This window comes from Paenibacillus lignilyticus, assembly GCF_017942085.1.
Taxonomy (GTDB): domain Bacteria; phylum Bacillota; class Bacilli; order Paenibacillales; family Paenibacillaceae; genus Paenibacillus_Z; species Paenibacillus_Z lignilyticus.
The window spans coordinates 1-115,343 of sequence record NZ_JAGKSP010000015.1 but is presented as its reverse complement, the minus strand read 5'-3'; the positions used below and the strand labels follow the sequence as shown (position 1 = coordinate 115,343).

The following is a 115,343-nucleotide window of genomic DNA, read 5'->3' as shown; positions in this document are numbered from 1 at the left end:
GCCAAGATGCCGGAACCTGTCCCTACATCGATAACTTCCTCATCGCCTTTAATAACCGTCTCCAGCGTACGCAAGCAAAGCGCGGTTGTCGGGTGCGTACCTGTTCCGAATGCCATCCCTGGATCAAGCTCGATAATCCGCTCATCCGGCGAAGGGGTGTAATCCTCCCATGTCGGCTTAATCGTCAACCGCTCCGACACCCGGATCGGCTTGAAATACTGCTTCCATGCATTAGCCCAGTCTTCTTCGTCGACAAGTGCCTTGGTAATCTTGTAGTCGCCTGGATCAATATCGAATTCGCGAAGCTGGTCGATTCGCTCAGGCAATACGGCCATGAGTGCATCGATGTCCGAATCAAGCTCCGAGAAGTAGCCTTTAATAACAGCCTGGCCTTCAGGAATATCGTTAAGCGGGTGCTCATACCATTGGCCGAGCGATGTGTCCCGCTGTTTGTTCAGTGTGCCTGATTCTTCAATGGATACGCCGTCGGCATCCATTTCATGCAAGAAGTTGGAAATCATCTCGATCGCTTCTTCGGTTGTCGAGATTGTCAGTTCATGCCATTTCACTTTGTGAATCCCCCTGATCGCGTTATCGTTTCTATTCGTCATTTTTAACCTATCTTGTCTATTCTACACCAGATAAAGGCTTCACACAAAAAACAAGCCCCTGCAGCCTATCGGCGGCAGAGACTTGTCATCGCAGCCTTACTTTGAAACAACGTAGCTATCCGGGTAAGCGACTTCACCGGTGCGTGAGGAATCGCTGATCGCTATCAGCGCAGCCAAGGTGCGTAAATTATCCCGGCCCGATATCGAAGGCTCTTCACCGTCTACGATCCGTGCGGCAAACTCAGACAATACGCTGTGAATGCCTTGTTTAGAGTCCGGCAGAGGACCGTCCGCATAGGAAATGAATCGTTTGTTCTGCTCTTGGTCGACGATGTACACGCCATAGCCTTGACCGAGATCATCCAGATGGATCGAACCGTTATCGCATTGAATGCGCCAGTCGCCTTCCCAAGGCGTTGATAGTCCCTTGGATACGAGGCTGCCCAAGTAGAAGACGGGGATTCCGTTGTCCAGTTCCATACTCGCCTGCACATTTGGATGACCTTTGTACATACTTCCTTCGAAATTCCACGTTTTGCCCGACACGGTCCGAATATCGGATTCCAGTAAGTAGCGAACCATGTCCACGTGATGAACCGCCATCTCAAGCAGCATGAAATTCTCCATAACCTGCTGATAGTCTTTGCCAAAATGATCATAGAAGAACTGAGCCTGCACAAACAGCGGTTTCCCCATTTCGGAGATGGCCTTCTTCAGCGACAGGACATGGTTCTGATAACGATAGTTCTGGCTGACCATCAGAATGAGCTGTTTCTCCTTCGCAAGCTCGACCAGTTCGCAAGCTTCGCCGATATCCAGGACGAACGGTTTCTCAACGAGCACATGAAGCCCATGCTCCAAGGCAGCTTTGCAAATCGCATAATGATAAGGAGAAGCTGCCGTTACAAAGACGGCATCCGCCTCGCAGGATGTGAACGCTTCCATATAATCCGTAAAACATTTCTCTTCAGCTACACCGAGCTCTGCCGCGCACTCTTTCAGACGAGCCGGATTGATTTCAACTACGGCTGCATAAGTGAAGTCAACAGACTGCTTTACGAAATGAAGCGCAACGCCAAAACCATGCATGCCGAGGCCAACTTGAATGATGTTCAATGTCATTGTGCGGCTCCTTTATCTTTAAATAGATATCCTACCCGGCCGCCTTCAGGCATAATGCCATAAATATATACGGCAACCATCTCTTCTGTGACGATTAGGGAATGCTCATCTCCGCGTTTTGTGAGGACCATATCACCGGCACCGATTTCGTACGTGTCGCCTTCCGTAGTACACGTTCCTTTGCCGCTTATGATGATCCAGTATTCATTCGCATCATGATAATGCAGTTGAACGATATCGCCGACCTTAAGATGGTTGATCCCATAGTGGCTTAGCTCGCTCCACTCCGGATATTCCTGTGCTGCACCTCTGAAATTAACAGGCATGTACATCCTCCTCACATTGCTTCAAGCTATCGTTAATTTTGCCACACGTTGAAACGTTTCACAAGGAATAAAAAAAGATACCGTACCCTCGACAATTCGTGGGTACGGTATCTGGATTTGCTCACATATTAGCTGTTCCACCGGTTTGTTCAATCAAATGAAGAGCGCGGTCAACCAAATCATCCCCGACAGTAGCGGTTAGCGAAGCGCCGTCAGCGCCGCCGTCCACTTGCAGCACGCGTAGTGCCATCAGCTTCAGCTGCGCCTCACGCGCTCCGTCTCCATCTTGAAACGTGGCATGAATGACTGTCATAGAGTCAGCAGCCTCATGACTGCTTCTGCGCTCTGGCGTCTGCCTCCGCCGCTCGCTGCATGGCTTTCTTATCTTCCTCGTCAGCCAGCTCCGCCGAGAATTCCACATCCTCATTTTTGCCGATCGGCAGCTCTGCGAAATTTTGTTTCTCCAAGTCTTGATCGCTCATGTTCATGCTCCTTCATGTAGAAATGGATTCAGACACGAAAGTTAGCATAAACAAGTGGCCGCGATCTTATGCTTTTAAGCCTATTAGTCGCCGCGGAATGCTTTCTTCATCTTCTCGAAGATCGATTCATGGTGTTCTTGCTGTCCGGCATCCGTGCCGCCGCCTGCTGCTCCACCGCCGGAGAACTGACGCAACAATTCCTTCTGCTCTTCATTCAGGGCAGTTGGCGTCACGACGGTTACTTTAACATGCTGATCGCCTTGACCATAACCGCGAAGGCGCGGAACACCTTTGCCTTTCAAACGGAAATAAGTGCCGGTCTGCGTCCCTGCAGGAATTTTCAGCTTCACTTTCTCTGTCAGCGTCGGAATTTCGATCTCATCGCCAAGTGCCGCCTGTGCGAACGTTAGCGGTACTTCGCAGTAAATATCATCGTTCTCACGCTCGAAGAAATCATGAGGCTTCACACGAATTACGATATATAAGTCACCGGATGGGCCCCCGCGGAATCCGCCTTCACCTTCGCCGCTTAAGCGGATTTGTGCGCCTTCATCGACACCGGCAGGAATTTTCACATTGATTTTACGCTGCTTCTTCACTTTGCCTGCGCCATGGCAAGTCGTACATTTTTCTTTGACGATTTTGCCTGCGCCATTACAATTAGAGCAAGCTCTGCGATTTACCATACGGCCAAACGGTGTATTTTGTACCACTTCTTGCTGACCCGTACCGCGACAAACGGAACAGGTTTCAGGTTTCGTACCCGGTTTCGCGCCTGAACCTACACAAGTATCACATGTTTCGGTGCGCGGAATCGTAATTTCCGTTTCCTTGCCGAACACGGCTTCCTTGAATTCGATGGTCATCGTATACTGCAAGTCATTTCCGCGCTGCGGAGCATTTGGATCACGACGACCGCCGCCTCCGCCGCCAAAGAACATATCGAAAATATCGCCGAAGCCGCCGCCGAAATCGCCGGCACCGCCGCCAAAGCCTTGGTTCGGATCTACGTGACCGTGTCGGTCATACGTAGCGCGCTTACCATCGTCACTAAGTACGTCGTATGCTTCCTTCACTTCTTTAAATTTATCTTCCGCATCCGCCGCTTTATTTACGTCCGGATGGTATTGGCGCGCCATTTTACGATACGCTTTCTTAATTTCGTCCTCGCCTGCGTCTTTCCCGACGCCGAGCACCTCATAATAGTCCCGCTTGTCAGCCAACTCCGTCACCCCGTCTCCTATTTGCGCTGCAAAATCATTATCTATCTAGACACACGAAAAACGGCTGCGCCGTCCAAAGTTTTTCGGACGGCACACCGTTTGCGTATAACTTAATTTACACTACTTACTTCTTGTCGTCTACAACTTCATAGTCGGCATCGACTACGTTGTCTTTGCCTCTGGAAGAAGATTCGCCGCCCGCTTCCGGACCTGCGCCTTCAGCGCCTTGACCCGCAGCTTGTGCTTGCTCATACAATTTCACGGATAGCTGTTGAACGATTTCCGTCAGCGCTTCTGCAGCTGCATTGATTTGTTCCACATCGTCTGTTGCCAGCGCTGCGGTAACTTTCTCTTTAGCTTCGTTCGCTTTTGCGATTTCGCCCGCATCTACTTTATCGCCAAGATCTTTGATTGTTTTGTCCACGGAATACACCAGTTGGTCGGCCGCATTCTTCGCTTCGACGAGCTCACGACGTTTGCGATCTTCCTCTGCGTTCAATTCCGCATCCTTCATCATGCGGTCGATTTCTTCTTCGGACAGACCGCCGGAAGAAGTGATCGTGATTTTGTGGCTCTTGCCTGTGCCTTTATCAAGGGCAGACACGTTTACGATACCGTTGGCATCGATATCGAATGTAACTTCGATTTGCGGTACGCCGCGCGGAGCCAGTGGAATATCACCAAGTGTGAAGCGGCCGAGCGTTTTGTTGCCTGCAGCCATTTGACGCTCGCCTTGAAGCACGTGAATTTCAACGCTTGGCTGGTTATCCGCATAAGTGGAGTACACTTGGGATTTGCTTGTAGGGATTGTCGTGTTGCGATCGATCATCTTCGTGAACACGCCGCCTGCAGTTTCGATACCGAGGGACAATGGCGTTACGTCAAGCAATACAACGTCCTTCACATCGCCTGTCAATACGCCTGCTTGAACTGCTGCGCCAAGAGCTACAACCTCATCCGGGTTAACGCCTTTGTGCGGCTCTTTGCCGATCAGTTTCTTAACTGCTTCTTGTACAGCCGGGATACGAGTCGATCCGCCTACAAGAACAACTTTATCGATATCGCTAGGCGACATGCCTGCATCGCTCAGAGCTTGGCGAGTTGGGCCAAGTGTACGCTCTACAAGGGCATGCGACAGTTCTTCGAACTTCGCGCGAGTCAGGCTAAGCTCCAAATGCTGAGGAACGCCGTCTGCCATAGTGATGAACGGCAGGGAGATTGTCGAAGTCAGTACGCCGGAAAGCTCTTTCTTCGCTTTCTCAGCCGCGTCTTTCAGACGTTGTACAGCTGCTTTATCTTTGGAAAGGTCAACGCCTTGCTCTTTCTTGAATTCGGATACCAGGTAGTCGATGATTACTTGGTCGAAGTCATCGCCGCCCAGACGGTTGTCACCGCTGGTTGCTTTTACTTCGAAGAAACCATCGCCAAGCTCAAGGATCGAAACGTCGAACGTACCGCCGCCAAGGTCATAAACGAGGATCGTGTGATCTTCTGTTTTCTCCAGACCGTAAGCAAGTGCAGCAGCTGTCGGCTCGTTGACGATACGAAGCACTTCAAGACCCGCGATTTTACCGGCATCTTTCGTTGCTTGACGCTGACTGTCATTAAAGTAAGCCGGTACTGTGATTACGGCTTGTGTTACCGTTTGGCCAAGGTAAGCCTCAGCATCTGATTTCAGCTTTTGCAGAATGATTGCGGAAATTTCCGGTGCGGAGAAATCTTTGCCATCGATAACTTCTTTATGGCTGGAGCCCATGTGACGTTTAATGGACATGATCGTGCGGTCCGGATTCGTGATCGCTTGGCGTTTAGCCGATTCACCGACAATACGTTCGCCGTCTTTCTTGAAACCAACAACAGAAGGGGTTGTGCGGTTGCCTTCCGGATTCGGGATTACGACGGCTTCGCCGCCTTCCATTACCGCAACGCAAGAGTTTGTTGTACCAAGGTCGATACCGATTACTTTACTCATAATTAAAGTTCCTCCTCAAAGGGATATAATTTGAATCATCTATAGGCAAGCTGATTGTTAACCGCTGACTTTAACCATAGCGGGACGCAGCACTTTATCCTTCAGGACGTAGCCCTTTTGCACTTCTTCAACAACGATGCCTTCTTCATGCTCATCGGATTCGACTTGCATAATGGCTTGGTGGAAATCCGGGTTAAACGGCTGCCCAACCGCATCCATCGCTTTAAGTCCTTCAGCTTCAAGCACTTGCTCAAGCTGGCGGAAGATCATGTCGACGCCTTTGGAAAACGATTCGCCGTCGCCGCCGTTCTTCGCAGCTTCAATGGCGCGGCCAAAGTTATCGACTACCGGCAGAAGCTGCCCGATCAGTTTCATGGAAGCATATTGCCCAAGCTCTTCCTTTTCCTTCATCGTACGACGACGGAAGTTGTCAAAGTCAGCTTGTGCTCTTAAGTATCGCTGTTGGTTCTCTTCGGCTAATTTCTCAAGTGCCTCTACGCGGGAATCTCCTGCGCTTCCTTCTTCTTGGGGAGCCGCCGTTTCTTCATTCACCGTTTCCTGCGCTTCCTCTGCAGTACGGTTCTCTTCATGTTTATGTTCCTCATCTGTATGCTGTTCATTCACAGACACGAGCGCTTACACCTCCTGAAAGTAATCCCTAATTGCTTCACTCATGTTAATTCGCGTCATTTGTACCATCGACCGAGCAGAACCGCCATATCTTTGGACAGTAAGTCCAGCAAGCTGATCACTTTACCGTAATCCATTCGTGTCGGTCCCAAAATCCCAATCGTGCCCAGCTGTTTGCCTTGTGCCGAGTAAGTCGCCGTAATCAAACTGCAGTTGTTAATCGCCTCATGCGTATTCTCGGTTCCGATACGAACTTGAATACCGCTTGGCAGCGTACTGAACATCTGCATAATGGTCGGCGTCTCGTCAAGCAGGTCGAGCAGCGTCTTTACTTTGTCGACATCCTTGAACTCCGGCTGTGTCAGCATGTTCGTCGTCCCGCTTAAGAATACACGATGATCGTCTTCGTTCATTAAAGCGTCGTCGAGTACGCCGAGCAGTCGCTCGCATTGGTCCGCATAACGGCCAAGCTCCTGACCGACTTCGGAATACAGCTTGGATTTTAGGCGCGCAATTGGCACCCCGATCAATTTGCTGTTCAGAATGTTAACAGCCTGCTGCATTTCCTCCATGCTCATATCATCCGGCAAAGAAATCGTGCGATTCTCAACATGACCCGTGTTGGTAACGATGATCGCTACCGCGGTGTCATCACTGATGGGAACGAGCTGGAAATGCTTCAGCGAATTCGTAAACGTCTCCGGCCCAAGCACAATGCTCGTGTAATTCGTCAGATTGGACATAATCATGGCTGCATGTTGAATAATCTGTTCCATTTGGTTCACTTTCTCCGTGAAGAAGGAGCGAACCGTTTGCATATCCTGTTCGTTAACTTGACTCAGTCTTACAAGATGATCGACGTAATAGCGGTAGCCTTTAATAGATGGAATACGACCTGCCGAGGTGTGAGGCTGTTCCAGAAATCCGAGCTCTTCCAAATCAGCCATCTCGTTACGAATGGTTGCCGGGCTAAAGCTGACATCGCTTCGTTTCGAAATGCTGCGTGAACCAATTGGCTCCGCTGAGCGGATATAATCGTCTATGATGACATTCAAAATCATACGCTGCCGTTCAGTTAACATCGCAGTCCCTCCCGGTTTATAAAGATCGTTTCCTACTTAAGCTTCTTCCCAATTATTGCGGTCATCCCTCAACCGTTAGCACTCGTTATCGATGAGTGCTAATCATTACTACAAAAATACCAAAATCGCTTGCCAATTGTCAAGTCAGTTCGGTATTTTGGGCCGGAAGAAAGATGAAAAAAGCCATCTCAAAAGCAGCATTCCCCTGCGCACTTTCGAGACAGCCATTTTCATTTCAATCATTCGTAAAGGATTAAAGGACTCTTCTTCCCCACAAAACCCGATCGTTCCAGCTCCCTTCCAGCTCGGAGATCGTCACGCCGGGACTCCCGTACGTATGAATAACCTGATTGTTGCCGATATAAATGCCGACATGACCGACTATTTTGTTGCTGCTGTATCTTCCGGGGGTGTAGAAGAACACCGCATCTCCCGGTTTGAAATGCTCGCGGGCAACGTATTGTCCGATCTTCGATTGCGCTCTGGATGAGCGCGGGAGCTCTATACCTACATGGTCGAACACATGCTGCACAAATGATGAGCAATCGAATTTCCGGCTCTCTGCATAGGGTGCTGCATCAAATTTGTATGGGATCGCCATGAATTGCTTAGCAAACGAGATGACTTTCTCGGCATCCGCTCCGGGCTCGGTATTTCCTCCTTGATTTCCGCCTGAATTCCCATCCGGATCTGGATTTCCATCCGTATTATCATTAGGGTCCCACTGCGAATCGTCCGTGTCTAAAGCTTTGGCTCGAAGTGTGTTTCTTGGCATGCTCAATGCGGATGATCGATCAGGCTCATCGACCGCGGGAGGTGTTACCACGATTGAATTGAGCTTCGCATCCCAATCGAGAGGCGTTTGCCAAAGCTGCGACAAGGAGTTCGTTTCCAAATACAGTTTATGATCTATAAGCTGAGGAGCCTCATGCAGCATCAGCGGCTCATCGCCGATGTGAGCCTGTTTCGAATTCAGCTTGAATCTATAAATGGGATCCATGTAGCCCATCGATGCCGACTGGCTTGCAGGCTCCAATTCGTACCGATACCCGAACAGCTCTGCCGCTTGATCCGCCGGAATCCAAACCTTCCCGTCTCTCATCTTATAAGGGGTCGTTACCGCCCCTTGATGCCCTTGTATTTGCAAATTGACGAGCGAGCCGCTTGCGTTATTCTTCCCTATATGCGCGTTCTCTTTAGCCGAACAAGAGGCCAGAATTAGAGCCAGGGAGATAAAGATCATTAAGCGCTTCATGATTTGCGTATCCTCCTGTGGGGTTGCTGATCTCAAGTTAACAGCTTGTATTGTTCCCATTCCGGCCATTATTATGGCCGATCCCGGACTGGAAGAAACAAAAAGCCACTGTACCTTATCGAAAAGGTACAGTGGCTTATAAGTTATATGATGCTATTCATCGCAACAGGTCGTATAGTTGCATTAGTTCAACATTCTAAGTACGGCGATTTCGTCGCAAGCATGCTGCTTCGGACAGTGGATACAGTCCGTCCATACTTTCTCGGGAAAAATCTCCTTGTTCACGATCGTGAAGCCGTTCTTCTCGAAGAAATTGACCTCGTAAGTCAGCGCCATCACTTTCGGGATGTTCTGCTCCTTCGCTTCATGAAGCAGCTGATCGACAAGCTTGCTGCCTATACCCAGTCCCTTATAACCTTCAGATATGCCGAGCGAGCGGATCTCGACGAGGTCAGCGCCAAGCTGTGTTAATGAGCCGCAGCCGACTACCTCACCTGAAACCTCCGCTACAACGAAGGTATGAATTTGTCGCTTCAGCATATCGCGAGATCGCGGCAGCATAATGCCTTTCTCGGCGTACCCTGCTATTAAATCCACTAATGTTTCGATATCACTCTCGGTCGCCTTTCTGCATACCGCTTGCATCTCACTCGCCTCCGCTTCCATAAACTCCATAGTTAACTGCTTTTAACACGAATAAATATACACCATCATGAATGTTAACACAAGAATAATTTGACTGAATCCGCTGCCTTATCCGCTGATAAAGGCACCGAATACTTCGTTGCCGAGCGGGATTCCCTTCTCGGACAATCGATATCCGCCGCCGCTGCCTTCCGTGTACTCGATCAGCCCTTGCGAGAGTACGGTTCGAAGCGCCTCCCCAAACACGCCTTCAATCGTTTGACCGGGAAATTGAACCGAGAAACGATCATTGTTCACACCTTCGAGCATGCGAAGTCCGACCATCATGAAATCTTCCATCGCTTCATGCTCGGGTACCGGGTTCGTTTCAAGACGAGGAAGCCGCTGCGCCGCCGCATCAATGTAAGGCTGAATTCCTTTAATATTAACGTGCCGCTCGCCTCTGGCATAACCGTGCGCACCCGCACCAAGGCCATAATAAGGCTCGTTGCGCCAATACGTAATATTGTGTCTGCTCTCGTGGCCGGGCTTAGCGAAGTTGCTGATCTCATAATGATGAAACCCTTCCGCTTTAAGCTTATCAATCAGAAGCATATACATGGCAAGCTCATCCTCTTCCGGCGGAAGCGGCAGCTCATTGCGCTCATATAACGCATGGAACAACGTATTCTCTTCAACCTTAAGACCATAAAGCGAGTAATGGGGTAGTCCTAATTGCAAAGCACGATTAACGCTGTCAGAGAGCTGCTCCACGCTCTGGCCGGGAAGGCCGAACATCAGATCGATCGATAAATTGCTAAAGCCTGCCGCACGCGCATTCTCGATGCTGCGATAGACATCGTCGACATTGTGTATGCGGCCGATCCGCTCAAGCAGCCCGTTATCAAACGACTGTACGCCAAAACTGATTCGATTAACGCCGCCTGCCTTCATGGCTGTCAGCTTGTCCAAATCCGTAGTCCCCGGGTTCGCTTCCATCGTAAACTCCGCATCCGGATGAATGGGGAAGTATTTCTTCACGGAAGTCAGAAAACGCTCCATCTGCGGCGGTGTCAGCACGGTAGGCGTGCCGCCTCCAACGAATACCGTATGGATTTCTTCCGGAGGAAGCGCCTCAACCGTCCGCGCCATCTCGCTCTCCAGCGCATCCAGGTAAGCATCTACAGGCTGCCCACGAAGCACATAAGACGTAAAATCGCAGTAGTGACACTTGTTCGTACAGAAAGGGATATGAATATAAAGCGCCTTCGGCGCATGGTTAAACATTAGCGATTGTCACCTCCATAGGACGGGAATTCGTTACAGCAAGGCGTAACTTATCGTTGTCATGAAGAAAGGGAGCACGATGGCTCCCTCCCCAGAACAACGTCTCTAAGATTCTAATCCTCGTCGATCTTAAGCACGGCCATGAATGCCTCTTGCGGCACTTCAACACTGCCGACTTGCTTCATCCGTTTCTTACCTTCCTTCTGCTTATCAAGCAGCTTCCGCTTACGGCTGATATCGCCGCCGTAACACTTGGCAAGAACGTTCTTGCGCATCGCTTTAACCGTTTCGCGAGCGATAACCTTCGTTCCGATCGATGCCTGAACCGGCACCTCGAACATTTGACGAGGAATAAGCTCCTTGAGCTTCTCGCAAATGATCCGTCCGCGGTGATACGCGCGGTCCCGGTGAACGATAACGGACAATGCATCCACCTGTTCGTTGTTGAGCATGATGTCCATCTTCACGAGCTTGGACTGGCGATAGCCGGACAGCTCGTAGTCGAAGGAAGCATAACCCTTCGTGCTTGATTTCAGTTGATCAAAGAAATCATACACGATTTCGGAGAGCGGCATATCGTATGTGATCGTTACGCGGTTCGTATCCAGATATTCCATGTTAACGAACTCGCCGCGTTTGTTCTGACAAAGCTCCATGATCGCCCCAACATAATCATTCGGTACGATGATAGCTGCTTTTACAAACGGTTCTTCGACATATTCAATCTTGCCGATTTCCGGATAGTTCGACGGGTTGTCGATCTCAATGACATCGCCATTCGTCAGTGTAACGCGATAGATAACGCTCGGCGCCGTCGTAATGAGCGGAATATTGAACTCGCGCTCAATCCGCTCTTGGATGATTTCCATGTGAAGCAATCCCAAGAATCCGCAACGATAGCCGAAACCAAGCGCCGTGGATGACTCCGCTTCATAACGTAGCGATGCATCGTTAAGCTCCAGCTTCTCAAGCGCATCACGAAGATCGTTATAATCCTGCGTTTCGATCGGATACAAGCCGCAGAATACCATCGGGTTGATTTTGCGATATCCCGGCAGTGCTTCCAGCGCCGGCTTCTTCGCATCGGTAACGGTATCCCCGACACGGGTATCCTTTACGTTCTTAATCCCCGCAACGACGAAACCAACGTCGCCGACAGCGAGCTCATCGACGATTCCCATGCGCGGCATGAAGGCACCCACTTCGATGACTTCAAACTCCGCTCCCGTTGCCATGAAACGAATTTTCTTGCCCGATTTAATGCTGCCATCGATAACGCGCACATATACGATAACCCCTTTGTAAGGATCGTAGTGCGAGTCGAATATAAGCGCTTTAAGCGGCTCGTCCGGGTCACCGGTCGGTGCCGGAACTTTGCTGACAACCTGCTCCAAGATTTCCTTGATCCCGATGCCCGCTTTCGCTGAAGCATGAACGGCATCGCTTGCGTCAAGACCGATAACATCTTCAATCTCTTGCTTAACGCGGTCCGGCTCTGCGCTTGGCAGGTCGATTTTGTTCAGTACCGGAATGATCTCCAGGTTGTTGTCGATCGCCAAATATACATTGGCAAGCGTTTGCGCTTCGATGCCTTGCGCGGCATCAACAACGAGCAAAGCGCCTTCGCAAGCAGCCAAGCTGCGCGAAACTTCGTACGTAAAGTCTACGTGTCCCGGTGTGTCGATCAAATTCAAAATGTATTCAACACCGTCATCGGCTTTGTAACCGAGTCTGACGGCTTGCAGCTTTATCGTGATGCCGCGTTCGCGCTCCAGATCCATTTGGTCAAGCACTTGCTCTTGCATTTCTCGCGATGACAACGCCCCGGTAAATTCAAGAATCCGGTCTGCCAGCGTTGATTTCCCATGATCGATATGGGCGATAATTGAAAAGTTGCGAATTCGTTTTTGTCTGTCTCGTACGTCCGCCATGCTAAACCCCCAGAGGTACCTAATTGCTAATCATTCTTATAAGTATAACAGCTTGTAGGGTGACCATCAATCCGTTACCGATTCAAAAAACGAAACGACCATCCGAATTCCTTTCGAAGACACCGTTTGAAGCACCCCTGCCGTCCCATCCGCAACTTTATTAACCGTCGCATCGCTGCGCAAATCAGGCAAGCCCGTCAATCGTTTATTGAGCTCTTCTTGGAGCTTTCGCTCATACTCTTGACGAATTTCCTCTTCCGTTCTTCCGTGCTGCGCATCCGCTACGGTGCGTCTTTGAACATTTTGATCCACTTGATTCTCGGGGAGTTGGTCGAGGTTAGCTGCATCCGATAAACCGGAAGTATTGGAATTGCCCTCATTGTCGGTCAGGATAGAAGACGAATAACCGGCAGGGTTAACAGCTTGAACGCCTCCTTCAACAGGCCCATATACACGTTCAATGCCGCTTGACGCCATATCTATACCAAACAGAATGATGAGCGCAACCGCTCCCCCTACCAGTGCCATTTTCATCGATTGACGACGCATTCGATTCACTCCCCTATGAGTACACTATTTTTTCGATTTCGATACCGGCGGTGCCGTGACTTTCTCCGAATCCCAGTAGATGTCCGAGATGACCTTCGCCAGCACATCAATGGTCCGATAGGATTCCTTCAGCGTGTTGTCGACTCCACCCACTTCAATAAGAACGCTGTCCGGCGAAAGCGATTGATTATATTCCCCATTTCCGCTGGCGGTCGTCTTGCCCAAAATCCCGCGTGACAGTCCCGGATATTGCTTCTCCAGTGCCTCGTGCATACGGTTCGCCAGCGCTTCATTCTGCTTCCAATTGGGGTTGGCCAGCCCAATGATGAAGAATACTTCCGCATACGTTTCCCCGTTAATGGTGACCGTCGTATTTTTGCGTCGCAAGGAATCCCGGTGGATATCGAAGAAAAATTTGAGATCGTCATTTTTGGCCATCGCATCGACGACCGTTTTCTTCGAATACTTATAGGATAGGAGCCAATTGTAGTTTTTAATCGCCGTTACATAATCTGTGGAAGATTGTTGTGCCCCAATGCCGCTCTTCTCCAGTTGAAAAGCAAGACGTTTGCCAAGCAGCGTAATGTTCTTCACCGACGATTCGGCGTATTTCTTGCTGCTGATTTCCGGGAACCAGGACTCGCGGCTGTGAGAATGGTAGATAAATACGACCTTCTTACCTCCGGTTGTCGGCGTTGCCGGATTAACCGGTTCGACCTGCTCGGGATCTGAATCCGGCTTCGTATCGCCCGGCGTCTTCACCGGCGTCGTCGGCTCTTCCCCTGTATCCGTCACACTATTATCCGGCTCCGTTTGATCCGGCTGCGTGTCTCCCGTTTCATGATCCGGCCTCCCCGAATCCGTTACCGGAAGCCCTGACCCTTCGCTGCCGACCTCCTCTTGACCCGGAATCGAATCGTGATCTCCCGATTCGACGACCGCATCTGTACCCGTCCCCGGTCGCAGGATAACGGTCGTGTCGCCGCTCATGCCGGGGTACTGACTTGCCAGCAGACTCCTCGGATCCGCCGGGTTGATGTCGGTTAGCAGTCGGAACAAAAACGTACTGATCTGGCGGCCGTTAATGGCTGTTCTCGGCGAACCATCGCTTGTGCCCGGCAATTCCATGGACAGCATGTCTTTAAATAATCCGCCGGATACCGCTGCCGCGAAGCCTTTCATCGACGATACCGGCGATGACGCAGCGTTCTGATGCACGATTGCACCGATTCCTACTACAAGGACAAGGATCATCGATCCCAATGACAACAACGCAAAGGTACGGCCTGCTACAAGCAGCTGACGCAAACGCATGCTGCCTTTGGCAAGGTTCAGGGTCACAATCCATCGTTTCATTCCATGTACTCCTCCCAGTTCCAATTGTGGCATTCCTTCATCGCGCACTAGGCTAGTATCACTTTATGAAGCTGGTGGATTTAATAGAACCGAAAGTTTACTAGAGTCGGAGATTGCTAGATTAATAGATTTGATAGAGTGCGAACAACGTTTTCTTCCCCGAACCTACAAAAAGCTGCCCCAAAAGCCAAAATGGACTTTTGGAGCAGCTTCCCGGCTTCTATGGCTAAAGCATGTTTCGTCCTGAATAACCTAGTGCGTATAAGCCGCTACATTCGTTTTATCGACTGCTTCATGCAGCGCGGCATTCAGTCCGCTGGCTACGATGTTGGCGATGTCCTCGATGAACTGATCGATTTCTTTCGGTGTCACGAGCAGATCATGACCCAGAGGCCCGAGTGCCTCGCGGACAAGCTGCAACCGCTCATTCTCGTCGATGGAATCAAGCAAACCAAGGAATCCCTCCGCTTTGCCCGCTGCATGTTTCTTCAAATGATCCCGCATAAGATCGATGCTGTTGCTGACTATCGTCGAAGCATACAGCACGGTCGGAACCCCGATCGCAACAACAGGCACTCCCAGAATCTCCTTCGTGATCCCCCGCCGCTTGTTCCCGATGCCCGAACCGGGATGAATGCCGGTATCTGCAATTTGAATCGTCGTGTTTACCCGTTCAAGCGCCTTAGACGCCAGCGCATCGATCGCAATGATGAGATCCGGCTTCGAGCGGTCCACAATCCCTTGTACGATGTCGCTCGACTCAATGCCTGTTATTCCAAGCACTCCCGGCGCAACGGCGCTTACATTGCGGTAGCCCGGCGCGACCTCGTTGGGCATCAGCTCGAAGAAGTGGCGCGTCACAAGCGCGTTCTCAACGACAATCGGACCGAGCGCATCGGGCGTTACGTTCCAGTTGCCAAGTCCGACGATTAAGACGTTCGCCGTCTTGCTAATGCCAATCCGCAGAAGAAACTCCGCAAATTCCTGCGCCAGCTTCGTGGCCACGCGGTCTTGCAGCACGGTATCTTGCTTGCGCAGCTCCGGCACTTCGAAGGTCACATAGTGACCGATCATTTTGCCCATAATCCGGGAGCCTTCTTCGGTTGTAACTTCAAGTCTCGTGATCGTGATCCCGTCATCTTCCGATACGTCGGAGAGAACACCCGGTACCGGACCGTTCCCTGCTGCCTCTGCATATTCCTTCGCTTCAAGCGCCAAATCGATCCCCACGTTAAACTCTTGCAGATCAAGCTCACTCATGTTATAAGGGCGCTCCTTCCATCCGTTTGTGTCTAGTTTGCGAAAGGGAACCTCTAATTATGCGGTTACCGTCGTATTCCGTGGAATTCGGGCAATAACGAAGTATTGCTTTTTGGTCATGCCCATGATACACTATGTCAAGTTGTGTTGTTACAAAGGGATTCTCCCTTTTTACAGGAGGTGAATGCAATGCCAAACATTAAATCCGCAGTCAAACGCGTTAAAACTATCGAGAAACGCCGCGCTTTGAACGCTTCGCAAAAATCAGCTCTTCGCACGGCCGTTAAAACTGCTGATCAAGCTGTTGTTGCTACTGATGTTGATGCTGCTAAAGCAGCTCTTATCAATGCTACAAAAAAGCTGGATAAAGCCGTAACTAAAGGCCTGATTCATAAAAATGCAGCTGCTCGCAAGAAGTCGCGCCTGGCTAAAAAGCTTAACGCACTTAGCGCACAAGCCTAATCAATCAAACGAAAGACCTGCTCTTACGCCCAGTGCGTAAAAGCAGGTCTTTTTTGATGTTCTTATTAGGCCGCAAGCGAGAGTAGAAACAGCTCCAGCCCCAGCGTCTTATCAATGCGCCCCGTCTTCATGCTGTAATCCAGCTCTGCCAGCTTGTTCAGATGTTTCCCGAGCGTCTGTGCCGTAAACCGCTTGGCCTTCTCTGCGGCCAGCTTGACGGCGTATGGATGCAATCCAAGCTGACCTGCCATCTGCTGCGGGGAATAATTGTGCTGCTCCAGCTCTTTCACCTGCAGCATAATTCGAAATTGCCTGGCGATTAATGCTGCGATCTTAATCGGCTCCTCACGGCGCAGCAGCAGCTCTCCGTATAATTTAAGCGCACGGTCCACCTGCAGCGATGCCATTGCGTCAATAAGCGCGAAGACGTCCTCTTCTACCGTCGAGGCAATCAGATGTTCCACATCGCTGCTGCTGATGGAGCCGCCGCTGCCGGCATGCAGACAGAGCTTGTCCACTTCATGCGCCAGCTGCTGCATATTGGTCCCCGTACGGGCCAGAAGCAGCTGTGCGGCGTCACGGCTCATGCCACGTCCCTGTTCCTCCGCGCGTTTAACCGTCCACTGCAGAAGTTCATTCTCCTGAAGCTCTTGAAACGGAATTAACGCATCCTGCTCCTTCAGCAGCTTAACAACCTTACGACGCTCATCCAGCTTCTCAGCCATGACCTGAAACACGATGACACTGCTCTCATTAGGCTGCTTCAAATAAGCAATCAGCGCGTCTGTCCCATGCTCAAGCTTCCCTTCCTTGCCTTGAGCCGCTGCGAGCACAGAGGAATCCCGAATAAGCACCAGCTTGCGCGATGCGAAGAAAGGCAATGTCTCGGCCTCAGCTACGGCCTCTTCTATAGGTGTTTCCGATGTATCGAATTTAACAAGACCAAGCTCTTGCTCTTCGGGCGGCAGCAGCTTGTCCGTCAAGTCAGACACAAACTGCCGCATGCGATACCGGTCTTTCCCGTACAGTACATAGACGGGGCGGAACTTGCCCGCTTTCAATTCCTTCATGACATCCTTCATTTCCACGGCTCGAGTCCCCCTTTAAACCACCAACCCTACGATAGCGCCATTTTGCAAAAAACGCAACAAAGGGATGAAGTCAGCTAGCGACTCATCCCTTTGTCCCCGAACATCTATATAAACACTCGCTAGCATACGGTCCATGGTACCGGCTGCGAATGGTCATACGACGTCAAGGTGCCGTCCTATGACTGGTTTCCTGCTCCATACACCATACGCGAACATCCCGAAAAGTGTGCATCAACCGCCATATTATTTAATAGATTGTACTTGTTGCTCGGTTGCTTTCTTGGCATCCACGGAATAAACATGCTTACTCCCATCGGCATCTGCACCTTCGTAAGTCAATACCAAGCTGTCTTCGGACCACTTCAAATTCGCGATACCGGTTCGTTTGACGCCTTGGAAAATCATTAGGCTGTCTTGAACGGTGTAGATGCGAACGGTATCTTCCACAATAAACGCTTGATACATGCCGTCCGGCGAGATAGGCGACGCCATAATCACATTTTCCGTGGTAAAGCCGGTACGGTCTTTGTCTGCCGTCGTATTGGCATTATCCGACTTACTGTTCGCAGCCTGATCCTCGGCACCACTGTCCGTAGCAGCAGCGGTATCACCGGAATCGGAGTTGGCGTCGCTTGAACGAGATACCTCGTAGTTAGGCGATTGGCCCTTCACAGCAGGTGCTCCGCCATCCGTTTCGGCTGTGAGCGGCGGCATCGTTTCGCCATTCGGATCGACATTACGGATCTCCGACTTCATCATCGGCTTCTCATCGGACATAGAGGCCAGCGGCGCAGCTGTTTCAGTCGTAATTTCATCGGCGGCAACGGAATCGTTCGTCGCCTTCTCCGACTGATTCGCACTGGTCGAAGCATCGGCTGTTGATGTATTCTGTGCCGTATCGTAAGTATTGGATGAATCTGCGGCCATGTCCTGTGCAGAATCGTTCATCGACCGGCTCGGGTCGTAATTGACGATAAACAGTCCCGCAATGATCCCTGCTGCTATAATGCCGCCAATTGCACGGATCGAGAATCGGTCCGTCCATCTTCTCTTCTCCGAGCTTGGCGCAATTCGTCTTGCCATTGCCGATGGATTCATTTCACGGTCTTGCATGGAAGTATTGCCTTGAACGGTATCCTGAGCGACTTGAAGCTCTGCCAGCCGCGGCAGTATCGCATCCACTAAACTGTAGCTCGGCGTGACCTTCGGCAGGTTGGATAGTCCGGAGGAGAGCAATTCAAGCCGTTCAAGCATGGCTGCACATTCCGGGCAATGCCGTGTATGAGTCATCAAGAATTCGGCTTCCTGCTCATCCAGATCGCCGTCAAGCTGCCTTTGCATATATTCCATCACCTCTTGACAATTCATCCTCGGACACCCCCTCTCTGATAATCATGCAGGTATGTTTGCAGCTGTTGTCTTGCCCGGAATAAATAAGATTTGACCGTATTCAGCGGCAGATCAAGTGAATCTGCGATTTCGTTGTACGAGAAATCCTGCAAATAACGAAGAACAACAACGGCCCGATGATGCTCAGGCAGCTTGTCGATCGCTTTGCGAATATCCTGCGCAGCATAGGAAGTAAGAACTTCCTCCTCAACCGATTGATTATCCTTGAACACCATTTCATGCTCGTCGATGGATACAGTCGGTTTGGTTCGACGAAACTTATCGATGCATATGTTAGTCACAATCCGCTGTACCCAAGTTTTAAACTGGGCTTTCTCTTCATAGCTGCCGATTTTCGTATAAATACGAATAAGTGCTTCTTGAGCCGCATCCATCGCATCCTGCTCATTGCCTACAATATAGTAGGCTGTCCGGTAAACATGATTCTCAATCTCGCGCAATAGAGAAATAAGAGCGTCGCCATCGCCGGCTTGTGCGGCTTTAATAAGGCCTGGCTCTACCACGGAGGATCCCCCCTTGCAACCTTTCAGACGGAAAGGTTCGTTATAATGTTGCACCAAGCCTAAACAATTCTTTATAAAAATTTAAGCTGTTGTGATGAAGCCAAATGAAAATCAATGAAAAAGTGCCGTAAAATTGCGGATCATCGCCGTTTCTAGGCCAATCGGCACACATCTTATTACGGGAATTCATAATGAACGATGCGGTTTCGCTTCAATTTTGTAGAAATGATGAAGGAAAGCATACTATCCAAAATGATAGCAGAAAATAGAACAACCGTACACCCTACTAGATATTACCAGTGGGAGTACGGCTTTTGGACTACATAACAAAACTCAGTATTGCGCTTGCCAGTCAACCACGTTTCGGCAAGGTTTACCCTGTGCGCTGTAATACTTTAAGTTATCTAGCACGATCGATAGTGCTCGGTCCATATAATAAGGCGTATTGCCCGTTTCATGCGGCGTTATAATAACGTTCTCCATCTTCCACAGTGGATGTTCTTGCGGCAGCGGCTCCTGCTCGAATACATCAAGTCCCGCACCGGCGATTCGTTCCTGCTGCAAAGCATCAATGAGCGCAGCGGTATCGGTTGTGCCGCCTCGCCCAATATTAATGTAAATCGCGGATGGCTTCATGACCGCAAACTGCTCCCGGCCTATCAGGTGCTTCGTCTGCGCGGTCAGCGGCAAGCAATTCACGATGTAATCGCTTTGCGCGAGTACTTCATTTAATTGTTCGATCGTATACATACGGTCAACCCATTCAGCCGGTTCGCCCGACTTGCGAACACCGAGCACGTTCATGCTGAACGCTTGAGCCAGCTTGGCCGTTTCAAGCCCAATGGCGCCGGCCCCGAGAATCGCGATGGTTTTCCCATGCGCTTCCCCCATAATCTTCGATGGCTTCCATGTTTGCTGTTGCTGGTTGCGAATCGCAATATGTACGTTCCTTGTCAAGGAGAGCAGCATGGCAAAGATCGATTCCGATATTCCGTTCGGATGAACACCGGATGCATGCGTCAATATGACACCGAGCGATTGGAGTCTTTCCAGCGGAATGTGATCGACACCCGCACCTAAGTTTTGCAGCCATCTGAGTGGAATGCCGTGGGCATGAATGATTTTGAGCACATCCCGATTCCAGCCCAAAATGACTTCTGCACCCATCAGAGCTGCTCTTGCCTCATCGGCGCCAAAGCCGCTTACGCTTACATAGTCCAAGCTTGGACAAGCCTCTTGTATGGCCTTCACTTGTTCTTCGTCAAAAGGATGTACGGACACGATCGTTCCCATGGGCTTGATCCCCTTCCCAAACCGTTCTTTGCCACAGATTACCACCGCTCCGAGAACGATGTCAAACTGAAAAGTACGGCAAGGTTTGATTCTCATCCCAATCTCAGTATAATATGAGGTAGACAAGCGCACGAAAGGAGCCCTCCACGATGACTAAGACCAGCAATTGGTTTGACGATTATTTGGACCTCTACAACTTTGCCAAGCAGCTTGGCGATCAGCAGTGGCAGGAAGAGCTGCTCGAAGCGATGCGTCAGAAGGATGCATTGGACCGCGAAGAGGCTGTACGAAGTGCCAAAGAAGAGCTGTGGCATAAATTCAATACGATCAACCATCAAATGATGGATCTGCTTGCCCAGATGAAGCAGAGCAGCGATCCCGCCGAGGAAAGCACGATCCGCGAGCTGATCGGAACCTTGAAGCTACAGCGCATGGATTTGGCGAAGAAAATTAAATCGCTTAATTAAATAGATACAACATAAATGGGTTTCCCCCGATGCCTTGCAGCTTGGCTGCTAGGCGTCGGGGATTTTTTCTTTGCGGGCGATTGTTTGATCGGGGCTCACGCGAAATCGGATCTCGCCGTTCCTATCCGTGCGGCGAATTCGAATCTTGGCGCTCGCCAGGCGCTCCAATACTTCTTGAGCCGGATGGCCATAGCTGTTGGTTCTCCCGACGGATACAACCGCCCATTTCGGCCTCCAATAGTTAAGCCAAAGGTCGGAGGTGGAAGTTTTACTCCCATGGTGAGAAATTTTCATGACGTCGATTGGGGGAAACGGCGGTGAAGATTGGTGAGGATCCGTAGACGGTGAAGACGAAGAAGGTTGCGTAAACAGTGAAGATTGGGAGAGATGAAGCTGTTCCAGCAGCAGCTTCTCTTCCTGAGCGTCAGCATCGCCCGTAAACAGGAACCTCCGGTTGTACAATTCGACGAGCAAAGCTACGCTCTGCCCGTTCTGTTCGTCTTCCTCCGCAATAGCCTCGTCAGCGCCTGGCGCCAAACCGAGTACTTGAATTGCCGTACCGGGGTCGACTTGCCATTTCAAGCCTGCGGTACTCTTATATAGCGGGATATCCTTATCGACCGCTGTCCGCAGCAGCGTCGCAGCATCTTCGGAAGCTTTCAGCGTCCCGTTCCACATGATGGCCTTTACTTCGATATCGTTTAGCACGGCCTGCAGTCCTTTAATATGATCGCTGTCGAGATGGGAGAGGACGAGCATATCCAGACGGTGTACCCCTCGTTTCTGCAGCAGCGGCACGAGAAGCTTACGGCCTACCTCATAGGGATCCTTTCGCTTGCGCCAAGCCTCTTGATTGCCGAACTGTACAGCTCCTCCCCCATCAATCAAGATATGTTTGCCACCCGAGGCGCGAATCAAAATCGCGTCGCCTTGGCCGACATCGATATAATCGACATACGCATTGCGGTCTCTGAAGTCAGGATGGTAGGCCCATACTACCAGCAGACTTAATCCTGCTGCCGTGAGAGACAACAGCGTGATACTTCTGCGGCGGGCACGCGGCGATTCTGATGAAGACATGTCTATGAACGGGATTGCCGGCGGCAGCGCTTGATTAGATGCATGGATCGGCTGAGTCGAGTCCGCATGTTCCAACCCTAACCCCAACGACGAATCCAGCCGCTCCCGACGCGTTATCCTTCCAAGCAACTCGAGACAGATCCATAGCAACCCATAATAAGCTACCACCCACCAGAGCGGCGGGGCTGCCCAGATCATCCGAAAGCTGTTCCAGCTGCTCAGCTGCGTAACAAAAGCAAACGTCCATTCATTGCCGATGACGGCTACCTGTGACAACAGCGCTCCGGCGGGATGCCATAAAGCACCGAGCAGCATGGAAGCCCCGCCAAGCGGCATGACGATAAAACTAATGAAAGGTACGAGTACCAGGTTCGCGCCGATCGAAAGCAGGTGTACTGCGTTGAAATAATAGATCGTGACCGGCAGTGAAACGAGCTGCGCGACCACGGTGACGGTGAGCAAATCCAGCAGGGAGCGCGTCCACCGGCGCTTCCCGGCGGGCAAGCAGCCGCGCACGGGCGGTACGCCGAGAATGAGACCCGCCGTAACGAGGAACGACAGCTGAAAGCCGACGTTTCCGAGCATGTACGGGTCGAAGGCGAGCATGAGCAGCGCGGCGGCGGCCAGCAGGTGCAGCCCGTCGCCGAGCTTGTGCAGGCGGGCTGCACCTAGGCCGAGCACGGCCATAATGCCGGAGCGCACGACCGACGGCGAGGCTCCGGCGAGGAGCACGTACAGCGGCACCGCCGCCATGAGCAGCAGCAGCATGCGCTCCCGGGTCATGCGCGTTAAGCGCAGCAGGCCGCCGAGCAGATAGAGAAACACGGCTACGTGCAGGCCCGATATGGCCAGGATGTGCGTAAGCCCCAGCTGCGCAAACCGGCCGTACACGGCGGGATCGAGATCGTCGCTTATGCCGAGGACGAGGCCTTTCATGTAACCGGACTGGAGGTCCGGATACAAGTTGTCCATTTGCGCCCCAAGCGCGGCGCGCAGATCGTCGACATAGCGGAGCAGCCCGGCAGCCGACCAACGTGTCCCGGCGCTTATCTGCACCGAGGAAGCGCCATCCACATTGAACAGCCAGTGGATACGCTGGCTGTTCAAATAGCGGCGATAATCGAAGCCGCCGAAATTCGTGGCGGCCATTGGCGCGGAAAGTTCTCCGGCAGCCGAAACCTTCTGCCCTCGCTTCCATGAAGCTGCTTCAACAAGCTCCGCCTCCTCCGCTAGTCGTACCTGCACCTGAACTCGCTCACCCCCAAGCTGTTCAGGATTTGTTTCTCTGCCACCCAGCAATACCTCATTTACCGCTGCGCGAAACCGAACCTGATCGCCGTCAATCTCAATCGGTGAAATGATAGTCCCTCTGATCTCCGCACCGAACACGACGGACCCTGCCGGAACAGCCTCATATGCAGCCGATTGAAGCTCTGGCAATGCAGTGACATTGCGCGAATCCGCCCACATCCGCTCTCCGGCAGCAGCCATGTAGGCTATACAACATGCAGCCGCGAGCGGCAATGAGGCTCGTTTCATGAGCCCCAGCGCAAGTATGGCAGCCAGCAAAGCCGCGCCGGCCAAATAAACGCCGTTGTTCGTCAAGCTCGCGGCGGCACTTGCGCCCACGATCCAACACACCGTAAACCAGATGAGCGGTCTTCGCGCCACCATCCACCCATTCCCCTCCCTTGAAAACAACAACAAAAAACCCCCGCTATACCTAAGAAAGCAGCCACGTTCAATCCACAAAGGATCGCACAGCGCTCTTCCCTAGGCACAGTCGGAGGTTCTTCCCCACTTGTGCCGATAATTAGCCAATAACATTCATACCTGCCTGAGCCGGCGGCTCATACGCAGCAAGATTGCGAAAAACAATGCCTTTCAAGCTCATCAGCGATGCTACCTTATCGCTGTCTTTGGCATAGGCGCGATGATACACAATCTCGCGCACACCGCTGTTAGCGAGCATGTTCGCACAGGTCCAGCAAGGCTGATCCGTCACATAAACGGTCGAACGCTCGCGGTCTATCCGATCCGTGAAAAGAAGCAAATTCTGCTCAGCATGAATCGTACGGATGCAGCGCTGTTTCTTCACCATCTGCTCCACTTCACCGACCTGCTTCATCTCAAGCTCCTCGACGATCATGCAGCCATCCTCAGAACAGTCCGCAACTCCCATTGGAGCGCCGTTATAGGCCGTTCCAAGCAGCTTCTTCCCCTGAACCAATACCGTGCCGACATGTCGGCGCGGGCAACGCGAACGGGTAGAAACCATATACGCGATATCCATAAAATAAGTATCCCAGTCTTTTCTGGCGCTGTCTTGAATTTCTTCTGTCATTTCCTGGCTCTTCCTCCTTGTGCATCCGTACCATCTACATTTACATCTATACCTGCAAACTGCAAGCTGCACGCTCAATCAACTCATGCAAAATATCATCTATGCCTCTCATTCAATCCGGCGGCACATGTACGGGCTTGGGAACGTATGATCATTAATAAGCGAAATACTTTCTACTTCCTTCATGCGCGTTAATAGCCATGGCTTCCCGATATTTCTCTTATTGTCGCATAATCAAGGATGGAGAACAATGGAAGATTTCATTTTCTCAAGCAGCTTCGGCCCTATTCCTTTCACACGGAGCAGGTCGTCCATGCTGCTATACAATCCGTTCTTCTCCCGATCCTCGATAATTGATTTCGCCTTAGAAGCACCAATACCCGGAATCGCATCCAACTCCTCGACCGTCGCGTAATTGATGTCAATCTTCCCGTCGGCCGAGTCAGCTGAACGCACCTTTTCTTTCTTACCCTCAATTTCCGGCTTTGTATCAGCAGATGCTGCTGCCGCCTCAGGTGCAGGCTTGACGCCGCCTGCTTGCTTATCCGCAATTCGCTTCTCAAACGGCTTTAATGCCGTATCCACCTCATCAGTCACCGAAACCCAGCCCGGCGGCTCCTCACCCTTCGGATGTAAGAGAGCAGTCACGGCTAATAGGATAGCGGCGAGAAACAAGACGAGAATCAGCAGCTTTTGTCGATCCCAACGGCCCGATTTGGGTTGCAGCATCCCAATACTCCTCCCCAATTTAGAAAACTTTGTAATTTTTAACGTTATTGCTGGTCATGATGGCCTTGCTTCCCGGCATAACGTAGTAAGAGCACCACAATGACTTTATTGATCCGCTTGCCCAATACAGTGTTAAAGCTGCGCTGATCGCCTTATAGCGCATAGGAGGGATTGCGATGAATGTCGGATTTATCGGGATTGGAAGCATGGGCAGCTTGCTCATCGATACGTTTATCGGATCGGGAGCTCTGAAGCCGTCGCAAATCACAGCCAGCAACCGTACTTTAGCAAAAGCAATCTGCTTAGCTGACCGCCATCCCGGTCTTCAGGCTGTCCCTTCGAACCGCGACGCCGTTATCGATCAGGATCTGGTTTTTCTATGTATCAAGCCTATGGAATTTAAGAACGTCATCGATCAAATCCGCGATGTCATCCAACCGCAGCAGATCGTCATCTCCATTACAAGCCCGGTTATGATCGAGCAGCTGGAAGAATCGCTCCCGTGTAAAGTAGCGAAAGTCATTCCGAGCATCACAAACTATATGTGCAGCGGTGTATCCTTGTGTATGTACGGCAACCGGATGACCGATGCCGATAAAAACCGCTTGAATCATCTTCTCTCTTATATTAGCGAGCCGATGCCGATCAGCGAGCAGCATACGCGCATCGTATCGGATTTATCCAGCTGCGGGCCTGCCATCATGTCCTACCTCCTTCAGCGATTCATCGATGCGGCCGCAGAGGAAACCAACATCCCTCGCGAAGAGGCGCGGATCGTCGCCAGTGAAATGCTCTTAGGCACCGGTCAGCTCTTAACGGCAGGCGGCATGTCTCCGGAGGAGCTGCAGCGGCGAGTAGCTGTTCCGGGCGGTATTACGGCACAAGCGCTGGCCCTGCTCAATCGCGAGCTGGACGGTGTATTCAATCGCCTCATCCGAGCAACGCATGCCAAATACAACGAAGATTTGGAACGAGTGAAAGTGTCCTTATACGGCAAAGAGGTGAACGGCCCTTAACGCATGCTTTGCGCTAAGAGGTCGCTCACCTCTTTCTTTATGATTGACGGATTCGCTATGAACCCGCTCCGTATTTAGCCAACTACGATATTAACCAGCTTGCCTTTAACGACGATCAGCTTGCGAACGGTTTTCCCTGCGATCGCTTCCGCTACTTTCTCGGACTCTTTCGCAATTCGCTCCATCTCGGCTTCGTCAGTATCTGCGGCAATGGAAATACGCTCCACGATTTTGCCGTTGACTTGTACGACGATCTCGACTTCTTGGTCGACCGTCAACGCTTCATCGAACGTCGGCCATGCCGCATAAGTCAAGGCATCCGTACGGCCCAGCTTCGACCACAGCTCTTCCGCGATATGCGGCGCAAGCGGGGAGAGCATCTGAACAAAGCTCTCCATCGCTTCGCGCGGCAAGGATTCCGCTTTGTAAGCATCGTTGACGAAAATCATCAACTGGCTGATCGCCGTATTGAAGCGAAGGTTCTCGTAATCATCCGTGATCTTCTTCACGGTACGGTGCCAAGTGCGTTTGAACGCCTCCGAAGCTTCAGAAGCTTCGCCGCTTCCGCCGATTTTCTCAGCCAGCTCACCGCTGTCCGTAACGAACAAACGCCATACGCGAGCCAAGAAGCGGTACATGCCTTCTACGCCGTTCGTGTTCCAAGGCTTCGTCGCTTCAAGCGGCCCCATGAACATTTCGTACATACGCAGCGTGTCAGCGCCGTATACGTTTACGATATCGTCCGGATTGATTACGTTACCGCGTGATTTGCTCATTTTTTCATTGTTGGTGCCCAAGATCATCCCTTGGTTAACCAGCTTGTGGAACGGCTCTTTAGTATCGACTACGCCGATATCGTAAAGCACTTTATGCCAGAAGCGTGCATACAGCAAGTGAAGCACGGCATGCTCCGCTCCGCCGATGTAGAGATCAACCGGAAGCCACTCGGCTTGCTTCTCTTTGGAGCACAGTTCTTTATCGTTATGCGGATCGATGAAACGCAGGTAGTACCAGCAGCTGCCGGCCCATTGCGGCATCGTGTTCGTCTCGCGACGCGCACGCAATCCTGTTTCCGGATCGATTGTTTCTACCCACTCCGTTACATTCGCAAGCGGAGATTCGCCTGTGCCCGACGGTTTGATTTGATCCACGTCAGGAAGCAGCAGCGGCAATTGATCATCCGGCACCGGCTTCATTGTTCCGTCTTCCAAATGCAGAATCGGAATCGGCTCGCCCCAGTAGCGCTGACGGCTGAACAGCCAATCACGCAGGCGGTACGTCACTTTGCCTTGACCTTTGCCTTCCGCTTCAAGCCATTCGATAGCGCGCGCAATCGCCGCTTCATTGCTAAGACCGTCCAAGAATCCGGAATTCACATGCGGACCGTCGCCTGCGAAAGCTTCAGCCAGCACGTCGCCGCCTTGAACCACTTCCACGATCGGCAAATCGAACTGTTTCGCAAACTCCCAGTCACGTTGGTCATGACCCGGAACAGCCATAATCGCGCCTGTGCCATATCCGGCAAGGACGTAATCGGCAATCCAGATCGGAACAAGCGCGCCGTTCACCGGATTAACGGCATAAGCGCCTGTGAATACGCCGCTCTTGTCTTTATTCAGGTCCGTACGCTCGAGATCACTCTTCCGCGCAGCAGTCTCTTGATAATCCTTCACAGCGGCTTGCTGTGCGGACGTTGTAATAACCTCTACCAGCTCATGCTCCGGCGCAAGTACGCAGTACGAAGCTCCGAAGAGGGTATCCGGACGTGTTGTAAATACAACAAGCGAAGCATCATGTCCGTCAATGGCGAACGTAACTTCAGCACCCTTGGATTTACCGATCCAGTTGCGCTGCATATCTTTAATGCTCTCGGTCCAGTCCAGCTCTTCCAAGTCCTCAAGCAAACGCTCGGCATATTCCGTAATCCGCAGCACCCATTGGCGCATCGGCTTACGAATAACCGGATGGTTGCCGCGCTCGCTCAAGCCATTGATAACTTCCTCATTGGCAAGAACCGTCCCCAGCGCCGGGCACCAGTTAACCGGCACTTCAGCTACATAAGCCAAGCCTTTATTGAACAGCTGGATAAAGATCCACTGCGTCCACTTGTAATAGTCCGGATCTGTTGTGCTGAACTCGCGGTCCCAGTCGTAGGAAAAACCAAGCGATTTAATTTGACGGCGGAAATTGTTGATGTTCTTGACTGTAATTTCACGCGGATGTTCACCCGTGTCCAGTGCATGCTGCTCAGCCGGCAAGCCGAACGCATCCCAGCCCATCGGATGAAGCACGTTGTAGCCGCGCATTCTCTTATAACGAGAGACGATATCCGTTGCCGTGTAACCTTCCGGATGGCCGACATGAAGTCCCGCTCCGGATGGATAAGGGAACATATCAAGCGCGTAAAATTTCGGTTTTCCTGCATCCTCAGTCGTCTTGAACGACTTGTTCTCATCCCAATGCTTCTGCCATTTCGGTTCAATGACTAACGGGTTATACCCCTGCTGTTCCTGGCGTTCCTGTGCCATAACGAATTGCCTCCCTATTCTCTCTTCCATGTCAATCCAGTCCTTATCAGAAAACAAAAAAACTCCCGTCCCTAGCGACAACGCTAGGGACGAGAGATTATTCTCCCGTGGTACCACCCTAGTTAGCAAACGACATGCTTTGTCGCTGCTCACTCTTAGCCCTTAACGCAGGCGAAACGGCACGTTTACCACTGAAATCGTGTTCACGCGCGGCTCCAAGGCGAGTTCGCTTCACGTTGGTCCGGCTTGCACCTACCGCCGGCTCTCTGATCCAAACGCTGCTAAAGCTACTGCTCCTCTTCAACACCTAAACAGATAGTTCGATTATAAATAAGCGAATCCTGTCATGTCAAGGCGCAGAACGCCCGGAATCGGTCAAATTCACTTGATTGCCGCAAAAAACAGCCGTTCTGCTTCCGAATCAGGCGCATCCAGCGTGAAATCAGCAAATTGCTCCACGCGGCTGAAGCCTGCCATTAGCAGTGATTCCCGAATCCACTCCGCATCATACGCCCGCTGCACGTGCATCTCCTCGATGCGCGAGAATCGGTTGTCTCGCGAGCCGCTCTCCTGCGCAAATATCGTAAGGCGATGCTCGATTTCTACCCGCTCTTCATCCAGCTCGCAGGTCCAGATATAAGCCACATCCGGATCATCGAGTACAAACGGCTGCTCCGCGGCATACCGAGCTAACGTATTCGGCGCATGAACATCGAAGAGGAACAGACCGCCTGGTTTTAAGCCTTGATAGGTTGCCTGGAAAGCGGCTTGAACCTCATCTTCTTCCGTCAGATAGTTGATACAATCGCAGAAGGAGATAACGGAATCGACCTCTTCGCCAATCTCCCACCCGGTCATATCCTGCTGGAGCCAAGTGATCGAACCGCCGCTGCGCGAAGGTTCTTCCCCCCACTTGCTTTGTCCGATGGTCAGCATATCGGAGGAGAGGTCAATCGCGAAGACCTGATAGCCGCTTCGCGCCAACGGAATCGCAATGCTGCCGGTTCCGCATCCCAGATCAACGACAGACTTCGGCGTTCCGTACCTTGTCCAGCATTCCTCTGCAAACTTCAGCCACTGCGGATACGGCATCTCTTCCATCAGCCTGTCATACACGGAGGCGAAATGCCGATAAGCTTCCATCTCTACTCCCCCGCGTCTGCAGCAGAAGCAGACGAGGTCGAAACCGCCGCCGCCTTCGCTTGCTCGGTCAGCTTCGTCCAGCTTCCTTCTTGGACGACAAGTCCTTCACGCATCAGCTTGCCGATCGCACGCTTGAACGCTCCTTTGCTGATGCCGAATTTCTGCTTGATGATTTCGGCTTGCGTTTCATCCGAATATGGCATCGCGCCGTTCGGGCGTTCCTTCAAGAACGTGAGAATCCGCTCCGAATCTTCCACGCGTCCTACTTCCTTGCGCTGATTCATGGATAGATTTACCCGTCCATCCTCACGGACGAAAGTGACACGTGCTTTCACGCGCTCGCCGAGTCGAAGCAACCGCGTCCGCTCATCCGCAGGGATAAAGCCGTATGCGCCAAAACCGATCACGCCGCCATCAATCATGACAAACGATCCGATCTTAAGCGTCTTCGTTACCCAGCCTTCAACCCAAGTGTTATGCCAAGCTTGAGGCGCATGGAATGCCAATTCGGCCAATTCTTCCTCGAATGCCACTTTAGCAACAAGACGACCGATTTTGTCATGAGCAAGAATGACGTGAACCTCATCGCCGCGTTTCGGACGCAGCTCCTTCAGTTCCGGCTGCTCAGACAGCGGCAGCAGCAGCTGACGGCCAAGCCCCATCTCAAGAAAGGCTCCGATTCGCGGATGAATATCCGCTACAGCCAATCTCGCCACGGTGCCGAGCTGAATGAGCGGCGTCTTCATCGTCGCGGCGATGCGATCCTCTGAATCAAAGAACAGAAATACATCATAGAACTGCCCGATTTGCGGACGATGTCCAACAAGCTCGGTATAGTGCATCAACACTTCGGATTCTCCGTCGGTCATGAAATAACCGTAAGGCGAAACTTCGCGCGCCAGCTTAAGCTTCATCGTAGTACCGGCTATTAGACTCATGCGAATTCCACGACCTTCGCGTCGGACCACAGACGTTCGATATTGTAATATTCGCGTTCTTCGCGGTGGAACACATGGACAACGACATCACCGATGTCTACCAGCACCCATCTTCCCGTATCCTGGCCTTCGATTCCGCGAACGCGCACGCCGCGCGACTCCGCCTGTTTGCGGATTTCCGTTGTAATGGCCTGCACCTGCACATCCGAATTCCCGTGACAGATAACAAAATAGTCCGCTACAAGCGAAATGTTCTTCAAGTCAAGCGCGATTACATTTTGCGCTTTTTTATCATCGGCTGCCTTAACTACAAGCTTGAGCAGCTCGTCGGAATGAACCGTCATAGCCCCGCCTCCCGTATCGTTAGTAGTAAATCATTGCGCGCTGCAAATGTCAGCGGATAAATACGTTTACCCTGCTGCAGCAAATAAGTAATCGTTGAATCAAAGCCTGCGACCAAGGCGCGTTCCAAGCTATGCTCCGCTAATTCCCGGATAGATTGCACTGCGGGAAAATCACGTCCGGGCTCCATATAGTCAGCCAGGCAGACGATCTTGTCCATCAACGTCATCCCCTCGCGACCGGAGGTGTGGTAACGGATCGCATCTAAAATGGCCGGGTCTGTGACGCCGTAATCGCGCTCGGCAACGAACGCGCCGACAGGCGCATGCCACAGCTCTTTATCGAACGCCAGCAATTCAGCGGGAAGTCCTTCTTCCCGAATGATCGCTTCCATACGGGAGGTGGCCCAATATTTGGCAACATCATGTAAAATAGCTGCCTGCTCTGCCTTAACGGGATCGGCGCCAAACCGCTCCGCGAGTATGATCGAAGTCTCCATTACGCCAACCGTATGCGTCCATCTCCGCTCCGGCATCTCGGCTTTTACCCTGGCAATCATCTCATTACGATTCATAGAGACCGTTCCTTCTGATGAACGAATACACCTTCTCCGGAACAAGGAAACGAATCGACCGCCCCTGTGCACGGCGATTACGAATATCTGTCGATGAGATACCGATTTGCGGCATCTCTATGATGGACAGCCTTTCCTGCAGAAACGCGGGAAGCGCGTCAACCTTCAGCTCCTCACCGGCTCTGCGAACACCAATAAAACGAACCAACGCTGCCAATTCATTGATTTGGTGCCACTGCGGCAAGTCATTGACGCGGTCCGAACCGATAATGATGCTGAACTCTCGATCGGGGTACAGCTCCATGAGCGATTTCACCGTATCGATCGTGTAGCTGGTGCCTTCCCGCTCCAGCTCCACATCCATCCCGCGGAAATGAGGTTGGAAATCAATGGCACGGTACACCATCTCCAGCCTGGTTTGGCCGTCAGCAAGAGGCCCGTTTTCTTTCAGCGGCGGATGGCCGGCAGGTATGAACCAAACCTCGTCCAGTCCGCAAGCTTCACGTGCCGATTCGGCAGCAAGCAAATGGCCATAATGAATGGGGTCGAACGTTCCGCCCATAAATCCCACTTTAATCAACGACATGACTCCTCTCGCCTTAGCCGAACCCGCCCTTATGGAAGCTCGATTGTTTTGTTATCTTTCGATTCTTTGTACAATACGATCGTTTTGCCGATGACTTGAACAAGCTCGGAGCCGGATTCTTCCGCGATCCATCGGCCTACTTCTTTAGGGTCGTCCATGCAATTGTTGAGCACCGATACTTTGATCAATTCCCGAACCTCAATCGCTTCTTCGATATGGCGAACGAGATGATCGTTGGTGCCGCCTTTACCTACTTGAAAAATCGGCGTTAAATGATGCGCAAGCGAGCGCAAATGACGTTTTTGTTTACCTGTTAACATATGTGATTCCTTCTCTCGTCAAAATAAAAGCTGCACGTTCCTTATTTGGCGAGCAGCGCTTCCAGCACCGTCTCCCGCATAGCGGCGACCGGAGCCGGACGGCCCGTCCAATATTCAAAGGCGTACGCGCCTTGATAAATAAACATTCCGAGCCCGCCGTGAATGCGGCAGCCTCGTTCTTCCGCTTCCGCGAGAAATCTCGTTGTCAGCGGGTTATAAATCAGATCGCTCGCCACCGTATCCGGCTTCAGCCAAGCACTGTCGATGGGCGTGGCTTCCACATTCGGATACATGCCAAGCGAGGTTGTATTAATAATGATGTCATGCAGACCGCAGGCTTCCTGCAATTCTTCCTGCCCAATGGCGCGAATCGAAGGCACCAGTGCGCGGAATGCATCCGCAAGCTCTTCGGCACGAGCGACCGTACGGTTGGAGATCGTAATGGAGCCGACGCCTTCACGGGCCAGAGCATACAGAATGCCTCTTGTCGCTCCGCCTGCACCGATAATAAGCACATTCGCACCGGCAAGATCCGACTTCGCCTCTTCTTTAAGCGATCGAACATAACCAAGACCGTCTGTATTATAGCCCGTCAGGTGACCGTCTGTGTTCACGATCGTGTTCACGGCACCAATCGCCTGCGCGCTCTCGTCGATTTCATCAAGCAGCGGCATGATCTCGAGTTTATGCGGGATCGTCACGTTCACGCCGCGGATTCCCATCGCGCGCACCCCTGCCACGAAATCGCCAAGTCGGTCACCGGTAATATGAAAAGCGGTGTAAATGCCGTTGATTCCGGTCTCTCGGAATGCCCGGTTCATCATAATCGGCGATTTCGAATGCCGGATCGGATCCCCGATTACACCGTAGAGCACGGTATGGCTGTCCACTGCGTTGCCCATCCTTCTGTTCACTCTCCCCATGCAAGATGAATCGGCTGTTAGGCTATTCGATTAAATCAATGCATCACGCTGCAGCACTCGAATCCCCTTCGGCGCAAATACATCAATCAGCGCGCCGCTGCTGCCGTTGATATGAATCCAGCCCAGACCGGAAATAAACACATCCGTATCCGTGCCGCGTTTGATCGTCATCCGATGGCGCGTCCAAGCCGGCATTTCCGCCAGCTGCTCCTTGGAAGGAGGCGCGAGCATTTCGCCTTTATGCGTTTCGTAGAGCTCATCCGCGCGTTCCAGCTTCGTCCGGTGTACCTGAAGCGCATTCGAGACATAGAGGGAGAAAGATTGGCGATCCCCTTCTATGAAATCAAACCTCGCCAATGCGCCGACAAACAACGTTTGCCCCTCATTCAGCTGATAAACGAGCTGCTTGATCGGTTTATCCGGCAGCAACGCGCCAAGCACCTCGCGCGGCACGATCTCTGTCATCCGGTGCGTATACACGATACCGGGAGTATCGATGATTTCATTCCCGTCATCCAGCGGAATATGAACCGCATCAAGCGTTGTACCCGGGTAACGGGAAGTGGTCAGCTCGCGATCCAGATCGCTATAGTCGCGAATCAGCCTGTTGATCAGCGTCGATTTGCCAACGTTGGTGGCGCCGACAACATACACATCCCGCTTACCGCGGTGTGTGCCGATGGCTTCGATAACGCGATCAAAGCCGATATTGCGCTTCGCGGAGCAAAGCACCACATCGACAACCTTCAAGCCCTGCGCCTTCGTTTGCTTCTGCACCCAGTTTAGAATCCGGTTCGGGTTAATACTCTTCGGCAGTAAGTCAATCTTGTTCACGACCAGCAATACGGGATTGTTGCCCACGAACCGCTGCAAGCCGGAGATCAAACTGCCTTCAAAATCAAACAAATCCACAATATGCACAACCAGGCTTTGCGTATTCGCAATCCCGCTTAGCAGCCGTAGAAAGTCGTCTTGATCCACAGCGATTGACGCTGCTTCATTATAGTTCTTGATTCGGAAGCATCTTTGGCAGATGGCCGGATTCTTGGCAAGCGCCGCTTGCGGGATGTACCCCAGCTTATCGGATGATTCGGTCTGCAGCTTGACACCGCAGCCGGCGCAAGCCAGTTTGTCTTCTTGATGGTAAGTAGTCATGATTTCTTATGTTCCTCCTCGGGCCATAGCCCTTTCTTCCGCAGACGGGATAGGGCAATGCGTTCCAGAAACCGATTGAAACGGGTCATGATTCCTTCATCATGTGGTGCGATTGGACGGACGAGAATTGTAAACAATCCCATCCTTCTTCCGCCAAGCACATCTGTCATCATTTGATCACCGATTACGACCGTTTGCTCCGCAGGCAAACCAAGCTCCTTAAGCGCGCGAGTGAACGCCCTTCCAGCCGGCTTTCGGGCAGCATGAACGAACGGAATATTCAGCGGATCCGCGAACTTCCCGACACGTGTCTGATTATTGTTGGATACGATGACAACCTTGAAGCCAAGATTATCGCGCACATCGTCGAGCCATTGGACAAGCTCCGGCGTAGCCAGCGGTTCTCTTGCTCCCACGAGTGTGTTGTCGAGGTCTGTAATGATGCCTCTCATCCCTTGCTCTTTCAAGGTATGCAAATTGATATCATAAATGGTATTGACGCGCATGTGCGGCAACAGCCGTTCAAACATAGTTTCGACTCCCCTGCTTATCGCTATCACGCAAACTATACCATAATTAGTGAATTTGTTGCAAAAAAGCCGCTAAAGATGCGTAAACGCACCTCTTAGCGGCTTGTAAGCCCAGTTATCCCAAATGCTCCCGGATATGTTTCATCGTCAGCGACAAACGATCTGCTTCTTCCCTCGTCATCGTCTTATTGCTGTACATCGCTTGCTCGAATGCCACTTGAACCTCACGGAAATGCGTCTGCAGCGAAGAGAGTCTTCCCGACCAGCGTGCCATCGTCTCCCGGACCGTCTCATACTCATTGTAGTCGAGTCCCTTCTTGCGGCAATACTTGATCAAACGGTTCGTTTCTCTCACAATTCGCTCATTGATCGTGGCGGAACCGCCGCGAGATCGTTTGAATTGAGCCAGCAACGGTCGGTAGCCAAGCACCGCGAGCAGCAGCGCAAGCACGGATGCTGCCGTCCAGAACATCCAAGCTTTAACCTTAAAGCCGCCTTCTTCAGCAGGCTGTGTCTCGTTGTCCAGCTCCGGAACCGGAACAGGTGCGAGCTCGGGTTCCGCTGCGTCCTTCGGCACCGCATAAGGGAATGCGAATCCGGAAGTCGCTTCGAACGGCAGCCAGCCATAACCGTTAAAATAAATTTCAACCCATGAATGCGCATCCGCGTTTCGCACGGTATACGTACCTGCGTCGCTCTCCTCCGGTTCGATGCCCGTCATCCCTTGGAGACGCTGCATATCCGGATCGACCGGCTTCGAGCCCGGCGAGTATCCCTTCACCCATCTGGCAGGAATGCCAAGCGTGCGTGACATTACGGCAAGTGAAGTCGAGAAGTAATCACAATAACCCTCGCGTACTTCAAATAAGAAGGAATCCACAAAATCATCACTGACTCGCTTCGATAAGTCCGGTGTATTGGTATAAGAGTAGGTGGCCTGCAAATAGGAGACCAATAATTTCACTTTATCGTACGGCGTTGCAGCTGTAGACGTTATATTCTGAGCCAGCTGTTTGACACGAACCGGTAACGTATCCGGCAGCTGCAAATACATCGGATCGATGTCCTTGCTTAGCGTTGCAGGTGCTCCGGTTTCCATCGCAGCTACATCCAGAATCGGAATGCTCGATTGAATGATATAACTCTCGGGGTAGCCTGCCGCGCCGGACTTGGGAAGCCGCAGCTCCCAGGAATCAGACATCCAGCTCAGTTTAGGCAGCGACGTATTCTTGCCGTTCACCGCAACCACGGAAGAGATCGGTCCTGCGCCGAATAGGACCGGATACTTCTCCTTCTTCAGCATCGTTACCGTCTGATCGACGACCTCTGTCTTGGTCGTATCGGCAATGCCGTTTGGTTTCAGTACCTGCTTGCTTTCGATAGAGCCTAGTGCCTTCTCTTTCTTCTCCTGCGGCGCCTCCGTCCAGCCCTTACCGCTATAGAGCGACTTCGTTTCGCCGCGCCAATAGCTTCGTTTGGTGGTCGTGACGGTCATGACCGGCGTGTAGTCGAATTCAAATCCGTTGCCCAGCTCATTGTCATCGCGGCTGTAGCCGGATTGCCCATCCGCATTATTCTTCGAAGCCGGTACAATAATTGCTTTATCGCCAACCAAATTGGGAATCGATTCGCCGCGCGCTTCTTTCCACGCCGTATAGGGATCCGTCAAGATCGGCTTCACGGCCGGAACAAACAATCCGGCACCCATAACGAGCGTAATAATGAGCAGCATCGGCAGAAACAGACTGAGCGGATACTCAAGCAGCTGCGCCCAATTCTCAGGATGGCGTTCCTTGAATCTGGAGAAGTGGCTCGCGACCAGCCAGCCAAGTCCGATAAAGACGAGCCATGCAATTTCGTCCCACAAATGGATCGGCGTGAACAAGGAATCTGCCGCAGCCAGCGATAGAATAGCAAGTCCCACGGCCATCATCATATAAGCTCGTTTATGGCGCAGCAGCACAATCGCATGGAATACGGCCCATACGCCAAGGCTTATCCAGATAAATGGCGTCAGCTGATCGTACTGGAGTTTGAACCAATCCAGCCATTGCGCGGCGGACCGTTTATCGCCTTCGAAGGCCACCCACACGTACCCCGAGTAAGCGGCATTAAGGCCTACCAGCGACAGCAGCTGAACCGTGCCGGAAAGCAGCTTGGATGGGATGAGCAGATTAGCGGCAACTGCGGCAAACAGAATGCCATTGACGATGGTGTAGGTCTCCGACCACCAATAGTCACCCAGACATCGAATCCATTGATAGACAATAAGCGCGGAGAAAATAGCCGATAGTTTACTGTAAACATCCGCGGAAAACCATTTGATTGCCACACGATTGAAGGTTCTCATTACAGTTGACCTCCTTCAAGCGCGTCAGGCAGCTCCTGCAGCGAGCTGATCGAATGCACGGCGAAGCCGCTCTTACGCAGCAGCTTCATCCATTCGTTGCCGCGGATATCGCCTGCGATGGTTCTGCCGGCAGCGGTCTTGGACTGCAAATGGATGAGTACGGGCACGACGCCGCTGCGGTTTAGCCACTCCATGGCACGAATCGTTTCTTCGCCAACTTGCGGACTGACGATAACGACGAAAGACCCCGCCGCTGCAAGCGTCCCCGACTGCCGGATTGCGCGATAAAGAGGCTGTTCCCCGTCCGCTCTTACTCGGACCAGATGGTTCATCATCAGCTCGCGTTGTTCGGCGGACGCTTTAGGCGTAAACCCGTCACTCTTCGCTCCGACGGAAATCAACCCGACGGCCGTTGCTCGGCGAAGACCGAATTCCAGCAGCGAGGCGGCAGCCGAAACCGCCAGCTCGAATTGGTCCTTATTCTCATAGGCACCGGCATAGCGGTCCAGCATAACGACGGTTCTGGGAAGCGATTCACGCTCGAATTCCTTCGATTTCCACTGCCCCGTCTTGGCCGTGGCATTCCAATGAATCCTAGAAAGGCGATCACCGTAAATATACTCGCGGACACCGTTGATCTGTGTCGTTTCTTTCGCCGATAAGCGTGATGCGGATGTCGAATACGGCCCTTTCGAGCCACGTTTCATTTGCCTCCACTGCCGAATCTCGACGATTCGGGGGTAAACGGTGAACGGCTCCGACGATTCGAATGACCCCGTATGCTCGAATAAACCGAATATATCCCGCGTGGAGCATTCTGTTGAATCAAACCGGTATACGCCGCGTTCAAGCGGCGGTGTTACATATTGAACAACGCCGTTTCTCCGATAGTTCGGCACAAAGGAAGCTTCAATCGGAATTACGGTTCCGCTCAGACTCTTCAAACGGTCACGAACGAGGACATAAGGGATTGGCCAGACGCCGGGAATTTGCATGGTCAGACTGACTTCAAGCCGTGTTCCGGCAGACAACGCCTGCTCGCTGATCGAGTTCGCACCGTTGCTCAGCCTCCTCACGCCGGTCACAGACGCAATGCCGCTCCATCTGCCAAAGACCAGATAAATAAGAAGGACATTAAAGATACAGAACAACATGAAGGACGTTTTACCGCCTTGAAAAAGTAAAAATAAGAGCGAAATCACATAGACAAGGCCGATGAAACGCCACCTGAACATTGTCGCTTTAGCCGTAAGCATAAGCGTCAGCGCTCCATTCGGACAGGGACATTCGTGTCGCGGATGACGGACTGAATCACGTCCTCAGGCTTCAAACCGTTCATTCTGGATTCCGTATGCATAATAATCCGGTGGGCAAGCACCGAAGAAGCCAGCAGCTTCACATCATCGGGAATGACGTAATCCCGTTCCTGCAGATAAGCATTTGCTCTGGCAGCAGCGGTCAGGGAAATCGCCGCACGCGGGCTCGCCCCCAGCTGTACGCCGCTGTGTGCACGTGTTGCGCGGACGATCCGTACGATATAATCGGCAACCGCTTCGTCGAGATGTACACGTTTAACCGCTTCCATCATGACGGCGATCTGCTCGACATCGACTACTGATTCCAACTTATCTGCCGGCGAGGAGGCATTAGGAGCGATAATCATTTGTCTCTCCGTCGCGGCATCGGGGTATCCCAGCGTAAGCTTCATCATAAAGCGGTCAAGCTGTGCTTCCGGGAGTGTATAAGTGCCATCGAATTCAATCGGGTTCTGCGTGGCAATCATCGTGAACGGCACCGGCAATTCATGAGACTCGCCATCCACCGTAACATGATGCTCTTCCATCGCTTCCAGAAGCGCCGATTGTGTCTTCGTGGTGGCCCGGTTTATCTCGTCGACCAACAGCAAATTCGTCATGACCGGACCGGGCCGGAACATAAACGTTTCATTCTTCGGATGATAGATGGCAACGCCCGTTATATCAGTCGGAAGCAGATCGGGATTACATTGAATTCGTCGGAATTGGCCGCCTATTGTACGGGAGAGCGCTTTTACAAGCTGCGTTTTGCCTGTCCCAGGGACGTCCTCGATCAGCACATGGCCGCCTGCAAGCAGCGCCGTCAGCAGTCTCTCGATTTCGACTTCTTTACCCAATATACAACTGCCTAGATTACGGCGAATTTCCTTACATAAGCGATACTCAGCTGTACGATTGTCCATGACAATTCCTCCCGGATGATGGTAGTTGGATATGAGTGTTGTGATTCTATTATTTTACAAAAAATACAACAACTCGTATAGCAACATATCCGCCAAAAAAAATTGGAGAATCCCACAGGGACCCTCCAATTCAGTGAAATTGCCTATATTTTCCGCTATTCCATAGGGTTGTGAGCAGCTCCCGTCACCCTTTAGGCCGAACCGCCAGCGCTGCCAAAAATGAGAAAATGATCGCGGCGGAAATCCCCGCGCTCGTGATGCTGAATATGCCGGTAATGATCCCGATCCAGCCATCTTGCTGATACTCGGTTACCGCGCCGTGCACAAGCGCGTTACCGAAGCTCGTTATAGGCACTGTTGCTCCTGCGCCGGCAAATTTGACCAATGGCTCGTACAAGCCGACCCCGTCGATCACGGCTCCTGCGACAACGAGCGTTGCCATCGTATGCGCGGGTGTCAGCTTCGCGATATCAAACATGAGCTGGCCGATGACACAGATCCCTCCGCCTACGATAAAAGCCCATAAATAGATCATGTAAGCTCTGCTCCTTTCTTTCGCTATTAGTTGTGCATCGGACTTTCAATCGCCACGGCATGAGCGATACAAGGGATCGATTCGCCCTGCTGGAACGAGAGCGGAGAGAGCAGTGCGCCTGTCGCGCAGACCAGAATCCGCTTCAATTCCCCCTGCTTCAACCGCTTGAGCAAATGACCGTAGGTCACTACCGCCGAGCAGCCGCAGCCGCTTCCGCCGGCTTGCACCTTCTGGTTCTGCACGTCGTAGACCATCAAGCCGCAATCGCCAAAAACAGTGTCCTCCATCGGCACGCCGTCCCGCTTCAGCAGATCCTTGGCAATACCATGACCGACGGTTGCCAGATCCCCCGTCACGATCAAGTCATAATCCTTCGGCTGTCTGCCTGTGTCGTTGAAATGAGCCTGCAGCGTGTCGACCGCAGCCGGAGCCATCGCCGCTCCCATGTTAAACGGATCCGTAATACCCAGATCAACAATGCGCCCGATGGTCGCGCATTCCACGACGGGACCGTCCCCGGACGGGGCAACAACGACCGCGCCCGCTCCGGTTACGGTGTATTGCGCCGTCGGCGGTTTCTGAGAGCCATATTCCGTCGGATAACGGAATTGTTTCTCCGCCGTACAGTTATGGCTGCAAGTCCCCGCGAGCACATATTCGCCCGAACCGGAATTGACGATAAGCGACGCAATGGCGAGCGATTCCATCGACGTGGAGCAAGCGCCGAAAACACCAAGATAAGGGGCGCCGATCGTTCTGGCCGCGAAGCTGTTGCTAATAATTTGGTTCATCAGATCGCCGCCTACATAGAACTGCAGCTGCTGCTTGTTCACTTTGGCATATTTCAGCGCCATTTCGGACGCTTGCTCAAGCAAGAGACGCTCCGCCTTCTCCCAGCTCTTCTGCTGCATGTCGAGCTCCGGATGGACAAGATCAAAATCTGCTGCAAGCGGTCCTTCGCCTTCGTCCGGACCGACGACCGTCGCAGCGCCGATAATGACCGGACGTTGATCAAACCACCATGTTTGTTTACCGCGTAGCATGGAAACTCCCCTCGATTCCGAACACTAAATAGACGATACCGACAACAAATGCAGCAACGACGCCAAAAACGATGACAGATCCTGCCAGCTTGAACATGTTGGCCCCTACACCGAGAACAAGTCCTTCGCTGCGATGCTCAAGCGCTGCGGAACACATCGAGTTCGCGAAGCCTGTAACGGGAACCGCCGTGCCTGCTCCTGCCCACTGCGCAATCTTGTCGTAAACGCCAAGACAGGTCAGAATGACAGAAATGAAAATGAGTACCGCTACCGTCGGATTGCTCGCATCTTCTTTGGACATATGGAGCCCATAGATGAACGCTTCCGATATGGCTTGTCCAAGTACACATATAAACCCACCAACTATGAAAGCCCGAACGCAATTAGCCAGCACGGATCGTGCCGGCTCGCGTTTTTTGGCGTAATCCTGATATTCTTTAGGTGACATAGACATTTTTTTGTATTTGCCTTGTCCTGCGCTTTTCGTTGCGATGATGGTTGCCTCCTTGGGTTCGTCTTTCTGGAGTATGTGTTAAATTGTCGTCCATTATGCCGAATTTGGCAGAGGAGACAGGTGATTAAACAAATGCAAATAAACCTTCAGTTTGGCAACCAAAGGTTTACACGGCAATGCTCGGAAATTGAAACTTATAGAAACGCGATAAACAACAATACGACAAGCAGCACGAACAGCACAAGCGCAAGCAGCATCGTAACTCTACGGGCATGTTGCTCCATTTGCATGTGGGGAGGCTCCTCTCCGCCTGAAACGGCTTCTGCGCTATCTTATGCGGGCTCGTGCGGATACGAGATTTGTCCAGCCGCGAATAAATCGATCAGCCCGAATTTCGCACGACCAGCCTGGCGGAAAGGATGATTTTCTCCGGCTGCGCCTCGGACTGTGCAAGCTTGCGCGCAAATTGCTCCACCGCTCGAATTCCCAGCCACTCCTTCGCCAAATCCACCGTAGTCAGCGGAATAACCGCATCCATCCCCGGAGCCGTGTTATCAATGCCGACAACTCTCACGTTCTTCATGACGCCTTTCTGATGCAGCAGCTGAAGCAGATATAGCGCGATATCATCGTTAGCGCAAATGTACCCATCCGGCAGTTCTTCTTGACGGTCATCTGCTTCCTTTCCGGCCATCGCGGTGTTGTACATGACATCTAATCGCCGTTCAAGTGCGGTTTGCCACGAATGCCATTGCGCGCTTCCATAAGGTACGGTCCATTTCTTCAACTGAGCGGCCGTCTTTCCCGGTTCACCGTCACCTCGCCGTCCTTCTTTCGCTTCATCCATCGCCAGCCTGCATCCCCACCATCGCTCGCGGAAACTGACGGCAAAGCTGTCGCGACCGACAAACGCAAGAGATTTGCAGCCCTGCGTCAACAAATGATGGCAGGCCATTCGGCCCGCATCCGTATTCGCATTAAGCACAGCATCCGCTCCGATCAACGGCTCTTCATGGTCGGCCAGCACAATCGGAAGACCAAGCCGCTTCAGCTTTAGCAGCGTGTCCAGCGGGCATTTCCCGGCAATAATGAACCCTGCCGCCGTACCGGCTGCCGCATCGTCAGCCTCCGGCTCCGGCTCCAGCCAATCCTGCGCGGTTCGATTATCCGCCATTCCGAATGTAAAAAACTGCGGCGTTAATCCATGCATCCGGCAGCCTGCCTCCAGCCCTTCTCTGACGCGCTGCCAGAAATGCGGCTCCTTCGCATGATGTTCATCTAAACCAATATGTACGATTCGCGTTACCTGCGCTTCTTCTGGCGGCCCGGCAGGTAGAGGACGCATCTTGTACCCAAGCGCGCCGGCCAGAGCCGTCACTTCCTTGCGAGTCGCCTCGCTGACGCCCGGTTTGCCTGCCAGCGCTTGGGAAACGGTATATTTGGAAACCCCTAAGCGGTCGGCTAATTGCTGCATCGATATTTTCTGTGCCACGGTTGCCATACTCCTTCACACTCGCAATAATTCCGATTGACTTTTCTTTAGTTTACCTCTAAAGTTGGCCCCGGATAAAGAGCAGATCAACCTAACAAACCTAACAATATGTGAACAAGAAGAACTAACGATGAGAGGCAGTGACATTGAATGAGCAGCACGATTCTATTCTATGATGAAAGTTTCCCTTATACCGGAGATCGCCCTGATGAAGCGACGCTTGCGTCGCTTAGAGAAAGCTTCCAAATCGTAACCGCAGCTGAGCTTGCCGAGCGGTTGCCTGGCGCTTCTGCTTATGTGCATCTTCATGGTTCGCATTTCCCTAAATCGGCTTGGCCGGCCATTCTGAAGCATGCTCAAGAAGGAAAAGGGCTGCTGACCGCAGGCGGCGCACCGTTTAAGACTCCTGTATATGAAGAGAACGGCGAGTGGCAGGTCGAGCCGGATCAAACGGCCTACCATCAGCAGCTCCATATCCACGAAGCCCTTCCGGTCACCGTGGATGGTGTTGCTAAACTGCAGCATTTCCGCGATATTCCGCTCTTCGCAGACTACGAATCGTCGTTTACCGTTGAGTCCACATTCGGCCTTGCGCTGCATGTCACAAGAGCGGATGACAAGCCCGGCGAGGGCGGCTCTGCCGGCCCGATCGACGCCCACATCTATCCGCTGCTTCGCGGGATTAGCGGAGACGGCCTTGCGCGCGAGCTGTCAGCGCCTGCGATCTTGCTGGAGCATACGAAAGGCCCTTTCAGCGGCGGTCGCTGGATTCTAATTAATCAGCCGCTGCGCGGCACGTTCTGGACAGGCAATGGCGCTGCCGCCCTTTCCGAGTGGTCCGGCTTTACATCGAATGGCGTTACGGAGCTATGGCTGAAGCCCAATTACGGCTCGTATGAGCTTGGCGAGCGTCCGGTCTTGATGCTGCAAGGTCAGCAGCTGCAATTGGCTCGTGACGAGCAGGCAAGCAACCATGCAGCAGCGGCGTGGTCGTTCCATATGCGCGTGCGCAAGGCGAACAGCAATACGGTCAGCGAGCCTACTCCTTCTTTTGTATATGAAGAGGCTGATTTCACTGAAGTATGGAACAGCAAGGCAGAGCTTGCGATTGGCCGAGAGCTGAGCATTCAACGCATCGTATTGCCGTTTAACGTAGAAGCAGGGTTCTATATCGTGGAATGCGAAGCCGTTTCCCCTGCGGGCGAGCGCCGCTTGCTCCGCCAAGGCTTCTGGGGCATGGATGAAGCGCTGCTCACTTCCGGCGAGATGATTACTTGCGACCGCGACTATTTCCGGAAAAACGGCCGTCCGCTGCCAATTGTCGGCATGACCTACATGACGAGCGACGTGGCGCGTAAATATTTGTTCCTGCCGAATGCCGCTGTATGGGATCGCGACATGGCGCAAATGAAACGCGCGGGCATCAACTCCATTCGTACCGGGATCTGGACAGCGTATCGCAGCGTCATGTACGTAGACGGTCATCCTTATGAAGAAGTGCTGCGCGCAATCGATGCTTTCTTCCTGACTGCAAAGCGTTATGATCTTGAAGTTACGTTCAATTTCTTTGCTTTCACGCCGGAAGCATGGGAAGGCGTCAACCCTTACCTGGATCCCCGCAGCGTAGAAGCGCAGAAGCGGTTCATCGCGGCTATCGTGTCCCGCCATGCCGAATCCAAGCATGTACATTGGGATTTGATCAATGAACCATCAATGTTCGATCCGACACGGATCTTCTCCGGACCGCGCTCGGCTCATGATCAGTTCGAGAAAGCCCATTATGTCAAATGGCTGCAAGAGCGCCATGGCTCGATCCGCTTGCTTCAAGAGCGCTGGAACATGACGCCTTCGGAGCTGCCTTCTTTCGAGTCCGCGAAACTTCCGGAAGCCAGCGAAATCAGCTTCGGTACGACCAATACGCTGAAGAAACATAGCGGTCCTTGGCTCGACTATACGTTGTTCACGATGGATATGCACAACCGCTGGGCATCCCAGCTCGTTGCTACCATTCGCGCGATTCAGCCGAAGCAGCTCGTGACCGTTGGCCAGGATGAAGGGCTTGGCGCTCAGCGTCCATCGCCGTTCTTCTATGCGCAAGAGGTCGATTATACAACGGTTCACTCGTGGTGGCTGATGGACAATCTCGTATGGGACGGTATTTTCGCCAAGGCACCGGATAAACCCAACCTCATTCAAGAGACCGGCATTATGTACGTCGAAACACCGGATGGCCGCGCTAAGCGCAGCGAGGAAGAGCTTCGCAACATTTTGGAACGCAAATATGCGTATGCCTTCTCTACGGGCGGAGCCGGTGCGGTTCAGTGGATCTGGAACATTAATTTCTACATGAACAATATCAATGAGTCCCATATCGGAGCGCTGCGCGCTGACGGGACCGAGAAGCCGGAAGCGAACGTATCGTATGATTTCGGCGCTTTCATGGAGCAAATTCGCGACTTGTTCGTGGATCGTAAGCTGGAAGAAGTTGCGGTAGTTTTCCCTTATTCCAATGACTTCTCGAACCGGAAGCTGGCTTACGGGGCAACGACCCGCGCTATTCGCACACTGTCCTACACGATGAATGTACATGCATTCGGCCTTGGGGAATACCAGCTGGATTCGCTTGCGGTTACGAAACCGAAGCTCATTATCGTGCCAAGCGCGCATAACTTCAGCAGCCAAGCGCTGGATCAGCTTCTAGCGCATGTGAAGGCAAATGGCGGCACGCTTCTCTTTACCGGCCCGCTCGGCCTTGACGAGTACTGGCGCCCGGTTGAACGTTTGACCGACGAGCTGGGACAGAACGCTGTCAGCAATTTGCTGCGCGAAGAGCTGCTTGAGCTTGGCAATGGCGCGCTGCACCCGATTTCCTTCGGAGGCGATCGCATTACGGACAGCAACAAAGGTGTCTTCGCTTCCGCTGATAAAGGCCCGGCTAAAGTAACGGATATCGCGCTTGGCGCCGGTCGCCTGCTCTGGTGCCCGCTTCCGCTGGAGCTGAACGAACGCCTTGAGCCGCTGCAAGCGGTGTACGGTGCAGCATTGGCGCAAGCCGGCGTTGCCGAAGAGCTCGAATGGCTGCATGGCGGGGAGCTGCCCGGCGTTTACGGCCGCAAGCTGGCTTTCGCTTCCGGCTCGCTTTACATCTTCGTGTCGGAATTCGGCTGCGATACGGCGATTGAAGTTCGCGATCCGCAGACGGGTGCCGCGTACGCCTTTACACTTCCACAGGAGCGGACTGTCATGTTCGCTTCAGATGCTGCCGGCAAACTTCTTGCGGTTTATCGTCCGAATGAAGTTCAGATCGACGTTTCCCTGTAATACAGTGAAGACAAGCAGAACGGAGTGAAGAGAACTCCCTGCTTGTCTTTTCTTTTTGTCATACAGGCTTCAAGGTCATGTTATAATGGTGAAATCCGTATCATTCTCAAGCCCTGTCGAACCAGGAAGGTATAGTAGCGGTTATGGGGTGCAGTTGGAGGAATCACGCATGCATGTAGGGAAAATCATCAAATTTTATCGCGAACAAGCACGTATGACCCAAGAACAGCTAGGCAGAGGCATTTGCTCGGATACGCATATCAGTAAAATCGAGCGAGGCTCGACGGATTTCTCACCTGAGGTCATTTCACTCCTTACCGAACGGTTGAATATCAACCTCGAATATGAGCTCGTTAAATTAAACACGATTAAGAAGCGATTATTTGCTTGGCATGAAGCGATCGTGATGCTGCTTCTAGATGAGATGGAAGCGATTAAGCTTGAGCTGGAGAATGAGCAGCTGATTCAAATCTCGGATTATACGGCACTCTACCAATTGATTCAGGCCAAATATTATCTGGCGCTTTCCCAGCCGGACGCCGCTTATACCATCGTTCAGAAGATGCAGCGCAGCCAGGCCAAACTCCCGACCTACGAGGGCAACCTCCTGCTTCATGTAACGGGAATCTGTTTTCTTGCCAAACAAGACTATCGGACTGCGATTGACACGTTGAAGCAAATTGACGCCGAGGAATATAACAATCCGGAATATTACTATCATATGGCCGTAGCCTATCATTGGATCGGTTCACACATGATGGCCTATTATTACGGGGAGAAGTCGCTTCGTTTCTTCAAAGACAGCCGGAACTTCGTACGCACCATCGATGCGGAGATGCTGTTGCTGCTGCAGGTTGTGTTCGATGATAATCGCAACCAAGCGGATATTATTTTGCGTTTTGAGAACTTGATTAAGACCTGCGATATCTGCAACACGCCGGAGCGTAAGAGGATCGCGCTGCACAATTTAGCCTATGAATATTTGGAACAAAACAATTACGAGATGGCATCCAAGTATTATCAAGCTTCGATGGAGCTGAATAATCCGAAGACGATGCTGTATCTGTTGTCGCTTGAAGGGTACATCCGCTGCTCCTTGCAGGGAAATCTGCTGAACAAAGAAGAGCTGCTGCGCGTTACGGAAGGCGGACTTCGGTCGGCGAAAGAAATACATGACCAAATGCTGCAAATTCGGTTCCAGCTCCTCCTCTATAAGATCGAAGAACAGCACGAGCAATATTATAGTTACCTGCGCAACAATGCGCTGGCCGTGATCCGCAAGAATGGAGACGCCATGCTGGTCGAGCGTTACGAGAAGGACTTATTCAACTATTACATGACAACCGGTCAATTGGAGCTGGCGCTGGAAACCGCCAGTTTCTTGATTAATAAAGAGAAGCCGCTAAACAAGAAAGAAGAGATGATACCCCGTTGATCCGGGAGTCATCTCTTCTTTTTTGTTGCATGGCATTGGCTGCCAACCAGTCTAGCCGTCAATCCAAGTCGTCTTGAGCTCAGCCGCCGCCCGCTTCGCTTGCGGCGGAGCCATATCCGGAACGCCGAGATAGATGAAGCCGAGCATCTTATCCTGCGGACGCAGGCCGAAGCTTTCATTCATGAGGGGATGATAGCAAGGCTCTCCGCTGCGCCATACAGCGCCAAGGCCCAGTGCGTGTATCGTAAGCAGCATGTTCTGGATGGCTGCATTTACTGCGCCGTATTCCTCAAGCTCGATAATATCGTGCCGCTCCGCGGGAGAGACGGCAACCGCGATAATAACAGGTGCGCGGAACGCTTTTTTCTTGGCTGATTCTGCTTTGATCTCATTCTCGGGCGATGATGGGTCTGCCTCGCCTGCAAGCGCAATACGCGCAAGCGCATCGCCGAGCTGCTTGCGTCCATCTCCGCGAAGGACAAAGAACCGCCAAGGCTCCGTTAAACGATGATTCGGCGCATAAATGCCCGCTTCCAAAATCTGCTCGATTACCGCTTTGTCGATCGGCTCCTGCGACACTTTGCCAATACTTCTTCTCGTTCGAATTGCCTCATGAATATTCATTGACCGTCTCCTATTCTAGTAAGTGATTCTATAATTGTAGCATATTTCATCTCGGAATTTGATCCGCGGATGCCATGTTACAAGTTCCCAATCGCAGGCTCGTGCTGTTATCTCAGCGAAAACACCAAAAAAAAATCCCGCAAGAATCGGCCAATACAGCCGACCCTGCGGGATTTTCGATCACAATTATGCCAATCCGGCCGCTGTATACACGCGGTCGAACCCGGCCTTGGAGCGCGCAAGCAGCTCCTCCGGCGATTGTGCAGGCGGCTCGGCAGTGAGAATCTCCTGCGTCACAGAACCTTTATAGCCAATCGCGTTCAGCGCGCGAAGGAACCCCGCCAAATCAATAACGCCCTCGCCCGGATAAAGTCTGCCGTTATCGCGTACTTCTTCAACCGGCAGGTCCGGCGCATCGTTAATGTGAACATGAACGATTTGATCCGGCGTTAATGCCTCGATATCGGCAATGGTCGAGCCGTTCGTGTACCAATGGTACGCATCGAATAACAAGCCGACATTCGGCTCGCCAATCGCGGCGATCCAATCGAGCGTTTCTTCCAGCGTCCACAGAAACGGATTCGCCCATGCGGTGCGCAGATGGTGAGGACCAACAAACTCCAGCCCCAAGGAGATGCCGTAAGCTCCTAGAATTTGTGCACATGTACGCAGTCTGCGTGTAGCCAGCACCGTAAAATGTGCCGCTTTAAAGTTCGTGGCCGGCAGCACATACGTGCAGCAGCGCGTGCAGCCCAGAGCCGCGGCAGCCGCTGCCTCTTCCGCCAGCTTGCTGAGCCCCTCGCGGAACTTCTCCTCCGAGTCCCGCCATTCCACGGACAGACCGATCGAGCCGATCGCTACTTCATGTTTCGCGAGAAGCGCCTTAGCGCCTTCCAACCCATTGCGCTCAATAAGTCCCTTCGCGTTAATATCTACCGTATGAAAGCCGTATTGACTTGCGGCTGCGATTAGATTCTCATCGCTTCCGATCTTGCCGAGTCCGGCATGTGATAACCCTCTTAACATAGTCGTAATCCTCCAATTGTTTTATAGATTCCAATCCAGCTTCACTTCATTGCCGGTGCGGGACGATTCATAGATCGCATCCAGCACCAGATTGTTCGTAAACCCGGACAGCGCGGACGTAATCGGCTGCTTGCCTTCTTGAATGCAGCTCAAGAAATGACGGCTGAGACGTAAGCGCTCATTCTCGTCGTTTTCCGGTTTGCTAAGCGGAATTTCCATCGGTTTATTGAACTTCTCCGTCAACAGCTTGCCTTGGGCGCCACGGTAACTTGCGCCGCCTTCCGTACCCATCAAATGTACGAATGGCGTATTATCCGTGTCCATATGAACGGCCCAGCTGACTTCAAGCGACAGCGTGCTGCCGTTATCCATTTTGATCAAAGCCGTTGCCAAGTCCTCGACATCATAGATGCCTTCCCAATTCGGCTTCCCCCATGTGCCAATCCCTTTGCGTTTAGGCCCAAACTCCGCATAGGTGGCACCGTAGACGGACACCGGCTTCGGATTGCCCATGAGGTAGAGCGCGAGATCCAGCATATGTACGCCGATATCAATCAACGGACCGCCGCCGGATTGATCGGAACGTGTGAACCATGTGCCCCAGCCCGGTATGCCTTTGCGGCGGTACCAGCCTGTTTTGGCCGTATAAATATGACCCAGCTCGCCGCGGTCAATCTGTTCCTTGATTTGCATCGGAACCGATTCCCAGCGCATCTGATGGGCGATCATGACGACGCGATCGGAGGAGCGGCTTGCTTTCAGAATTTGTCTGGCCGCATCGGCGTTGATGCCCATCGGTTTCTCCAGCAGCACATGTTTGCCGGCTTCAATCGCTTGAATAGCCAGCTCCGCATGATATTGGTTGGGTACGCCGATTACAACCGCATCCACGTTATCGCTTTGAATGAGCGCTTCAGGCGATGCCAGCACCTCGGCGATGCCGTATTCCTTGGCCCGTTGCTCAGCCAAAGGCAGAAACACATCTGTTATTGCGGTTATTTGGCAGAGCTCGCCAAGCTGCGAGAATTGTGCCGCGTGAACGCTTCCAATATTGCCTGCACCGATGATACCAATTCGAATCGCCATGTTAATCCATCTGCCTCCTCGGATCCATCACTTCTTCTACCATTTCTATGATAAAGTAGTACATAGAAAAAAGCGTGACTCATATTTCGATAAACGTCCCATTTCTTCGGAGGCTGCCCATTCTATGACCTTTTTTCCGGATTACTTGAAAACATACCCGAATATGGATTCCGCGTTTCCGCTGCATATGAGTTTGAACACACTCAAACAAGGGTTTCGAGCGCATCGCCACGATTTTCTGGAGTTCTCTTATGTGGTAGAGGGCCGAGGCCGGGAAAGCATCAACGATGTGAAACACGAGATGCTCCCGGGCACGTTTACGTTCGTGCAGCCCTATCAGGTCCACGAGATCTTCACCGAACCCGGCAGCACGCTTGTGCTCTACAACTGCAATTTCAGCATGGATTTGCTCATCGATTCCGGACACGGCGACGGTCTCTCCGATCTGATTGAACCAAGCCTCCTTGAACCCTATACGACTTTTACGGGCGCGAAGCAGGAGCGAATGCTCTTTCTCATTGAAGACATGCTGAAGGAGTATACGGGAAATGAACCATGGCGGCAGACTTTGCTGCAGGCGAGATTGAAGGAACTGCTCGTTTGTTTCGATCGGGAGCGCAGAGCGAACCGGCCGGAGAACGTTCCGTTAACCTCCCCTGCCAAAACCAATCCGTCGATCTGGCCCATCATCCATCACATTCACCGCAACTATCGCGATGAGCTGACTTTATCGCAGCTATCCGATCGTTTCGGCATGAGCGTCTCTCGCATCAGCGAAGTGATCAAGGAAACGACCGGCCAAACCTTCGTTCATTTCGTGCAAGATTTGCGCTTGCGGCATGCTACCAGCCTGCTGGTGTCCACCGACTTCAGCGTCGTCGATGTCGCGCTTGAAGTCGGCTTCGGCTCGTACAAAACCTTTGTCCGCATCTTCCGCGAACGCAAAGGCATGGTGCCGATGGCTTATCGCAAAGCAAAACGGCCCCAGTGATGGGCCGTTTCGTATCAGAAGCTACACGCGGTGCAGGCTCTTCCCTTTCTCTTCCTTTACCTCGCGCCACATTTTCCGCCACTCCGTTACATCGGTCAGTACGCTTGCCGGGTCGTACGCACTCCGCACCGGGAAGGATGGATGTATCGATCGCCCGGACGGAGCACCCGTCTTATGATAACGCAAATCAATCGACCAGCGGATAATATCCGAACGATTGGAGATCCCTCTATGCGGCGTATACTTGTTCATAATGACGAGGCCGCCTTTCTTGCACTCCGCCAACACCGGCGTTACGGCAGGCAGCTTCTCAGGCACGATCGTCGTGCCGCCTTCTGAGCGATGGTTGATATACCCCTGTTTGAACACATGCGGCATGATCTCCATGCACCCGGTTTCGGCGGTTGCATCCACAAGCGGCAGCCAGAACGTAATGATCTCCGATGCTTCCGAATCCGGCGAAGTGACGGCGCAATCCTGATGCCAAGGCACATTTTGAAAATAATCCGGTTCCGACTGCGTCGACTTCGCGGGATGTTTCGCGCGAATATGCTGAATCGGGTTGCAGCTGAGCTCCGTTCCTAACAGGCATTCGACCAGATCAAGCAGCCCTTCATTCCCCATGAAACGAAAGATAGCCTCTCCCAAATAACCGTTAATATCAAACCCCCGGCATATCTCCTTGCTCTGCTCGTACAACCTCGTATAGCGCTTCTCAAAGGGTTCATCCTCGTACAGCTCCGTCAGCTTGCCCTCAGCCAGAAGCTGTCCGGCTCTTGCGTCAAGCTCAGCCGAAAGCTCGTCGATAACGGGCCGCAGGTCCTCATCCGTGAATACATTCGGCACAATCAAATACCCTTCGGTTTGATATCGGATCAATTGCTCAAGCGTTAATCGCATTTGCCCACCGACCGCCTTTGAACTGGAATTGTTCTTCTCTTCTTCATCATAGCGGCGCCGCGTGCTGATAGGAAGGTAGAATCTTACACCGAATGCGGACTATATTATCCGATATTCGCTCGGCGCGCGGCCATGATGTCTGCGAAATAATCTCGCAAAATAAGAAGCGTCCTCGTACCCGAGCAGCTCAGCGATGGTGAACACAGGAAAATCCGTATAGAGCAGCAGCTTCTCTGCTTCCGTCATCCGCAGCTGCTGCAAATAAGCCATCGGCGTCATGGATGTATGCGCTTTAAATACACGGCACAAGTAATTCGGCGTCCAATGCACATGGTGGGCAAGCTCATCCAGCTTAAGCTGTTCACCGATATGAGCGCGCATGTATTGCTGCAGCGTATTGATTTCATTGGCCAGCGCTCTCGCATTTCGTGCCTTCGAAGTCGAATCAACAAGCTGCCCGCTAAGCTTCCCTATCGTTTGTTCGATTCGCAGCACCAGCTCGATCACCATCAGCGACAGATGCTCTGCCGTGACATAGCGATTGCCGGGATCAAGCAGCCGATTGAAGCCTTCAAGCAGAAAAGGCCTTAAAGCAGGCGGTACAAGTATGGGCTCGTCACGGAAACCGGCAGGCAGCACATAGCCTCTTTTGTCCTCGATCCAATCAAATAGGTTCACCGTCTGCGCGGGCTCGTTGCTCTCTTCATCACGCAGCAGAAACGTGCATTCCAAATTATGCAGGCCGATATCATCATCCGCATGAAATTGATGCCATTCATTCGGGTTGATGACATACAAGAAGCCGGGCAATGCCCGGCTCTTCCTGTCGTTAACGAGGAAGCTGCCCGCTCCCCCGGTAATATACATCAGATGAAATACCGGATGTTGGTGCCTTGTCGTCAACATCCCTTTACGGCCTTGCCGTCGATCGGTAGTAATATGCTCCGGACGTAAGCTTTGCCCTTGCATCACCAGCCGTATGCTCATGCACCAGTCACCTCGTTACCGTTTGTCGACTTGCACGCGTCCGGAGAAGAAGGTTGCTCCTCTTCCCATATCCGCCACCCGGTCCGGAGTGAGCGCATTAACCAAAGCCTTGCCGCCGCCGGCTTCGTCGGCCCATAAGCCTTGGCTTACGACGACACCCGCCAGCACATCATCGCCTACCGCCGCTGTCAGCTCGCAGCTGGCGCGGTCATTCCATACCCGAATGGCATCGCCATTCGCGATGCCTCGCGCTTGTGCATCGGCCCGGTTCATGTGCAGTTTCGGCGTTTTCTCCATGGCGATATGCTTGTCGTTATTGGAGAACGTCGAATTCAAGAAATTATGATTGGCAGTCGGAATGAATAAGAACGGATATGGACCATCCTCAACAAGCGGAATGTAAGTCGGCATTGGCGGGTAGCCTTTGCGTTCCATAGCCGCGGAATAGAGCTCGATCCGTCCGCTCGGCGTCCGCAGCTTGCCTGGGAACAGCGGCTTCACATCGGCTTTCAACGCCCCGTGCTCCCGCAGCGATTGCAGCGATATCCCGGCCAAATTCGGATTATTCGGGTTGTTCAGCGCCTGCACGATCATCGCATCATCGGAATCCTGAAGTGCTTCTTCCTCATATCCCATGCCGGCAGCAAGCAGTCTGAACACATCGGAATTCGACTTGCTTTCCCCATATGGCGCTGCAACCGGCTGCTGCAGATGCACATAATGATGCCAATAGGAGAGGTACAAGTCGGTATTCTCAAAAGCGGACGTTGCCGGCAGCACAATATCCGCATAAGCCGCCGTCTCGGTTAGAAACAGATCATGCACGACCGTAAACAGATCCCCGCGCAATAGGCCCTCTCTTACTTTGGTAGCGCTCGGCGCTACAACAGCCGGATTGGAGTTGTACACATACAAGGAAGAGATCGGCGGCCCATCCGCATCCGTCAGCGCGCTGCCCAGCAGATTCATGTTCACTTCACGCGCGCCGCTTACGGCCCGCAAATCCGGACGTTCCAGAGCAGGCTTGTTCAGCGCCAGATAACCGCCGTTTCCTTTGATCGCGCCGCCGCCTCTTTTCAGCCATTGCCCCGACACCGCCGGAAGACAGGCGATGGCGCGAGTCGTCATGCCGCCGTTATCATGATGCTGAGGGCCGTTACCGATGCGGATAAACGCTGCTTCACTGGTGCCGTACATGCGCGCCAACTTATAGAGATCCTCAATCGGCACGCCTGTAATGGTGGAAACTACCTCAGGTGCGTACGATTTCACATGCTCGCGAAGCTGCTCGTGGCCCACGGTAAACTGCTCCATGAACGACTCATCCGTAAGCTGCTCGGCGAATAATAGATGCATGATTCCGAGCGCCAGCGCCGCATCCGTGCCGGGCATGACCGGAATAAACCAATCCGCCCACTTCGCGGTGCGATTGCGGTGTACATCAATGACAACCACAGTCGCACCGTTCTTGCGCGCCTTCTCGGCAATCGTCACTTGGTGCATATTCGTGCTTACCGCATTGATGCCCCACATGATAATGAGCTTCGCGTGGACGGTTTCCTCCGGATCCGTACCGTAGCTTCCACCCATCGTGTAGCCATAACCCTCTGTTCCGGCAGCCTCGCAGATCGAATAGATCAGCTTGCTCGCCCCCATCCGATTAAAGAATCGGCGGCCCAACCCTTCCGTGCCAATACGGCCCATGTTGCCATAGAAGCTGTAAGGAAGAATCGCTTCCGGCCCTTCGGCTGCGATTAGCTGCTTCCACCGGGACGTTATCGTGCCGATGGCTTCTTCCCAAGTAATCCGTTCAAACTGCCCGCTCCCCTTGGGACCAATCCGCTTAAGCGGGTATTGCAAACGATCTTTATCATAGATGCGTTCCGTCATATTCCGTACTTTATTACAAATCGCCCCTTGCGTAACCGGATGCTCGGGATCGCCCTCTATCCGTACAATGCGGCCATTCTCTTTATGCACAAGAAGTCCGCACTGATCGGGACAATCCAGTGAGCAGACCGATGGGAATACGCCATTTGGTTCCATAGCTGTTGCTGTCATTCTGCGAGTCACTCCTTCGCTTTCACTTCCACGCGTACACATGATTCCATTATATCGGGTGCAGCCTAGTGTGAAAAGCGCGGGAAAGGTGTCTATAAGCAAGAAAAGCCTGCATCCCTGTACTGCAGGTTGCAAGCCATTCTCTATGGTTATACGGCGGATACGTAGGAGCCCGTCTCCAAGAATCGCAGTTGCGCCGGCGTGAGCGTAACCTCGCTTGCAGCGCAGCTATCCAGCACGTATGCCGGCTTCGAAGCGCCGATAATCGGGAATACGGGAAACGGCTGCGAGGTTAAATACGACAGCGCAATAACCGTACTCGTCGTTTCGAGCTCGGCAGCTAACTGCTGTACACGTTCCAGGCGGTCAAAGCTGGCTTCATTGAAATACATTTTCTGCACGCCTGCCGCACTGCCTTGGCTGCCTGCTTCCCTGTCTCTTGCATAGCGGCCGCTGAAGAAGCCGTTCGCCTGCGACGAGTACGGAATAACGGCCATCCCCGTCTCGGCAAAATAAGTCCGATCCGAATCGCTCATCACCACGAGCGTCGGATCTCCTACGGAGCCCGGCGTGCATACGGCAAGATTCCAGAGCGGCTGACTGGCTGCAAAAGGCGTTAAGCCATGCTCGGCAGCATATCGCTGGGCTTGCTTGATCCGCTCCACCGTCCAATTGGAGCATCCGATGCTGCGGATGCGGCCGGCCTTCACTTCGTCATGCAGCGTCTCCATAATCTCATCGACCGGTACATTCGCATCGTCGCGATGCAGCCAGTAGAGATCGATATAATCGGTCTGCAGCTGACGCAAGCTTCTGTCGATATCCGCTTCGATATCCGCTCGTCCGAGCCTTGGAATATGCATCGTCGCAAGCTCCGGATGCGCGCCTTTTGTCGCCAGAATAAGCTGGTCGCGATGGCCTCGTTCCTTCAGCCATTCCCCGATCCGGATTTCGGTCAAGCTTCTTCCTTGGCCGAGCCAATCGTCATATACGAGCGCCGTATCGATAAAATTGCCGCCTTGTTCCACGTAGAGATCAAACAGTTTAAATGCATCCTCACGGGGCATTCCGCCGCCGAAGCCGGCTGTCCCCATACAGATAACGGCAGCGTTTAAAGGTGTTCCCGGTATGTAGCGATAACGCATAAATTCGTTTCCTCCCCGATCCCATTTTCGGACAGCTGCATGCTTTACAAGTTACTTTAACGTAATGCCGCCGTCCACGATCAGCACTTGGCCGTTTATCTGCTTACTCATGCCGGAGGCCATGAATAAGACGGCATCCGCGATATCCTCGCCGGTTTGCAGTCGCGCGGCTAATGCCGTCATCTGTTCCTCATCCATGCCGTTCGCTTTCCACCTGGCGACCTCGCCTTCCGATGCCACCCAGCCCGGCTGCACGCAATTCACTCGAATGCCGTGCTTCACAAACGCTTTTGCGAGATTTCGCGTCAGCGTGACGATGCCGCCCTTGGAAACGGCATAAGCCATCGTCGCGGGCTCGCCGGCTGTTGCGTGGTTAGAGCCAATATTGATGATGACGCCGCTGTTTCGCTCGATCATGCCCGGCACGACGGCTTGGCACAGCATATAGGCGCCTTTGAGGTTAATGCCGAGCACGTTATCCCAGAACGCCTCATCGGTATTCAGCAAATCTGCTCTCGGGAAGATGCCCGCATTGTTGACGAGCACATCGATTGAACCGCCGAATCGGTGGATCGACTCGGCTACGAGCGACTGTACTTCACTCAGCTTGGAAACATCGCAGCGGATAAAATGAACCTCATTCCCCATATCCGCAAGCTGTATCGCCGTCTCCGCACCGCTCTCGTCGTGATCGGCAATGATGACCCGTGCCCCGCACGCCAGGAATCGCTTGGCAATTGCACGGCCAATCCCTCTGGCTCCGCCCGTAACTACGACCGACTTCCCTTCAAACGTAATGAGTGGCGCCGTCATGTCCGCAGTGCATCCTTCCGCGCCGCCTCATAGGCGATACTCGGAATCTGCGTCGCGAATTTGCCGCCGCTTACGTCGATCATCGTACCGGTAATGTAACCGGCAAGGTCGGAAGCGAGGAAACAGATCAGGTTCGCAACATCGTCCTTGCTGCCCCAGCGACGAAGCGTAAGCGTGTCCAGCAGCTTTTGCTGCCGCTCCTCCGGTTGTTCTGCAAAATGATTCATCTCCGTCGGAATCATCCCCGGGGAATAACAATTCACGGTAATATCATAAGGTCCCAGCTCGCCCGCAAGTACTCGCGTGAACTGTTTAACGGCCGCTTTGGACGACGCATACGCTGCGCTTCCGTAGGCAGGCACGATCGCCGCAAAGGAGGCTGCGTTTAGAATGCGCCCTGCCCCTTGGGCTTTCATAATCGGGACAACGGCTTGGCACATCAGAAAGGTGCCTTTCATGTTAATGTCCATGTTGGCGTCCCAGACATCTTCCTTGAGCAGCTCAACCGTGCCGCCGCTGGCCACTCCGGCATTGTTGATTAAGATATCTATTCGCCCAAAACGGTTCCGTACCTCCTCTACTACCTCCGCGATTCGGGCCGAATCCCTCACATCACAGATGAATTGCGCACCGGTAAGCTGTTCCTCGGCAAATTGCAGCGCCAGCTCATCAAGCTGCTCTTGCTTAATATCCGTAGCAATGGTAATGACGCCTTCCTTCGCAAGCGTGAGTGCAATATGGCGTCCAATCCCTCTGCCGGCGCCGGTAACGATGGCTACTTTTCCTTGTAGATCGATGATCATGACATTGCCTCCTCCTCAGGTTTCAGTGCGTTAAGGCTGTGCATCAGCTGCTTCACATAAGCGATGCTGGACATAAGCTGCGACTGTTCGTAGGCTGCAACGTTCTCCACCGCTTCTCCACGTTCATGCGGCGTGCGCCAATCGGCGGCCGGCTTCGCATGGCGCTGAACGAAACGGAGCAGCTCCGCAAGCTCTCTGGCGGATCGGGCCAGGTATTCCGGCCAATAATCGTCGGCAAGGACCCTTGCATGCCTTGCTTCCAATGCTCCAATTTCAATGGACATGCACAGTGTCTGAACTGCTTGGCTGGCGCGAAATACGTCCATCAGCGCCGGAAAGCCTTCCGCTCCTTGTCCGATCGGACAGCGGACGAGCATGTACCCTTCCGCATCCCGATCACCCTTTCGTATCCCGCTTTCCGGCTATTCGGCCGGGAGATGAACCCGGTTTATTTTGCCGTCCATCCGCCATCGACCGTTAACGAAGCGCCTGTCATGAAGCTGGATGCGTCGGATGCGAGAAATAATGTCGGTCCTGCAATTTCGTCCGGCCTTCCCCAACGCCCCAGCGCGATTTGATCGATAAAGAAGCGATTCGCTTCCGGATTGTTTATCACAACGGTGTTGAGCTCGGTCGCGATCGGACCGGGGCATAGCGCGTTTACGGTAATGTTAAATGGCGCAAGCTCCAACGCCAGCACTTTGGTTAACTGAATGACGCCGCCTTTGCTGGCGCAGTAAGCACTTCTCTCCGGCAGACCCACCATGCCCAGCATCGAAGCAACGTTAATAATACGACCGGATTGCTGCTCTTTCATGATCGGCGTAACGGCGCGTATGCACAAGTATGGGGCTTTCAAATTCGTGCCCATCACCAGGTCCCAGCTTGCTTCATCGTAGCTGTCGATAGGCTTGCGGATGTTGACTCCCGCATTGTTGATGAGAATATCGATGCGTCCGAAACGCTCCTTGACCGCTTGCACCAGCCGTTCCACTTGGCCGGCTTCCGTCAGTTCCGCTGCCATGCCGATAACTTCAGTCCCTGTATCGATAGATAGCTGTTTGGCAATCGCTGCTGCTTTCTCCTCGGAACGACTCGTAATGACGACTGCTGCTCCTGCTTCCGCCAACGTTTGTGCCATCACAACACCAAGTCCGCCTGTTCCGCCCGTAATTAATGCAACTTTTCCGGTTAATTGAAATAAGTGGCTGCTGTTCATATCAAAATCACCTGTTCCTTTCATCCTTGTTAAGGAATGCGCTTACATGTTACCATTTCAGTATCCGGAAGGCTTTACATAAAGGAGATCGTTTTTTGGACTTTTCCGAACTCGCGTATAAGGCGGTGCTGATTAATTGGACAACGCTCTTTTTCCTCGGATTAGGCAAACCACTTTACGGGATATCTCTCCCGTTATTCATTGGGCGCGGCAGCACTACCGAGCCCCGGCGTTCAAGTGGAGCCGTCGCATCTATGATTTTCAGCTCCTCTATGTGAAACATGGCGAGATCAGGGCTACGATCGAGGGCGAAACCATTGAAGTTCGGGCAGGCAGTCTGCTCATCTTATCCCCTTGGCGACATCATCGGATTGAAGTGCTGACAGAGCCGCACGCAGAGCTGCTCGGCATCCATTTTGACTTTTTCGATGGCGCGGCTAACAGTCATACCATCATCGCGGACGAGTACAACGCGGACCCCGGTGCGTTCAGCGATATGCCCTATTTGGGGGCGGATCGGCCGATTTTCACGGAACCGCTGCTTACGAATGTGTCACCGAGAATCATCTCCCTTGTTGAAAATGTCATTCTGGAATGGAATGATCGGCAGCAGGATTACGACAGCGTGTGCAAAGGGCTGATGATTCAGCTGTTCGGATTGCTCCTCCGGCAGCAGAACGAAGGGCGGGGAACGCCGCATCCGAAATATGAGAAGCGTCTGCTTGAACTGGTCCATGAGATTCGAACCGATTGCAGCCGCCGCTGGTCGAGCGCGGATATGGCGAAGTTTCTGCTCGTACATGAAGATTATATGAGCCGGCAGTTCAAAGCGATGATGGGTGTAGGTCCCAATAAATTCGTGCAGACCGTGCGCCATCAGGAAGCCAAACGATTGCTGCGGGAAACGGATCAGACGATCGAATGGATATCGGGGGCGGTCGGCTATGAGGATTTCCACTATTTCAGCCGCATTTTCAGACGCTGGGAAGGCATGTCTGCCATGCAGTTCAGGAAGCTTTCGCGGACCATATAGAAGTAGGACAGCCTCTGCGTCATCCGTGGGATGATCGAGACTGTCCTTTTCATTTGGATAACGTCAAATTGCTCTCTTAAACGCCGGATTTGACTCCTTATGCAAAATGCCCCTTAGGCTTCTTGCCGATCCATCTCTCGTCTATTTTATCGCTGGCAGACTGATATCTGGTGTCCACACTAAGCCGATAATGATTGGTCGTATTCTCCAGGGAACAATGCATGAGGAACATTCCGAATATAAGAACATCCCCGGCCCGGAACTCGGTCGTTGCCCATTTGCCTCCGAACTTCTCCGTAATCACGAGCGGATCATCCGTATAATGGCCAACCCCGTCGCGATCCGAGTCCTTTTTCCCGTAGGTGGCTTTTAATTCTTCAAAGTTATGCGAGTTCAAACATAATGCAAGGCCTCCCATCGCATAATTCACGTCCCCGATTGGAGACCAAACGGTATAGAGGTTATGAGTTCCTCTGCCCATGTAGATGATATCGTAGTGCGCGCCGGTGAAATCGCCTTTCCCTACCGCCCGGAGCCACTTATAGTGATAGGTCATCGTTTTTTCTCCCATCAGTCCGTCAAAGAAGCGCATGACATGCTCTCCGTTTAAAACGTTCAGCAGCTCCGGCAGATCCTCGTTCGTGCCGCCCATGAAGATCGACTTGCTTCCATCGGCCATGATGCCTTCTTCCAGAAGTGTGTCGCGATTCAACTTCCCCATGCGATCTATCTTCTCTAAAATGCGTCTGCGCGCGCTCAGTACTTCTTCGCGTTTATGAAAATCACGCAGCAGCAAATAGCCGTCTTCCTGCAAACGGTTACGAATCGCATCTACGTCATGCAGAATATCGTTAGAGCTTCTCAATTCCGTCAAATGCGGCCCTCCAAGCTCCAATTCCCTCGAACCTACTTTAACCAACATGTCGCTTGCCCCTTTCGATTTGTATAACGTAAGTTTAAGGGGGAACGACGTGCCACACCATGGAAAAAAATCATTCAAACATGTATAATCGTACAAAAAATACTAGGAATCCATATTGCGACAGTGGGGGTTATACTTTTAGATGGCTTATATCAACATTCCCTATCAACTTACGGAAACGCAGTCTCCGCCGCCATGTCAATTTAAATCAATTTGGAAGGTTGAAGCCAATAACAGCTATCAGGTCGTTCATCCTCAAGGCCTAACGTTACCCGGTCTATTCGTTACTTTAGAGGGAAAAGGTAAATTCGTTCAAGAGAATGAGGAAACGATGCTTACCGCGGGAACCTTGCTCTTCGTGCAAGAGCTGCTTCCCTGCTCTTATGATTGCGCTGATGACAATTGGAAATTTTACTTTATTCATGTTGATCAGCTTGCCATGATCCATCATTTAGGTCTCCCAATCGGAGAACGGATCACGTCCGCCAAAATAAATGAGGCCATTCGGTTATGTGAACGCCTCATTGAGATTCTCATCATCAAATCGACCGGCTACGATTACGCGGCGAATATCATTCTCCAAGAGCTGCTGCTCTTATTTGCCGGGGACCGAATAATTAACCTCCATAGCAATCTCGATTTGGAGGACATCCTGCTTCACATGCATCGAAGCATCGCTCAGCCGTTCCGAAGCGAAGACTACATTCGTCACAGCGGTTTGTCTCGGACCGCATTCTTTTCCCAATTTCGTCAGATGACCGGGAAATCCCCAAACCAGTACATGCTGGAGCTCAAGCTTGCATCCGCCAAAGCCTCTCTGGAAGCAACAAACACTTCCGTCAAGGACATTGCTGCCGCACTCCACTTTTACGATGAATTCCACTTATCGAAATCGTTTAAGAAGCGTTACGGCGTCTCTCCCCGTACCTACCGAAAAACGAACACCTAGTTTTATTCGCGTTCGTTTGGGATGGAATCAGGCATCGCCCTCTTGACAATCTGGTTGACTATATAGCATAATGGAAAAAATTTAATACGTATTTTTCTTATCAAGAGTAGGTGGAGGGACAAGCCCGATGATACCCGGCAACCGACAACCCTTTTTTTATTAAAGGAGTGCACGGTGCTAATTCTTGCGGAACGCTTTATTAGGCGAATCTGGGAGATAAGAGCGAGGATCAATGACATTACATTCCTATGACCTTCTCTGATTCCGGAGAAGGTCATTTTTGTTTTCTATACAACAACTACACTTGTGTACTGGAGGATCATGATGCTGAACACGATTCCTGACCATGCGGCGATAGATGAGTCTGCCGAGTATCACCGAGATACGCTTCCCCAGCTGATTGCTTTGCTCAATTTGAGAAATTCGGTCATCGGCTATTCGTTGGAGTTTATGCAGCAATGTAAGATTAGCCGTATTGAATGTTTTCGCTTTGACAGTGAGCTTGCGGATAAGCTGGCACCGGGCCGCGAGAGCGAATATGTCTGTGGATTAATTGCGATCACAACGAATACGGGAGCAGTTGGTGCAGCGGAGTTCGCCATCCCTCGCAAAGACTTGAATTGCGATTTGGTGATGTGGGCTTCCCCCCTTCAGCGGATGAAGGGGCAGACGCTGCTCGAGAGCTTCGGCTACGTTCAGAGCAAGCTGGAGTCATGGGGATCCGCGAGATCCGAGCTCATCGCGTCAGCGCTGTTGAAGCTCAATGGGAACGCTGAACCGGCTGCAGCTCGGACTGAGGAGCAACGCTACCTCTGGGATCGGTCGCATCTGCTTCACCATACGCAAGCGTTTGTTTCGTTCTGAGTGGAGTCCGCTCCTCGGCTGACCAGTTGCATTTCGACTTCGGTCAGCCGAGGAGGCATGCAGCCGGTTCGGCCGGCGGCGGAGTCGGTGATATGGGTGCGGCGCGCGCTTGGCATTCGGGATCCCGGCGTTTGGCATTCCGCATACGGCATGCGGCATCCGGCATGCGGCATCCGGCATGCGGCATCCAGCATTCCGCATTCGGCATGCCGAATGCTCTAACGAATCCTACAAGCCTTATTTGAGCAAAAACCCCGCCAAAAAAATTCTAACGAATCGTTGAAGCCTTATTTGGTGGATTTCGAGTATTTTGAGGCCGTTTCCCCCAATATAAGACCTCTGTGATTCTTTAGAATCTCGAAACCCCGAAATTCGATGAAATAAGACCTGTACGATTCGTTAGAATTGGAGACACGCTGGTTGCGGCATTCGGGAGCATGTTAGCATTCGAGACATGCCGGTTGCGGCATACTGCACCGTATCACATTCATTATGCAGCTTTGCACATGAGGCGGCATGCCCCACCGTATCACACTCATTATGCAGCGTTGCTCACGCGCCGTTTCTGCTGCTGCTGCTTGAAAGTCGATTCCGCCAATAACGCGGCGACGATTACCATCGCGGCCAATGTCCATAACGCCTCGCGTTTTCGCTCCGGCGCGAGGTCGAAGTGGGCATGTCCAAGCCGCTCCATCGCTTGTTTCATAAGCGCCACCTGCAAGTCGGGATTATTCTGCGCGCCGCCGGCGTTTAGACGGAAACCGTTGGTTTGGTGGGGGCTGTCGAGTCCATCTTTGACCGTCAGCGTCACGTCGATGCCCAGTTGTGCGCAAATATCCAGCAATGGCTTGGAGAACGCGCCGTACGGGAAAGCAAGCACGTGGTTCGAGTTGCCGAGCTTCTCCTCCAAAACGAGATTCGCTTGCTCCAAATCAGCTTTTACCCGCTGCATGTATTCCTTCTTCGTCTCCCTTCTGCCCTTATCTTTCAAATAAATCGGTCCGGTCAACGCAGCAATTAATTGCTTGCCCTTCGCATCCCTTGGCACATAGCGATGAGAATCGAAGGAATGGCTGTAGAATGAAATGCCGGTCCGGCTCATCTCCTTTACCTGATCCCAATTCAGTTTGGGAACCCCGGCATGCCTAGGATTACCCACCGAGCTGACGATTAGAAAGTTGGTTGCGGGTGCTTTATACTTGCGCAGGATCGGATAGACATCCTGATAGAAAGATTCATAGCCGTCGTCGAACGTGAGCAGCACCGCATTTTCCGGAACCCGGTCTCCCCGCAAAATGAATCCTCGGTACTGATCCATCGTGATCCAATGAAAATTGTTAGCCTTCATTAATTCAAGCTGGCGCTTGAACTTAACCACGGATAACGCGCCGGCATCGTGCGGCTTCTTCATGACTTCATGATACATGAGCACAATCACGTGATCTTTATAGTACGTGCCATGAGGTTCGGCAGGACTTGGTCTTAAATCAGCGGTGCTGGCCACGCTCCCGCCACTGTAGAACAATCGTGCGACGAAGGGCAATCGGCTATGATAAGTTTGAATGGTCAACATGCAGCAAAGAACAGTAAGCCCTAGCAGCAGATAGGTTAGAACAAATTTTCTGGTTTTTAAAGACATAGAGTCAACTCCGCAGTTCAATGTAATAGCGATTCCGCAATCGCAACTGTCATTTATTCAACGAAGCTCATTCGACAAATGTTGCCTAGTCCTTGAGTCCTGCCACAGTATTACGAGATTCAAACAAAAAAAGCGTAATGTCAAAATGACATCCGCTCCTTGGACTTTCACTTCTTCGCCTTATAAAACTCATGATACAGCTTCATCAGCGCCCGCTTCTCAATGCGCGACACATATGAACGCGAGATGCCGAGCTCCTTCGCGATTTCCCGCTGCGTCCGTTCCTCGCCGCCTGCGATCAGGCCGAATCGGCCGACGACGACTTCCTTCTCTCGGTCATCCAATATATCTAAATTTTTATAGATCTTGCTTTTCTCGATTTTGAGCTGCACTTTCTCCGCTACGTCATCGGCTTCCGTGCCGAGGATATCGATTAAGGTGATTTCGTTGCCTTCCTTATCCGTTCCGATCGGATCATGGAGGGAAACATCCTTGCGCGTCTTCTTCAATGAGCGCAAATGCATCAAAATTTCATTTTCAATGCAACGAGCCGCAAATGTCGCCAATTTCGTCCCTTTTCCCGTCTGGAAGCTTTCAATGGCTTTAATGAGCCCGATCGTGCCGATCGAGATGAGATCTTCCAGATCCTCGCCGGTGTTGTCGAATTTCTTGATATTGTGTACTCAACCCGACGTAAACTCATTTTTCCCATGCTCGCTCAAGAGCGCGTCTAAATGACCAACAGCAGTAATATGGACAGTCGTATCCTCACACCTAATCAGCAATTCATCGACCAATGATTGGATAATATGTCTCTTAGCGTCAAACGCTAAGCTTTCTCCTTTGCTCGCAATAAACCTATTTATTTTATCTAAAACCAACTGGTTTTCTTTCATTGCTAAGGCTTCCAGCATCATGACGCGCATTTGTTCTTGGCATGACGCATACCGTTGCCGCAACTCCGTCATCTCAGCCTTTAACGATCTGAGCTCCAGCTCCAGCTCATCTTCATCGATTAAATCCTTCTTAAACATCATTTTGATTTTATCCGTTTGCTTCTCCTTTGAAGAAAGCAGCTTCTGAATGGAGTCTGACAGGATCACGAACTCGTCAATTACAGATTCATTGTTTTTATCTAATCGCCCCCTATACGCCATCGGATCGGCAACCACTTCCATCGCTAATCGCCAAACATAATCGTCAAGCAGTTCAGCTCGTATGGAAGGTGTAGGGCAAGGCTTAATCGAATTGCCAAACCTCCTTGGATTTCGGTTCGGACATCGATAACATTTATATTTCTCCCTTGTCCCCGTGGACTTGTTGATTCGTCCTGAATATGTAGTCCCCTCCCATTTACGGCCGCAATGCCCGCACCTTAATAACGAACGAAGTAAAAACTCGTACTTCCGGTTGCCGGCATCTTTAGTGTTCTTTACGCGCTGCTCTTGCGCCAATTGAAATAAACGGTCATCGATGATCGCCGGCACCTCGACAACAATCCAGTCACTTTCGTTGCGAATAGAATAGGTCTTCTTAGGTGCTCCCGTTTTGGTTCGTTCTCCTTTGACTTTCTGAGTGCATCTGCGATTGTAATAATACTTCCCGACATAAATTTCACTTCTCAATATCCGGTGAATGGAACTGGCATTCCATGCTTTGCTTTCTGCCCTTTTCGGTTCGGCTCCCATTTCATCTAATCGAGTGCCAATCTCTCTCATCGTCAGGTTGTCATGGACGTACCATTGATAAATGAGCTTCACGAACCTTGCTTCGTTCTCATTGATCACCAGACTGCTGCCGATCCGATCATACCCATATGGCGGGACACGCATCGGCATGATCTTTTTATCCTTCTCGACTGCTTTTAAGCGTCCCCGAACAGTTCTCTTCTTTATCAAAGCCAACTCATATTGCGCAATAACACTGATCAGGTTAAAAAAGAGCTGCCCTTCCGGCGTGTTTTTATATTCGGTGTCCACGAACATCAATTGCACATGCTTGGCCTCGAACTCGCGGCAGATGAACAGCTTGTCTGTGAGATCGCGCGACAATCTGTCCGGATGCGTAATGATGATCTGCGAAATAAGCCCTGCACCGATATCTTGTCTAAGCAGGTTCATAGCCGGACGGTCGATATCCTCGCCGCTAACCCCTTCTTCCTTATACACTTTAATAGTTGCGGCAGCTACGTTGAGCTCATTGGCTTTCTTGATGCAAAGCTCCACTTGGCCGTCCAAACTGGTTCCCTCCATCGCTTGCATGCCTGTCGACACCCGAGCGTAAACAGCGGTATACATCAGCTTTACCTCCTTTCTTGCAGAGGCTCCTTCGCCGGTATCGTTCCTACTGAAAGAAACCGCCTGAATACCTTCAGCCGGTTTTGATGATGACCTGCTTGAGAATGTAGTCAATGACGCGCCACTTGGCTTCCATCGCAGCTGTATTGACGCTCGATGGTTCAGTGCTTATCTTATTTCCTTCAGCGTTGGCCGTGGATACATAGGTGAACACATAAGCTGTCTTCTCCATCTAACCACCTCAATACTGATGTATTCGACAAGTGGCTTGACTTAGTCCCTCTGATTGACTTGGTCCCGTTTAGATTTTATTCTTCTTTCGGTACTCACCCGGCGTCATGCCGGTTGCTTGCTTGAACATGCGGTTAAAGTAAATGACATTCTTGTAACCGACACTCTCCGCAATCTCATACACTTTAAGCTTCGGGTTATCCAGCATGGCACGGGCCTTCTTAATTCGGATTTCATTCAAGAAGTCGCTGAAGGTCACGCCTGTCTCTTCTTTAAAGAGATATCCCAGGTAGTTTGGCGTAAAATGGAGCTTCGCAGCAGCCTCCTTCAGCGTTACTTTCTGCAACAGATGTTCCTCCATGTAGGTGATCATTTCGGCAATGAGCTTCCGATCCTGCTTGCGCCGTTTATTGAACAAGAGCTCGGACAGCTCGAAGAACCGTCTTCTTAACCACGACACGATGTCATTCATCGTCTCGAATTCAAATAATACAACCGGCTGATGCGAATCCCAGTTTAACAGGTGGTATAAATTCTCGTTCATCAGCTGTAAATCGCTATGCAGCTTAGAGGTGATCCGTACGATAAGATCATAGGCCTCGCTCTTGCGCAGCGGACCATGGTCTTGCCAGAACAATGCAAGCAGACAATCATCAATTTTCAAGAGATCGTATTCGAGTATGGCCTGCAACATTTCACCGACAAGTTTATCGACCCCTGCCGCGGCCGGCTTGCCGATCGATCGCGACGAAGCATCGCGGATGACTCGGTCTTTGCCCATAATCCATTTAATGCTCAGAGCCGTCTCGGCTTGCCGGTACGACTCATGTAGTCGTTCTTCGTTATAAGCATCGTCGCCAAGACCGATTGTAATCGTAAACGGAAAGGCTGCTCGAAAGGCACGGATCATTTTATCCAGCGCGGCGCCGCAATGATCCCCCCCGGAAGTCAGCAGCACAAACCGATTATCGAAGCCGGTCATGAGGTCGCCAAGCCCCTCCGTTTGAACGAAGCTGCTGAGAAAGGATTCCACGTCCAGCCAGAGCGCGCGCTTCTGTTCGACCGTCATCTCCTTCGCGTACCGCTCCGGATCATCCGTCTCTATCAAGACGACTGCCATTCCTTTGTTCAGATAAGGAGCCAGAAATGCAGCCACCCGCTCCACAGCCGGTCCCGGCGACACCTCACGGAACCAGCGCAGCAGCAATTCACGCTGCACGTAAGGCTGCGCCTCCATCGCGGAGGAACGGTTGCGGCGGTCTTCCCGCACTTGCGCGCACACTGCGGACAGCGCAGCCTCCAGGTCCTGATCGTCCACGGGTTTCAGCAAATATTCATAGGCTTGGAGCTGTATGGCTTCCTTCGCTAATTGAAATCCTCATGTCCGCTGATAAACATAATTCGCACGTCAGGCTGAAGCGCCTTCGCTCGCCTCGCGAACTCCATGCCCGACATGATCGGCATATTGATATCTGTCAGGATGATATCGATTCTATCCCGCTCCATCAACTCAAGCGCGGCAAAACCGCTTTTTGCCGCTCCTGCGATTCGAAGCCCCTCATAACCGCCATTCTTCACCCTCACTTGCAGCCATTCCAGATCTATCGCTTCGTCGTCTACAAGCAGAATCGTGATGTCCATTTACTATCTCTCCTATATTCCCGGGTAGATACATGATAAATTGAAAAAACCGGAGATACCATTGTAGGGCATCCCCGGTATTTGAATGAAATGGCTGATTTGTTCAATTTCTATATCATCCTATTTTGTCCATTTCTAAAGTAGGTAGCAATGAACGCACAAAGTTTTTCGGACTGGGAGAGAAACTTGCATGATGCGTTTTCAACAAGTCGCTACTTCAGTGTAAGACAACAAGTCTAAATTTGAACATATAGAACTGCAACGATTTCTAAAACAAATCAACGCTAGTTCCCTCATTCCTTATCGCTTCCCGGTAGGACGTCGGCGACACAGAAAGACGATTCTTAAATGTTCTCGTAAACGCGTATAAGGAGGAATACCCGGTCGTATACGCGATTTCCGTAATGGAGGCCTCCGTCTCTGCGAGGAGCCGCTTGGCGGCATCCATCCGTACCTGCGTAATGAAATCGCTTGGCGGCATTCCCGCCTTCTTCGCGAAAGCGACCGAATAATAGGTACGGTTCATCCCCGCTGCCCTTGCCGCCTGTTCGACGGTAATGCCTTCCGAGGCATGCTGCCGGATATAGGACTTGCTTTGCTCCACCCAATCCGCCGGCTCCATTGCAAATAATTTCGGCGTTGTCCGGCATAGTGCCGCAAAGTAGCGATAAAGCAAACCTTGCATATCAAGCGAGCGCACGATGGCGTTTTCCTTGTGCGCTCCACGCATCGAATGAAGCAGATCATGGAGCGCCAGCCCCGCTTCCTTCGTCCATTTGCCATGCAGGAAAGGATACTCCATCTTGATCCCGGTAAGCGCGACCATGTCGGCTGCCAATGGGCCGTCAATTACGATCCAACTCATTTTCGGCGGAGCTTCGCCTTCAATCGCATAGTAAGTATAAGTACGCATGGGGAATAAGCAAAAAATATCTCCTTCGGATAACGTCGCGCTTCCTGCATCCCACTCTACGCGAAGAAAGCCTTCCTTCACGATGTGCAAGCTATAGCTTTCGATCCGCTTGGGTCCAACATAGTAGCCCGGCTTCGTCTCCGTGATCCCTCCGCGTACCGGCCAGATGGAACATTGCTTGTCCAGTTCATTCAAAGCGTAATAGATAAACGCAGCCGATTCATTGCCGCCTGTTACCGAAGAATCCATTCTGCCCCGCCCTCCGACCTGACAAATTGATAAACAAAGCATACACGACGCTATTTTACAACTTCTTGCTTTGCAATACAATTTAATAACGGAGGTGTGTCGTTTATGAAGAAACCCAACATTTTGTTAATCACAAGCGATCAACAGCATTGGAACACGCTAGGTTATTTCAATAACGAATTAAGAACACCTAATCTGGATCGGCTCATTCGTTCAGGTACAACGTTTACCAGAGCCTATTGCCCGAATCCGACTTGCACGCCAAGCCGCGCATCCATTATTACGGGGCAATACCCGAGCCAGCATGGCGCATGGACGCTTGGTACGAAGCTATTGGAAGACCGCCACTGCGTAGGAGAGGACTTCGGCGCTGCCGGCTATCGCACGGCCCTTGTCGGCAAAGCTCACTTTCAGCCGCTTTCCTCAACGGAACAATATCCGTCGGTGGAGGCTTACCAAATTTTGCAGGACTTAGACAAATGGAAAAGCTTCCATGGTCCTTTCTATGGCTTCGAGCATGTTGAGCTCACGCGCAACCATACAAACGAGGCGCATGTCGGTCAGCACTACGCCTTATGGCTGGAGGAGAAGGGCTGCACCAATTGGCGGGACTACTTCCTTCCCCCAACCGGCCATATGGATCCTGCCATTACGTACAAATGGCCCATTCCCGAAGAATACCATTACAACACTTGGATTGCCGAGCGCACGAACGCGCTTATGGAGCAGTACAACGATGAAGACAAGCCTTTCTTCCTCTGGTCCAGCTTCTTCGATCCGCATCCGGAATATTTGGCGCCGGAGCCCTGGGATACGATGTACGACCCGGATACACTCACCATTCCTTCTCTCGTGCCGGGCGAGCATGACAAGAACCCGCCTCATTTCGGCCTAACCCAAGAGCATGCGCCGGACTTCACGCCATGGGTTGAAACCGGCAAAGGCATTCACGGGTACCGCTCGCATCATTATTACGAATACGGGGAGAGAAAGAAGCTTACCGATTACGACAAGAAGAAGCTTGTTGCCGTCTATTACGGCATGATCAGCCTGATGGACAAATATATCGGCACCATTTTGGATAAACTCGACGAGCTGGGGATCGCAGACAACACGATTGTCGTATTTACAACCGATCATGGCCATTTCTTCGGCCAGCACGGTTTGCAGGCCAAAGGCGGCTTCCATTACGAGGACTTGATTCGACTGCCGTTTATTGTGAGTTATCCGGGACATGTTCCCGCAGGAACCACATCCGCTGCCATTCAATCGCTCGTCGACCTGGCGCCAACGTTCCTGTCGCTCAGCGGTATTCCTATTCCGCCCGCGATGACTGGAGTAGACCAAAGCCAGGTATGGAAAGGCGCTTCTTCTTCCGCCCGAGATCACGCGATATGCGAATTCCGCCATGAGCCAACGACGATTCATCAGAAAACATACGTGGATGAGCGCTATAAAATCACCGTTTATTACAATCAAACCTACGGTGAAATCTTCGATTTGCAGGAAGACCCGAACGAGTTAAATAACTTATGGGACGACCCCGCATATGCAGCGTTGAAGTCCAATCTTATGCTCAAGTACATTTGGGCGGAGCTTGGCAAAGAAGTGATGCCGATGCCTCGAATATCGGGAGCATAACCGGCAAAAAAGGCGGCAAGGGATTGTTTAATCCTTTGCCGCCTTTTGATGGAATGATAACGGTGGAACCATCCCTTATAGCAGGGAACTGGATTAATACCGGAACCTTCTCTAGGTTTAATTGTCTGTCATCCCTTTGGCAGGGCATTTTCGCCCGGGAGAATCCCGGAGCCTTTAAAAACATGCTCTATTCGCTTGACCAGCATCGTTTTGCGCGGCGTCCCTTTTCGTTGCGCGCCGTTGATCAGAATGTCAGGATCTCCGATAAGCACTAACTCTTTCTTGGCTCTCGTCAGCGCCGTATATATTGAATTTTTATACCACATGGACTGCCGGTGAGGGATCTCAAGTCCGATGTCGGTTAGCGGAATGATGACTCCTTCGTACTGACTACCTTGTGTCTTAGCCGTTGTAATGGCATAGGCAAGCTCCATTTCGCTCATTAATTCCGGAAATGTGTAGAGCACCTCTTTATCCGGCTCAAATAATATACAGCTGCTTCGGGATGGATGAAAGGATCGAATCCAACCTACTTCGCCATTGTCCGCTCTTGATGTATTGGTTATTTGAATGACGGGATCCCCTTCCCCCATTCCTTCTGCCATGCGCACCGGGTTGATCCGCTGCTTCATATATTCGTTCAAACGGTCTGTACCGAGACTATATTGTTCCCTGTACATGGTAATGACCGGGTACTGCTTAGCTTTATCCAGGTACAGCCTGACGATGGTTTCTTTGGTTTCCTCTACAGATTCAGTGGGAATCGTCTGAATGCCCGCTGCTTCCAAATGCGAAGAATCGACTTCTCCCAGAAGGACGGCTCGCGCGAGCGAAAGGATCGCGCTGTCGTTTCTATAATTTCGTTGTAATGTGACTGTAGGGAATCCAAGGGAAATCATATCCAGGAACGGACGCCCCGGACCGATCGGCTCCAGCTGGTTAGGATCGCCGACGAAGACCAGCCTCGTCCCGCGCTCCACGGACCAGAGCAAGTCGCGCCATAGATATTCGTTGACCATGCTGGCTTCGTCAATAACTAACACGTCCGCATTCAGCGGATTTCTCTTATGGTGAAACCAAATGCGGCTGGTTTTCTCTCTTCCCTTCCCCAGCAGCGAATGAATGGTTTGGGCCGGATGGCCGGTCACCGCTTCCAGCTGTCTCGCGGCTTTTCCCGTGGGAGCAGCCAGCTTGATGTGAATGCCCGGCAGCAGGGTCTGCAATACAATTAACAGATACGCGATCCAGCTGCTTTTTCCCGTGCCTGCTTCTCCGCGAACGAGAAGAACCGGGTGTTCGAAAAATTGTTCGATCCCCTCATGTTGATCCTCGTCCAGCTCCGGAAGCCGGCCAGCGCCGCTCAAGTTCCGAATCGTGCCGCTTAAGTCCCCCGGCTTCGATACAGGGCACGAGATCAGGTCGGCTAATCGCTGCGCAATTTGAATTTCCGCAAAATATAAATGCCGGTCGAAAAACAGATTGCCTCTGCAAATGAGCTCATGATCCTGCTCCTGCGCAAATCGTTCGATTTCGAGGCGTATGTTATCCTTCGGCAGCGACTTCCCCAATAAGGCATTGACCCTATTCACGAATTCGTCGCCGCTAATGTAACTGCTTCCCCCGTTTAGATACTGCATATACACATATTGGACGGCCGCCCCGATTCGGTAGGAACTGTTCGCCGCGATCCCGGCTTCCAGCGCAAGCATATCGGCAACCCGGAAGGGAACGGATGGGACACGGTTCAATAGATAAGGCTGCCCTTCAATGAAATCAATGGCCGAAAAACCCAGCGTATCGCAGATCTCGTGAAGGATTTTGCGAGAGAGCTCGAACCGCTGCAGGTAATTCAGAAGATTCGGAACGGTGTACTGCTCAATCAGGCTATTCTTTATTAGAAGGCATGCCTGTTTGTCGCCGGCCGTCCATAGGTCCAACAACTCCGGGCATTCGATGAGCGTCCGGATATTGTCGTCAAGATGAGTAGACATGCGTTGAAAAGCATTGGGATGTCCGGATGCGAAATGGCTCGGCAGCAGCTCGGAGATCGGCGCAAGGAGCCGGTAACGATTGATGATAAATACAGACTCCGTCGTGTACAGTCCCTCAATACTAAGATTCCAGAAACCGGTCGGGAGCGCTCTTGCACGGATACGGAACGGCGAGCCCTGATCGGGCTGAAACCAGCCGGTCTTCTCCAGCCCTTTGGACTTGATCTTCGTCAGATGCCCCGAGTAGATAAGGTTATCCTTCATTGCTCCGATCACTCCATATTTTTCGCAAGCTTTTTTTCTTCTTGAATGACGCAGCTCCGGTTGAATCCGCATATTGCTTGCTCTGCTCCTGAACGCTGCCAGCAGTAATATGAAGCCATGAACTCGGGCGCGGCAAGTAACAAACTTCCTTTGATTCCGGAGCGAAACCCGGAGGAACCGGCGATGTGAACGCATAATACCACTGCTGCAATTTATCCTCGTAATATCGGATGGGAATGGCCCTCATCGGTTCATTTCGATAAATCCAGCTTCGGTCTTCCTTGATTTCTTCAACTTGAACGCTTGCCACCTTTCCATATCCTTGCGAGCGTTTCGCTCCCAAAGCAGGGATTAATGCGGTCAGCTCCCGTATCGCGGACCGTACTCCCCGGCAATAGAAAGTGACCTCCGCCGGACAAGCCAGCGTATAGATGCTCCGGTGGTACGCCTTGAAATAGCCTCCGCTTATATCGAGGTCCTCCGGGAGGTCGCCAGCATAGCGTTTCGTATAAAATTGCACATTTCTTCCATCTGAACGGGTAAACCCTACGCTAGCCAAATACAGCGAAGAGCCCTGATGTCGTTCAATCGGCAGCTCGGGCGAAGAAGTAATGCCCTCGCCTTGTTCCGGCGAGCGGTTCTCCTTCAAGGCTAACGCCTTCATTAGCAGCGCATCAAAGCCAATCGGATGGTCGGGAATAATCATTTCCGTGCTTAACGTAAATGTGATCTGAAGGTTCCTGTAGCTGCTCATAGAAGCAGCCTCCTCTCCCCGAATGCTTGCTTCAGCGAGTTAGGGTTCAGATTCACGCGTCCCATACCGAACGAACACTTCCAGCCAATGCCGGAATAGTGCGAAAAATGAAGCAGCCGATTAAGCATTCCCCTCAAGCTGCCAACTTCGTGCGCATTACGAAATACTACCTTTCCGGAGAAGGCGTTCAAGGAAACGTCCTTGCGAATCGGATAGGTCACGGAATGAATGTGATGGGAGTCAATCAATAGGCCGGATACCAGGCATTTTTTAAACTCCGAAGTAAATTCAATCGGCTCTGGCGCCGCTTCATTCCACTTGTTCAGGAGGCTGTTCACGATTTTGTCCGGGAACGGCAGCGTCACTGTTGTACGTCCGCTGTTGAACGCCGTATATTGAAAGTTCAGTTCTATGCTTTCGGCAATAGGAAGGCTGTAAAAGAGATCATAGCTGACGATTCCCGCCTTCGGGTGATCATCATGGTGCAAGAGGATGTCTTCAACCAAATAATAATCCTGACCTAACCGGACTACCTTTCCCTTCTCGACTTGACGGAAGAATATCAGCATCACCTTTACGTCAAAAAATATGAAATGGAGCATAAGTGTGCCATCACGATCTTTCTGGATTTCCTTAATCGCGAAAGGGGCTGTCTGCGCTTCATGATAGTAATGGCCGACCGGCGTATTGCGGATTTCGTTGTACACCCAACCATGAATGTAGTTCGGATAGACGTTGCGGTCTAGGCAATCCCGCCTGTTTCGCAACAGCAAGATCGTATTCGCGATCAAGACAACACATCCTTAGCTGCCGTATAAGCAGCTGTATAATCTTAAGGATATGTAATCCGTTTCCAGTTCTTGAACGCCAATGTGTCCGCAAATTACCGCATATAAAAAGCGGTGCCGTATACGCACACCGCAAGTCCTTTACCGCAAGTCCAAACCGGAAATCAATCCAAGCCGCTGCGCTTCTGCAATGGCTTCCCCTCTAGAGCTCACATTCAACTTCTCGAAGATGCGGGTCAAATGATACTCGATCGTACGCTGGCTCATGAAAAAAATCTCGGCCAGCTCTTTATTGCTTTTTCCGCTGGCAATTTCGTTTAGGATGCTCTGTTCCTTAGGGCTGATCGAAATGCGATCAAGCGATTTCTCCCCTTTGGCGTGCAGAACCTGGATGTCGGTTCTTCTGAGCTGCTTAAGAAGCCTTATCGGGATCAACGCCTCCCCGTTCACGGCGCATCTCAAAGATTGGATCATTTGCTCTCGGGTCGACAATTTGCTGATAAATCCGGAAACCCCGTTCTCTATCAATAAATTAAAATGAGGTTCAATATCGTAACCGGTATAGATGAGTATTTTTACATCGAGATTTTGTTCGCTGATGCTGCGGGCTACCTCAAGACCGTTCATGCCGGGCATGATCAGATCAAGCAGCAGGACGTCAAACGTGGCCTGTTTAAACATCTCCAGTACTTCCGTTCCCGAAGATACGGCAGTGATAGACATATCGCTTTCCCTTTCAAGCATATGAATGGTCCCTTCTCGGACCGACGGATGGTCATCTGCAAGCAATATGCTGATCATGAGGCACTCCTTTCAGTGATCTTCCGACTACAGGTCATTCGACCGGAGAAACCAGTCGCGGCAGCCAGATTCTGACAATGGTCTCCTTATTCCCGCTAAATTGGATTCTGCCTTCTAGGCTGGTCACGCGTTCCTTTATGCCGGTAAGCCCGATGCGGCTTAAATCGCCACGCTTCTTGGCATTGCCTATTCCAATTCCATCGTCACTATATAACAACGAGATTTCATGCGGCATGATAGAGAGGTGAACCTTCACCTTCGATGCTTTAGAATGCTTCCCGGCGTTTCCGAGAAGCTCTTGCATAATTCGGTACATCGCAATCGTATACTCGTAGTCCAATTCCATATCGAATTCATCGTAATCGAACTCGATCGTAAAGTTTTCGCGCATCTGTATCGTATGGAACAACTCTTTTAACGATTCGACGAGCCCGATCTCCTTCAGCAAAGACGGCCTAAGCTCATTGCAGGTTGAACGCGTTTCATGAATGACGTCGAGCAATCCTTCTCTAATGGCGATCATTTCCTGCCGCACCGCGTCCGACATTTCGAAATCAGTCGTTACTTCCCCGATTCTTCTGTACCAATACAGTTGATTTTGCAAGACCGAATCATGCAGATCCAATGCGAACCGGCTTCTTTCATTTTCCTGCAAATTAAAGATGAAGCGCATCAGCCACGGCGGCGTATTCCTTTCGGACTGCTGCTTCACGGTATCCTTGAATTCGTCGGAAAGCCCTTGAACGAGGGATAGATTCTCATAAACGATGCTGACGTAGCGGGATAAGGTTTTAAGCCACACTCTTTCGTCAATGTTGAGCGAGGTGGCGTTTTGTTTTTCTCCGATCCATACGATGCACCGCTTACCCATTCTCTCCCCGGCCAATAGGATCGCGCCATTATTCAATACTTCGATCAAGCCGAGCGGAAGCGGTTTTATGAACAGCGCATTCGTCACCAATTCGATCGGGTACCTCTCATAACCGCCAATCAACTCGATGGTGGAATCGCGCCGGTCCACCTCCAATAAGGATACAGCTTGAATGCCAAGCCCCTCTTTGATTTCCTGTATGAATTGTTCTTCTAATTCGCTTACTTTCATAACTTTCGAAATTCGGGAGGCAAATCGGTCCATTCTCAATTGAAAATCTTTTTTCATCATGAAGTGCCTGGATCGAAAACGGAAATCCAGCATTTCCTTAAGATACAGCATTAAGATCACGATGAGAGGAAAGTAGACCAGCGATTCGATTTCCAGATCCGGCGTGTGGCTCAGAACCGAATCCAGCAGCCAGTGAATGAACGACAATATGAAAGCTAGTCCGGCATTATAGCGAAACCGTCCGAGATAAAAGTCAATATCAAGCAATCGTTTGGCCGTAATCAAATAAATAAACGTTGCAGGGAGCAAGACAAGGAATATCGCGGTATGTCCCGCCGATACCCAGCCGGAGCCGTCCATTAGCTTCGGAATGGCGTAAAGTCCGATAAACGGTCCAAACGAGAAAAATATGCCGAGGAGCATAATTTTGATCTCGGTCTTATAGATCAGCAACCGGTTCCGCACACCGGCCATAACCAGCAGCAGTACGCACACCGCGCACTCGGTGATGAACCAGCTCAACAGGGAAAGCGTTACGATCTCATAAGCAGAGCTTACTTGCAGGAGCGTAAAAACAGCTTCCATGCCGATCAGCAATCCGTTAAGCGCAATGAATAATCGTAGAATAAAAGGGGGAACGATGCTTGTTCCGCCAATGGATTGGATATAGCTATTCAAAAAGTGCAGGAAACAATAGGGAACAAACAAGAAAGCCGCTCCGCTGAATAACTCGGGCAACACATGTCCCTGGGAAGAGGCTCCCCCGCAAACATAACTCAATCCGACTAAAACGAGAAAGAAAAAAAGACCGTAAAAGTAGGGAAGATCAGGCTTCTTAAACACGATGAATCCCGAGATGGCCATAATAATAAGGAAAGTAAACCCCGGATACAACACGAATAATCTAAACTGGCCCTCCGTCAATCCGCTTGGGATCTCGTACGATTCGACCGTGCCGTTTCGTTCAATCGCGATGCTGCGCGCCTGCTCGAGAATGCCGTAGGTTTTGACCGTCGACGCAAGCCCCGGTTCATTCTCATCGATCTCAATGACGGAATCGCCCACTCCAATATTTTGCTTATGCGCCCAACCATCCGCATCGATATTGGTAATTCGCCACTCGCCGCTGGCCGTCTCATGAAGCTTGATCCCGATATAGGGCTTTTGAATGGTGAGTATAAATACGAATGCAACAAAAATAACAATCGGCAGGATCAAATATTTAATATGAAAACGGACCACCAAGGGTATCCCTCATTTCAATTCTAGTTCTCCCCGTTGTTCCAATTGGACTGCAGAAACGCCGCTATCGTTTCTTTGTTCTTTTCGATATAGCGGATATAAGGCTCCGATGATCGATCCGCCTGCAAGGTATACCGGAACTCGACTTTCCCATGGCCCTGCGCGACTTTGCCTCCGACTCTGCCATATCGGTTCAGCTCCTCCAACAGATGATAGAACAAAGCGGTTTCCACTCTGCTTGCCCCCATTAAAGTAAAGCCGTGCACAAAGGTCATGTTGGGTACGATATATTCCGTTTTGTAGATCATTTGGTTGCGGTCCGATTGCGGATAATCCGAACGGTACTGCCGGGTATAGAACATCCAATCGGTTATTTCGGCGGCGCGAATGCCCGGTTTCGGCTGCCCGTACAGCTCAGCCACTTCGTCTACGATCGGGACCAGGAAGTCGGTAATCAATTTGCCGTGAAGCAGCTGCCGTTTATATGAACAACCCATTAAGGAGGCAAGCGGGATATGCTCCCGAAGCTCCTCGACGAATGGCCTGTTCGGTTCCTGCCTTGCTTTCTGCCTTCCTTTCGCCGCGCCTGTCTCGAGAGATCCTCCGGAATATAACAGATAATGCAATTTTCGCCCGATGCGTTCCGGATCAAGCTCCAGCATTTCCAGAAAGGATTGCGCGCCTAATCGGCGCATGATGCCGCGAATACTGTTTCCGCTGATTACGGGGATATGTACGGCCTTCCCTTCATACCAGACTTTCATTTTACGAAAAAATTGCTCATTCCCTTGAGCAGCTATCCCCTCATCCGGAATGTCGGCTCCGTGAACAATCGGCTGCAGCGATTTGACCGTGCCGCGAATCGTTTCGATTACGGACATGTCGATCCCTCCTGCTCCTTCCAATGCGGATGGTCAAACTTGGCTAGCTCCAATACTAGCCTTAATACGGGTGAGGGACGATAGGACGCGAGACAAGACTCGTATTGCTGAGAATTACCTTGAGCATACGTGCCCCTCTCGATTTGAACGGAGGAAACGCCGGACCGAATCAAAGCCTTTGACGTTTCATACACTTTTCGATGTAAAGCGGGAATAAGCAGAACCGAATGTTCGCCGAATTGGACGTAAAACTGCGACTGGTCGTAATTAACCTTGGCGCGGAGCGTAATATGTTTTCGATAATCGGATGGAATACTGATTGCAAAAGGAGGAGGAGGCGGCGTATAAAACAGCGATCGGATGAGCGTTTCTCTATCGTTCGGCTCTGCTACCGTCAAGAATCGGACCGCATTCGCGCAGGCAACGACAGCCTTGCGCCGAAAGTCATCCGTTCTGAGAACCGTCGTGCACGGAAGACAGAATAAGACGCTTGTTCGAGCTTGATGGAGATGCCAGTCGGTATAGCGAGACAACTCCAACTGCTTCATCGGCACCATCGATTCAAACCGGTTGCCGCAATAAGCGCATACTTCTCCTGTATGAGGAGATGTCAGGCGCAGCCGCCGCTCCAAGTCCACGTTCCGGAAGTTGTCAAATAGGAGACGGGACACAAAAGTCTGGACGTCAAAAATCATTTGAGCATCACTCCCCTATAGAATACTCCGGAAAAAATCGTATCATGACTTCAATTCGCCGTCCTCAATTCAATCTTGAGAACGTTCCGTAAACGGAATAAAACAACCGGCCACCTCATATATACCGGTGCCGGCTGACAGCGTCCTTACATTTCCATGAGTTTAGCTAACTCGATCTGTCCGGAGAGCCACTCCTCTCCTTCGATCTTGCCGGTGATTAGCGTTTCCATACCCTGACCGAGATCAAACGCAACCTTCCCCAAATCTGTGGCGATATACGGAGCGAGAATGACTGCATTCGTTCCGGCAGCCAGCAAACACAAATCGAATTCGCATTCCTTTAATTCCTGCTTTACCCGAGGGATATCCTCATACCGCTCGATGTTGATCGTGCCCGTTATTCGGAAATTCAGCTTAGCCTGCAGCCTGTTTTCCAACGCTCTCTTTACTTCGTCCGCGTAACTGCACACGATGCTAATCTTTCTATTCGTCAGCATGTCATGAAATTTCCGTTGTTGAGAAATCATGATGACTCGCCTTGTGTAAGCCTCGAAAACATAGCTCGGCGCTATGCCATAGACATCGAATACTTGCCGGGTAAATTCCCCTGACCTTGATACCCGAATATTGATACCGACGATATCCGCATTTCTCACCGCTTCTAACGCAGCATCGCGAGCCTCGAGGTTTGGAAACGTAATCCCGCGATGCGTATGCCCTCTTGTTACGTTAGAAAGATTCGCAACTTGCGCTTCCGGATGATTCATAAATTGATCTTCCGAATAAACCTCATATTGAGCAAGGACATGCGTTTCGGTAACCCCTACGGAGATAACGGAGAGCGGTAAACGGCGATCAAGCGAATATAGAAGTTGATCCATGACTTGCGCGGCATTCAGTTCCTGATAGGCCAAAGACGTGCCCCCTTCACGATGCATATCCTCCGGGATTGTGCGACTGCCAGCGCCACGCGTCCGCACACATCGCTTCCAAATCCTTCTCGGCCTTCCAGTCGAGTTCCCGTTCGGCCTTCCGCGGATCCGCATAACTGACGGCCACATCGCCGGGCCGACGGTCCACCAACTGATAAGGCACTTTACAGCCGGCAGCCTTCTCAAACGCATGCACGAGCTCCAGCACGCTATACCCCATTCCCGTCCCCAGATTGTACGCTGCAATTCCTTCCGTACGCAGCGCGCGTTCCAGCGCTTTCAGATGGCCGCGTGCTATATCCACCACATGGATATAATCTCTGACCCCCGTACCGTCCGCCGTCGGATAATCGCTGCCGAACACGCTCAGCGTTTGAAGCTTGCCTACCGCGACTTGGGTAATATACGGCATTATATTACTCGGAACGCCTTTTGGATCCTCTCCTATACGCCCGCTGGGGTGAGCTCCTGTCGGATTAAAGTAACGAAGCAACACGATGCTCCAGGCTGGATCGGCGACCGTAAGGTCACCCAGCATGATCTCAATCATCTGTTTGGTTCGTCCGTATGGATTGGTTGCCTTAAGTGTCTCATCCTCTTGGATAGGCACATAACCCGGCAAGCCGTAAACGGTCGCCGATGAGCTGAACACCAGTTTTTTCACATTGAACTTATGCATGATATCCGCAAGGACCAACGTACCCGTAATATTGTTGTGATAGTAACTCAGAGGCTTTCTTACCGAGTCTTCCACCGACTTAAATCCGGCAAAATGGATGACCGCTTCGATGTCATGCTTGGCGAACAAGCTGCTTAGCCCCTCGCTGTCCAACAGATCTACCTTGTAAAACCGCAGCGGCTTGCCTGTAATTTCCTGTACGCGGACCAGCGATTCCGGATTGCTGTTCGATAGGTTGTCGACGACGATGACGTCATAACCGGCTTGCAGCAGCTCCACGCAAGTATGACTCCCGATAAAGCCTGCTCCGCCGGTCAATAGGATAGACATTCATGCCTCTCCTTTCTCTCAATTGCTTGCCAATTTGGGCTGTAGATCGACGATCTTGATCCAACCGTTCTCCTTCACAAACACGGGCTCATATTCGTCCCCCCAGCGTTTCAGGGCATCGCGAATATTCCATTCGGTAATCTCGCGGTAGATACCGATCAAATTCGTTTGATTGTGGTGATGCCTGCGGTGGATGTACAGCGGCACGTCGATCCAATGAAAATGGCAAACCTCGATCAACCGCATCAGCACCCTTTTGTCTTCCATATACCTGCCTTCATAAGGATCATCCGTTGGCCAACCGCCGATCGATTTTAACGTGGAAGTCCGGTAAAACCGGGGCCATTGCGACATATTGGAGAGCAGAAAATCGAATTTATCCCGGAAGGAACGATTCTTCGTCACAATGTTGAAAAAAAAGCCTCCGCTCGGATTGATCGAGATGGAATTGATGTTCCCGCTGACCAGACCGACATGCTCCGGCTGTTTGCGAACCTCAGCCAGCAAAACCTCAAGCGTATACGGAAAAAACCAGTCGTCCGCATCGAGCTGGATCACATAAGGGGTTGTAACGGCAGCTAAACCGACGTTCATCGTTTTCGACTGTCCGATGTTCGTCTCGTTACACATGTACGTAACGCGCGAGTCCGCAAGCAAAGGCTTCGCAAGCGCAATGCTTTCGTCCGTAGAAGCATCGTCGACGACGATCAGCTTCCAGTGCCCGTAGGTTTGTTTATATACGGTTTCAATCGCTTCCTTCAGGAACCCCCCTGCGTTATACGTGGGGATGAGTACCGTTACTTCTGATTCCATCCCGCTCACCTCAAATTTCTGACTAATGCTTCAAAATCGAATCCGTCTTGGCCGTCGATCGTTAAATCGAGCGCATGGCCGAAATCCAGCGCTACCTTGCCTGTATCATTAGCCAATCGAGGAGCCAGAAGCGTCGCGGGAATGCCCGCCGCAATAATCGCGATCTGCCACTCCTTGTTACTGTAAAGCTGCGTATACGCCGTCTCTAACTGTTCATAACCTTCCAAATTCACGGTATCGACGACCGTCACTCCGTTCGCTCGAAAAACCGGTGCAGCCTCCTCCGCTCTTCTCCCTGCCAGAATGACGCGGTACTGCTTCATCCAATCCCAGAATTGAGGAAGCCTCGTCATATGATGTGTGACCCAAGCAGAGCAAATGGTATAGAAACCTAAACCAAGATCCACAAACGCCTTCTTGGAATACTCCGCGCCTGACGCATTCTCACCGGTCGACAATAAGCCAACTGTCGTCGCAGAGGTAAAGGCTTTAATTAGCTCCGCGCGAATATTCTGCTCAGCAAGGCCGTTATACCTTCGGTAATAGGTCATGCCATTATAAAAATCAGGAAAAATCCGCAGTTCGGCAATTTCGGCGTGGCCGAATCGAGCCAGCGAATACGCTTTACCTTCCCGCACCGCTTCATCGATACATCCCATTACTTCCTCCGTCGAAAGGAGATAACGCTCGTAGCTGAAGTCATTCGTAAAATATCGATTGTCTCTGTACTCCATAACAACCTCCCCTTATTCGATGATTTCATAGGGAATATGCGGGAACCCATTCATAATATAAGGTTTTAAGTAATGGCCCTGACGGGACCCTAGCAGAAATATCCGATCAATCCCGCGGGTAACGATAAGCTTCGAGATCAAACGCTCCATGATATCAAGCTTCAGTTCGATCTTCGGAACGTACAGCGACAGATGAAAAACATCGGAGGTCAGCCAGCTGAATTCATCGATATCCGAATCCGTAATAAATTCTGTAGCCACCATGGTAACCGCGTAATAATTCGCATGCAGCCCATCTATAAAATTCAAGCATCGAGTGGACAGCCGGTCTCTTCGTGTCTGAGGCATCAGCAGCAGCCACTTCGGCAGCCTTGTGGACATCGGTTTGGTCGAATAATGATGCCAGGCACTTCCGTTCAGAATGCTTGGGCTCATATCCAGCAGCGGCGAACGCTCCCACTTTCGTTTCAGTGCCTTCAAATAATCCTCTTGATACAGCATCGGATGACGGGCTTTAATTTGTTCAACCAGTTGATCATGATGATCGATCGCTTCATGGACCATGGACCGTCCGTGTCTTCGATACAAGAAGAGCCTTTCGAAAATCTGATACCCGTACCAGCCCTTCTCGCCGAGCGAAATCCAGAAATCCCAGTCCTCGTAACCCATGACTACAAACCCGGATTTATAACCGCCCGCCTGCATACAGGCTTCCTTTCGAAATAGGGAAGTTCCGCACGTGATATTGCGAAACAGCTGGGTATGGAAGTTGTATTGGGGGGCATCATGCACCCAATCCTCCGTACCGAAAGCTTTGACCCAAGGGGACACAAAGCCGACCTTAGGATAGAGTTCCATAATCCACAATGCCTTCTCCAAAAATGTCGGGTGAATCAAATCGTCGGAATCCAGAGGAAGCATATATTTGCCTTTCGCCGCAACGATCCCGCTGTTTCTCGCCGCAGCAACCCCCTGATTCGCCTGCTTAATTAAACGGGTTTTCGGCTTCTTTAAGGCGGACAACAGGTCTACCGTTTCCGGATCGGTCGAACCATCGTCGACCACAATGATCTCGACGTCCTGGAACGTCGAATTCAATACGGAATCGATCGTTTCCCCCAGAAACTGTCCATAGTTGTAGCATGGAATGACGACACTGATGAGCGGAACATCCGTCATGGCTGGAGGTTGACCTCCTCTCGGAACCAACGAACCGTGCGTTCGAGCCCCTCCTCCAATGAAACGCGCGGAGAAAAACCAAGGACGTCGGCAGCCAGCGTTAAATCCGGGATTCGTGCCGGCATGTCTTCGTACCCTTTCCCAAAGGCCTCGTCATAGGTTTTGAATTGAATAGGCGATTCCGAGCCCGTCATTTGGATGATCGTTCGGGCTAATTGGAGTATCGTGGTCGGCCGATCCGATCCGATGTTGAAAGCGAGTCCGTCCGCCTGCCGGCCAAGGGCGCTTACGGTTCCTCTCACCATATCGTCCACGTAGGTAAAGCAGCGGGATTGAGACCCGTCTCCATAAATGTGCAGCGGCTCCCCTCTCAGCGCAGCATGAATGAATCGAGGGATAACCATTCCATACAGCGAATTCGTCTGGTTTGGACCATAGGCGTTGAAGTAACGAAGAACGGTAACCGGCAGCCCTTTATCGGCAAAAGCAAAGCATAAGTGCTCGTCAATGGATTTCGCCGCAGCATAGCACCACCTATGGATCGACGTCGCTCCATAGACCCGATCCGACGTTTCCGAGAACGGCAGATTCGTATTCTTGCCGTATATTTCCGACGTAGAAGCAAAGATCACCTTCACCCCTCTCCGAAAGGCTAACTCTAAGACATGCCTCGTACCGTCGATATTGCCTTCGATAACCTTTATTGGATCTTCCACCGTGTTTTTCACGCCAAGGATGGCCGCCAAATGAAACACCGCTTCCGCTTGATCCAAGCATTTCTTGATTACAGGTCGATTCAAAACGGATCCCTGAATGAACGTATGATTCTCGTGAGTCAGAACATCGTGCAGAAACGCCTTCCGGCCCGCTGACAAATCATCCAGCGTAATGACTCTGTGCCCCTGCAGCAGCAGAGCCCGCACCAGATGGGATCCGATGAACCCGGCACCACCAGTTACAAGAATGTTCATGAATGCAGCTCACCTCCCGACTCTCTCTTCAGAGCAAGACGATTTTCGATTTGTCCTTCACGCCTTCCGTCGCATTTCGCGTATCCACAATTAGCTTGGCATGCTTGGCGAGCTCGTCGTAAAGAATCGAAGAATGGTCTGTAAGAATCAGCAAACAGTCTTTCTTCTTCACGTTTCTAGTCGTAAGCGGGGTTCGTGCCAGCGTAGTTCCCGCTACATGAAGTTCGGCTATATAAGGATCGTAGAAACTCACCTGGGCCCCCTGATTCATTAGCAGCTCCATCACTTTCAGGGCCATGGATTCACGCAGGTCGTTGACATCCTTCTTGTACGTTACGCCAATCGCCATAATGCTGCACCGGTCCAGCGGAAGCGGGTGGAGGCTCTTAGCCATCCGAGCCATGATATAGCCGGGCATTTCTTCGTTCACTTGATGGCTTAACTCGATGAAAGGCAGCGGGATGTTAAATTGCTTCGCTTTCCAGAGTAAATACATTGGATCAACGGGGATGCAGTGTCCGCCTACGCCGGGACCGGGGTAATAGGGCATAAAGCCGTAAGGCTTTGTGCGGGCTGCTTTTATCACCTCCCAGATGTTAATTTCCATGACTTCGCATAACTTAACCAACTCGTTCATAAACGAGATGTTCACAAAACGCTGACAGTTCTCAACGAGTTTCGTCATCTCCGCCGTTCTCGCGTTGGAGACGGTGACCACTTCGTCAAAGACCTTCCCGTAAATACGTTCCGCGTATTGCGTGCAGGCGGGGGTAACGCCTCCGACCACTTTGGGAATCGATTGTAAAGCCGATCCTTTTTGGCCGGGGTCGATTCGCTCAGGCGAATAAGCCAGGAATACGTCTAAGCCGACCCGAAAGCCGCGCTTTTCGATAAACGGCTTCAGCTCTTCCTCCGTCGTCCCCGGATAGGTAGAGCTTTCCAGAACCAATAAATGTCCCGGATGCAAATAAGGAACCGCCTGTCTCATGGCTTGCAACACATAGGACAAGTCGGGCTTAGCCTCTTCATTGGTCGGCGTCGGCACGCAGAGAATCACGCAGTCAGCTTCGGCAACCGTTTCGTATGACACGCCAACTTGAAACCTTCCGCCCGCAAACATCGCTTTCAGTTCCATGCGGGTCAGATCGGATAAGTAGGGCTGCATCTTCCAAAGCTGCTTGATTTTACTTGGGTCTGTATCAACGCCAAAGACGAAGTGGCCTTTCTCCAAAAAAAGTCTGGCCAGCGGCAGCCCAACGTAGCCGAGCCCGATGATAGCGATCTTAAAGCGTTCATTAGGCTGCATGTATGAGTCCCTCCCAGGTAGAATGCTCCTGCCATCATCGTACGCATGTCGTTCCGGCAAAGCGCTAGATAGCTGCCTTACTTTATGAAAAATAGGAATTTGTCCCTGGCCGCATATTTGTGAAAACGGGTTTTTGTCCCTTTCGGAATGAGAGGGAGACACATACACATGTAAAAACTTGAGACCAGAAAGGAAGGTTACCATGCGCATTCTGCTTGCCACCTTTTGGGGGCTTCCTTCCGTAGGCGGTTTAGAAAAATATGTATTGCAGTTGAAGCGGGGATTGGAAGCGAGAGGGCATGAAGTGGATATTTTCTGCAGAATGCCCGATGACTCCGGCTTTTATATCCTTAACAAGGGCTGGGTTCTGAATAAAAACCAAATTCAGCCCATGATCTCCGCCAAAGCGGATACGTATTTCGCCAACCATCTCCCGGGGCTTGATCAAGACGTGAAATATATGGAAATCGATAAATATTGCTTCGAAGCAGCTGCCGCTTATTTCCGGCCGGCCGCCTATGACGTTATTCATACGCAAGACGTCATTTCCGCCCGGGCATTTGCTCGGATCCGCCACCCCCATACCGCATTGGTTTCTACGATCCACGGGTGCCTCTCGACCGAGAGTCTCGCAAGACGCCAAGCGGATGGCATGCCGAGCGACGATTTTCGTAAAACCCAGCTCTGGTACTACTATGGGCTTATCGAGCACTTCGGCATTATGCATAACCATGAAACCATCATGCCGACGGAGTGGCTGAAAGGCATCATGAATCGGGATTTTCTTATCCCGGAGTATCGGATGACGACGGTCCCAAATGGAATGGATGTGGAGGAGTTTTTGCATGAGATGAATAAACCGACCGTTACGCCCGACGCCGGCGGGAAGAAGATCATTTTATGCTCGGCCCGCTTCGATCCGGTTAAAGGGCATTTTCATTTGCTTCGGGCTCTGACTTGTTTAAAAAAGGTTAGAAATGATTGGGTTTGCTGGCTGGCGGGAAATGGGCAATTGGAAGAAAGGATGAGAGAGCAGGCTGCAGCTTACGGGCTTCAGAACGAGGTCGTATTCTTGGGAAAACGTGATGACATTCCGGCTCTGTTAAAGAAATCGGATGTTTTCGTGCTTCCGAGCCTGCAGGATAACCACCCTTTCGCCATAATGGAAGCCCATGTTGCCGGGAAAGCGGTGGTTGTTTCCAATGCCGGCGGCATTCCGGAAATGGTGACGCATGAGGAGACAGGACTGATCTTTCCCGCAGGGAACGATCAGGATTTATTCGGGAATCTGTTCGCCGTTCTCAGCCAGGACGATCTTAGAAACCGGCTTGGCGAGCAGTCCAAGGCATTTGGCCTGCAGCACTGGTCTCTTCCTACGATGACGGAGAGAATCTTGGCGATCTACGAGAAAGCACTCCAAAAGAGATGGAGGTAATCATAATGGCCGTGCGGAAAAAAGTAAAAACCGGGATTGTGAAGAGAAAGCCATCCCGGGTTCGACGACGTAAGAGCACGCCTAAAAAAAGCCGGCGTGCCTTGCGCGTTGGGAGGAAGAAACAGAGGAAGAAGTTCCGCTTCGCTTCCCTCGTCTCAGCGAACAGATACAACCGCTTCTTTCTTCACCCCCACCGAACGATTCGTTTAAAGGTGGAGCGCCGCGTTTGGGATCGTATCGCCGCCGAGCTCCCTCCTTCCTACCTGGCGCCTGATCGTGATTTCGTGAATCATATGAAACAGTTTTCCTAATCATCCTGATCGGTTCCGAATCGTATGCAATCATCGCATTCGATTCGGAACCGATCCTTCTATTGTGCAAGCTTGTCCATCCTGCCTCTTCATCTTCCCAAGCGCCTCCTAGAGGAAGTGCCTGGTTAGACGGATATTCGCATCTTTTTACGCGTTTTGAACCTTCGTACCGTATTACCCTTGCGACTCCGTTTGCCTGGCTTCTTTCTACGCCCCCTCTTTATCACTCGGCCCAAAGAAAGACGGTCTTGCCGAATTTCCAACCCCACGGGGTAAGCAAATAGCCTGCGCTCCGAAACAACAACTACATCGCTCAGCCGGAAGCCGCAGAACCTGAACGCTTTCGGCGAAGAGAAAGGCCGTTTCGCTCCCAGCTGCAGCAAATACACCGATGGGGTTTGACTGCCCCGATATAACCGGCCTGGCTTCAAAGGCCTTAGATGTGCGGCAGCTTTCAGCAAACCTGCCATTGCCGCCAACACGCCAATCCTGCTTATAAAAGAGGCCAATCTGGCCCGATAGGCTTCTATACCGAAGGACCGCGCCACCCGATAGACATCTACATATGCGGATTGGGACTGCAGCCCTTCCTGTACCTTGCCGGCCAAGCCACTGATATCTCCCTTATCAACCAGCATGCTCTCTTGGCCTGCTGCCGTTAATACTTCCTCCAACCCTCCGGAGCGATAGGCAACCGTCTTCTTCCCGAATAACAAAGCCTCAAGAGCGATCATGCCGAACCCTTCATCGATTAAGCTCGGAACGACAACCACATCCATCAGACGGTACATACGCTCCAGGTCGGGCTGGAAGCCCAAAAACCGGAAGCGGTCCCGGAATTCAGACTGCTCGACCACAGACCGGCAGTATCGATCATAGTCCGCATCGCCTGCGGGACTTGCGATGCAAAGGAAACAAAGATCCTGCCGCTTAGCGCAAAGCATTAGCGCCATTTGCAGAAAATGCTCCAATCCCTTCTCCCGCTGCATGCCTGCCGAAATAAAACCGATCAGATGCTTGCAATCAGGGAATCGGAATCGTTTCGTTTCCTCCTCATTCGCTTGGAATTTCGGCAACAAGCCCGATTCGCAAACCGTGGAGGACGGCGGAAGCAGCATGAGCTTCTCATCCGGCGCGATTTCTCGAAACAGGGCGAGCGAATGATTGGAAACCCCTACGATAAGGTCGGCATACCGATTAATCAATTGTGCGGACTGCGGGGCTGCCTCATGCTCATGAATTTTTTCCATAATCATCCAAACAACCGGTATGCCAAGCGATTTGGCCGCCATGGCAGGCAGCGCATTCACGCAGCTGTTCACAATGACGATGTCGGGTCTGCGATGCTGCAGCAATTGAATGAGCATGGCAAGACTTCCATCGCCTAGGACGGAAGTTTCCGTCGGCGCAAGCTTACCATCGGGACGGTAGATCGACCATAGTATAGAGAACGGTTCAATCACGGTTTTGATCCCGTTTGCCTCGGCTTCCTTCATCAAAATTCCGTCTTCAGGCACGACCAGGGTACAATCCGTGTGACGAGAGATCTCTTTTGCGAGCAAAGACAAATATTTTTCCGCACCGGTAATGAATCGTTTGCCGCAGATATGCGAGAACAGCATGACCTTCAAGCAGCTATTACCGGCTTCTTTTCTCGGAAGGTTAGAGCCGGACAAGCGTTTCTTTTCCGCGATCTTCTTTCTGCGCTTACGCCTCCCTTTTCTATCTATAGCCGCTGTTTTTCCGCTCATGTGCCCCCCTCCTGTTGTCGGCTGGCCGCATGTAGTTTTTTCAACGCTTCAGCATCAGGCATTTGATAACCGACCGGTAACGAGGCTATAATTTTTTTCCATACTCTCCGATCAACGGCAATATCCTTCTTGGTTCTGGGCATATGAAACAACCCGGCATACAGATGTCCGGCATCTTTTCCCGGGATTTTGGTTGCCGTTGTTCTTTTTGGGACAGGCTTAGTCAGCCTGTTGATCGTGGATGGACGTTTGACAGAAGTGCTCGTTCGTGACCGCACCTTCATATTCCGCCTATCCTTTCTCGTTTCCGGTTCAGCGCTATTTCGTAAACCGCGTCCATCCTGGACATCATGACGTCCAGCGACCATCGTTCCATTCCGCTATGACTCGCCTGCGAGGCAATATGATTGCGCAGCTGTTCGTCGCTCAAGAGCAACTGTAAATGCCGATATAGCTCTTCGTCATTTCCTACCGGAAACACCAGTCCCGTTTCTCCGTGAGCGACCATTTCGGGCATGCCTCCCGCATCGGATACGATGACTGCCTTTCCGGCAACTTGCGCTTCCATGACCGCGTACGGATGATTATCCTGCAAGCTCGGAAGGACAAAAATATCGGATTGCCGAAGTAGAGCCGGCACATCTCTTCGCGTCCCCATAAACGCGACGTCTGCCTCGATACCATGCAGCTTCACAAGCTCGCGCAACTTGAATTCCAGCCCGCCGCTGCCAACAAACCAGCAAATCCAGTCGTCTCTATTCTTTCTTAATTTGGCGAGCGCTCGAATGAGATACTTATGGCCTTTGATCTCATCGAAGCGCGCCGGACAAATGATGACCTTCTTCCCGGAAGAAGAACGCATATCGGCTCCGCCATGCAGCTGGTCCGTAAATCCCTTAATATCGATGCCGTTCGGGACGACCGTCAGCTTATCAACGGGAACGGCAAATTCGTCAACCAACATCTCTTTCATCCACTGCGTCGGCAATGTAGCGGCATCTGCGCAGTTCAATCCAATCTGTTCGCGCATCACAGCATACTGCCATAGCCGCTCCCTGCGCTCCGGGTTCTCCAGGTCCCCTTGTCTTAACAGGGAAAGAAACCATTCTCCTGCCAAGTGCCCGTGGATGGTGGTTACCAGCGCGGATAGCGGCCTTTTAATTCGGGACAATGCCCGTGCGGAGATGACATCCTGCGCATGGATGATGTCATAAGAATCCACACCCAAATAAGCCGCCCCCACCTCATAGCAATACTGTTCCGTCTCCGCGTCCCGGATGATCGGATCTAAGCCGGGCAGACTCTCCTTGAAATACGTCTTTACGTTCGATTCCACTAAAGAATAAACCGATTTTCTCGGTAAATGCCGTCGTTTGTTCAGGATTGAATAGCCGCTGCCATCGGGAAACCGGCACAAAATATCCACCTTGTGCCCGCGTTGTTCAAGTCCCAGCTTCAACTGCCGTACATAGAGATCCACTCCTCCAACATGAGGCAGACCCCAGAAGGTGGCCAGGAGTATTTTCATGGATTGTTCTTCCTTTCCGATACGGATTCTCTATAAGCCCATCTGTTTGCAAAGGTGCTTCAGGTCGGAGATCGATACGTATATGTTATCTAGACCCGCCCAATACCATGGAGTTCCTTCATAACTCGAAGGCCTTGAGCCGATACCTGTATATGCAAAGTGCTGCAGCCCTCCGTATTCACAAATGCGTTTAATATCATGGACCATAAAATTCGGAGAGAAAAATTCAAGCACCTTGGTCTGCGGGCTGCAGAAGGTCAGGTTTGTCAACGCGCTTCCGGTGGGCGAAATGACATAACCGGCTTCCGAAAACAGTTTAATCTGCTCTTTCACCGGCAAGTGTTCCGGATAGACGACCTCAAACCCATACGATTGCAAAACTCGGATCACCTCGTCTTCATTCGTCAATGTTCTTCCGAGCGAGTGCCCGCGACTTATATACAATCTTCTTGATGGTCTTGGCTCTTGCGGGAGAAATTCACTCCTTAAGAAATGATAGACCCATTTCTGACCAAAGCCGATGGATGGCACAATCAGCCGGTCAGCTTCGATATGAAATTGATTATTGCTGTAGATTAATCGATCCGTCGTGATACCGAGCAGCCCAAGCGTTTCAGATTGGAATGGCTGCAAATCTTGACTCACGATGTACTTGTCTACAGGGATCCTGCTGCAGGAAAGCAAATAGATACGGGGCAGTACGTCATACATCCAGTGATAATAGTTCGAAGAGCCGATTTTCGTAAGCACCGCAATGTTTCCGGGCACATAGTCGATCGGCGGTAAATGATGATTGAGAAATATCGTATGCTTGTGAGGATCGTTGCTCCAATCATACGAGACTTCCCAGATCAGAACATTAGTGGGGGAAATCACGGTTCCGCTATCGCCATATACCCTGCCTCGGGGAATCGTTGCCACAAAGGCGGGAAATTGGCCGTTCACGGCAACCTCGCAGTAAACATCCGCTAAGTTATATCCGGAGCTGACTGCCCAATCTTTCATCCAATAATAATAATCCGTTGGCCTGTCAATCAAACGGAATACCTCCTCTCTGATCGGAATGAGTCCGGTCCGTACGAACTGGAAACGTGATAGGTTCCGTACCGTTCCGTCGTGATAAGTCGACCGATACACTCTGCTAAATCAAGTGTATACGCGGGGGAGCCCAATGGATCGTCAACCCCCTTGACCGTCTCTTGATTTTCGGCGAGCGATAAGATTTTCGTCACGAAATTCACCCCATCATTGCTGGATAACAAAGAAGTACGCACGATGAAATGCCGGGGGCAAACCGCGTGCACGAACTGCTCTCCCAGCAGCTTCGATTGGCCATAGACGTTAAGAGGAATGGTCCGATCCAATCCGCCGCAAGGCTTACCCTTGGTACCGTCAAACACATAATCCGTACTGACATGCACCAGCTTTGCACCGGCTGCCTCTGCAGCAATGGCTAAATGGCTGACTCCGAGCGCATGAAGCCGGTAAGCCTGCTCAATAGCCTCCTCTGCCTGATCTGCCTTTGAGTAGGCAGCCGCATGGATTACAACGTCGGGTTTCACTTCACCAACTATCTTCTTCACGGCTTTCAGGTCACAGATATCCAATTCCTTTCCGGTAAAAGCCGTATACGTATACCCTTGCCCGAGAACACGGAGCAGGTCTCGTCCGAGCTGCCCAACGGCACCGGTAATCATGATGTTCATGAGTCCTATTCCTCCCCTCGCGGAAGCTAATCCGTCATGGTTCCTTATTCCCTGACAGCCGAAGTCCGGCTTCCTGCAGCGACAGTTGCGTTCCGGCGTCGGTCCACCATCCGGACAAAAGTCTGTAACCCAGCCGACCTTCGCCTGCGTAAACGTTATTTACATCAGTGATCTCCAATTCGCCTCTAGCGGAAGGCCTAATGCCGCGGATGATTTCAAAAACATCGGATTCGTACAGATAGATGCCTGTAACGGCATAGTCGCAAGGCGGCTTTTCCGGTTTCTCCTGGATATGAGCAATCCGGCCGTTCTGCAGATCGGGCACGCCATACCTTCGAGGATCCGCCACCTTTTTCAAGAACACCTCTGCGCCCTTTTCGCTTGTTTCGAAGTCTTTCACAAAGCTCTTCAGCGAATCCTCAAACAGATTGTCGCCGAGCAGGACTAACAGCTTTTCTCCGGTCCTCACGAATGATTCCGCCAACCCCAGCGCTTGAGCGATGCCCCCGGCACACTCCTGGATTTTGTAGCTGACTTGAACGTTCCAGGATGCCCCGCTCCCAATATAATCGACGTAAAGTCCGGCGGAGGGCTTGCCGATGACCAGCAGAATATCGTGAATGCCGGCTTCAGCCATTTTATCGAGCGCATAGTGGATCATTGGATAATTGCCAACGGGCAATAGATGTTTATTGACAATACTCGACATTGGCCTCAGCCGAGAACCGGTTCCGCCGGCTAAAATGATGCCCTTCATGGCGTGACTCCTTCCTCCTCGGAATTCAATCTCAGATAAATGCCATGCTGCTATGATATGCATCCTCCTCGGATGGCTTATGGACGATTACCTCCCCCGTTCAAAATTGGCTTATGCCCGCACCGAAAACGCACGAAAAAACGGCTGCCGTTTGGCAGCCGTTTCTTCAGCCTGGAACTAGCCGTTATCGATACCGATATCGTCATAAAGCTCAACGATATATTGAAGTCCTGCAGGATTAATCGTACCGCCATCCGGTGAATAGTTTACCGCTTCGAAGGATACTACGAAGAAGTATTCGGTCAAAAGTGGAATGGTAGTCGGAAGTATAGTTGTATACGTTTCGGAGAATTTGGAAATGGTTTGCCAAGGAAACGGCGCAGTATTCGTTTGACCGACATCGCTTAATGTGCCATTAATCGTACCGTTCACCACATTATTCACGAGAAGAAGCGATATAACGCCTAATACATCGATCGCAAAGTATTCGTCCATATATAGGGTAGCGGCGTTATCGCAAAAAACTTCGGCGGTAGCGAGATGGTTAAGGGCCAAATTGGGTAACAACGAACCTCCTATTTCGAATGCTTGAGCAAAAAACAACGTACCGGGAACATTTGACGGCGCATCGGGAGGCTGCGCAACACTCCAAACGTAATCAGGGTTTGTTGCGTTTACGGCAGGGTAGTACATGAGTTCGGGCCAAAAAGGGTATTGTCTGGAAAAGCTTTCTACTGTGTTTCTCGTTGCGGTTGGGACTCCTGTAATCGCTCCTGTAATCGCATCTAATCTGCTTGTAGTCGAGTACCAAGTTGTCCCGGAATTGCTCACCAATGTTGCTAGTTTGTTAATCGGCAATCTCATCACTCTCTTCTATCCTAAATTAAATCTTGGAAAACATAGACTCCCATTGATTTCCAACGATTTATTTTCATAGTATTCCATTCTCCTCTTAGTGCTTGGACACTTGTGGAACTTTCAATAACTGAAGGAAGATAATCTGCTGCAGGTGTCCTTTACCCAATCCGTTTCCTATTCTATTGAGTAATGTAAATAAACGGACTTAAAAGATGCTAGAGAAGAGGGATGGACTAATGTCATCTGGGCTGACCGTTCTGTGTCATTATTATAACGAGAGTTATATGCTGAGGTGGTGGCTCGAACATCACTGCAGGTTGTTCGATCACGGTGTAATGATCGATTATGGGTCTACGGACCATTCCAATGACCTCATTCGCGAGCTAGCTCCAAAGTGGGAAATACGCAAGTCGCGAAATAAGGATTTCGATCTGGTTGGCTGCGATCAAGAAGTGATGGAAATTGAACGTGAATGCCAAGGCTGGAAAATGGTTTTGAATACGACTGAATTTTTATGTGTTCACGATAAAGCTTCGTTCGTAAAGCAATTGAATGTGAAGGGTCTATCCATGTATAGAACGACCGGGATTACGATGCTGGATCCGCTGGATAACGTCTATCCTCCGGAGCCGGACGCGAACTTGCCTCTTGTCAAGCAAAGACACCATGGCATTATTCAAATGGAAACATTCCATAGGGATCGCTTCATCCATAAGTATTCTGATGGCGCATACGAAATTGGAAGGCATCGTTCCGCTCATGCAGACAGTCATGACATCTATTTGCAGAAAGCCTATACGTTACACTTTCAATTTAGCCCTTGGAATGAAGAGATGATCAGACGAAAGCTGTTCATACAAACAAGAATCCCGCAGAAGTACAGGGATAATGGGTTAGGCTGGCAGCACTATGTAGACAGGCGCAGGTTGGAAGAGATGTATCGCGAACGTGCGATGAATACGAAAGATTTACGTAGGGATGTATCGTGCGCTTGGATTTTTTGTTAAAACCGGGAGGTGCTTCGTTATGCTTAAAGTCAGCTGTATTTTAACCAGCTATAATCGTCCCGTAATGATCAGGGATGCTATTGCGAGCGTACTGGATCAGTCGTATCCGCATTGGGAGTTGTGGATCGTGGACGATCATTCTAACCAAGAAACGCAAGATGTGATCCACGCTATTGCAAGCACGGATTCCAGAATTCAAATCATCCAATCAGGAGTCAGCCATCAAGACAGACGAAAAACGACCCGCTATGCGACTTGCATAAATATGGCTATCCCTCGCATAACGGGAGATTTGGTTACGTACCTGACGGATGACGATATTTATTATCCTGAGAGATTCGCGAGGATGGTTGAGGCGTTTGAAATAAATGAGCACATTCATATCGTCTATGGCAAGCAATGCTTTGCCGTAATCGTAGATGATCAAATTCATAAAAGCGGAATTAGACCTCTAGTAGGCATTACAAGAGAACCCATTGAGAAAATAGACCACAATTCCATCATGCATCGAACATCATGCTTCCAACTGGTTCCTGCTTGGAATGACGACCCTTCGATTTGGGCTTGGGCCGATGCCGTGTTTTTTCAGCAATTAGCTGCTCACTGGGACTTTCACCCCGTTGATTTTGTCACTGACGAACATAGATATCATGAAAATTCCATTCAAGCTAAACACAACCGGCAAGAAAAGGTGTACCTCGGAATAACGGAAAGTTCGAAAAACAATTCCAAAAGACGGAATCGTGTCGATGCGCTTATCGATTTGCTGTTTCGCAAGAAGTAAAGAGCCCCTCCATTCATCATGGGGGCTCTTACTTTTTGCATTTTGATGGTTGTTCAACCATGTGGCCCATTCTCTAGTAAATAGGTGTGCACCGATGACAATTGCTAGATTCGCTACATAGTATATAAGAATTCCAAAGATAGGAGGTTGATTGCATATGGCAGATTCAAGAGGCAATGGTTCGCAAGGTACACGCGGTTCCAATGGTTCCCGCGGTACTCGTGGCTCCAATGGTTCCCGCGGTACTCGTGGCTCCAATGGTTCCCGCGGTACTCGTGGCTCGAATGGTTCCCGCGGTACGCATGGCTCCAATGGTTCCCAAGGTACTCACGGCTCCAATGGTTCCCGCGGTACTCGCGGCTCCAATGGTTCCCGCGGTACTCGCGGTTCCAATGGTTCCCGCGGTACTCGCGGCTCCAATGGTTCCCGCGGTACTCGCGGTTCCAATGGTTCCCGCGGTACTCGCGGCTCCAATGGTTCCCGCGGTAACTAAATAATTGAACACAAAAGGCCCAGTTTATGGGCCTTTGTGAATCAAACTGCTACAGCCGATCGAAAGATTGAAGCGATAACGTTAACGCTTCACCTTATAAAACTCATGATACAGCTTCATTAATGCCCGCTTCTCGATACGCGATACATAGGACCTGGAAATGCCCAGCTCTTTCGCGATTTCCCGCTGCGTACGTTCCTCGCCTCCGGTTTCCAAGCCGAACCGCGCGACGACGACTTCCCGTTCCCGAGCGTCCAGGATATCGAGATTTCGATAGATCTTTGATTTCTCAATGCTCAGCTGCACCTTCTCAAGCACTTCGTCTTGTTCGGTGCCCAGAATATCGATTAACGAGATTTCGTTGCCTTCTTTGTCTGTCCCGATCGGATCATTGAGCGAGATATCTTTGCTGGATTTTTTCTTGGAGCGGAAATGCATGAGAATTTCATTCTCGATGCATCGCGCGGCGAAAGTAGCCAGCTTCGTTCCTTTATCCGGCGAATAGGATTCAATCGCTTTAATCAGCCCGATCGTGCCGATGGAGATCAAATCCTCGGTATCCTCCTTCGAGTTGTCGAACTTCTTCACGACATGGGCGACTAATCGCAAATTGTGCTCAATCAGCAGGTTACGGGATTTTTGGTCCCCGCTTGCCATCAACTGGATATGCTTTGCTTCCTCCTCCTCCTGCAAGGGCTGCGGAAAAGCATTATTCTTCACATAAGAAACGAGCAGCGATAACTGTTTAATGAACAGCGCAATTGCAGCAAACAATCCAGGCATTAGTATCCCTCCCGTATGGAAATGACACCTTGTTGTGTACACAACGTGTTGACGATATGGGCAACCAATCGAAGGTTATGCTCAATGAGCAGATTGCGCGAAACTTGATTTCCCTCTGCCATGAGCTGAAGGTGCTTAATCTCATCTTCTTCATGCAGCGGCTGAGGAAAGGCGTTGTTCTTGACGTAAGAAACAAGGAGCGACAGCTGTTTGATAAACAATGCGATCGCCGCAAACAATCCGGGCATCGAAAAGCCACCTCCATACAATTTCGCCTCTAACAGGAGGACAACGACAAGCCGTTCTCCCATTATCGACAGTGAAGACTGTTCTACAGTGTATGTGGGCGGCGGCCTATACGTGCCTGTACGGCATTTATTCCATAGTCAGGTGCCCTGGGTTGCCAGCTGCTATAGCCATCATATCCACGACAAAAAGAGCCTTGTCATTGCGCAATTGGGCAATGACAAGGCTCTGCTGCACATACTTATACGTTATCCGCAATCTCTTGAAGCGTCACAGGACGGTTCTCTTTCATGGACAAATAAGCCCCGAATACCATTTGCATCGTCTTCAAATTATCCGCAACGCTGTTCTCCGCTTCGCGCTCTTCTTCCACGGCGCGCATCAGCTCGCCCATCGTTCCCATGAAGGCATGCGGGAACCATTTGCCATGCAGCTTCGGCGTAAACCAGTAATCCTCATGAATCGCTTTCGTAAAGAAGCTGAGTGTATCTTCACGGCCAACCGGATAGTTGTATAACGATCCGTTCGTTCCTTTGATGATCCCCTCCATGCCTTCGAAGCGATAAGTCGCATACCAATCGTCTTCATCGGCGATATGGTTATGATTATCATGAATAATGCCGCGTGCTTCGCCCGCAAACTTGATGTGCAGCAGCGTGCGTGTCTCCCCGATTGTACGTTGGCCTGGAAAACGCGCTCCGTCGGCATACACATACTCCGGTGTGCCGAACAGGAAACGAATCGCATCCATGTAGTGAATGCTGTGGTACATGAATTCCAACGTCGGCATTTCGCGCAGCCAGCCCCAGTTGGCAAAGTCCTGCTTCACATTCACTTGTATCGAAGCCTGCAGCAGCTCCCCGAGCCAGCCGCGCTGAATGATCGTATGGCTCGCACGAATGCTCGGCGACCACCGCATCTGCTGATTGACGGCTCCTCTTACCCCATAACGCTCGCATGCTTGTTGAATACGCACCGCTTCAGGGTATGATTCCGCCAATGGTTTCTGACATAGAATATGTTTGCCCGCCGCTGCTGCCCGTTCCGCGATCTCCGGCTGAATCTTCGCGGGGATGGCAAGATCCGCTATTCGCACATCCGGGTCTGCAAGCAGCTCATCGAGCTCCTTATAGACCTTCGGAATGCCGAATTTAGCCGCAAGCTTCTCCGCCCGCTCCCGATTCACGTCATAGATGCCGACAACGCGAAGGCCGCCCATTTGATAGGCCGGCAGATGGCAGGCGTCCACAATTTCACCTGCGCCGATAATGCCGATGCCCATTTCCTTATTGGCAGGCAGGGCTGGTCGGTACTCTAAATCCAGCCAATTCTCTTTCATCGCGCTCACGCCTCAAGCACCTCCGATAGATTTTACAAGCTTGGTCCGATTCGGTTGATACTGAACTCCTGATGGCCCAGTACTTCCGCTTTCGTCCATTTGCCTTCCGCAACCTCAACGATTTCCTGCCAGATCCGCTCGCCCGCTTGTTCAAGGCTAGCTGTTCCGTCCAGCATATCGCTGACGTCAATATCCATATTATCTTCCATTCGCTGGAACATCATCTTGTTCCCGGTAATTTTAATAACCGGTACGACTGCAGCGCCTGTCGGCGTACCGCGGCCTGTAGTGAAGCATACGATATGAACGCCGCCGGCGGCCATACCCGATACGCATTCGATATCATTGCCCGGCGAATCCATAAAATAAAGCCCATTCTCGGGGATATACTCCGCATATTCAATGATCCCTTTAATCGGCGCCTTACCGCATTTGCTAATACAGCCGAGCGATTTCTCCTCGATCGTGGACAACCCGCCCGCAATGTTCCCCGGGCTTGGATTACCGCCGCGCATATCGGCTCCCATCCGTTCAACCTCTTTATCGAAACGGCTCACGATATAGTAGAGTCGGTCGGACAGCTCTTCCGTTACGCAGCGCTCAGCCAGCAAATGTTCCGCGCCAATGATCTCTGTCGTTTCACCGATAACGATAGAACCGCCCTCTGCGATTAGCGAATCCGCTGCAGCACCGAGTGCCGGATTGGAAGCCAGACCGGAAGTCGCGTCAGAGCCCCCGCATTTCACGGCCACTTTAAGCTTGCTAAGCGGAACCGGCACTTTCTCTTCCTTCTCCAGCTCGGCCATCATGCGTTTCGCCAATTCCGTACCATAGGAGATGGCCTTAACCGAACCGCCGACGGATTGAATATCGAACACTTCGACAGGTTTGCCTGTTTTGCGGATTTCCTCGGCTAAGGCGATCGGGTCTACAACCTCGCAGCCTAAGCTGATGATGAGAACTGCTCCAACGTTAGGATTTTTGCCCGTGCCGGCAAGCACCTCGAATGTACGCTCTTTATCTGCGCCGATCTGACTGCATCCGTGCTGATGCGGAATCGCAACGCTGCCTGGTACCATTTGCATAATGCGGCTGCACACCTGATTCGAACAAATCACCGTCGGAATGATCAACAGATGATTGCGAATTCCGATATCTCCGTTTGGACGTTCGTACGCCATGAATGTCTTGCTCATTGCGCTGCCTCCTTCGTTCCCAGGTCACCACGGCCGCGGATGCCTTCAATATTGTGGACATGCACATGACTGCCAAGCGTAATCGGCTTGACGGCCCGTCCAATCACTTCTCCATATTTGCGAACGTCCTGTCCGGACGCAATGTCCGAGATCGCCACTTTATGGCCAAAAGGGATATCCTCTGCAAGCGTTATCATTTGCAGTTCTGCTGCATGGCGGTAATGGATGGATTCTCCTGCTTTCATATCGCGAAGCGCTGTTGCCACATGATCGCGCTCGTCCATGTACAACGCGTCAGCGCCTGTTTCAATACGGTGTTCCACGTTAGCTTCACCTTCCGGTTGACAGAATGATAGACAATCTTCTTCGGCTTCGATATAGTCTTATTATAGAAACAAAGAAACAGAATATAAATAATCGATTTCACTGAAAATATACCTTTTTTTGAACTAAACGCACATCTTGGAGGTGGCAAGTCGTTGAACCCGCTTCGCAAACATTTTGATCCCGACACTTCGCTGCCGATCGAGCTCGTTCTGCGCAGTACGAAGAACCTGCAATCAGAGCTGCCCGACCATCTGCATGACTGGTATGAAATCATTTATGTCCATAGCGGCGCCGGCTCGTTTTTTATCAATCATACCTTCTATGAAATGCAGGCCGGCGATCTCTACCTAATCCCCGGCAATACGATACATCGTACGCTCCCTCATTCCGATGAACCGATCACGTCATCGGCCATGTTCTTTAGCGGGCAATATGTGCAAACGACCGCAATCGGCAAGGATGCGTACTCTTTCTTGCGCTGTTTCGATAAGGCTAAAACAGGACGAAATTACCGTATTGAGCTGCTCCCTGCCGAACGGACTCGGATCGAATCCATCATCGACGAGATGAACGAGGAGCTTCTGCTGCGTCAACCCGGCTATAGTCAAGCGGTGCTGCTGCTGCTGCAAACCGTGCTTCTCCATACGAATCGCAAAATGAATCCCGGTGAACCTAAGCAGCAGCATGGCGGATCAAGACCGGGATGGCTGCAATCGGCGCTCAACTACATTGATGCTCATCTGGTAGACAGCTTAAGCTTGTCCGCTCTGGCGGCGCGTGCAGCCGTCAGCCCTTCCTACTTCTCCAGAATGTTCAAGCAGATGACCGGGTTGAACGTAACGGAATATATCATCGCCAAACGAATTATGCATGCCAAAGAGCTGCTCGGCGATACCGATTATACGGTTGCCGAAATTGCATCCCTGTGCGGCTTCGAGAGCCTGCCGCATTTCTACCGCATGTTCAAGAAAGTAGCCGGCAGCACCCCTGCACATTATAAACGCGTAGATGATCGATCCACATAATGGCGCACACCACAAAAAAAGCTGCAGTCGCGTGAGTATCGCACTCATGCAACTGCAGCTTCTTCATTTATTTCAGATCAGCCGGATAAACCAAACCCTGCTGCCGCCGTGCCTCATCGAGAATGCGCATAACGGCTAAGGAATTCGCATGCGAATTGAGCTTGGATTCCCGTTCTCCGCTTTGAATCAAATCGATGAAGGACTCCACCTCATAGCTCATCGTAGGGCGATCGACCGGTTTAGACACATCTTCGATCCGGCCGTCCCGGTAATTGATGCGTATGTGGATCGGCAAATTAATGCTGTCGATCGTCATTGTCGCTTCCTCACCTTGAATTTCCGCCAGCAGCGAGGAGTTGCTGATTTTGGAATACATGATGGAGGCTTCCATGTCTGCGTACTTCGCAATGAGGCTTCCTTGTCCGTCCACGCCTGATTCCAGCAAATACCCGCTCGCCCGAATCTCATCCGGTTGACCGAACAGAACAACCAGCGGATAGATGCAATACACACCAAGATCCATCAAAGCCCCATTCGAGAATTCCGGTTTGAAGGCATTCAATACTTGTCCCGCTTTATAGGCATCGTAACGCGAGGAGTACTGGCAGTAGCTGGCGAAATACCGACGTACCTTACCCAGCTTCGGCAGATTCTCCATGATCGCCGCGAAACCGGGCATTTGTGTGCTCTTCATCGCTTCCATGAAAACAACGTCATTCTGTTTCGCCGCATCGACCATCTGCTGCAGCTCGCGCGTATTGGATGCTGCCGGTTTCTCGCACAGGACATGTTTCCCTTTGCTCATAAACAAAATCGCGAGCTCCGCATGGAGCGAGGTTGGAGATGCGATGTAGACGGCATCCAGCTCGCTGCTTGCTGCCATCTCAGCAGCATCCGTGAATGTGAACGGGATGTTATGCTTGGCTGCGTACGCTTCCGCCCGCTCTTCGGTTCTGGAATAGACTGCGGTTAGGCTGAACCCTTCCGCTACTCTTGCTGCTTCGATAAAATGATCCGTAATCCAATTGGTTCCGATAACGCCAAATCTAATCATAACAATCCTCCGGCAATGGTGATAATTTCTATTGTAGCAAGAAGAACCGGCTCCCGCCATCCTTCAGAGGTAGCTGTTAGAAGGTAAGCCGGTAGAAGGCTTTGTTCTCCAAACCGCGAATTTGCGGCGTCCATGCCTCATGGCTGCCCGTAGTGTCGAAAGCATCCTCGATCATTTGAAGCTTAGCATCGATCGAATCAATATGATGCAGCGCCAGCGCTTCGGCCAGCTGCGGCTGAACCGGGCTTCCCCATTCGCCCAAATTATGATGGGAGAGCACGAGATGCTGCAGAGCCATGATACGCTCCGAATCGGGATCCATGCCAAGGCGCATGGCCGCTTCCGCTACCCACAGCGAAGCTTGCGAGATATGCCCGATCAGTTTGCCCGAATTGCTATAGTCTGACACAATGCCAAGCTCAGAAACCATCTCCACCGGCTTCGCAATATCATGCAGAATAATGCCGGCCTTCAGCAGATCCGCATTTAAGAACGGCCGCTGCTTGCAGATGAACTCCCCAAGCTCCAGCATGCGAGAGATATGATACACAAGACCAGCGTAATACGCATGATGATGCGATTTTGCCGCAGGCGCGTGAATCAGCTTATCGCCGACTTTGTTTAAGCAATAGTCTACAACGTCGCGGATTTCCCTGTCCGCGATGCTGTCTTTGGCCTTATGAATGCCCGCAAGCAGCACCTCCGGCTGAACCGGCGCCGATCTTACGAAATCCGTTAACTGCACGCCATCCGCTTCGGTCGTCCTGCGGATACGAACGATCTTCACCTGCAGCTTCTCCCGGTAGAGCTGCGCAACACCTTGCACCTTCACAAGAGTCAGCGGAACCAGGTTTTCTTTATCCGAAGCGCTCGCATCCCACAGCTTCCCGGCCACATGACCGCTGGCATCCGAAAGCACCACATTCATGAAATCCTTGGGAGGCGTCGTATTGGTTTGCTTCACTTCGCTCTCTTTAATGAGATAGAAACCGACAAATTCATCGCCATCTCGTAGATCTTTGACAATCGTCATGCACTTTTCCCTCCACCTATTCGACAACCTAGCTCCTAGAACTTCGGGAAAGCCATGGCAAAATCCTTTTATAAGCGCACAATTTCCTATGAAATCGATCCATAGTCCGCTACCCGGATGACAGTACTGCCCGCTCCCGATACTCCTGTGGTGTCATATTGGAGTGCGCCTTAAACAGCTTGATAAAATGCGGCACTGCCTGATAACCGAGCGTCTGCGCAATTTCGTAGATTTTCTTATCGCTGCTGCGCAGCATATAGGTTGCCAGCTCCATCCGATATTTCAGAATATAATCGCTTAGATTAATGCCCGTCTCCGCTCGATAGGCTCGCGACAGATAAGCCGGATGCAAGCCAATATGCGCCGCAACCGTCTGCAGCGACAGACAGCCGTTCATGTTCTGCTCCACATAATGATGCACTTTATCAATCAGGCTGATCTTTTGTTTCTCCGCTTGATCGCGAAACAGCTCCTGAATACCTCGTAAGATTACGTAAGCCCACCTCTCCAGCTGCGCTAAGGAAGGAGCGGCAGGCATGAGGCCGAAGCTAGAGCTGCCAAGCTCACTCAGCAGCTTCCCCTTCTTGTGCGCCATATATTGATAAGCTCCTGCAATCGTAAAATACGCTTCATTCGCATACTCCGGCGGATAGTGAACGCTTCTCAATTCATTAAAAATCTCGCTAAGCTTCTTGTCTGCTCCGGCCCAGTTACCGGTATCGAGCAAATGAAGCAGCAGCGGCGGCTTATATAATGAGGTCATATTGCCGATTGCGAACGGCTCCGGCTGATCGGCCACCCGCAGAAACACACTTTGCCGACGGTCCTCCTCGATGGCCCGAATCCCGTTCACGATCATTCGGTATTGCTTTGGCAGTCCATCTGGGAAAGCGGCCCCATTCACGGCAAGCGCGATGGACAAGCTGTTGTTAAGCAGCGATTCCGCCTTCTTCTTCAGCTTGGCTGCTCGGCAATCCAGCGCTGAGCGGTCCATTCCTGAGAATACCCCGTCTCTGCCGGCAATCGGCGAAGCGATACATACGAGATACTCATTCTGATCCAAGCAGAACCATAGATGGAACGCATCATGAAACACTTCCTCCGCCATATTCATGACCGCATATTCAATCAGTGCGCGATCCATTCTTCTATAATCCTGCATGCGTCCTTCCAATCGTACGACGAACATCCCCGTATCCTGCTGCGAGGAGAAAGGCAGCTCCAGCAGGGATAGCTTTCTTTGAAGCTCCACATCCGAAATGCGTCCATCGCTTAGCAATCGGCCCAGCAGCTCACCGCGCAGTGAAGGCAGGTTTTCTCTGTAGGCATATACGCTGCGCTGCTGCTGAGTATGCACCTTCAGCTCATCCGCAATCTCGTCTACGAGTTTCTCCAGCATCGCGCGAAGCTGTTCCGGGTTAACCGGCTTCATGAGATAGCCCGAAGTATTATACGGTACGATGCTTTGCGCATATTCGAAATCCGCATAGCCTGACAGAACGATCAATTTTGCCTTCTGGTTCATCCTTCTGATCTCTTGGATTAATTCAACGCCGCTCATCTCCGGCATACGGATATCCGTGATCACGAGCTGAATCGGATGCTCCCGGAAGATCGCGAGCGCTTCTTCGCCCGAGTACGCTTTATGAATGCGCGTTATACCAAGCTCCGACTTCGGTATTGTTGCCGCAATGCTGTCCACCTGAGAAGGGATATCGTCGACAATCAGCATTTCAAATATGGGAATCGCCTCCCTCATTGATAATAATGAGCCGTGCACGCAGTCCGCCTAACGTAGAGTGATCTATGTGTAAGCCCGATAAGGGGCCAAAATAATGCCTTAACCGCTGGTGCACATTCCACAATCCGAGACTTTGGAGAGCACTGGTTTGCTGCAGCGAACTTCTGAGGGAGTCCAGTGCTTCCTGTTTCATGCCGATTCCATTGTCTTCAACCGCAAGCTCGCAGCCATTCTCCGTCCGATAGCCGGAGATGATAATCCGGCACTCTCCTTTTCTTCCTCCCATGCCGTGCACGATCGCGTTCTCCACAAGCGGCTGCAGGAGCAGCCGCGGCAGGAGCAGCTTCATCATGCCTTCTTCAATATGTTCATCGTAGCGAAGCCGTTCCGACTGCATCCGGTGAATTTCCAAGTAATTGCGAAGCAGATCCATCTCTTCCGCCAGGAAAGTGAGCTGCTGCTCCGTCTTCGTCGTATAGCGGTAATATTGGCTTAGATGCTGCGTGAAAGCGACAATTGCTTTCGTACGCTCCAGCTGCGCCATACTTTGAATATAGGCAAAATTATTGTATAAGAAATGCGGATTAATCTGCGCTTGCAAATGCTTGAGCGAGGATTCCTTCGCGCGGAGCTCCTCGATATAAATCTTATCAATTAACGTTTTGATGTCGTCGGACATCAAGTTAAACTGTTCGATCAAATAATGAAATTCATTCTGCGGCTCACGTTCAATGCGATGCCCGTATTCTCCTCGGCGAAGCGACTTTACCGCACGAATGAGATCATATATCGGCCGCTGTACGTTCCGATACAGCAGTGCCGCGGCTGCAACCCCGAGCACCAGAAGCAGCAATCCTGCCCCATAGAAGATACGTTTGCTCTGATCGATCGGCTGCAGCACCTTCTTCATCGGCACAAAATCAACCAAGTACCAGCCTAGCGCGGCAGATGCAGCATAGTTAACCAGATAGGGCTCATCATGAAACGTAATCTTGACGGAGCCTTCTTTATTCAGCGTATTCTGATTAAGGATGGCGAATTGACGAGTCATCTCCCCGACCAGCTGCTTATCTGAGTCATGCGTCTGAATGCTTTCAAATGACGGATGATACAAGAAAGGCTTGCCCCCGCTGCCTTGCATGAACCTCTCCAGCATGTTGACCAGATTCTGCGTTGAGAAGGTTACTTCTACATATAAATTTGGATTTTCGGGCTTTCCCAGCGGGGTGAAGGGTAGAATCAAATGGCGCACGAACGCCATCTCTTCTCCCCGTTCCGTTACAATTTGCCGATAATCCCAATAGTCTTGAACCGCGCTCTCAAAGTAAGCCTCATTGTACTCTTCCATCCAATTGGTCGATACCGCTACACCGGACGGTGGTGAGAAAACAGTCAATTTATTGGTCCAGGCTAAGGTCGTCGACTGCATATCGAGCTTCTCCTGCAGCAGCTTTTTCGCTTCCAGTCTTGAATAGGTTTGCGCGTTTGAGGATCGGAACTGAAGCTGAACGACATCCGGTTCTCTGGCGATGACGAAAGCCGCTCTCCACAGCCGGTCTACCTCCGTGTCCATTTGATCGACAAAGAAACGGAGCCGATTCAGGTTAACCTGAAGCAGCTCTCGTTCCACTACGCCCGTGCTTATTTTGTTAGAGGAATTGTACATCATCACGATCGGCACAAGCAGGAGCACGATGACGATCATGATCTTGGTGAAAATATTGATTCTGCCGCCTACGGCACGTCTGAATCCCATCTTGCTCACCGTCCGAATCCGTTCCACTTTGAGTTGACTAACGACTAGATTAGGATTTTACAGAACCGAGCACGATCCCTTTGACAAAATATTTCTGCAGAAACGGATACACCATCAGAATCGGTAAAGCGCCGATGAAGATCTGTGCCGCTTTGACCGTACGGTTCGAGAAGTTGGCAATCGATTCCGTCGATACGCCGATTCGGGATAAGTTGTCGCTGACAATCATGGAGTGCAGATACGAGGCCAGCGGGTAGCCATCCGGCTTCGACATATAGATGATGCCATCAAACCAAGAGTTCCAATGCGATACCATCGTGAACAGCGATAACGTGGCGATAGAGGGCATCGATACCGGCAGATAAACACTCCATAGCACGCGCAAATGACCGGCACCATCGATGTAGGCCGCTTCCTCCAAGTCCTGCGGAATGGTTCGGAAGAAGTTGAGCATGAGGATCATGTTCCACACGCTTACCGCACCTGGCAATACGAGAGCCCAAATGCTATCCAGCAGATGAAGCTTGCTGATGACAATATAAGAAGGAATTAATCCCCCTGAGAATAACATCGTGAACACGAACACCCACGTATACACTTGCCGTCCGGGAAATCGAAGGCTTGTTTTCGACAAACTGTAGGACGCCATCGTAATAACAGCCATCGATATGACCGTCCCCAGAATGGTACGCTCTGCACCGATCCACATGGCCATCAGAAACTTCTCATTGGCTAATGTCTTGGCGTAGGCGTCCACTGTAAAACCGATTGGCCAGAAATTGACGATGTTCGCCGTTGCTGCGGCACGTGAGCTGAAGGACACCGCAAATACGTGGATCAACGGAAGGATACAGAGAATGCCGAGCAAACTTAGCAGAATATTGTTGGAAATCGCAAATGCAGCGTAACCTCGGGAGCGAAATTTCATTACGGGCCTCCTTTAGAAGATTCGGTAGTTGGCTAGCTTGTAAGCCAATCTGTAGCTGACAATAATCAAGATGAAGCCGATTACCGACTTAAATAGCCCCACGGCCGTGCCAAAGCTGAATTGACCATTATTCAAGCCTACGCGGTAAACAAACGTATCAATAATGTCGCCATGCGAGAATACAAGCGGATTATAGAGATTCAAGATTTGATCGAATCCGGCATCCAAAATACGACCTAGAGATAAAGTTGCTACTACGATCACGATAGGCAGTATGAGTGGTATGGATATGTAAATGACTTGCTGCCAACGGGTGGCCCCATCAATCTCTGCCGCTTCATATAAAGCCGGATTAATTCCGACAAGCGTAGCCAGGAAGATAATCGCCGAGAAGCCGAATTCCTTCCACACGTCGCTGATAATGACCGTAACCCGAAACCACTGGCCGTCTCCCAGGAAGAAGATGCTCTTGCCGCCAAACGCTTCGATCAGCCGATTCACGATCCCGCCATCCGTTGACAGAATATCGATCATGATCCCGCCAAGAATGACCCAAGATAAGAAGTGGGGCAAATAGACAAGTGTCTGTAGAATGCGTTTGAAGTATGTTTTGGCAACTTCGTTTAGCAGAAGCGCGAAAATGATCGGTACAAACAAATTAATGACTAGTTTAAACGATGCAATAATGAGGGTGTTCCAAATAACCTGCTTACTGTCCGGATATTCAAACAGGGTGCGGAAATGCTCCAGTCCGACCCATGCCGACTTCGTAATGCCAAGCCATGGTTGGTAGTCTTCAAAGGCGATGATGACGCCGAATAACGGAATGTAGTTGAAAATGATACATAACACTAACGCAGGCAACACCAGTAAATGAAACGGCCATGTCTTCCTCCAATATGACGCCACGCTGCATCCTTCCTTTCCATAGAAAAACGGGGGATCGGCGACAGCTTGCAGCAGCCTCTCCCCCGTTTTGAACGCTTCACTTCTTGGTTGTTATTTGATACTTTCGGCGTACCATTCGTTTACTTCTTCGGTAATCTTCTCGCCGCCGTTATCCAGCCATTGCTTAGCGAATTCATCGAAGAACTCGAGCGGCTTCTCGCCGTAAATAATTTTCAGGTAGCTCTCCGTAGCGAGTTTCTTCAGCAGCTCGCCTTTGGATTTCATTGTAGCCGTCATCGGACCGGTGAAATAGTTTTTACCTTCTTCGATGCCTTGGTTCATCCGGACACCGGCAGCAACGATTTGTTTCTTCGCCATCTGCTTGACGTCAAACTCTCTTGTCGTCAGCGGCTCCGCATTCGGATCGGCAAGGAATTTCTTGATCGGGGCGTCATTGGAGAACGGAATCGTTGTCGTACCGCCAATGATGCTTGCGATCATGAAACGCATATCCATGCGGCTGCCGTCTTTAAGCGGCCATTTGTCTTCCGGCACGCCTGCGTCCTTGTAATTCCCTTTGATGATTTTACCGTCCATATTTACATAATCGTAACCTTCGTGATAACCGTCTTTGAAGCGTGGATCGAAGTACGGATCGCCTTCTTGCTCCAAGTTTTTAGCGAAAATTTTGTTGAAGTAAGCGAACCATGCTTCGATGTCTTTGAAGTCTTTGTTGAACATCGTGAAACCGCCGGTAATTGATTTCTCAGCGCGGCCAACTGTACCGTCAGCACCGGCAGGAAGCTCGAAAGGCTCGAAATCTGCTTTTGGATTCAGTTTGGTGACGTCGCTAAGCGGCCAGTCGCCCATCCAGAACGGTCCAAACATAACGCCTGCTTTGCCGCTGGCAGCCATTTCGGAAGCTTTCATTGGATCTTTGATTCCGGCTTCTTTATCCATGTAACCTTTGCTCATCCAGTCCCTCATCGTTTCCAGATACTTCTTCGCATCCGGATGAATCGCGCCGTAGCTCAGTTTGCCGTCATCGCCTAAGTTCCAGTAGCTGGTGACATCGTACGTATTGATCATTTGTTTCGTAAATGCGCCGACAATCGCGTCCGTTTGCCCCATCCATGTCCATGGACCTTCTTTTAACGGTACTGCCAGACCGAATGTATCCGCTTTGCCGTTGCCGTCCGGATCGTTCTCGGTAAATTGTTTGAGAACGTTTTCAAGTTCAGCGACCGTTTTAGGCGGCTGCAAACCGAGCGTATCCAGCCAATCTTTACGAATCCACATGACCGTACCTTCATCGCCCATGAAGAAGCTTGGCAGACCATAAAGCTTGCCGTCACGTTTTACTCCGCCTAGCGCATAGTTGTATTTCTCAAGAATCTTTTTGTATTCCGGGTGCGCATATTTCTCTATCGCTTCATCCAGCGGCATGACCCGATCTGCAGCAATCAGATTCTGAACCGAATCGCCCGGTGCCGAGAATACGTCCGGTAGCTTGCCGTTACTGGAAAGCAGCAAACGAATTTTCGTATCGTAATCTTCCGGTTTCGTAACGATAAAATCAAACTTAATGTCGATCCCCATGTTTTCTTTCATCCAGCGGGTATGCACGTTGTCCTCCATGGACTCGCCGGGCTTGAAAGCATTCCCCCTGGAGGCTCCATCATCTACAACCGCAGTTGTAATCGTAATCGGAGGATCGAATTTCTGGTTCCAAATATCGGCCGCCGGCTTCTCATTGGTTGCTGCCGCACCATTGTTTGCAGCTTGATTGTTCGTCGCCGTTGCTGAGTTGTTCGCGGCTTCTTGATTGCTGTTGTTGCTGTCGGAACAAGCAGCAAGCGTTGGAAGCATGCCAAGGACGAGTGAGAGCGTGACGCCTTTTGCTAGCTTTGCATACCGTTTCATGTTCTACCCCTTTACTTTGTAGTGGTGCTTACAAGGCTAATTATAGAGGCGCCTATTTGATGTTTATATATTCCATTCTTTACTTCATATCGCAAATTGTACATTGACGCACTCCCTGCTGAAACATAAAAAACCATGCACTGATTGAATATCAGCAGCATGGTTTTTCCTTGTATTACCATTAATAATTACCCGGAGATGGAGCTGTGCAAGTCGGCTCGTGAGGTTCTTCTCGCATACAGGAACATCATAATCACACTTGCCAGAAACGCCACGACGATAAAGACAAGCGGGAACTTGGCATTGATCGTATACGTCCAGCCGCCAAGTATTCCCGCAGGAAACGTGAAAATCAGGATAAGCACGCCTAGAATAGAGAAGACTTTCGCTCTGTTATGGTCATCGATTGCATTCTGTATGGAGGACTCCAAATAAGGGCTCGCCAGCAGACCCCCGATGGCCATCAGTACCGTACTAATGATCGTCGCCGTAATGTTCCCAGGTCCGGTGGTCAACAGCATGACGAACGACACCGCCGAAATCAAGAACCCGGCAATCATATACTGATTGGCGAGACGCTCTTTGAGCCTTGGTGTTGCCACCATCAGAAAAAGGATCATGGCAGCCGATGAAATCGCCGGAAATATGGAAATGATCGAATCATTGATGTGAAGGGCATCCACCCAATATACAGATAAGTACGTATTACGCAGTGTCATCTGGAAATTGAACAAGATGTACACGCCGAAAATAATCATCAGCGCTTTATTCGCTACGATCAACTTCATCACGTCTTTGTATTCCGTTATCGTATCCGAAAGGCTGACTTTTGAGCTTTCTTCCATCTTCTTCAATCCGATCGCAGTCTCGTGTGTCGTGAAATGACGCACAATCATCATGATGGTCATCCCAATGAAGGCAATGACATACATGATGCGCATAGCCGGCACTAATGTGAATTGGCTGACAAACAAGCCGCCAAGCGGTGCGAACAGCCCTCCGATAACCCCGATAAACATCAGAATCGTAAACACGATGGAACGATCCTCCGGATCGGTGTCCTCCACGAGCAGACAATACCAAGCTGTAGTCGGCACCCGCTGGAAGCTGTTTACAACCGCGGCCGCCAGGAAGAACCAGAAATTTTGAGATACCGCCCAGATCAAAGTCGCGACGCTCCAACTGATCAGATCATATACAAGCAGCGCGCGACGCCTGCCCATTTTGTCAGTCAAATGCCCGCTGATTAAGGAGGTGAGAATTTGCATTGCCATCCCAATCGATGTAATAAGCCCTATCTGTGTTTCGCTGACTCCCAACTCAAGCATATAAATCGAAGCGTAAGTCATGTACATGTTAAATGGGATCAGAAACAGCGGCTCATAGAGCAAGCAATTTCTCGCATTCCCTTGAATTCTTCTCCACACGCGCGGCATCCCCTTGATCCGACTCGTTATTTATTGATGCCATTCTTCTTTAACTCTGGACCCAGCTTGCCCAAGAGCATATAGCCGTACATCCGAAAATCTGCCCGCAGCGACCAGACGGGATGTCCGAAAGTGGCCGGCCTATTCCCCTCGATAAAGAAATGGCTGAACCAGGCCAGTCCGTATGCGATAAGGGGTGCCAGCAGAAACAACCACCACTGAAACACAAAGCTCGCGGCCACACACAAGAGTACGCAAGACGTACCTACAAAATGCCATGCGCGTGTCGATGCTTTCCGATGCTGGGAAAGGTAGAACGGCCAAAATTCCTCGTAGTTTTGAAAGGATTGCATCGAAGTTGTCCTCCATTTGGATGTAAGCGTTCTCTTTCGATGAAGTTAGGTTACGAAATTCAAGGTACCACATCCTTTGTATTCGCACAACAAAAACCGACTCTATGCAGTAAAGTCGACGCTGACGCATCTGCAGGCAAGCTTGCCTGGAGAGTAGCTCGTCGGTAGTGACGGCTGTGCAGCTTGTGGCTTGCGGCTGGGCGGTTGCAGCTGGGCGGCTTGCAGCTTGCGACTTGCGGCTTACGGCTGCGTGGCTTGCGGTTTGCAGCTTGCGGCTGGGCGGCTGGGCAGCTGGCAGCTTGCGGCTTGCGGCTTACGGCTGTGTGGCTTGCGGCTGGGCAGCTGTGTCATGGATACAACTCATTTCATTAATTCCATTAAGTCCTACTGTAATGTTCATACTGGGCCGCCGAGCCGGGTCCTTTTGAAAAGGACTACAGCCATCTAACGGTCAAAAATATCTGTTAGAAGCCAGAGTACCCAAAATAAGAAGTCTAACGGTCAATAATGTCCGTTGGAAGCAAAAAACTGCTCGAAACACTAATGAATCAGCTGTAATGGACAATAGTGACCAGTTACAGTCGGACTAATAGCGTTAAATGTCTGTAATGGTCAATTGTGCCCATTACAATTTTATTAGGAGAGTAGGGCACCAAGCACGAATAACCGATTGCACTTAAGTGATCGGTTGCTGCCGGCGAGAAGGGAACGGCAAGGAGCAGCTTCCGGTGAACGATCAATCTCTTGTCATAGTCGCCGGACAAGCACATTGGGTCCACGCTCACCCTCATCCTCCTCTTTCTCCGCCAATCGATGTTATAGCTTGTTAACAACAAAAAACCGACCACATTAAATGTGGTCGGTTATTCGTGCTTGGCGACGTCCTACTCTCCCAGGACCCTGCGGTCCAAGTACCATCGGCGCTGGAGGGCTTAACGGTCGTGTTCGGGATGGGTACGCGTGGTTCCCCTCCGCCATCGCCACCAAACGGTGATCGCGTTAGCGATACGATACACAAGGCTTACGCCCTGAAAACTGGATACGAACCTTTGCGAAGGTTTTGTTTTAGCTGATCTTGACCGAAGTTGAACATCCGAGCTGAATGTTCGTAGGATAAGCCCTCGACCGATTAGTATTCGTCAGCTGCATGCATTGCTGCACTTCCACCTCGAACCTATCAACCTGATCGTCTTTCAGGGGTCTTAC

Annotated in this window: 110 protein-coding genes, 2 rRNA genes, 1 pseudogene, 1 riboswitch and 1 other annotated feature (1 of these 115 running past the window's edge); of the genes and pseudogenes, 17 read left to right on the top strand and 96 right to left on the bottom strand. The window is 51.3% G+C overall.

Annotated features, from left to right (window positions below; all coding sequences use genetic code 11):
* The 16 genes from prmA to gpr all read right to left on the bottom strand — a co-directional run.
* Positions 1-569: the 5' portion of a 50S ribosomal protein L11 methyltransferase gene (gene prmA / locus I8J30_RS26095; protein WP_210663147.1), read on the bottom strand. 412 nt of this gene lie to the left of the window's left edge; the window shows 569 of its 981 coding nt (coding positions 1-569); the start codon lies at positions 567-569; its stop codon lies off the left edge, out of view.
* A gap of 138 nt (positions 570-707) precedes the next feature.
* On the bottom strand, positions 708-1,733 hold the full coding sequence (locus tag I8J30_RS26090) for a Gfo/Idh/MocA family protein (protein WP_210663145.1): 1,026 nt from the start codon (positions 1,731-1,733) through the stop codon (positions 708-710).
* Positions 1,730-2,059: a cupin domain-containing protein gene (locus I8J30_RS26085; RefSeq protein WP_210663143.1), complete on the bottom strand. Its 330-nt coding sequence runs from the start codon at positions 2,057-2,059 to the stop codon at positions 1,730-1,732. Before I8J30_RS26085 ends, I8J30_RS26090 begins: the two co-directional genes overlap by 4 nt.
* A gap of 121 nt (positions 2,060-2,180) precedes the next feature.
* Entirely contained in the window at positions 2,181-2,372 is a 192-nt protein-coding gene (locus I8J30_RS26080; RefSeq protein ID WP_210663141.1) for a hypothetical protein, read from the bottom strand.
* Between the two features lie 13 nt (positions 2,373-2,385).
* On the bottom strand, positions 2,386-2,541 hold the full coding sequence (locus I8J30_RS26075) for a YfhD family protein (RefSeq protein WP_143111636.1): 156 nt from the start codon (positions 2,539-2,541) through the stop codon (positions 2,386-2,388).
* A gap of 83 nt (positions 2,542-2,624) precedes the next feature.
* Entirely contained in the window at positions 2,625-3,764 is a 1,140-nt protein-coding gene (dnaJ, locus tag I8J30_RS26070; RefSeq protein WP_210663180.1) for a molecular chaperone DnaJ, read from the bottom strand.
* Between the two features lie 124 nt (positions 3,765-3,888).
* Positions 3,889-5,736 (bottom strand): molecular chaperone DnaK, encoded by a 1,848-nt coding sequence (dnaK, locus tag I8J30_RS26065; RefSeq protein ID WP_210663139.1) that lies wholly within the window; start codon positions 5,734-5,736, stop codon positions 3,889-3,891.
* Positions 5,737-5,793: 57 nt separating this feature from the next.
* On the bottom strand, positions 5,794-6,360 hold the full coding sequence (grpE, locus tag I8J30_RS26060) for a nucleotide exchange factor GrpE (RefSeq protein ID WP_210663178.1): 567 nt from the start codon (positions 6,358-6,360) through the stop codon (positions 5,794-5,796).
* A 62-nt stretch (positions 6,361-6,422) separates the two neighbouring features.
* Complete coding sequence (gene hrcA / locus I8J30_RS26055) at positions 6,423-7,448, bottom strand: heat-inducible transcriptional repressor HrcA (RefSeq protein ID WP_091219731.1); 1,026 nt, start codon at positions 7,446-7,448, stop codon at positions 6,423-6,425.
* 253 nt (positions 7,449-7,701) lie between these two features.
* Entirely contained in the window at positions 7,702-8,703 is a 1,002-nt protein-coding gene (locus tag I8J30_RS26050; protein WP_210663138.1) for a C40 family peptidase, read from the bottom strand.
* Between the two features lie 183 nt (positions 8,704-8,886).
* Positions 8,887-9,348 (bottom strand): N-acetyltransferase, encoded by a 462-nt coding sequence (locus tag I8J30_RS26045; protein ID WP_091219738.1) that lies wholly within the window; start codon positions 9,346-9,348, stop codon positions 8,887-8,889.
* Positions 9,349-9,456: 108 nt separating this feature from the next.
* On the bottom strand, positions 9,457-10,614 hold the full coding sequence (hemW, locus tag I8J30_RS26040; protein ID WP_210663136.1) for a radical SAM family heme chaperone HemW: 1,158 nt from the start codon (positions 10,612-10,614) through the stop codon (positions 9,457-9,459).
* 113 nt (positions 10,615-10,727) lie between these two features.
* Positions 10,728-12,545 (bottom strand): translation elongation factor 4, encoded by a 1,818-nt coding sequence (lepA, locus tag I8J30_RS26035; RefSeq protein WP_210663134.1) that lies wholly within the window; start codon positions 12,543-12,545, stop codon positions 10,728-10,730.
* 66 nt (positions 12,546-12,611) lie between these two features.
* Positions 12,612-13,094 carry a hypothetical protein gene (locus I8J30_RS26030; RefSeq protein WP_210663132.1) on the bottom strand — a complete coding sequence of 161 codons (483 nt, stop codon included), beginning with the start codon at positions 13,092-13,094 and terminating at the stop codon, positions 12,612-12,614.
* Between the two features lie 24 nt (positions 13,095-13,118).
* Complete coding sequence (gene spoIIP / locus I8J30_RS26025; protein ID WP_210663130.1) at positions 13,119-14,450, bottom strand: stage II sporulation protein P; 1,332 nt, start codon at positions 14,448-14,450, stop codon at positions 13,119-13,121.
* 252 nt (positions 14,451-14,702) lie between these two features.
* On the bottom strand, positions 14,703-15,710 hold the full coding sequence (gene gpr / locus I8J30_RS26020) for a GPR endopeptidase (protein WP_210663128.1): 1,008 nt from the start codon (positions 15,708-15,710) through the stop codon (positions 14,703-14,705).
* 189 nt (positions 15,711-15,899) lie between these two features.
* Between gpr and rpsT the strand changes: the two genes are divergently transcribed.
* The gene (gene rpsT, locus I8J30_RS26015; RefSeq protein WP_210663126.1) at positions 15,900-16,172 is read left to right on the top strand and encodes a 30S ribosomal protein S20; all 273 of its coding nucleotides are present in this window, start codon (positions 15,900-15,902) and stop codon (positions 16,170-16,172) included.
* Between the two features lie 65 nt (positions 16,173-16,237).
* Here rpsT and holA read toward each other — a convergent pair whose 3' ends face one another.
* From holA to I8J30_RS25995, 4 genes are all read right to left on the bottom strand, one after another.
* Complete coding sequence (gene holA / locus I8J30_RS26010) at positions 16,238-17,254, bottom strand: DNA polymerase III subunit delta (RefSeq protein ID WP_240548390.1); 1,017 nt, start codon at positions 17,252-17,254, stop codon at positions 16,238-16,240.
* A gap of 252 nt (positions 17,255-17,506) precedes the next feature.
* On the bottom strand, positions 17,507-18,631 hold the full coding sequence (locus I8J30_RS26005; protein WP_210663121.1) for a zf-HC2 domain-containing protein: 1,125 nt from the start codon (positions 18,629-18,631) through the stop codon (positions 17,507-17,509).
* Positions 18,628-19,176 (bottom strand): RNA polymerase sigma factor, encoded by a 549-nt coding sequence (locus I8J30_RS26000; RefSeq protein WP_090980011.1) that lies wholly within the window; start codon positions 19,174-19,176, stop codon positions 18,628-18,630. Before I8J30_RS26000 ends, I8J30_RS26005 begins: the two co-directional genes overlap by 4 nt.
* A gap of 333 nt (positions 19,177-19,509) precedes the next feature.
* On the bottom strand, positions 19,510-20,469 hold the full coding sequence (locus I8J30_RS25995) for a D-2-hydroxyacid dehydrogenase (RefSeq protein ID WP_210663119.1): 960 nt from the start codon (positions 20,467-20,469) through the stop codon (positions 19,510-19,512).
* 149 nt (positions 20,470-20,618) lie between these two features.
* Between I8J30_RS25995 and I8J30_RS25990 the strand changes: the two genes are divergently transcribed.
* Positions 20,619-20,936: a hypothetical protein gene (locus I8J30_RS25990; RefSeq protein WP_091219767.1), complete on the top strand. Its 318-nt coding sequence runs from the start codon at positions 20,619-20,621 to the stop codon at positions 20,934-20,936.
* Positions 20,937-20,984: 48 nt separating this feature from the next.
* Here I8J30_RS25990 and I8J30_RS25985 read toward each other — a convergent pair whose 3' ends face one another.
* The 3 genes from I8J30_RS25985 to I8J30_RS25975 form a co-directional block, all read right to left on the bottom strand.
* Positions 20,985-23,690 (bottom strand): DNA internalization-related competence protein ComEC/Rec2, encoded by a 2,706-nt coding sequence (locus tag I8J30_RS25985; RefSeq protein WP_210663118.1) that lies wholly within the window; start codon positions 23,688-23,690, stop codon positions 20,985-20,987.
* A 139-nt stretch (positions 23,691-23,829) separates the two neighbouring features.
* Positions 23,830-24,360, bottom strand: coding sequence for a deoxycytidylate deaminase (locus I8J30_RS25980; RefSeq protein ID WP_210663116.1), 531 nt, complete (start codon positions 24,358-24,360; stop codon positions 23,830-23,832).
* Positions 24,361-24,594: 234 nt separating this feature from the next.
* Positions 24,595-25,089, bottom strand: coding sequence for a ComEA family DNA-binding protein (locus I8J30_RS25975; protein WP_210663114.1), 495 nt, complete (start codon positions 25,087-25,089; stop codon positions 24,595-24,597).
* Positions 25,090-25,265: 176 nt separating this feature from the next.
* On the opposite strand from I8J30_RS25975, the gene comER reads away from it, so the two are divergent.
* Positions 25,266-26,105 carry a late competence protein ComER gene (comER, locus tag I8J30_RS25970; protein WP_210663112.1) on the top strand — a complete coding sequence of 280 codons (840 nt, stop codon included), beginning with the start codon at positions 25,266-25,268 and terminating at the stop codon, positions 26,103-26,105.
* 74 nt (positions 26,106-26,179) lie between these two features.
* Here the strand turns inward: comER and leuS are convergent, their stop codons facing one another.
* The 17 genes from leuS to I8J30_RS25885 form a co-directional block, all read right to left on the bottom strand.
* The gene (gene leuS / locus I8J30_RS25965) at positions 26,180-28,633 is read right to left on the bottom strand and encodes a leucine--tRNA ligase (protein WP_210663110.1); all 2,454 of its coding nucleotides are present in this window, start codon (positions 28,631-28,633) and stop codon (positions 26,180-26,182) included.
* An 82-nt stretch (positions 28,634-28,715) separates the two neighbouring features.
* Positions 28,716-28,946: a binding site (T-box leader), on the bottom strand.
* A gap of 68 nt (positions 28,947-29,014) precedes the next feature.
* Positions 29,015-29,776: a class I SAM-dependent DNA methyltransferase gene (locus tag I8J30_RS25960; protein WP_210663108.1), complete on the bottom strand. Its 762-nt coding sequence runs from the start codon at positions 29,774-29,776 to the stop codon at positions 29,015-29,017.
* 2 nt (positions 29,777-29,778) lie between these two features.
* On the bottom strand, positions 29,779-30,714 hold the full coding sequence (locus tag I8J30_RS25955) for a CvfB family protein (RefSeq protein ID WP_210663106.1): 936 nt from the start codon (positions 30,712-30,714) through the stop codon (positions 29,779-29,781).
* Complete coding sequence (rsfS, locus tag I8J30_RS25950; protein ID WP_091219788.1) at positions 30,711-31,058, bottom strand: ribosome silencing factor; 348 nt, start codon at positions 31,056-31,058, stop codon at positions 30,711-30,713. The genes I8J30_RS25955 and rsfS overlap by 4 nt, the downstream gene beginning before the upstream one ends.
* Positions 31,055-31,630, bottom strand: a complete 576-nt coding sequence (yqeK, locus tag I8J30_RS25945; protein ID WP_210663104.1) for a bis(5'-nucleosyl)-tetraphosphatase (symmetrical) YqeK — start codon at positions 31,628-31,630, stop codon at positions 31,055-31,057. Before yqeK ends, rsfS begins: the two co-directional genes overlap by 4 nt.
* Positions 31,620-32,216 (bottom strand): nicotinate-nucleotide adenylyltransferase, encoded by a 597-nt coding sequence (gene nadD / locus I8J30_RS25940; protein WP_338044949.1) that lies wholly within the window; start codon positions 32,214-32,216, stop codon positions 31,620-31,622. Before nadD ends, yqeK begins: the two co-directional genes overlap by 11 nt.
* A gap of 29 nt (positions 32,217-32,245) precedes the next feature.
* Positions 32,246-32,536 carry a ribosome assembly RNA-binding protein YhbY gene (gene yhbY / locus I8J30_RS25935; RefSeq protein ID WP_210663101.1) on the bottom strand — a complete coding sequence of 97 codons (291 nt, stop codon included), beginning with the start codon at positions 32,534-32,536 and terminating at the stop codon, positions 32,246-32,248.
* A 41-nt stretch (positions 32,537-32,577) separates the two neighbouring features.
* Positions 32,578-33,438, bottom strand: a complete 861-nt coding sequence (aroE, locus tag I8J30_RS25930; protein WP_210663099.1) for a shikimate dehydrogenase — start codon at positions 33,436-33,438, stop codon at positions 32,578-32,580.
* 51 nt (positions 33,439-33,489) lie between these two features.
* Entirely contained in the window at positions 33,490-34,614 is a 1,125-nt protein-coding gene (yqeH, locus tag I8J30_RS25925; protein WP_210663097.1) for a ribosome biogenesis GTPase YqeH, read from the bottom strand.
* A complete protein-coding gene (locus I8J30_RS25920) occupies positions 34,611-35,165 on the bottom strand; it encodes a YqeG family HAD IIIA-type phosphatase (RefSeq protein ID WP_338044952.1) in 555 nt (184 codons plus the stop codon). The genes yqeH and I8J30_RS25920 overlap by 4 nt, the downstream gene beginning before the upstream one ends.
* A gap of 94 nt (positions 35,166-35,259) precedes the next feature.
* Complete coding sequence (locus I8J30_RS25915) at positions 35,260-37,494, bottom strand: DUF4129 domain-containing transglutaminase family protein (protein ID WP_210663093.1); 2,235 nt, start codon at positions 37,492-37,494, stop codon at positions 35,260-35,262.
* Positions 37,494-38,750 (bottom strand): DUF58 domain-containing protein, encoded by a 1,257-nt coding sequence (locus I8J30_RS25910; RefSeq protein WP_210663092.1) that lies wholly within the window; start codon positions 38,748-38,750, stop codon positions 37,494-37,496. The genes I8J30_RS25915 and I8J30_RS25910 overlap by 1 nt, the downstream gene beginning before the upstream one ends.
* Before the next feature lie 5 nt (positions 38,751-38,755).
* A complete protein-coding gene (locus I8J30_RS25905) occupies positions 38,756-39,712 on the bottom strand; it encodes an AAA family ATPase (protein ID WP_210663090.1) in 957 nt (318 codons plus the stop codon).
* A gap of 184 nt (positions 39,713-39,896) precedes the next feature.
* Positions 39,897-40,247: a stage V sporulation protein AE gene (spoVAE, locus tag I8J30_RS25900; RefSeq protein ID WP_091219812.1), complete on the bottom strand. Its 351-nt coding sequence runs from the start codon at positions 40,245-40,247 to the stop codon at positions 39,897-39,899.
* A 26-nt stretch (positions 40,248-40,273) separates the two neighbouring features.
* Entirely contained in the window at positions 40,274-41,290 is a 1,017-nt protein-coding gene (gene spoVAD / locus I8J30_RS25895) for a stage V sporulation protein AD (RefSeq protein ID WP_091219814.1), read from the bottom strand.
* Positions 41,277-41,744: a stage V sporulation protein AC gene (spoVAC, locus tag I8J30_RS25890; protein ID WP_210663088.1), complete on the bottom strand. Its 468-nt coding sequence runs from the start codon at positions 41,742-41,744 to the stop codon at positions 41,277-41,279. The genes spoVAD and spoVAC overlap by 14 nt, the downstream gene beginning before the upstream one ends.
* A 382-nt stretch (positions 41,745-42,126) precedes the next feature.
* Positions 42,127-43,236 carry a LacI family DNA-binding transcriptional regulator gene (locus I8J30_RS25885; RefSeq protein ID WP_210663086.1) on the bottom strand — a complete coding sequence of 370 codons (1,110 nt, stop codon included), beginning with the start codon at positions 43,234-43,236 and terminating at the stop codon, positions 42,127-42,129.
* Positions 43,237-43,386: 150 nt separating this feature from the next.
* On the opposite strand from I8J30_RS25885, the gene I8J30_RS25880 reads away from it, so the two are divergent.
* Together I8J30_RS25880 and I8J30_RS25875 are read left to right on the top strand one after the other, a co-directional pair.
* The gene (locus tag I8J30_RS25880) at positions 43,387-46,557 is read left to right on the top strand and encodes an alpha-amylase family protein (protein WP_210663084.1); all 3,171 of its coding nucleotides are present in this window, start codon (positions 43,387-43,389) and stop codon (positions 46,555-46,557) included.
* 169 nt (positions 46,558-46,726) lie between these two features.
* On the top strand, positions 46,727-47,992 hold the full coding sequence (locus I8J30_RS25875; protein WP_210663082.1) for a helix-turn-helix domain-containing protein: 1,266 nt from the start codon (positions 46,727-46,729) through the stop codon (positions 47,990-47,992).
* A 51-nt stretch (positions 47,993-48,043) separates the two neighbouring features.
* Here the strand turns inward: I8J30_RS25875 and I8J30_RS25870 are convergent, their stop codons facing one another.
* The 3 genes from I8J30_RS25870 to I8J30_RS25860 form a co-directional block, all read right to left on the bottom strand.
* The gene (locus I8J30_RS25870) at positions 48,044-48,616 is read right to left on the bottom strand and encodes a nitroreductase family protein (protein WP_210663080.1); all 573 of its coding nucleotides are present in this window, start codon (positions 48,614-48,616) and stop codon (positions 48,044-48,046) included.
* Between the two features lie 186 nt (positions 48,617-48,802).
* Positions 48,803-49,642: a sugar phosphate isomerase/epimerase family protein gene (locus I8J30_RS25865; protein WP_210663078.1), complete on the bottom strand. Its 840-nt coding sequence runs from the start codon at positions 49,640-49,642 to the stop codon at positions 48,803-48,805.
* 21 nt (positions 49,643-49,663) lie between these two features.
* The gene (locus I8J30_RS25860) at positions 49,664-50,728 is read right to left on the bottom strand and encodes a Gfo/Idh/MocA family protein (protein ID WP_210663077.1); all 1,065 of its coding nucleotides are present in this window, start codon (positions 50,726-50,728) and stop codon (positions 49,664-49,666) included.
* Positions 50,729-50,852: 124 nt separating this feature from the next.
* Between I8J30_RS25860 and I8J30_RS25855 the strand changes: the two genes are divergently transcribed.
* On the top strand, positions 50,853-51,719 hold the full coding sequence (locus I8J30_RS25855; protein WP_210663075.1) for a helix-turn-helix domain-containing protein: 867 nt from the start codon (positions 50,853-50,855) through the stop codon (positions 51,717-51,719).
* Between the two features lie 21 nt (positions 51,720-51,740).
* Here I8J30_RS25855 and I8J30_RS25850 read toward each other — a convergent pair whose 3' ends face one another.
* The 8 genes from I8J30_RS25850 to I8J30_RS25815 form a co-directional block, all read right to left on the bottom strand.
* Entirely contained in the window at positions 51,741-52,619 is an 879-nt protein-coding gene (locus I8J30_RS25850; protein WP_210663074.1) for a phytanoyl-CoA dioxygenase family protein, read from the bottom strand.
* A gap of 99 nt (positions 52,620-52,718) precedes the next feature.
* The gene (locus I8J30_RS25845) at positions 52,719-53,606 is read right to left on the bottom strand and encodes a helix-turn-helix transcriptional regulator (protein ID WP_210663072.1); all 888 of its coding nucleotides are present in this window, start codon (positions 53,604-53,606) and stop codon (positions 52,719-52,721) included.
* A gap of 15 nt (positions 53,607-53,621) precedes the next feature.
* On the bottom strand, positions 53,622-55,667 hold the full coding sequence (locus tag I8J30_RS25840) for a molybdopterin-containing oxidoreductase family protein (protein WP_210663070.1): 2,046 nt from the start codon (positions 55,665-55,667) through the stop codon (positions 53,622-53,624).
* A 149-nt stretch (positions 55,668-55,816) separates the two neighbouring features.
* Positions 55,817-56,812, bottom strand: a complete 996-nt coding sequence (locus I8J30_RS25835) for an aldo/keto reductase (RefSeq protein ID WP_210663067.1) — start codon at positions 56,810-56,812, stop codon at positions 55,817-55,819.
* Between the two features lie 51 nt (positions 56,813-56,863).
* Positions 56,864-57,625, bottom strand: coding sequence for an SDR family NAD(P)-dependent oxidoreductase (locus I8J30_RS25830; RefSeq protein WP_210663065.1), 762 nt, complete (start codon positions 57,623-57,625; stop codon positions 56,864-56,866).
* Positions 57,622-58,428 carry an SDR family NAD(P)-dependent oxidoreductase gene (locus I8J30_RS25825; protein WP_210663062.1) on the bottom strand — a complete coding sequence of 269 codons (807 nt, stop codon included), beginning with the start codon at positions 58,426-58,428 and terminating at the stop codon, positions 57,622-57,624. Before I8J30_RS25825 ends, I8J30_RS25830 begins: the two co-directional genes overlap by 4 nt.
* A complete protein-coding gene (locus I8J30_RS25820) occupies positions 58,425-58,805 on the bottom strand; it encodes a hypothetical protein (protein ID WP_210663060.1) in 381 nt (126 codons plus the stop codon). Before I8J30_RS25820 ends, I8J30_RS25825 begins: the two co-directional genes overlap by 4 nt.
* A 71-nt stretch (positions 58,806-58,876) precedes the next feature.
* Positions 58,877-59,647, bottom strand: coding sequence for an SDR family NAD(P)-dependent oxidoreductase (locus I8J30_RS25815; protein ID WP_210663058.1), 771 nt, complete (start codon positions 59,645-59,647; stop codon positions 58,877-58,879).
* Between the two features lie 136 nt (positions 59,648-59,783).
* Here I8J30_RS25815 and I8J30_RS25810 point away from each other — a divergent pair, with 136 nt between their 5' ends.
* Complete coding sequence (locus I8J30_RS25810; protein WP_210663056.1) at positions 59,784-60,680, top strand: helix-turn-helix transcriptional regulator; 897 nt, start codon at positions 59,784-59,786, stop codon at positions 60,678-60,680.
* 97 nt (positions 60,681-60,777) lie between these two features.
* On the opposite strand, the gene I8J30_RS25805 is transcribed toward I8J30_RS25810, so the two are convergent.
* Positions 60,778-61,602 carry a phytanoyl-CoA dioxygenase family protein gene (locus I8J30_RS25805; protein ID WP_210663054.1) on the bottom strand — a complete coding sequence of 275 codons (825 nt, stop codon included), beginning with the start codon at positions 61,600-61,602 and terminating at the stop codon, positions 60,778-60,780.
* Between the two features lie 142 nt (positions 61,603-61,744).
* Here I8J30_RS25805 and I8J30_RS25800 point away from each other — a divergent pair, with 142 nt between their 5' ends.
* The 3 genes from I8J30_RS25800 (at position 61,745) to I8J30_RS25790 (ending at position 63,637) form a co-directional block, all read left to right on the top strand.
* Positions 61,745-62,551, top strand: coding sequence for a helix-turn-helix domain-containing protein (locus tag I8J30_RS25800; protein WP_210663052.1), 807 nt, complete (start codon positions 61,745-61,747; stop codon positions 62,549-62,551).
* 94 nt (positions 62,552-62,645) lie between these two features.
* Positions 62,646-62,774, top strand: a riboswitch (SAM riboswitch).
* Positions 62,775-62,872: 98 nt separating this feature from the next.
* The gene (locus I8J30_RS25795; RefSeq protein ID WP_210663050.1) at positions 62,873-63,415 is read left to right on the top strand and encodes a hypothetical protein; all 543 of its coding nucleotides are present in this window, start codon (positions 62,873-62,875) and stop codon (positions 63,413-63,415) included.
* A gap of 57 nt (positions 63,416-63,472) precedes the next feature.
* The gene (locus I8J30_RS25790; protein WP_210663047.1) at positions 63,473-63,637 is read left to right on the top strand and encodes a hypothetical protein; all 165 of its coding nucleotides are present in this window, start codon (positions 63,473-63,475) and stop codon (positions 63,635-63,637) included.
* 316 nt (positions 63,638-63,953) lie between these two features.
* Here I8J30_RS25790 and I8J30_RS25785 read toward each other — a convergent pair whose 3' ends face one another.
* The 7 genes from I8J30_RS25785 to I8J30_RS25760 all read right to left on the bottom strand — a co-directional run bounded on the left by I8J30_RS25785 (position 63,954) and on the right by I8J30_RS25760 (position 70,385).
* Entirely contained in the window at positions 63,954-65,054 is a 1,101-nt protein-coding gene (locus I8J30_RS25785) for a polysaccharide deacetylase family protein (RefSeq protein ID WP_210663045.1), read from the bottom strand.
* A gap of 167 nt (positions 65,055-65,221) precedes the next feature.
* The gene (gene sigK / locus I8J30_RS25780; protein WP_091219897.1) at positions 65,222-65,728 is read right to left on the bottom strand and encodes an RNA polymerase sporulation sigma factor SigK; all 507 of its coding nucleotides are present in this window, start codon (positions 65,726-65,728) and stop codon (positions 65,222-65,224) included.
* 9 nt (positions 65,729-65,737) lie between these two features.
* Positions 65,738-67,351 carry a recombinase family protein gene (locus I8J30_RS25775; RefSeq protein WP_210663044.1) on the bottom strand — a complete coding sequence of 538 codons (1,614 nt, stop codon included), beginning with the start codon at positions 67,349-67,351 and terminating at the stop codon, positions 65,738-65,740.
* Between the two features lie 73 nt (positions 67,352-67,424).
* Positions 67,425-67,583 (bottom strand): hypothetical protein, encoded by a 159-nt coding sequence (locus I8J30_RS25770; protein WP_210663042.1) that lies wholly within the window; start codon positions 67,581-67,583, stop codon positions 67,425-67,427.
* Between the two features lie 69 nt (positions 67,584-67,652).
* Positions 67,653-68,900 (bottom strand): helix-turn-helix domain-containing protein, encoded by a 1,248-nt coding sequence (locus tag I8J30_RS25765; protein WP_338044948.1) that lies wholly within the window; start codon positions 68,898-68,900, stop codon positions 67,653-67,655.
* Positions 68,901-68,947: 47 nt separating this feature from the next.
* On the bottom strand, positions 68,948-69,223 hold the full coding sequence (locus I8J30_RS33305; RefSeq protein WP_240548380.1) for a response regulator: 276 nt from the start codon (positions 69,221-69,223) through the stop codon (positions 68,948-68,950).
* A gap of 268 nt (positions 69,224-69,491) precedes the next feature.
* A complete protein-coding gene (locus tag I8J30_RS25760) occupies positions 69,492-70,385 on the bottom strand; it encodes a helix-turn-helix transcriptional regulator (protein WP_210663040.1) in 894 nt (297 codons plus the stop codon).
* A gap of 105 nt (positions 70,386-70,490) precedes the next feature.
* On the opposite strand from I8J30_RS25760, the gene I8J30_RS25755 reads away from it, so the two are divergent.
* On the top strand, positions 70,491-72,026 hold the full coding sequence (locus tag I8J30_RS25755; protein WP_210663038.1) for a sulfatase family protein: 1,536 nt from the start codon (positions 70,491-70,493) through the stop codon (positions 72,024-72,026).
* Between the two features lie 128 nt (positions 72,027-72,154).
* Here I8J30_RS25755 and I8J30_RS25750 read toward each other — a convergent pair whose 3' ends face one another.
* The 14 genes from I8J30_RS25750 to I8J30_RS25685 form a co-directional block, all read right to left on the bottom strand.
* Positions 72,155-74,281, bottom strand: a complete 2,127-nt coding sequence (locus I8J30_RS25750; protein ID WP_210663037.1) for an AAA family ATPase — start codon at positions 74,279-74,281, stop codon at positions 72,155-72,157.
* Positions 74,271-75,035, bottom strand: coding sequence for a hypothetical protein (locus tag I8J30_RS25745; protein ID WP_210663035.1), 765 nt, complete (start codon positions 75,033-75,035; stop codon positions 74,271-74,273). The genes I8J30_RS25750 and I8J30_RS25745 overlap by 11 nt, the downstream gene beginning before the upstream one ends.
* Positions 75,032-75,826 (bottom strand): CRISPR system precrRNA processing endoribonuclease RAMP protein Cas6, encoded by a 795-nt coding sequence (gene cas6 / locus I8J30_RS25740; protein WP_210663033.1) that lies wholly within the window; start codon positions 75,824-75,826, stop codon positions 75,032-75,034. The genes I8J30_RS25745 and cas6 overlap by 4 nt, the downstream gene beginning before the upstream one ends.
* Before the next feature lie 138 nt (positions 75,827-75,964).
* The gene (locus I8J30_RS25735; RefSeq protein ID WP_210663032.1) at positions 75,965-76,624 is read right to left on the bottom strand and encodes a response regulator transcription factor; all 660 of its coding nucleotides are present in this window, start codon (positions 76,622-76,624) and stop codon (positions 75,965-75,967) included.
* A 34-nt stretch (positions 76,625-76,658) separates the two neighbouring features.
* Positions 76,659-78,968 (bottom strand): sensor histidine kinase, encoded by a 2,310-nt coding sequence (locus I8J30_RS34100; RefSeq protein WP_210663030.1) that lies wholly within the window; start codon positions 78,966-78,968, stop codon positions 76,659-76,661.
* A gap of 23 nt (positions 78,969-78,991) precedes the next feature.
* Positions 78,992-79,849 (bottom strand): hypothetical protein, encoded by an 858-nt coding sequence (locus I8J30_RS25725; protein WP_210663028.1) that lies wholly within the window; start codon positions 79,847-79,849, stop codon positions 78,992-78,994.
* Positions 79,840-80,544, bottom strand: a complete 705-nt coding sequence (locus tag I8J30_RS25720) for a hypothetical protein (RefSeq protein WP_210663026.1) — start codon at positions 80,542-80,544, stop codon at positions 79,840-79,842. Before I8J30_RS25720 ends, I8J30_RS25725 begins: the two co-directional genes overlap by 10 nt.
* A 146-nt stretch (positions 80,545-80,690) precedes the next feature.
* Positions 80,691-81,458 (bottom strand): GT-D fold domain-containing glycosyltransferase, encoded by a 768-nt coding sequence (locus I8J30_RS25715; protein WP_210663024.1) that lies wholly within the window; start codon positions 81,456-81,458, stop codon positions 80,691-80,693.
* Between the two features lie 13 nt (positions 81,459-81,471).
* Complete coding sequence (galE, locus tag I8J30_RS25710) at positions 81,472-82,485, bottom strand: UDP-glucose 4-epimerase GalE (RefSeq protein ID WP_210663022.1); 1,014 nt, start codon at positions 82,483-82,485, stop codon at positions 81,472-81,474.
* Between the two features lie 18 nt (positions 82,486-82,503).
* Positions 82,504-83,298 carry a glycosyltransferase family 2 protein gene (locus I8J30_RS25705; RefSeq protein ID WP_210663020.1) on the bottom strand — a complete coding sequence of 265 codons (795 nt, stop codon included), beginning with the start codon at positions 83,296-83,298 and terminating at the stop codon, positions 82,504-82,506.
* 5 nt (positions 83,299-83,303) lie between these two features.
* Positions 83,304-84,032: a GT-D fold domain-containing protein gene (locus I8J30_RS25700; protein ID WP_210663018.1), complete on the bottom strand. Its 729-nt coding sequence runs from the start codon at positions 84,030-84,032 to the stop codon at positions 83,304-83,306.
* A 12-nt stretch (positions 84,033-84,044) separates the two neighbouring features.
* Complete coding sequence (locus tag I8J30_RS25695) at positions 84,045-85,211, bottom strand: glycosyltransferase family 2 protein (RefSeq protein ID WP_210663016.1); 1,167 nt, start codon at positions 85,209-85,211, stop codon at positions 84,045-84,047.
* Positions 85,208-86,182 (bottom strand): NAD-dependent epimerase/dehydratase family protein, encoded by a 975-nt coding sequence (locus I8J30_RS25690; protein ID WP_210663014.1) that lies wholly within the window; start codon positions 86,180-86,182, stop codon positions 85,208-85,210. Before I8J30_RS25690 ends, I8J30_RS25695 begins: the two co-directional genes overlap by 4 nt.
* A 28-nt stretch (positions 86,183-86,210) precedes the next feature.
* Positions 86,211-87,488, bottom strand: a complete 1,278-nt coding sequence (locus I8J30_RS25685; protein WP_210663011.1) for a nucleotide sugar dehydrogenase — start codon at positions 87,486-87,488, stop codon at positions 86,211-86,213.
* 202 nt (positions 87,489-87,690) lie between these two features.
* Between I8J30_RS25685 and I8J30_RS25680 the strand changes: the two genes are divergently transcribed.
* Positions 87,691-88,923: a glycosyltransferase family 4 protein gene (locus tag I8J30_RS25680; RefSeq protein ID WP_210663009.1), complete on the top strand. Its 1,233-nt coding sequence runs from the start codon at positions 87,691-87,693 to the stop codon at positions 88,921-88,923.
* 436 nt (positions 88,924-89,359) lie between these two features.
* Here the strand turns inward: I8J30_RS25680 and I8J30_RS25675 are convergent, their stop codons facing one another.
* From I8J30_RS25675 to I8J30_RS25650, 6 genes are all read right to left on the bottom strand, one after another.
* On the bottom strand, positions 89,360-90,985 hold the full coding sequence (locus I8J30_RS25675; RefSeq protein ID WP_210663007.1) for a glycosyltransferase: 1,626 nt from the start codon (positions 90,983-90,985) through the stop codon (positions 89,360-89,362).
* Positions 90,986-91,265: 280 nt separating this feature from the next.
* Positions 91,266-92,513 carry a glycosyltransferase family 4 protein gene (locus I8J30_RS25670; protein ID WP_210663006.1) on the bottom strand — a complete coding sequence of 416 codons (1,248 nt, stop codon included), beginning with the start codon at positions 92,511-92,513 and terminating at the stop codon, positions 91,266-91,268.
* A 30-nt stretch (positions 92,514-92,543) separates the two neighbouring features.
* The gene (locus tag I8J30_RS25665) at positions 92,544-93,551 is read right to left on the bottom strand and encodes a glycosyltransferase family 61 protein (RefSeq protein ID WP_210663003.1); all 1,008 of its coding nucleotides are present in this window, start codon (positions 93,549-93,551) and stop codon (positions 92,544-92,546) included.
* On the bottom strand, positions 93,548-94,219 hold the full coding sequence (locus I8J30_RS25660) for an SDR family oxidoreductase (protein ID WP_210663001.1): 672 nt from the start codon (positions 94,217-94,219) through the stop codon (positions 93,548-93,550). The genes I8J30_RS25665 and I8J30_RS25660 overlap by 4 nt, the downstream gene beginning before the upstream one ends.
* Before the next feature lie 34 nt (positions 94,220-94,253).
* Complete coding sequence (locus I8J30_RS25655; protein WP_210662999.1) at positions 94,254-94,976, bottom strand: sugar phosphate nucleotidyltransferase; 723 nt, start codon at positions 94,974-94,976, stop codon at positions 94,254-94,256.
* 177 nt (positions 94,977-95,153) lie between these two features.
* On the bottom strand, positions 95,154-95,543 hold the full coding sequence (locus I8J30_RS25650; RefSeq protein WP_210662997.1) for a hypothetical protein: 390 nt from the start codon (positions 95,541-95,543) through the stop codon (positions 95,154-95,156).
* 527 nt (positions 95,544-96,070) lie between these two features.
* On the opposite strand from I8J30_RS25650, the gene I8J30_RS25645 reads away from it, so the two are divergent.
* The 3 genes from I8J30_RS25645 (at position 96,071) to I8J30_RS25635 (ending at position 98,118) form a co-directional block, all read left to right on the top strand.
* On the top strand, positions 96,071-96,841 hold the full coding sequence (locus I8J30_RS25645) for a glycosyltransferase family protein (protein WP_210662995.1): 771 nt from the start codon (positions 96,071-96,073) through the stop codon (positions 96,839-96,841).
* 19 nt (positions 96,842-96,860) lie between these two features.
* Positions 96,861-97,625, top strand: a complete 765-nt coding sequence (locus tag I8J30_RS25640; protein ID WP_210662993.1) for a glycosyltransferase family 2 protein — start codon at positions 96,861-96,863, stop codon at positions 97,623-97,625.
* 157 nt (positions 97,626-97,782) lie between these two features.
* Complete coding sequence (locus I8J30_RS25635; RefSeq protein WP_210662991.1) at positions 97,783-98,118, top strand: hypothetical protein; 336 nt, start codon at positions 97,783-97,785, stop codon at positions 98,116-98,118.
* A gap of 81 nt (positions 98,119-98,199) precedes the next feature.
* Here I8J30_RS25635 and sigK (I8J30_RS25630) read toward each other — a convergent pair whose 3' ends face one another.
* The 5 genes and pseudogenes from sigK (I8J30_RS25630) to I8J30_RS25610 all read right to left on the bottom strand — a co-directional run bounded on the left by sigK (I8J30_RS25630) (position 98,200) and on the right by I8J30_RS25610 (position 102,005).
* Complete coding sequence (gene sigK / locus I8J30_RS25630; RefSeq protein WP_210662989.1) at positions 98,200-98,901, bottom strand: RNA polymerase sporulation sigma factor SigK; 702 nt, start codon at positions 98,899-98,901, stop codon at positions 98,200-98,202.
* 50 nt (positions 98,902-98,951) lie between these two features.
* Positions 98,952-99,149 (bottom strand): annotated as a pseudogene (locus tag I8J30_RS25625) (RNA polymerase subunit sigma-70); the annotation flags it as partial.
* Positions 99,150-99,388: 239 nt separating this feature from the next.
* Positions 99,389-100,486, bottom strand: a complete 1,098-nt coding sequence (locus tag I8J30_RS25620; protein WP_210663176.1) for a Gfo/Idh/MocA family protein — start codon at positions 100,484-100,486, stop codon at positions 99,389-99,391.
* A gap of 32 nt (positions 100,487-100,518) precedes the next feature.
* Positions 100,519-101,682 carry a UxaA family hydrolase gene (locus tag I8J30_RS25615; RefSeq protein WP_210662988.1) on the bottom strand — a complete coding sequence of 388 codons (1,164 nt, stop codon included), beginning with the start codon at positions 101,680-101,682 and terminating at the stop codon, positions 100,519-100,521.
* On the bottom strand, positions 101,679-102,005 hold the full coding sequence (locus I8J30_RS25610; RefSeq protein ID WP_210662986.1) for a UxaA family hydrolase: 327 nt from the start codon (positions 102,003-102,005) through the stop codon (positions 101,679-101,681). Before I8J30_RS25610 ends, I8J30_RS25615 begins: the two co-directional genes overlap by 4 nt.
* A gap of 156 nt (positions 102,006-102,161) precedes the next feature.
* Here I8J30_RS25610 and I8J30_RS25605 point away from each other — a divergent pair, with 156 nt between their 5' ends.
* Positions 102,162-103,034 (top strand): AraC family transcriptional regulator, encoded by an 873-nt coding sequence (locus tag I8J30_RS25605; RefSeq protein ID WP_210662984.1) that lies wholly within the window; start codon positions 102,162-102,164, stop codon positions 103,032-103,034.
* A 67-nt stretch (positions 103,035-103,101) separates the two neighbouring features.
* Here the strand turns inward: I8J30_RS25605 and I8J30_RS25600 are convergent, their stop codons facing one another.
* From I8J30_RS25600 to I8J30_RS25560, 9 genes are all read right to left on the bottom strand, one after another.
* Entirely contained in the window at positions 103,102-104,088 is a 987-nt protein-coding gene (locus I8J30_RS25600; RefSeq protein ID WP_210662982.1) for a Gfo/Idh/MocA family protein, read from the bottom strand.
* Positions 104,089-104,164: 76 nt separating this feature from the next.
* Positions 104,165-105,121 (bottom strand): 3'-5' exoribonuclease YhaM family protein, encoded by a 957-nt coding sequence (locus I8J30_RS25595; RefSeq protein ID WP_210662981.1) that lies wholly within the window; start codon positions 105,119-105,121, stop codon positions 104,165-104,167.
* 109 nt (positions 105,122-105,230) lie between these two features.
* Positions 105,231-106,853, bottom strand: a complete 1,623-nt coding sequence (locus I8J30_RS25590; protein WP_210662979.1) for a response regulator — start codon at positions 106,851-106,853, stop codon at positions 105,231-105,233.
* 1 nt (position 106,854) lies between these two features.
* Positions 106,855-108,618, bottom strand: a complete 1,764-nt coding sequence (locus tag I8J30_RS25585; RefSeq protein WP_210662977.1) for a histidine kinase — start codon at positions 108,616-108,618, stop codon at positions 106,855-106,857.
* 49 nt (positions 108,619-108,667) lie between these two features.
* Positions 108,668-109,546 (bottom strand): carbohydrate ABC transporter permease, encoded by an 879-nt coding sequence (locus I8J30_RS25580; protein WP_091219996.1) that lies wholly within the window; start codon positions 109,544-109,546, stop codon positions 108,668-108,670.
* 12 nt (positions 109,547-109,558) lie between these two features.
* Positions 109,559-110,455, bottom strand: coding sequence for an ABC transporter permease (locus I8J30_RS25575; protein ID WP_256256377.1), 897 nt, complete (start codon positions 110,453-110,455; stop codon positions 109,559-109,561).
* Positions 110,456-110,545: 90 nt separating this feature from the next.
* Complete coding sequence (locus I8J30_RS25570; protein WP_210662975.1) at positions 110,546-112,357, bottom strand: type 2 periplasmic-binding domain-containing protein; 1,812 nt, start codon at positions 112,355-112,357, stop codon at positions 110,546-110,548.
* Between the two features lie 188 nt (positions 112,358-112,545).
* The gene (locus I8J30_RS25565; RefSeq protein WP_210662973.1) at positions 112,546-113,793 is read right to left on the bottom strand and encodes an MFS transporter; all 1,248 of its coding nucleotides are present in this window, start codon (positions 113,791-113,793) and stop codon (positions 112,546-112,548) included.
* 17 nt (positions 113,794-113,810) lie between these two features.
* On the bottom strand, positions 113,811-114,137 hold the full coding sequence (locus tag I8J30_RS25560) for an Mpo1-like protein (protein WP_210662971.1): 327 nt from the start codon (positions 114,135-114,137) through the stop codon (positions 113,811-113,813).
* A gap of 167 nt (positions 114,138-114,304) precedes the next feature.
* Here I8J30_RS25560 and I8J30_RS25555 point away from each other — a divergent pair, with 167 nt between their 5' ends.
* Positions 114,305-114,565, top strand: coding sequence for a hypothetical protein (locus tag I8J30_RS25555; protein ID WP_210662969.1), 261 nt, complete (start codon positions 114,305-114,307; stop codon positions 114,563-114,565).
* A 147-nt stretch (positions 114,566-114,712) separates the two neighbouring features.
* On the opposite strand, the gene I8J30_RS25550 is transcribed toward I8J30_RS25555, so the two are convergent.
* From I8J30_RS25550 to I8J30_RS25540, 3 genes are all read right to left on the bottom strand, one after another.
* Positions 114,713-114,922 (bottom strand): hypothetical protein, encoded by a 210-nt coding sequence (locus tag I8J30_RS25550; RefSeq protein WP_210662966.1) that lies wholly within the window; start codon positions 114,920-114,922, stop codon positions 114,713-114,715.
* A gap of 86 nt (positions 114,923-115,008) precedes the next feature.
* Positions 115,009-115,125: ribosomal RNA gene (gene rrf, locus I8J30_RS25545) — 5S ribosomal RNA — on the bottom strand.
* A 121-nt stretch (positions 115,126-115,246) separates the two neighbouring features.
* A 23S ribosomal RNA gene (locus I8J30_RS25540) occupies positions 115,247-115,343 on the bottom strand; the annotation flags it as partial.

What these genes read in the sequence shown, in the direction of transcription:
- I8J30_RS26090 (WP_210663145.1), bottom strand. Translation starts at nt 1,733, where the DNA reads ATGACATTGAACATCATTCAAGTTGGCCTCGGCATGCATGGTTTTGGC.
- I8J30_RS26085 (WP_210663143.1), bottom strand. Translation starts at nt 2,059, where the DNA reads ATGCCTGTTAATTTCAGAGGTGCAGCACAGGAATATCCGGAGTGGAGC.
- I8J30_RS26080 (WP_210663141.1), bottom strand. Translation starts at nt 2,372, where the DNA reads ATGACAGTCATTCATGCCACGTTTCAAGATGGAGACGGAGCGCGTGAG.
- I8J30_RS26075 (WP_143111636.1), bottom strand. Translation starts at nt 2,541, where the DNA reads ATGAGCGATCAAGACTTGGAGAAACAAAATTTCGCAGAGCTGCCGATC.
- dnaK (WP_210663139.1), bottom strand. Translation starts at nt 5,736, where the DNA reads ATGAGTAAAGTAATCGGTATCGACCTTGGTACAACAAACTCTTGCGTT.
- hrcA (WP_091219731.1), bottom strand. Translation starts at nt 7,448, where the DNA reads ATGTTAACTGAACGGCAGCGTATGATTTTGAATGTCATCATAGACGAT.
- I8J30_RS26050 (WP_210663138.1), bottom strand. Translation starts at nt 8,703, where the DNA reads ATGAAGCGCTTAATGATCTTTATCTCCCTGGCTCTAATTCTGGCCTCT.
- I8J30_RS26045 (WP_091219738.1), bottom strand. Translation starts at nt 9,348, where the DNA reads ATGCAAGCGGTATGCAGAAAGGCGACCGAGAGTGATATCGAAACATTA.
- hemW (WP_210663136.1), bottom strand. Translation starts at nt 10,614, where the DNA reads ATGTTTAACCATGCGCCGAAGGCGCTTTATATTCATATCCCTTTCTGT.
- lepA (WP_210663134.1), bottom strand. Translation starts at nt 12,545, where the DNA reads ATGGCGGACGTACGAGACAGACAAAAACGAATTCGCAACTTTTCAATT.
- I8J30_RS26030 (WP_210663132.1), bottom strand. Translation starts at nt 13,094, where the DNA reads ATGCGTCGTCAATCGATGAAAATGGCACTGGTAGGGGGAGCGGTTGCG.
- spoIIP (WP_210663130.1), bottom strand. Translation starts at nt 14,450, where the DNA reads ATGAAACGATGGATTGTGACCCTGAACCTTGCCAAAGGCAGCATGCGT.
- gpr (WP_210663128.1), bottom strand. Translation starts at nt 15,710, where the DNA reads ATGAGTGAGCTTGATCTGCAAGAGTTTAACGTGGGGATCGATTTGGCG.
- rpsT (WP_210663126.1), top strand. Translation starts at nt 15,900, where the DNA reads ATGCCAAACATTAAATCCGCAGTCAAACGCGTTAAAACTATCGAGAAA.
- holA (WP_240548390.1), bottom strand. Translation starts at nt 17,254, where the DNA reads ATGAAGGATGTCATGAAGGAATTGAAAGCGGGCAAGTTCCGCCCCGTC.
- I8J30_RS26005 (WP_210663121.1), bottom strand. Translation starts at nt 18,631, where the DNA reads ATGAATTGTCAAGAGGTGATGGAATATATGCAAAGGCAGCTTGACGGC.
- I8J30_RS25995 (WP_210663119.1), bottom strand. Translation starts at nt 20,469, where the DNA reads ATGGGAACGATCGTGTCCGTACATCCTTTTGACGAAGAACAAGTGAAG.
- I8J30_RS25990 (WP_091219767.1), top strand. Translation starts at nt 20,619, where the DNA reads ATGACTAAGACCAGCAATTGGTTTGACGATTATTTGGACCTCTACAAC.
- I8J30_RS25985 (WP_210663118.1), bottom strand. Translation starts at nt 23,690, where the DNA reads ATGGTGGCGCGAAGACCGCTCATCTGGTTTACGGTGTGTTGGATCGTG.
- I8J30_RS25980 (WP_210663116.1), bottom strand. Translation starts at nt 24,360, where the DNA reads ATGACAGAAGAAATTCAAGACAGCGCCAGAAAAGACTGGGATACTTAT.
- I8J30_RS25975 (WP_210663114.1), bottom strand. Translation starts at nt 25,089, where the DNA reads ATGCTGCAACCCAAATCGGGCCGTTGGGATCGACAAAAGCTGCTGATT.
- comER (WP_210663112.1), top strand. Translation starts at nt 25,266, where the DNA reads ATGAATGTCGGATTTATCGGGATTGGAAGCATGGGCAGCTTGCTCATC.
- leuS (WP_210663110.1), bottom strand. Translation starts at nt 28,633, where the DNA reads ATGGCACAGGAACGCCAGGAACAGCAGGGGTATAACCCGTTAGTCATT.
- I8J30_RS25960 (WP_210663108.1), bottom strand. Translation starts at nt 29,776, where the DNA reads ATGGAAGCTTATCGGCATTTCGCCTCCGTGTATGACAGGCTGATGGAA.
- I8J30_RS25955 (WP_210663106.1), bottom strand. Translation starts at nt 30,714, where the DNA reads ATGAGTCTAATAGCCGGTACTACGATGAAGCTTAAGCTGGCGCGCGAA.
- rsfS (WP_091219788.1), bottom strand. Translation starts at nt 31,058, where the DNA reads ATGACGGTTCATTCCGACGAGCTGCTCAAGCTTGTAGTTAAGGCAGCC.
- yqeK (WP_210663104.1), bottom strand. Translation starts at nt 31,630, where the DNA reads ATGAATCGTAATGAGATGATTGCCAGGGTAAAAGCCGAGATGCCGGAG.
- nadD (WP_338044949.1), bottom strand. Translation starts at nt 32,216, where the DNA reads ATGTCGTTGATTAAAGTGGGATTTATGGGCGGAACGTTCGACCCCATT.
- yhbY (WP_210663101.1), bottom strand. Translation starts at nt 32,536, where the DNA reads ATGTTAACAGGTAAACAAAAACGTCATTTGCGCTCGCTTGCGCATCAT.
- aroE (WP_210663099.1), bottom strand. Translation starts at nt 33,438, where the DNA reads ATGGGCAACGCAGTGGACAGCCATACCGTGCTCTACGGTGTAATCGGG.
- yqeH (WP_210663097.1), bottom strand. Translation starts at nt 34,614, where the DNA reads ATGACTACTTACCATCAAGAAGACAAACTGGCTTGCGCCGGCTGCGGT.
- I8J30_RS25915 (WP_210663093.1), bottom strand. Translation starts at nt 37,494, where the DNA reads ATGAGAACCTTCAATCGTGTGGCAATCAAATGGTTTTCCGCGGATGTT.
- I8J30_RS25910 (WP_210663092.1), bottom strand. Translation starts at nt 38,750, where the DNA reads ATGCTTACGGCTAAAGCGACAATGTTCAGGTGGCGTTTCATCGGCCTT.
- I8J30_RS25905 (WP_210663090.1), bottom strand. Translation starts at nt 39,712, where the DNA reads ATGGACAATCGTACAGCTGAGTATCGCTTATGTAAGGAAATTCGCCGT.
- spoVAE (WP_091219812.1), bottom strand. Translation starts at nt 40,247, where the DNA reads ATGATCTATTTATGGGCTTTTATCGTAGGCGGAGGGATCTGTGTCATC.
- spoVAD (WP_091219814.1), bottom strand. Translation starts at nt 41,290, where the DNA reads ATGCTACGCGGTAAACAAACATGGTGGTTTGATCAACGTCCGGTCATT.
- spoVAC (WP_210663088.1), bottom strand. Translation starts at nt 41,744, where the DNA reads ATGTCTATGTCACCTAAAGAATATCAGGATTACGCCAAAAAACGCGAG.
- I8J30_RS25880 (WP_210663084.1), top strand. Translation starts at nt 43,387, where the DNA reads ATGAGCAGCACGATTCTATTCTATGATGAAAGTTTCCCTTATACCGGA.
- I8J30_RS25875 (WP_210663082.1), top strand. Translation starts at nt 46,727, where the DNA reads ATGCATGTAGGGAAAATCATCAAATTTTATCGCGAACAAGCACGTATG.
- I8J30_RS25870 (WP_210663080.1), bottom strand. Translation starts at nt 48,616, where the DNA reads ATGAATATTCATGAGGCAATTCGAACGAGAAGAAGTATTGGCAAAGTG.
- I8J30_RS25865 (WP_210663078.1), bottom strand. Translation starts at nt 49,642, where the DNA reads ATGTTAAGAGGGTTATCACATGCCGGACTCGGCAAGATCGGAAGCGAT.
- I8J30_RS25860 (WP_210663077.1), bottom strand. Translation starts at nt 50,728, where the DNA reads ATGGCGATTCGAATTGGTATCATCGGTGCAGGCAATATTGGAAGCGTT.
- I8J30_RS25855 (WP_210663075.1), top strand. Translation starts at nt 50,853, where the DNA reads ATGACCTTTTTTCCGGATTACTTGAAAACATACCCGAATATGGATTCC.
- I8J30_RS25850 (WP_210663074.1), bottom strand. Translation starts at nt 52,619, where the DNA reads ATGCGATTAACGCTTGAGCAATTGATCCGATATCAAACCGAAGGGTAT.
- I8J30_RS25845 (WP_210663072.1), bottom strand. Translation starts at nt 53,606, where the DNA reads ATGAGCATACGGCTGGTGATGCAAGGGCAAAGCTTACGTCCGGAGCAT.
- I8J30_RS25840 (WP_210663070.1), bottom strand. Translation starts at nt 55,667, where the DNA reads ATGACAGCAACAGCTATGGAACCAAATGGCGTATTCCCATCGGTCTGC.
- I8J30_RS25835 (WP_210663067.1), bottom strand. Translation starts at nt 56,812, where the DNA reads ATGCGTTATCGCTACATACCGGGAACACCTTTAAACGCTGCCGTTATC.
- I8J30_RS25830 (WP_210663065.1), bottom strand. Translation starts at nt 57,625, where the DNA reads ATGACGGCGCCACTCATTACGTTTGAAGGGAAGTCGGTCGTAGTTACG.
- I8J30_RS25825 (WP_210663062.1), bottom strand. Translation starts at nt 58,428, where the DNA reads ATGATCATCGATCTACAAGGAAAAGTAGCCATCGTTACCGGCGCCGGC.
- I8J30_RS25820 (WP_210663060.1), bottom strand. Translation starts at nt 58,805, where the DNA reads ATGCTCGTCCGCTGTCCGATCGGACAAGGAGCGGAAGGCTTTCCGGCG.
- I8J30_RS25815 (WP_210663058.1), bottom strand. Translation starts at nt 59,647, where the DNA reads ATGAACAGCAGCCACTTATTTCAATTAACCGGAAAAGTTGCATTAATT.
- I8J30_RS25805 (WP_210663054.1), bottom strand. Translation starts at nt 61,602, where the DNA reads ATGTTGGTTAAAGTAGGTTCGAGGGAATTGGAGCTTGGAGGGCCGCAT.
- I8J30_RS25800 (WP_210663052.1), top strand. Translation starts at nt 61,745, where the DNA reads ATGGCTTATATCAACATTCCCTATCAACTTACGGAAACGCAGTCTCCG.
- I8J30_RS25795 (WP_210663050.1), top strand. Translation starts at nt 62,873, where the DNA reads ATGATGCTGAACACGATTCCTGACCATGCGGCGATAGATGAGTCTGCC.
- I8J30_RS25790 (WP_210663047.1), top strand. Translation starts at nt 63,473, where the DNA reads ATGCAGCCGGTTCGGCCGGCGGCGGAGTCGGTGATATGGGTGCGGCGC.
- I8J30_RS25785 (WP_210663045.1), bottom strand. Translation starts at nt 65,054, where the DNA reads ATGTCTTTAAAAACCAGAAAATTTGTTCTAACCTATCTGCTGCTAGGG.
- I8J30_RS25775 (WP_210663044.1), bottom strand. Translation starts at nt 67,351, where the DNA reads ATGTATACCGCTGTTTACGCTCGGGTGTCGACAGGCATGCAAGCGATG.
- I8J30_RS25770 (WP_210663042.1), bottom strand. Translation starts at nt 67,583, where the DNA reads ATGGAGAAGACAGCTTATGTGTTCACCTATGTATCCACGGCCAACGCT.
- I8J30_RS33305 (WP_240548380.1), bottom strand. Translation starts at nt 69,223, where the DNA reads ATGGACATCACGATTCTGCTTGTAGACGACGAAGCGATAGATCTGGAA.
- I8J30_RS25760 (WP_210663040.1), bottom strand. Translation starts at nt 70,385, where the DNA reads ATGGATTCTTCGGTAACAGGCGGCAATGAATCGGCTGCGTTTATCTAT.
- I8J30_RS25755 (WP_210663038.1), top strand. Translation starts at nt 70,491, where the DNA reads ATGAAGAAACCCAACATTTTGTTAATCACAAGCGATCAACAGCATTGG.
- I8J30_RS25750 (WP_210663037.1), bottom strand. Translation starts at nt 74,281, where the DNA reads ATGAAGGATAACCTTATCTACTCGGGGCATCTGACGAAGATCAAGTCC.
- I8J30_RS25745 (WP_210663035.1), bottom strand. Translation starts at nt 75,035, where the DNA reads ATGAGCAGCTACAGGAACCTTCAGATCACATTTACGTTAAGCACGGAA.
- I8J30_RS25735 (WP_210663032.1), bottom strand. Translation starts at nt 76,624, where the DNA reads ATGATCAGCATATTGCTTGCAGATGACCATCCGTCGGTCCGAGAAGGG.
- I8J30_RS25725 (WP_210663028.1), bottom strand. Translation starts at nt 79,849, where the DNA reads ATGTCCGTAATCGAAACGATTCGCGGCACGGTCAAATCGCTGCAGCCG.
- I8J30_RS25720 (WP_210663026.1), bottom strand. Translation starts at nt 80,544, where the DNA reads ATGATTTTTGACGTCCAGACTTTTGTGTCCCGTCTCCTATTTGACAAC.
- galE (WP_210663022.1), bottom strand. Translation starts at nt 82,485, where the DNA reads ATGTCTATCCTATTGACCGGCGGAGCAGGCTTTATCGGGAGTCATACT.
- I8J30_RS25705 (WP_210663020.1), bottom strand. Translation starts at nt 83,298, where the DNA reads ATGGAATCAGAAGTAACGGTACTCATCCCCACGTATAACGCAGGGGGG.
- I8J30_RS25700 (WP_210663018.1), bottom strand. Translation starts at nt 84,032, where the DNA reads ATGGAGTACAGAGACAATCGATATTTTACGAATGACTTCAGCTACGAG.
- I8J30_RS25695 (WP_210663016.1), bottom strand. Translation starts at nt 85,211, where the DNA reads ATGACGGATGTTCCGCTCATCAGTGTCGTCATTCCATGCTACAACTAT.
- I8J30_RS25690 (WP_210663014.1), bottom strand. Translation starts at nt 86,182, where the DNA reads ATGAACATTCTTGTAACTGGTGGTGCCGGGTTCATCGGATCCCATCTG.
- I8J30_RS25685 (WP_210663011.1), bottom strand. Translation starts at nt 87,488, where the DNA reads ATGCAGCCTAATGAACGCTTTAAGATCGCTATCATCGGGCTCGGCTAC.
- I8J30_RS25680 (WP_210663009.1), top strand. Translation starts at nt 87,691, where the DNA reads ATGCGCATTCTGCTTGCCACCTTTTGGGGGCTTCCTTCCGTAGGCGGT.
- I8J30_RS25675 (WP_210663007.1), bottom strand. Translation starts at nt 90,985, where the DNA reads ATGAGCGGAAAAACAGCGGCTATAGATAGAAAAGGGAGGCGTAAGCGC.
- I8J30_RS25670 (WP_210663006.1), bottom strand. Translation starts at nt 92,513, where the DNA reads ATGAAAATACTCCTGGCCACCTTCTGGGGTCTGCCTCATGTTGGAGGA.
- I8J30_RS25660 (WP_210663001.1), bottom strand. Translation starts at nt 94,219, where the DNA reads ATGAACATCATGATTACCGGTGCCGTTGGGCAGCTCGGACGAGACCTG.
- I8J30_RS25655 (WP_210662999.1), bottom strand. Translation starts at nt 94,976, where the DNA reads ATGAAGGGCATCATTTTAGCCGGCGGAACCGGTTCTCGGCTGAGGCCA.
- I8J30_RS25645 (WP_210662995.1), top strand. Translation starts at nt 96,071, where the DNA reads ATGTCATCTGGGCTGACCGTTCTGTGTCATTATTATAACGAGAGTTAT.
- I8J30_RS25640 (WP_210662993.1), top strand. Translation starts at nt 96,861, where the DNA reads ATGCTTAAAGTCAGCTGTATTTTAACCAGCTATAATCGTCCCGTAATG.
- I8J30_RS25635 (WP_210662991.1), top strand. Translation starts at nt 97,783, where the DNA reads ATGGCAGATTCAAGAGGCAATGGTTCGCAAGGTACACGCGGTTCCAAT.
- sigK (WP_210662989.1), bottom strand. Translation starts at nt 98,901, where the DNA reads ATGCCTGGATTGTTTGCTGCAATTGCGCTGTTCATTAAACAGTTATCG.
- I8J30_RS25620 (WP_210663176.1), bottom strand. Translation starts at nt 100,486, where the DNA reads ATGAAAGAGAATTGGCTGGATTTAGAGTACCGACCAGCCCTGCCTGCC.
- I8J30_RS25615 (WP_210662988.1), bottom strand. Translation starts at nt 101,682, where the DNA reads ATGAGCAAGACATTCATGGCGTACGAACGTCCAAACGGAGATATCGGA.
- I8J30_RS25600 (WP_210662982.1), bottom strand. Translation starts at nt 104,088, where the DNA reads ATGATTAGATTTGGCGTTATCGGAACCAATTGGATTACGGATCATTTT.
- I8J30_RS25595 (WP_210662981.1), bottom strand. Translation starts at nt 105,121, where the DNA reads ATGACGATTGTCAAAGATCTACGAGATGGCGATGAATTTGTCGGTTTC.
- I8J30_RS25590 (WP_210662979.1), bottom strand. Translation starts at nt 106,853, where the DNA reads ATGCTGATTGTCGACGATATCCCTTCTCAGGTGGACAGCATTGCGGCA.
- I8J30_RS25585 (WP_210662977.1), bottom strand. Translation starts at nt 108,618, where the DNA reads ATGGGATTCAGACGTGCCGTAGGCGGCAGAATCAATATTTTCACCAAG.
- I8J30_RS25580 (WP_091219996.1), bottom strand. Translation starts at nt 109,546, where the DNA reads ATGAAATTTCGCTCCCGAGGTTACGCTGCATTTGCGATTTCCAACAAT.
- I8J30_RS25570 (WP_210662975.1), bottom strand. Translation starts at nt 112,357, where the DNA reads ATGAAACGGTATGCAAAGCTAGCAAAAGGCGTCACGCTCTCACTCGTC.
- I8J30_RS25565 (WP_210662973.1), bottom strand. Translation starts at nt 113,793, where the DNA reads ATGCCGCGCGTGTGGAGAAGAATTCAAGGGAATGCGAGAAATTGCTTG.
- I8J30_RS25560 (WP_210662971.1), bottom strand. Translation starts at nt 114,137, where the DNA reads ATGCAATCCTTTCAAAACTACGAGGAATTTTGGCCGTTCTACCTTTCC.